At 67.9% G+C, this 115,343-nt stretch carries 92 protein-coding genes, 1 pseudogene and 1 other annotated feature (1 of these 94 running past the window's edge); of the genes and pseudogenes, 53 read left to right on the forward strand and 40 right to left on the reverse strand.

Annotated features, from left to right (window positions below):
• On the forward strand, positions 1-254 hold a 254-nt coding region (locus tag BJEO58_RS04800), incomplete at its 5' end, for an aldehyde dehydrogenase family protein (RefSeq protein ID WP_145997552.1).
• Positions 255-455: 201 nt separating this feature from the next.
• A complete protein-coding gene (locus BJEO58_RS04805) occupies positions 456-1,568 on the forward strand; it encodes an alcohol dehydrogenase catalytic domain-containing protein (protein WP_101588560.1) in 1,113 nt (370 codons plus the stop codon).
• Between the two features lie 101 nt (positions 1,569-1,669).
• Here BJEO58_RS04805 and BJEO58_RS04810 read toward each other — a convergent pair whose 3' ends face one another.
• Positions 1,670-2,947 carry a type 2 periplasmic-binding domain-containing protein gene (locus tag BJEO58_RS04810; protein ID WP_101588236.1) on the reverse strand — a complete coding sequence of 426 codons (1,278 nt, stop codon included), beginning with the start codon at positions 2,945-2,947 and terminating at the stop codon, positions 1,670-1,672.
• Positions 2,948-3,075: 128 nt separating this feature from the next.
• Positions 3,076-3,708, reverse strand: coding sequence for a Panacea domain-containing protein (locus BJEO58_RS04815; RefSeq protein WP_101588237.1), 633 nt, complete (start codon positions 3,706-3,708; stop codon positions 3,076-3,078).
• 183 nt (positions 3,709-3,891) lie between these two features.
• Between BJEO58_RS04815 and BJEO58_RS14920 the strand changes: the two genes are divergently transcribed.
• The 13 genes from BJEO58_RS14920 to BJEO58_RS04880 all read left to right on the forward strand — a co-directional run bounded on the left by BJEO58_RS14920 (position 3,892) and on the right by BJEO58_RS04880 (position 26,740).
• Positions 3,892-5,265, forward strand: a complete 1,374-nt coding sequence (locus tag BJEO58_RS14920; RefSeq protein WP_180951825.1) for a CobW family GTP-binding protein — start codon at positions 3,892-3,894, stop codon at positions 5,263-5,265.
• Between the two features lie 666 nt (positions 5,266-5,931).
• Entirely contained in the window at positions 5,932-8,733 is a 2,802-nt protein-coding gene (locus BJEO58_RS04825) for a helix-turn-helix transcriptional regulator (protein ID WP_101588239.1), read from the forward strand.
• Between the two features lie 351 nt (positions 8,734-9,084).
• The gene (locus BJEO58_RS04830) at positions 9,085-11,328 is read left to right on the forward strand and encodes a nucleoside-diphosphate sugar epimerase/dehydratase (protein ID WP_180951826.1); all 2,244 of its coding nucleotides are present in this window, start codon (positions 9,085-9,087) and stop codon (positions 11,326-11,328) included.
• 57 nt (positions 11,329-11,385) lie between these two features.
• Positions 11,386-12,579: a sugar transferase gene (locus BJEO58_RS04835; protein WP_101588242.1), complete on the forward strand. Its 1,194-nt coding sequence runs from the start codon at positions 11,386-11,388 to the stop codon at positions 12,577-12,579.
• The gene (locus tag BJEO58_RS04840; protein WP_246075902.1) at positions 12,576-13,799 is read left to right on the forward strand and encodes a DegT/DnrJ/EryC1/StrS family aminotransferase; all 1,224 of its coding nucleotides are present in this window, start codon (positions 12,576-12,578) and stop codon (positions 13,797-13,799) included. The genes BJEO58_RS04835 and BJEO58_RS04840 overlap by 4 nt, the downstream gene beginning before the upstream one ends.
• Positions 13,800-14,019: 220 nt before the next feature.
• On the forward strand, positions 14,020-16,791 hold the full coding sequence (locus BJEO58_RS04845) for a LuxR C-terminal-related transcriptional regulator (protein ID WP_101588244.1): 2,772 nt from the start codon (positions 14,020-14,022) through the stop codon (positions 16,789-16,791).
• A gap of 281 nt (positions 16,792-17,072) precedes the next feature.
• Positions 17,073-19,949 carry an O-antigen ligase family protein gene (locus BJEO58_RS04850; protein ID WP_144573783.1) on the forward strand — a complete coding sequence of 959 codons (2,877 nt, stop codon included), beginning with the start codon at positions 17,073-17,075 and terminating at the stop codon, positions 19,947-19,949.
• On the forward strand, positions 19,940-21,553 hold the full coding sequence (locus BJEO58_RS04855) for a tyrosine-protein kinase domain-containing protein (protein ID WP_180951827.1): 1,614 nt from the start codon (positions 19,940-19,942) through the stop codon (positions 21,551-21,553). The genes BJEO58_RS04850 and BJEO58_RS04855 overlap by 10 nt, the downstream gene beginning before the upstream one ends.
• The gene (locus BJEO58_RS04860) at positions 21,550-22,638 is read left to right on the forward strand and encodes a glycosyltransferase (RefSeq protein ID WP_101588247.1); all 1,089 of its coding nucleotides are present in this window, start codon (positions 21,550-21,552) and stop codon (positions 22,636-22,638) included. The genes BJEO58_RS04855 and BJEO58_RS04860 overlap by 4 nt, the downstream gene beginning before the upstream one ends.
• On the forward strand, positions 22,635-23,228 hold the full coding sequence (locus tag BJEO58_RS04865) for an arsenate reductase/protein-tyrosine-phosphatase family protein (protein WP_101588249.1): 594 nt from the start codon (positions 22,635-22,637) through the stop codon (positions 23,226-23,228). Before BJEO58_RS04860 ends, BJEO58_RS04865 begins: the two co-directional genes overlap by 4 nt.
• 49 nt (positions 23,229-23,277) lie before the next feature.
• Positions 23,278-24,366: an ATP-grasp domain-containing protein gene (locus BJEO58_RS04870; protein ID WP_180951828.1), complete on the forward strand. Its 1,089-nt coding sequence runs from the start codon at positions 23,278-23,280 to the stop codon at positions 24,364-24,366.
• Positions 24,336-25,712, forward strand: a complete 1,377-nt coding sequence (locus BJEO58_RS04875; RefSeq protein WP_246075903.1) for a type III PLP-dependent enzyme domain-containing protein — start codon at positions 24,336-24,338, stop codon at positions 25,710-25,712. The genes BJEO58_RS04870 and BJEO58_RS04875 overlap by 31 nt, the downstream gene beginning before the upstream one ends.
• Positions 25,709-26,740: a GNAT family N-acetyltransferase gene (locus BJEO58_RS04880; RefSeq protein ID WP_144573784.1), complete on the forward strand. Its 1,032-nt coding sequence runs from the start codon at positions 25,709-25,711 to the stop codon at positions 26,738-26,740. Before BJEO58_RS04875 ends, BJEO58_RS04880 begins: the two co-directional genes overlap by 4 nt.
• A gap of 408 nt (positions 26,741-27,148) precedes the next feature.
• Here BJEO58_RS04880 and BJEO58_RS04885 read toward each other — a convergent pair whose 3' ends face one another.
• The gene (locus BJEO58_RS04885; RefSeq protein WP_101588254.1) at positions 27,149-28,666 is read right to left on the reverse strand and encodes an MFS transporter; all 1,518 of its coding nucleotides are present in this window, start codon (positions 28,664-28,666) and stop codon (positions 27,149-27,151) included.
• A 141-nt stretch (positions 28,667-28,807) separates the two neighbouring features.
• On the opposite strand from BJEO58_RS04885, the gene BJEO58_RS04890 reads away from it, so the two are divergent.
• On the forward strand, positions 28,808-29,260 hold the full coding sequence (locus BJEO58_RS04890; protein ID WP_101588563.1) for a MarR family winged helix-turn-helix transcriptional regulator: 453 nt from the start codon (positions 28,808-28,810) through the stop codon (positions 29,258-29,260).
• A gap of 288 nt (positions 29,261-29,548) precedes the next feature.
• Here the strand turns inward: BJEO58_RS04890 and BJEO58_RS04895 are convergent, their stop codons facing one another.
• The 7 genes from BJEO58_RS04895 to BJEO58_RS04925 all read right to left on the reverse strand — a co-directional run bounded on the left by BJEO58_RS04895 (position 29,549) and on the right by BJEO58_RS04925 (position 37,062).
• Positions 29,549-30,235: a hypothetical protein gene (locus BJEO58_RS04895; protein ID WP_087003532.1), complete on the reverse strand. Its 687-nt coding sequence runs from the start codon at positions 30,233-30,235 to the stop codon at positions 29,549-29,551.
• Between the two features lie 167 nt (positions 30,236-30,402).
• Positions 30,403-30,978, reverse strand: coding sequence for a dihydrofolate reductase family protein (locus tag BJEO58_RS04900; RefSeq protein ID WP_101588256.1), 576 nt, complete (start codon positions 30,976-30,978; stop codon positions 30,403-30,405).
• 141 nt (positions 30,979-31,119) lie between these two features.
• The gene (locus BJEO58_RS04905; RefSeq protein ID WP_101588258.1) at positions 31,120-31,689 is read right to left on the reverse strand and encodes a hypothetical protein; all 570 of its coding nucleotides are present in this window, start codon (positions 31,687-31,689) and stop codon (positions 31,120-31,122) included.
• A gap of 28 nt (positions 31,690-31,717) precedes the next feature.
• The gene (locus BJEO58_RS04910) at positions 31,718-33,256 is read right to left on the reverse strand and encodes a sodium/proline symporter (protein ID WP_101588259.1); all 1,539 of its coding nucleotides are present in this window, start codon (positions 33,254-33,256) and stop codon (positions 31,718-31,720) included.
• Entirely contained in the window at positions 33,256-33,453 is a 198-nt protein-coding gene (locus BJEO58_RS04915; protein ID WP_101588261.1) for a hypothetical protein, read from the reverse strand. The genes BJEO58_RS04910 and BJEO58_RS04915 overlap by 1 nt, the downstream gene beginning before the upstream one ends.
• A gap of 325 nt (positions 33,454-33,778) precedes the next feature.
• Entirely contained in the window at positions 33,779-34,936 is a 1,158-nt protein-coding gene (locus BJEO58_RS04920; RefSeq protein ID WP_101588262.1) for a TAXI family TRAP transporter solute-binding subunit, read from the reverse strand.
• Positions 34,933-37,062 (reverse strand): TRAP transporter permease, encoded by a 2,130-nt coding sequence (locus BJEO58_RS04925; protein ID WP_101588264.1) that lies wholly within the window; start codon positions 37,060-37,062, stop codon positions 34,933-34,935. Before BJEO58_RS04925 ends, BJEO58_RS04920 begins: the two co-directional genes overlap by 4 nt.
• A gap of 316 nt (positions 37,063-37,378) precedes the next feature.
• Here BJEO58_RS04925 and BJEO58_RS04930 point away from each other — a divergent pair, with 316 nt between their 5' ends.
• Complete coding sequence (locus BJEO58_RS04930) at positions 37,379-38,209, forward strand: 2-keto-4-pentenoate hydratase (RefSeq protein ID WP_101588564.1); 831 nt, start codon at positions 37,379-37,381, stop codon at positions 38,207-38,209.
• On the opposite strand, the gene BJEO58_RS04935 is transcribed toward BJEO58_RS04930, so the two are convergent.
• Positions 38,202-39,086: a hypothetical protein gene (locus BJEO58_RS04935; RefSeq protein WP_144573785.1), complete on the reverse strand. Its 885-nt coding sequence runs from the start codon at positions 39,084-39,086 to the stop codon at positions 38,202-38,204. The two genes, BJEO58_RS04930 and BJEO58_RS04935, sit on opposite strands and share 8 nt — an antisense overlap.
• 233 nt (positions 39,087-39,319) lie before the next feature.
• Between BJEO58_RS04935 and BJEO58_RS04940 the strand changes: the two genes are divergently transcribed.
• Complete coding sequence (locus tag BJEO58_RS04940) at positions 39,320-40,561, forward strand: M20 metallopeptidase family protein (RefSeq protein ID WP_101588565.1); 1,242 nt, start codon at positions 39,320-39,322, stop codon at positions 40,559-40,561.
• A 186-nt stretch (positions 40,562-40,747) separates the two neighbouring features.
• Positions 40,748-42,118, forward strand: a complete 1,371-nt coding sequence (locus BJEO58_RS04945; RefSeq protein ID WP_246075904.1) for a metal-dependent hydrolase family protein — start codon at positions 40,748-40,750, stop codon at positions 42,116-42,118.
• Positions 42,119-42,129: 11 nt separating this feature from the next.
• Here BJEO58_RS04945 and BJEO58_RS04950 read toward each other — a convergent pair whose 3' ends face one another.
• From BJEO58_RS04950 to BJEO58_RS15135, 4 genes are all read right to left on the reverse strand, one after another.
• On the reverse strand, positions 42,130-43,419 hold the full coding sequence (locus BJEO58_RS04950; RefSeq protein ID WP_101588269.1) for a Fic family protein: 1,290 nt from the start codon (positions 43,417-43,419) through the stop codon (positions 42,130-42,132).
• Positions 43,420-43,608: 189 nt separating this feature from the next.
• On the reverse strand, positions 43,609-44,823 hold the full coding sequence (locus tag BJEO58_RS04955) for a hypothetical protein (protein ID WP_101588271.1): 1,215 nt from the start codon (positions 44,821-44,823) through the stop codon (positions 43,609-43,611).
• Positions 44,824-45,058: 235 nt separating this feature from the next.
• The gene (locus BJEO58_RS04960; RefSeq protein ID WP_219617073.1) at positions 45,059-46,756 is read right to left on the reverse strand and encodes an AMP-binding protein; all 1,698 of its coding nucleotides are present in this window, start codon (positions 46,754-46,756) and stop codon (positions 45,059-45,061) included.
• A gap of 94 nt (positions 46,757-46,850) precedes the next feature.
• Positions 46,851-47,003 (reverse strand): hypothetical protein, encoded by a 153-nt coding sequence (locus tag BJEO58_RS15135; protein WP_246076108.1) that lies wholly within the window; start codon positions 47,001-47,003, stop codon positions 46,851-46,853.
• Between BJEO58_RS15135 and BJEO58_RS04965 the strand changes: the two genes are divergently transcribed.
• From BJEO58_RS04965 to BJEO58_RS04975, 3 genes are read left to right on the forward strand one after another with little or no spacing between them, the layout of a single operon-like run.
• A complete protein-coding gene (locus BJEO58_RS04965; RefSeq protein WP_246076072.1) occupies positions 46,947-50,114 on the forward strand; it encodes an acetyl-CoA carboxylase family protein in 3,168 nt (1,055 codons plus the stop codon). The two genes, BJEO58_RS15135 and BJEO58_RS04965, sit on opposite strands and share 57 nt — an antisense overlap.
• Positions 50,111-51,883, forward strand: coding sequence for an AMP-binding protein (locus BJEO58_RS04970; protein WP_101588274.1), 1,773 nt, complete (start codon positions 50,111-50,113; stop codon positions 51,881-51,883). Before BJEO58_RS04965 ends, BJEO58_RS04970 begins: the two co-directional genes overlap by 4 nt.
• Positions 51,884-51,938: 55 nt before the next feature.
• Positions 51,939-52,682: a TetR/AcrR family transcriptional regulator gene (locus tag BJEO58_RS04975; RefSeq protein WP_101588275.1), complete on the forward strand. Its 744-nt coding sequence runs from the start codon at positions 51,939-51,941 to the stop codon at positions 52,680-52,682.
• Between the two features lie 6 nt (positions 52,683-52,688).
• On the opposite strand, the gene BJEO58_RS04980 is transcribed toward BJEO58_RS04975, so the two are convergent.
• The 7 genes from BJEO58_RS04980 to BJEO58_RS05010 all read right to left on the reverse strand — a co-directional run bounded on the left by BJEO58_RS04980 (position 52,689) and on the right by BJEO58_RS05010 (position 60,574).
• Positions 52,689-53,579: an ABC transporter permease gene (locus BJEO58_RS04980; protein WP_101588277.1), complete on the reverse strand. Its 891-nt coding sequence runs from the start codon at positions 53,577-53,579 to the stop codon at positions 52,689-52,691.
• Positions 53,579-54,523, reverse strand: coding sequence for an ABC transporter permease (locus tag BJEO58_RS04985; protein ID WP_101588278.1), 945 nt, complete (start codon positions 54,521-54,523; stop codon positions 53,579-53,581). Before BJEO58_RS04985 ends, BJEO58_RS04980 begins: the two co-directional genes overlap by 1 nt.
• On the reverse strand, positions 54,520-55,392 hold the full coding sequence (locus BJEO58_RS04990) for an ATP-binding cassette domain-containing protein (RefSeq protein WP_180951829.1): 873 nt from the start codon (positions 55,390-55,392) through the stop codon (positions 54,520-54,522). Before BJEO58_RS04990 ends, BJEO58_RS04985 begins: the two co-directional genes overlap by 4 nt.
• The gene (locus tag BJEO58_RS04995; protein WP_180951830.1) at positions 55,389-56,420 is read right to left on the reverse strand and encodes an ABC transporter ATP-binding protein; all 1,032 of its coding nucleotides are present in this window, start codon (positions 56,418-56,420) and stop codon (positions 55,389-55,391) included. Before BJEO58_RS04995 ends, BJEO58_RS04990 begins: the two co-directional genes overlap by 4 nt.
• A gap of 21 nt (positions 56,421-56,441) precedes the next feature.
• Positions 56,442-57,950: an ABC transporter substrate-binding protein gene (locus BJEO58_RS05000; protein ID WP_101588283.1), complete on the reverse strand. Its 1,509-nt coding sequence runs from the start codon at positions 57,948-57,950 to the stop codon at positions 56,442-56,444.
• A 294-nt stretch (positions 57,951-58,244) separates the two neighbouring features.
• Positions 58,245-59,333 (reverse strand): restriction endonuclease PLD domain-containing protein, encoded by a 1,089-nt coding sequence (locus BJEO58_RS05005; protein ID WP_101588285.1) that lies wholly within the window; start codon positions 59,331-59,333, stop codon positions 58,245-58,247.
• A 47-nt stretch (positions 59,334-59,380) separates the two neighbouring features.
• A complete protein-coding gene (locus tag BJEO58_RS05010) occupies positions 59,381-60,574 on the reverse strand; it encodes a DNA cytosine methyltransferase (RefSeq protein ID WP_246075905.1) in 1,194 nt (397 codons plus the stop codon).
• A 386-nt stretch (positions 60,575-60,960) separates the two neighbouring features.
• On the opposite strand from BJEO58_RS05010, the gene BJEO58_RS05015 reads away from it, so the two are divergent.
• From BJEO58_RS05015 to BJEO58_RS05045, 7 genes are all read left to right on the forward strand, one after another.
• On the forward strand, positions 60,961-63,600 hold the full coding sequence (locus tag BJEO58_RS05015; RefSeq protein WP_101588287.1) for a Z1 domain-containing protein: 2,640 nt from the start codon (positions 60,961-60,963) through the stop codon (positions 63,598-63,600).
• Positions 63,597-64,580: a PD-(D/E)XK motif protein gene (locus BJEO58_RS05020; protein WP_101588289.1), complete on the forward strand. Its 984-nt coding sequence runs from the start codon at positions 63,597-63,599 to the stop codon at positions 64,578-64,580. The genes BJEO58_RS05015 and BJEO58_RS05020 overlap by 4 nt, the downstream gene beginning before the upstream one ends.
• Positions 64,581-64,596: 16 nt before the next feature.
• A complete protein-coding gene (locus tag BJEO58_RS05025) occupies positions 64,597-66,528 on the forward strand; it encodes a hypothetical protein (RefSeq protein ID WP_101588290.1) in 1,932 nt (643 codons plus the stop codon).
• The gene (locus tag BJEO58_RS05030; RefSeq protein WP_101588292.1) at positions 66,525-67,424 is read left to right on the forward strand and encodes a hypothetical protein; all 900 of its coding nucleotides are present in this window, start codon (positions 66,525-66,527) and stop codon (positions 67,422-67,424) included. Before BJEO58_RS05025 ends, BJEO58_RS05030 begins: the two co-directional genes overlap by 4 nt.
• Positions 67,424-68,164: a DUF6339 family protein gene (locus BJEO58_RS05035; RefSeq protein WP_101588293.1), complete on the forward strand. Its 741-nt coding sequence runs from the start codon at positions 67,424-67,426 to the stop codon at positions 68,162-68,164. Before BJEO58_RS05030 ends, BJEO58_RS05035 begins: the two co-directional genes overlap by 1 nt.
• Entirely contained in the window at positions 68,157-68,576 is a 420-nt protein-coding gene (locus BJEO58_RS05040; RefSeq protein ID WP_101588568.1) for a very short patch repair endonuclease, read from the forward strand. The genes BJEO58_RS05035 and BJEO58_RS05040 overlap by 8 nt, the downstream gene beginning before the upstream one ends.
• A gap of 435 nt (positions 68,577-69,011) precedes the next feature.
• Positions 69,012-70,199, forward strand: coding sequence for an MFS transporter (locus tag BJEO58_RS05045; RefSeq protein WP_101588295.1), 1,188 nt, complete (start codon positions 69,012-69,014; stop codon positions 70,197-70,199).
• 293 nt (positions 70,200-70,492) lie between these two features.
• Here the strand turns inward: BJEO58_RS05045 and BJEO58_RS05050 are convergent, their stop codons facing one another.
• Positions 70,493-70,972, reverse strand: coding sequence for a thermonuclease family protein (locus tag BJEO58_RS05050; protein WP_180951832.1), 480 nt, complete (start codon positions 70,970-70,972; stop codon positions 70,493-70,495).
• Positions 70,973-71,310: 338 nt separating this feature from the next.
• Between BJEO58_RS05050 and BJEO58_RS05060 the strand changes: the two genes are divergently transcribed.
• The 5 genes and pseudogenes from BJEO58_RS05060 to BJEO58_RS05080 all read left to right on the forward strand — a co-directional run.
• Positions 71,311-72,162 carry a hypothetical protein gene (locus BJEO58_RS05060; RefSeq protein ID WP_101588300.1) on the forward strand — a complete coding sequence of 284 codons (852 nt, stop codon included), beginning with the start codon at positions 71,311-71,313 and terminating at the stop codon, positions 72,160-72,162.
• Between the two features lie 282 nt (positions 72,163-72,444).
• On the forward strand, positions 72,445-72,759 hold the full coding sequence (locus BJEO58_RS05065) for a transposase (RefSeq protein WP_101588301.1): 315 nt from the start codon (positions 72,445-72,447) through the stop codon (positions 72,757-72,759).
• Positions 72,717-72,841: a sequence feature (AL1L pseudoknot), on the forward strand. Its footprint overlaps the gene before it by 43 nt.
• Positions 72,756-73,514, forward strand: coding sequence for an IS3 family transposase (locus tag BJEO58_RS05070; RefSeq protein WP_101588303.1), 759 nt, complete (start codon positions 72,756-72,758; stop codon positions 73,512-73,514). It overlaps the preceding feature by 86 nt. Before BJEO58_RS05065 ends, BJEO58_RS05070 begins: the two co-directional genes overlap by 4 nt.
• A 201-nt stretch (positions 73,515-73,715) precedes the next feature.
• Positions 73,716-74,786 (forward strand): IS110 family RNA-guided transposase, encoded by a 1,071-nt coding sequence (locus BJEO58_RS05075; protein WP_101588304.1) that lies wholly within the window; start codon positions 73,716-73,718, stop codon positions 74,784-74,786.
• 16 nt (positions 74,787-74,802) lie between these two features.
• Positions 74,803-75,018, forward strand: a pseudogene (locus BJEO58_RS05080) (integrase core domain-containing protein); the annotation flags it as partial.
• 188 nt (positions 75,019-75,206) lie between these two features.
• Here BJEO58_RS05080 and BJEO58_RS05085 read toward each other — a convergent pair.
• Positions 75,207-76,550, reverse strand: a complete 1,344-nt coding sequence (locus BJEO58_RS05085) for a hypothetical protein (RefSeq protein ID WP_101588306.1) — start codon at positions 76,548-76,550, stop codon at positions 75,207-75,209.
• A 132-nt stretch (positions 76,551-76,682) separates the two neighbouring features.
• Between BJEO58_RS05085 and BJEO58_RS05090 the strand changes: the two genes are divergently transcribed.
• The 3 genes from BJEO58_RS05090 (at position 76,683) to BJEO58_RS05100 (ending at position 78,241) form a co-directional block, all read left to right on the forward strand.
• Positions 76,683-76,862, forward strand: coding sequence for a hypothetical protein (locus tag BJEO58_RS05090; RefSeq protein ID WP_101588308.1), 180 nt, complete (start codon positions 76,683-76,685; stop codon positions 76,860-76,862).
• Between the two features lie 189 nt (positions 76,863-77,051).
• Positions 77,052-77,645, forward strand: coding sequence for a hypothetical protein (locus tag BJEO58_RS05095; RefSeq protein WP_101588309.1), 594 nt, complete (start codon positions 77,052-77,054; stop codon positions 77,643-77,645).
• Entirely contained in the window at positions 77,645-78,241 is a 597-nt protein-coding gene (locus tag BJEO58_RS05100; RefSeq protein ID WP_144573787.1) for an OmpA family protein, read from the forward strand. Before BJEO58_RS05095 ends, BJEO58_RS05100 begins: the two co-directional genes overlap by 1 nt.
• 30 nt (positions 78,242-78,271) lie before the next feature.
• On the opposite strand, the gene BJEO58_RS05105 is transcribed toward BJEO58_RS05100, so the two are convergent.
• On the reverse strand, positions 78,272-79,117 hold the full coding sequence (locus tag BJEO58_RS05105; protein WP_219617074.1) for an alpha/beta fold hydrolase: 846 nt from the start codon (positions 79,115-79,117) through the stop codon (positions 78,272-78,274).
• Between the two features lie 58 nt (positions 79,118-79,175).
• Here BJEO58_RS05105 and BJEO58_RS05110 point away from each other — a divergent pair, with 58 nt between their 5' ends.
• The 3 genes from BJEO58_RS05110 to BJEO58_RS05120 all read left to right on the forward strand — a co-directional run bounded on the left by BJEO58_RS05110 (position 79,176) and on the right by BJEO58_RS05120 (position 83,600).
• Positions 79,176-79,649: a MarR family winged helix-turn-helix transcriptional regulator gene (locus BJEO58_RS05110; protein WP_101588313.1), complete on the forward strand. Its 474-nt coding sequence runs from the start codon at positions 79,176-79,178 to the stop codon at positions 79,647-79,649.
• Between the two features lie 150 nt (positions 79,650-79,799).
• Positions 79,800-82,571, forward strand: coding sequence for an AAA family ATPase (locus tag BJEO58_RS05115; protein ID WP_101588315.1), 2,772 nt, complete (start codon positions 79,800-79,802; stop codon positions 82,569-82,571).
• 105 nt (positions 82,572-82,676) lie between these two features.
• Entirely contained in the window at positions 82,677-83,600 is a 924-nt protein-coding gene (locus BJEO58_RS05120; RefSeq protein WP_101588317.1) for a ketopantoate reductase family protein, read from the forward strand.
• A 65-nt stretch (positions 83,601-83,665) separates the two neighbouring features.
• Here BJEO58_RS05120 and BJEO58_RS05125 read toward each other — a convergent pair whose 3' ends face one another.
• Complete coding sequence (locus BJEO58_RS05125) at positions 83,666-84,595, reverse strand: LysR family transcriptional regulator (protein WP_101588318.1); 930 nt, start codon at positions 84,593-84,595, stop codon at positions 83,666-83,668.
• A 107-nt stretch (positions 84,596-84,702) separates the two neighbouring features.
• Between BJEO58_RS05125 and BJEO58_RS05130 the strand changes: the two genes are divergently transcribed.
• Entirely contained in the window at positions 84,703-86,106 is a 1,404-nt protein-coding gene (locus BJEO58_RS05130; RefSeq protein ID WP_101588320.1) for an aromatic ring-hydroxylating oxygenase subunit alpha, read from the forward strand.
• Positions 86,103-87,314: a flavin reductase family protein gene (locus BJEO58_RS05135; protein ID WP_101588322.1), complete on the forward strand. Its 1,212-nt coding sequence runs from the start codon at positions 86,103-86,105 to the stop codon at positions 87,312-87,314. The genes BJEO58_RS05130 and BJEO58_RS05135 overlap by 4 nt, the downstream gene beginning before the upstream one ends.
• 79 nt (positions 87,315-87,393) lie before the next feature.
• Here BJEO58_RS05135 and BJEO58_RS05140 read toward each other — a convergent pair whose 3' ends face one another.
• The 6 genes from BJEO58_RS05140 to BJEO58_RS05165 all read right to left on the reverse strand — a co-directional run bounded on the left by BJEO58_RS05140 (position 87,394) and on the right by BJEO58_RS05165 (position 95,053).
• A complete protein-coding gene (locus BJEO58_RS05140; RefSeq protein WP_101588323.1) occupies positions 87,394-88,605 on the reverse strand; it encodes a cobalamin-independent methionine synthase II family protein in 1,212 nt (403 codons plus the stop codon).
• 149 nt (positions 88,606-88,754) lie between these two features.
• Entirely contained in the window at positions 88,755-89,876 is a 1,122-nt protein-coding gene (locus BJEO58_RS05145) for an LLM class flavin-dependent oxidoreductase (protein ID WP_101588325.1), read from the reverse strand.
• 65 nt (positions 89,877-89,941) lie between these two features.
• A complete protein-coding gene (locus tag BJEO58_RS05150; protein ID WP_101588326.1) occupies positions 89,942-90,748 on the reverse strand; it encodes an ABC transporter ATP-binding protein in 807 nt (268 codons plus the stop codon).
• Positions 90,745-92,499, reverse strand: a complete 1,755-nt coding sequence (locus BJEO58_RS05155) for a dipeptide/oligopeptide/nickel ABC transporter permease/ATP-binding protein (RefSeq protein ID WP_101588328.1) — start codon at positions 92,497-92,499, stop codon at positions 90,745-90,747. Before BJEO58_RS05155 ends, BJEO58_RS05150 begins: the two co-directional genes overlap by 4 nt.
• The gene (locus BJEO58_RS05160; RefSeq protein WP_101588329.1) at positions 92,496-93,536 is read right to left on the reverse strand and encodes an ABC transporter permease; all 1,041 of its coding nucleotides are present in this window, start codon (positions 93,534-93,536) and stop codon (positions 92,496-92,498) included. Before BJEO58_RS05160 ends, BJEO58_RS05155 begins: the two co-directional genes overlap by 4 nt.
• Positions 93,533-95,053 carry an ABC transporter substrate-binding protein gene (locus BJEO58_RS05165; RefSeq protein WP_246075906.1) on the reverse strand — a complete coding sequence of 507 codons (1,521 nt, stop codon included), beginning with the start codon at positions 95,051-95,053 and terminating at the stop codon, positions 93,533-93,535. The genes BJEO58_RS05160 and BJEO58_RS05165 overlap by 4 nt, the downstream gene beginning before the upstream one ends.
• Positions 95,054-95,362: 309 nt before the next feature.
• Here BJEO58_RS05165 and BJEO58_RS05170 point away from each other — a divergent pair, with 309 nt between their 5' ends.
• From BJEO58_RS05170 to BJEO58_RS05195, 6 genes are all read left to right on the forward strand, one after another.
• Complete coding sequence (locus tag BJEO58_RS05170) at positions 95,363-96,733, forward strand: O-acetylhomoserine aminocarboxypropyltransferase/cysteine synthase family protein (RefSeq protein ID WP_101588332.1); 1,371 nt, start codon at positions 95,363-95,365, stop codon at positions 96,731-96,733.
• Between the two features lie 70 nt (positions 96,734-96,803).
• Positions 96,804-97,853: an LLM class flavin-dependent oxidoreductase gene (locus BJEO58_RS05175; RefSeq protein WP_101588334.1), complete on the forward strand. Its 1,050-nt coding sequence runs from the start codon at positions 96,804-96,806 to the stop codon at positions 97,851-97,853.
• A 37-nt stretch (positions 97,854-97,890) separates the two neighbouring features.
• Complete coding sequence (locus BJEO58_RS05180; protein WP_101588336.1) at positions 97,891-98,673, forward strand: alpha/beta hydrolase; 783 nt, start codon at positions 97,891-97,893, stop codon at positions 98,671-98,673.
• A gap of 58 nt (positions 98,674-98,731) precedes the next feature.
• Positions 98,732-99,796, forward strand: coding sequence for a homocysteine S-methyltransferase family protein (locus BJEO58_RS05185; protein ID WP_101588571.1), 1,065 nt, complete (start codon positions 98,732-98,734; stop codon positions 99,794-99,796).
• 37 nt (positions 99,797-99,833) lie between these two features.
• The gene (locus BJEO58_RS05190) at positions 99,834-100,286 is read left to right on the forward strand and encodes a VOC family protein (RefSeq protein WP_101588338.1); all 453 of its coding nucleotides are present in this window, start codon (positions 99,834-99,836) and stop codon (positions 100,284-100,286) included.
• A 195-nt stretch (positions 100,287-100,481) separates the two neighbouring features.
• On the forward strand, positions 100,482-100,952 hold the full coding sequence (locus tag BJEO58_RS05195; RefSeq protein ID WP_101588339.1) for a DUF2087 domain-containing protein: 471 nt from the start codon (positions 100,482-100,484) through the stop codon (positions 100,950-100,952).
• Here the strand turns inward: BJEO58_RS05195 and BJEO58_RS05200 are convergent.
• The 3 genes from BJEO58_RS05200 to BJEO58_RS05210 are packed head-to-tail and all read right to left on the reverse strand — an operon-like array spanning position 100,949 to position 103,571.
• Positions 100,949-101,626 carry a methionine ABC transporter permease gene (locus tag BJEO58_RS05200; protein ID WP_101588341.1) on the reverse strand — a complete coding sequence of 226 codons (678 nt, stop codon included), beginning with the start codon at positions 101,624-101,626 and terminating at the stop codon, positions 100,949-100,951. The genes BJEO58_RS05195 and BJEO58_RS05200 overlap by 4 nt on opposite strands.
• A complete protein-coding gene (locus BJEO58_RS05205; RefSeq protein WP_101588343.1) occupies positions 101,623-102,648 on the reverse strand; it encodes a methionine ABC transporter ATP-binding protein in 1,026 nt (341 codons plus the stop codon). The genes BJEO58_RS05200 and BJEO58_RS05205 overlap by 4 nt, the downstream gene beginning before the upstream one ends.
• A complete protein-coding gene (locus tag BJEO58_RS05210) occupies positions 102,648-103,571 on the reverse strand; it encodes a MetQ/NlpA family ABC transporter substrate-binding protein (protein WP_101588345.1) in 924 nt (307 codons plus the stop codon). Before BJEO58_RS05210 ends, BJEO58_RS05205 begins: the two co-directional genes overlap by 1 nt.
• Positions 103,572-103,983: 412 nt before the next feature.
• Here BJEO58_RS05210 and BJEO58_RS05215 point away from each other — a divergent pair, with 412 nt between their 5' ends.
• Positions 103,984-105,222: a glutaminase gene (locus tag BJEO58_RS05215; protein ID WP_101588347.1), complete on the forward strand. Its 1,239-nt coding sequence runs from the start codon at positions 103,984-103,986 to the stop codon at positions 105,220-105,222.
• Between the two features lie 78 nt (positions 105,223-105,300).
• Here the strand turns inward: BJEO58_RS05215 and BJEO58_RS05220 are convergent, their stop codons facing one another.
• Entirely contained in the window at positions 105,301-106,146 is an 846-nt protein-coding gene (locus tag BJEO58_RS05220; protein WP_101588349.1) for an SDR family NAD(P)-dependent oxidoreductase, read from the reverse strand.
• Positions 106,147-106,314: 168 nt separating this feature from the next.
• On the opposite strand from BJEO58_RS05220, the gene BJEO58_RS05225 reads away from it, so the two are divergent.
• A complete protein-coding gene (locus tag BJEO58_RS05225; protein ID WP_101588350.1) occupies positions 106,315-106,737 on the forward strand; it encodes an organic hydroperoxide resistance protein in 423 nt (140 codons plus the stop codon).
• A gap of 111 nt (positions 106,738-106,848) precedes the next feature.
• Here the strand turns inward: BJEO58_RS05225 and BJEO58_RS05230 are convergent, their stop codons facing one another.
• Genes BJEO58_RS05230 through BJEO58_RS05245 form a run of 4 tightly spaced genes read right to left on the reverse strand, consistent with a single transcriptional unit; the run spans position 106,849 to position 112,809 of the window.
• Positions 106,849-108,975, reverse strand: a complete 2,127-nt coding sequence (locus BJEO58_RS05230; protein WP_101588352.1) for a dipeptide ABC transporter ATP-binding protein — start codon at positions 108,973-108,975, stop codon at positions 106,849-106,851.
• Positions 108,972-109,859 carry an ABC transporter permease gene (locus BJEO58_RS05235; RefSeq protein WP_101588353.1) on the reverse strand — a complete coding sequence of 296 codons (888 nt, stop codon included), beginning with the start codon at positions 109,857-109,859 and terminating at the stop codon, positions 108,972-108,974. The genes BJEO58_RS05230 and BJEO58_RS05235 overlap by 4 nt, the downstream gene beginning before the upstream one ends.
• Positions 109,856-110,959: an ABC transporter permease gene (locus BJEO58_RS05240; RefSeq protein ID WP_246075907.1), complete on the reverse strand. Its 1,104-nt coding sequence runs from the start codon at positions 110,957-110,959 to the stop codon at positions 109,856-109,858. The genes BJEO58_RS05235 and BJEO58_RS05240 overlap by 4 nt, the downstream gene beginning before the upstream one ends.
• 2 nt (positions 110,960-110,961) lie before the next feature.
• Entirely contained in the window at positions 110,962-112,809 is a 1,848-nt protein-coding gene (locus tag BJEO58_RS05245; protein WP_246075908.1) for a TIGR04028 family ABC transporter substrate-binding protein, read from the reverse strand.
• A gap of 323 nt (positions 112,810-113,132) precedes the next feature.
• On the opposite strand from BJEO58_RS05245, the gene BJEO58_RS05250 reads away from it, so the two are divergent.
• The 3 genes from BJEO58_RS05250 to BJEO58_RS05260 form a co-directional block, all read left to right on the forward strand.
• Positions 113,133-113,624 (forward strand): hypothetical protein, encoded by a 492-nt coding sequence (locus BJEO58_RS05250; RefSeq protein ID WP_101588355.1) that lies wholly within the window; start codon positions 113,133-113,135, stop codon positions 113,622-113,624.
• A gap of 65 nt (positions 113,625-113,689) precedes the next feature.
• Entirely contained in the window at positions 113,690-114,127 is a 438-nt protein-coding gene (locus tag BJEO58_RS05255; RefSeq protein WP_101588356.1) for a hypothetical protein, read from the forward strand.
• Between the two features lie 236 nt (positions 114,128-114,363).
• Positions 114,364-115,343: the 5' portion of an N-acetylmuramoyl-L-alanine amidase gene (locus BJEO58_RS05260; protein ID WP_101588358.1), read on the forward strand. The gene runs 631 nt beyond the window's last position; only the first 980 of its 1,611 coding nucleotides appear in the window; the start codon lies at positions 114,364-114,366; its stop codon lies off the right edge, out of view.

The raw sequence follows: 115,343 nt of genomic DNA on the forward strand, positions 1-115,343 counted from the left end.
CTGATGAGGAGGCTGTGACGTTGGCGAATGACACGCCGTTCGGTCTGGGTTCTGCGGTGTTCTCTGATGATCTGGAGCGTGCGGAGCGTGTGGGTTCGAAGATCGAGGCGGGGATGGTGTTCCTGAACTCGCCGGAGGGTTCGCGTGAGCATCTGCCGTTCGGTGGTGTGAAGCGTTCGGGTGTGGGTCGTGAGTTGGGGCCGTTGGCGATGGATGAGTTCGTCAATAAGCAGTTGGTCTACACGAAGCACTGACCACGAAGGCCGGCTGACACTGCCAGTCGCGGCGACAGAAGGCGGGTCTTCGGCAGTTCGGCTGAAGACCCGCCTTCTGATTGGCGCACAGGATCGGTTCGTGAGTCTGTGCCGCGGCCGCTTTGATTCCGCCGCTATCGTGGGGGAGTTCCCACAGTGCACGAGTCACAGACCGCGCCCGTCACCACGGAGGAGACCACGATGAAGATCACCGGCGCAGTACTCGATTCCGTCGGCACTGCAGAGCGGCCGTATGCGGACAGCATGCCCCTGCGGATCGTCGACCTCGAGCTCGACGGACCGGGGCCGGACGAGGTGCTCATCAAGGTGCGCGCAGCGGGACTCTGTCACTCGGACCTGTCCGTCGTCGACGGCAACCGGCCGCGGCCCACACCGATGCTCCTGGGCCATGAGGCCTCGGGCGTGGTGGAGAAGGTGGGGGAGAACGTCACGGACCTGACGGTCGGCCAGCAGGTGAGCACCGTCTTCCTGCCGCGCTGCGGCGAGTGCGAGAACTGCCGCACGAACGGCAAGCTGCCGTGCATCCCCGGCACCGCGGTCAACAACGCGGGCACGCTGGTGGGCGATCACATGCGCCTCCACGACGGCGACGACGAGGTCTTCCATCACGTAGGCGTCTCCGGATTCGCGACGCACGCGGTGCTGCACCGCAGCTCCGTCGTACCGGTGGGCGATGATGTGCCGCCGGAGATCGCCGCGGTCTTGGGCTGCGCCGTGCTGACGGGTGGCGGCGCCGTCCTCAACGCGGGCGACCCGCAGGACGGCGACGCCCTCATGATCGTGGGGCTGGGCGGTGTCGGAATGGCCGCACTCATCACAGCGGTGTCGCTGAAGAAGGGGAAGGTCATCGGCGTCGACGCCAATGAGTCCAAGCTGACCCGTGCGAAGGAGCTGGGGGCCGACGAGGTGTACACGCCCGCGCAGCTGGAGGAGAACGGTGTGAAGGCGCCCATCGTCATCGAGGCCGCGGGCCACCCGAAGGCCTTCGAGACGGCGTTCAAGGCGACCGGCGTGGGAGGGAGGACGGTGACGGTCGGTCTGCCCTCGCCCCAGGCGGAGTCGACGATCACGCCGCTCACGCTCACGGCGGAGGCGCGCACGGTCGTGGGCTCCTACCTGGGCTCGGCCGTTCCCGCGAAGGACATCCCCGTCTACGAGAAGCTGTGGCGCGACGAGGGCCTGCCCGTCGACGAGCTCATCTCCTCGACGATCACGCTCGACGAGATCAACACGGCGCTCGACAAGCTGGCCGACGGCGAGGCCGTGCGCCAGGTCATCCTCTTCGAGGACTGAGTCAGACGGCGGACTGATCCGGGGCTGACTGATCCGGGGCTGACTGATCCGGGGCTGACTGATCCGGGGCGGCTGCGCAGCCGCCCCGGATCACTGCGCGGTCACTCCGGACGGTGAGCCATCGCTCCGGATTCGTAGACCTTCTCGCCGAGAGGGCGGAAGTCGGTGCTGTCCGCGTCGTACCACTCGTCGAGGTCGGCGAGGTCGCCGTCATCGGTGTAGCCGAGGTCGCTCACGACCCCCGCCCACGTGTCTGCGCTCTCCTGGAGCTGCTCGCGCAGCTCTTCGTCGACGACGCCGTCCGCGATGAGCCCGTCGACGAGCTCTTCCTGCGTGCTGAGGATGTTGTCCTCGACGTCCTGATCGATCTCAGTGACCGACCCGCCGGCCTCCCGCACGTCGGCTACCGCGTCAGCGCTGGAGGCGACCATCGCGGAGATCTGACCGTGGAACCAGTCGAGGTTCGCGGCGTCGAAGATGATCTGCTGGTACGGCAGCGGCAGCTGCTCGAAGCTGGAACCCGCCACATGGCCGGCCGTCACGGCTCCGGTCATCCGCTCCTCCCCGAACGTCGAGACGTGCGGAGCGGCTTCGAGGATTCCGGTGGAGCCTGCGACCATCCCCTGGATGAAGGTGCAGTCGACTGTGCTCCGCTGCAGTGCTTCGAAGGTCTCGCCGTACTCCATGGAGACCGGTGAGGCGCCGAGGTTCTCAGAGATCGGCGTCTGCGCCGACCCGCCGATGCGGATCTGGCGCCCCTGCCAGTCTTCGGCCGACGTTCCTTCGGCGTTGCAGGCGGCCCAGTAGTTGCCGGACGACACCAGTGGGTTCAGAGGGACCAGGCCCTTCGACTCGTACTCGTCGATCACTTCGGGGTGATTCCACGCCGCTTCACTCATCTGCGCCTGCGTGATGGCCTCACCGGTGAGCGGTCCGGCGCTCGTGTAGTGGCTGAGCTTGTTGTAGGCGTCGACGAGGGGGTACTCGCTGGGGAAGTAGATGGGGACGCTGTAGGCGAGGTCCAGTCGGCCGTCGGCCAGTGCGTCGTCGACCTCAGGGTACTTGGCGATGGACTGCCCCCATGCCACGTCGAAGCTGATCTTGCCGTCTGAGCGCTCCTCCACGGCGTCCATGAAGGACTGCTCCGCCACTGCGGCCGCGGCATCGGGGGACGCGGCGTAGGGCTGGATGGTGAGCGTGACCGGGTCGAGGTCCGCGATCGCGGTGTCGACATCGGACTGAGCGGCCGCGTAGTCGAAACCGCCTGCGGTTCCTCCGCCCCCACCGCTCCCGACGGCTCCTCCGCACGCGCTGAGGAGAGCGAGGGCCGCGGTGGCTGCGCATGCCGACAGGATCGGCCGGTGGATCTGAGTATTCATGTTTCTCCTTCGAAACAGAGCGAACGTTCAGCAAGTGCGTCTGAGCACAGAGAATATACCAGCACAGGACTGTTGAAGGAGCAATCAGCGGGGGACTGCGTGAGACGACGACTGCCGCGCGGGAGTTGCTACACCTCGGTGAGTCCCGGCCCCGTGTCGAAGCGTTCGGCGAGCTGAGCGCGCAGCCGCTTGGCCTCGGCCTGGCGGTCGGCCTCAGCGCGCTCCTCCTCGCCGGGCTGGGAGGGTCCGTCTGCTGCTCCTGCGGCCACGGCCTCGGCGAGTGCGTGGAACGCATCCGTCATGCGATCGGCCGGAAGCTCCGGGCCCGAGGCGAATGCCGGCTTCTCGGTCCCCGCCGCCTCCTGGTAGGCGCGGGTCGCCTTCGCCGCGCTGATCAGTGCGCTCGAATGCACCGGCTTCCGCTGCCCCGGCTTGCCGCCCAGGCCCCACGTGACGACGGATTCGACCTGGAGCTCCAGCATCTGATCGTCCGGGAGCCGCAGACGCTTGGGCAGAGTCTCTGCGAAGCGGGCATGTGCGGCGGGGTCGGTGGGGCCGTGCTGCCAGGCTTCGAAGCCCGCATCGACGACGCGGCGGCCGTTCCACTCCTCCAGCCAGCCGGTCACGAAGAACAGCAGCATGAGGGCGCTCGACTTGTCGATGCCCGGCTCGCTGAAGCGGGCGTGGGCGACTACCTGGTCGGAGGTGAGCGTGGTGAGTGGTGCCGGCTGGTCGGAGGGGTCGGGTGGGGGAGACGTCATGCGCCCATTGTCTCGCGTGGCAGGGGAGATGCGAGGCAGTGGGCGCAGAACCATGGTCCGCACGCTCATGGTCTGCTCGCCCGTGGTCCGACTTCCGTGGTCCGCACGCCCGCGGTCCGCACGCCCGCGGTCGTCTGTGGTCCCACGTCCGCGGCCGCGGACGTGCCCGTATCCTGAGGAGCTGTGAGCCGCACGTCCTGGAACCCTGCCGTCCCCGTCATCCTGCTGACCGGATACCTGGGTGCGGGCAAGACGAGCATCCTCAACCACCTGCTGCGGCACCCCGGATCCCGTGTGGGAGTCGTCGTCAACGACTTCGGCGACCTCAACGTCGATGCGGGGCTGGTCGCCGGACAGGTCGACGAGCCGGTCTCGATCGCCGGCGGTTGCGTGTGCTGCCTCAGCGACACGAGCGCGCTCGAAGGAGCGCTGGCGTCTCTTGCCGATCCGCGCCTGGAGCTCGATGCGATCATCGTCGAGGCGAGCGGGATCGCGGAGCCCCTCACGCTCGCGCGGATGGTGAGCCAGTGGGGACGGCATCGATTCCACCTCGCGGGTGTGGTCGACATCGTCGATGCGCTCATGCACGAGGAGACCGTCGATACCGGATCCATGCCGCCCATGCGATATGCGGCGACGACGCTGGTGGTCGTCAACAAGCTCGACCTCCTGCCGGTGGACGAGCGCGAGGCCGCCGTCGAGGCGATCCGTCGGCGCGTGCACCAGCGCAATCCTCGCGTCCTCGTGACGGGAACCGTGTTCGGTCGGCTTGACCCGGCACTCATCGTGGATGCGGGCGCGGTGCACGGGCGCGCCGGGCCGGACAGGAGCGCTGTGTCGGACGGGGGCGCTGCGCCGGACGGGGGCAGTGTGCCGGGTGGGAGCGGTGTGCCTGACGGGGGCAGTGTGCTCGAGGGGAGTGCGGACGAGCCGATCGGGGTCACCGAGGTGCAGGGTGAACTGCCCGTCTGGGACCTGCTCCGCCAGGAGTACTCGGAGCGGGAGGCCGCAGCGTTGGCGGGAATCGACCAGCGAGGGGTCCCGCATCGCCACGCCCGCTCTGTGACAGTGCGTCTCGAAGGATGTGCAGATCCGGCCGGCGTCCTGGACTTCGTGGAGGACCCGCCACCGGGCGTCTACCGAGTGAAGGGGACCATCGCGGTCGCGGACGGGAAGGCGATCCGGAGGTTCATCGTGCAGGCGGTCGGCCCGAGCGTGTACGTGTCCGCGGCGCCGGAGCGAGCGGCGAGCGCGCGGGATCACAGCGCTCATCGCGCCCACGACGACCATGGCAGCCACGACACTCACGACCGGCAGGTCACGAGTTCGCTCGTGGCGATCGGCGAGGACTTCGACGAGGACGCGGTCCACGCGACCCTGCACGCCGTGATGACACCAGCCTCCGGCCCCGCCGGCGCACGCGGGAGTGCGGGCGAGGCCGCCGGTCCGGACGGAGACGTGGGATCGGCGCGATCCGGCGCGAGCGGCCTCGGCGGCGGGGTCCGGATCCCGACCGGCCTCGACCGGCTGGACCGATACGTGCGTCTCCACAGCTGAGGAAAGACCGGCCCCTGCCGCCGGCCCCGGCCGTTCCCTGCCGGCCCCGGCCGTTCCCGGCCGTTCCCTGCCGCGAGGGACACTCGAGCGGTTCGAAGGACGGGTGCCCACGGCCTGCCCTCGAACCGTCAGACCGTCCCTCGCGGAAGCGGGCGCGTGGCCTCCCGAATCCGTGCGCCGCACCTCGGTGCGGAAACCCGCATATCCTGCGAGTGGACCAACCGGTGGACCAAGGGCCGGGGACTCCAGGTCGCTCTCGCGGCGCCGCTCACGACAACAATCGTCCTTGTCTTGTCGACTCGTTCCCTCGGCGACGCGAAGACCTGGAAAGCGGGTCTGCCGTAATCGAAGTTCGTGGACGTTTCCTCCTGATACGGTGCATGAGAGCCCTTTTGCTGGCCGGTTCCGCGCCTGAATCGTACCCCGGCGCCCAATACACGCTGTGTCTCCACATGGCAAGCACGATCCGGCCACGGGCGGTGTTCCGGCTCGGGTGCAGCCCCCTTGCGGGTTCCCACGAGTAGTTGAAGACCTTTCGCGGTTCGGATAAGAATGCGTGCACCGGACACTGTTCGGTCGATGCCTGCGTGTCTGTGCTCATGCCCGCAGGTCGGGTGAGACCCCTTCATCCGTCGGCCTGTCTGGACTGAACATGGAGGTTCTGTCATGGGTTTCGAAGTGCGGCAGCGAGAGCTCGTCCGCCTGCGCGCGAAGATCGACCAGCGTCTCAACGTCGCGGTCGTCGGTGGGCAGGGGATGGGCAAGACCGCGCTCGTCGACGCCCTTCTGCACGACATCGATGCGACGATCGTCCGGGTGCCGTGCAGCCGTTCGGATTCCACCATCCGTCTGTCCGGTGTGCGGGTCGCCCTCGCCGCGCTTCGGATCCTCGGAGACAACGGGCTCGTATCCGACCTCATGGTCCTCGCGGAGAGCGACCTCACCGCGGCCGAACGCGCGGACGCCGCGGTGGATCGCATCCTCGAGGCGAGCCTGCCCGGCAGCGTGCTGGTGGTGATCGACGGGATCGACTATCTGGACCACGAATCCCAGGAGATCATCGGCCACATCCTGCGGCGCATGTCGAGCTCTCCGATGCGGGCGGTCGTCACGGCCCGCCGCCTCGCCGAGGACGGTCCGCTCTCCGGCATCCCGGTCATCGAGCTGGAGCCGCTCGACCGGATGACGACCATCGAACTCGCCCACGAGATGGTCCAGGAGACGATCAGCGACGACGCGGCCACCACCGCTGCAGTCGCCTCCGGCGGCAACCCCGTCGTGCTCCAGAACATCCTCACGTCCATGACCGCGCGGCAGCGTCGCGGGGAGGCACCGTTCCCGCGCCCTGTCCGCACGAGCGATGCGACCGCGCGCGCTTCGCTCGCGGCGATCGGCGACGTCTCCGAGGACGCACTCGAGATGCTGCGCATCATCGCGCTCGCGCCTCTCACACCCGCCGTCCCGCTCCAGCGCTGCTTCGCCCATGTCTGGGAGGAGATCGACGAGCTCATCTCCCGTGGGACGGTCGAGCAGGAGAGCTCGTACCTCCGCGTGGGGGATCCGCTTCTGCGATCGGCCCTGCACTGGGGGATGACCGCCGGCCAGCGCAGTGCGCTGCGGAAGGCGCTCGTCGCCGAGGTCCTGGTCGCCTCGGAGTCGGCAGTCGCCGAGGCTCCCGTGGGCGAGGCGACCGTGGGCGAGAGGATCCCCACCTCGGAGGCTGTGCCGGCGACCGCCTCAGCATCGGGGCTGGCCCGGACGCGGACTGCGGGTTCCCTTGACGACGCGATCACCCGCTGGCACCTGTCATTCACGGAATTCTCCGAGGAGGCCCCGGCCTCACTGCTCCGCGATGCGCGGAGCCTCGTCATCGCAGGCCTCGAGGACGCGGGGGTCTCGTTCGCAGAGCGTGCCCTCATGCTCGCACCGAATCCGGCTGTGATCGCGCGCCGACTGCTGAGCCTGGCAGAGGAGCTGGCGCTCAACGGCGACCTCGTCTTCGCAGAGAGGTATGCCCGCTTCGCGAAGACGAACGAGGACACGGAGCTGCAGATGCGCGCCCTCGCTCTCACGATCCAGGCTGACTTCTTCCGTCGCGAGGCGGTCCCCGCGGGTGTGCTCCATCTGTGGGGCGCGCGGGAGATCGACGAGGCCCCGGACGCCGTGGCACGGGTCCAGCTCATGCTGGCGCTCTGCCACGCGGAGCGCTTCGAACTCGCGGAGGCGGAGGAGCTGATCGCTGCGGCAGACGAGCTGAGCGCGTCCTTCAGCGCGATGACGCGCATGATGCACGGCTGCGCCCGCGTCATGCTGGACGGGTACCGCGGTCACGGTGAGCAGGCGCTCGCCGTGTATCGGACCCTGCTGGCTCCGCGTCGAGCGCTGATGCCGGCGTTCACCGCAATCACCGCCGCTCGCGCCCTCACGTATTCCGAGCACTTCACGGAGGCGCGCGAGATCTTCGAGCTGATCGAACGGCGGCTGAGCACGCGGTCCCTCTGGTATCCCATCGTGCCGATCCTGCGGGCGGAGCTGGAGATCCGCGTCGGCAACCTCCACCATCTGCCGGACCTCTTCAGCCAGGCGAACCGCCGACGGATCCCCGGCCAGTCGACCCGCGAGGACCAGCGACTGCTCCTCGAGTGCTGGAATCTCTACGCACGAGGCAGGGAGAGCGACGCGGAAGAGGTCGAGCAGGCTCTGGTCCGCCGCGCCTCGGCCACGGGGAACAGGGGCGCACTCGCCCTGCACAGTGCCCTGCAGGGGAGCCACCTCCTCGCCGTCGGCCTGCCGGCGGAGGCGGTGCGCCACCTGCAGCGCTGCGACGAACTGGCGCCCGGCGACATCGACCCGGCGGTCATCCGCCACGAGCCGGACCTCATCGAAGCGCTCATCCGCGTGGGGCGTCGCGAACACGCGGTGCTGGTGCTCCAGCGCTTCCGTTCGCGGCTCACCCGCTTCCCCTCGCGCTGGGGCGAACTCTCCGCGCAGCGATGCGAAGCACTGCTGGCGAGCGGAACGGAGTCGCTCGAGATCTTCCGCCGCGTGCTGCGAGGATGGAGGCCGGTGGATTCCGACCAGGAGAAGGCGCGGACCCTCGCAGCGTACGCGCAGCGGCTCCGCGATCTGGGGGCGAAGTCCGACGCGGCGGACCCTCTGCTCGCAGCGCTCACGCTCTACGAGCGCACGGGCGACCGCGTGCGGGCCAGGTCGCTCACGCCCGTCGAAGTGCGGGAGGTGGCCGTGCGCCCGGAGAACACCCTCCTCACCCAGTTGAGCGAGGAGGAGCGAAGGGTCGTCGATCTGGTGCGCGAGGGCTGCCGCAATCGTGAGATCGCGGAGAAGATCTTCGTCTCGCTGCGCACGGTCGAGATCCGTCTCACCGGCATCTACCGGCGGTTCGGCGTCCGTTCGCGCACCGAGCTCGTTGCGAAGCTCACCGGCGTCGAGGAGACGGTCCCCGGCTGAGACGGTCCCCCTACTGAGGCGGTCCCCGGCTGAGCCGGAACGCACCTCTCCGAGCACCCTCTCCGAGCACCCTCTCCGAGCACCCTCTCCGAGCACCCTCTCCGAGCCCCCTGGAGACTTCCCTCATGCGGAGCCTCCAGGGGGCTCCTTCGCGTCCAGTGCAGCGCTCACCCGGCCAGCCGCCACCGCGGATTGCCGCATCACCGGTGTGGGCCCCCGCAGAACGGTCCTGAAGCAGTCCTTCCACCCGTCGCCGTCTGCCTACCGTGGCGTGTCACCGCCTGACAGCGGAGCACTCGTCCGAGTCGCCCTTGCACAGGGGCACTGGATACGAAGATGTGGGGAGGGACCATGACGGTCATCGGAGATCCGATGCCCTCAGAGGCGTTCACGGGTTCATGGAATGGTGTGGGACATCGGCTGGCGCGAGGGACGTGGTCCCGCAGATACGCGCTGCAGTCGATCGTCGACTGCGCGGCCTGGACCGTGGCGCTGGTGGGTGCCTGGGCGATCGTCGAGAGTGCGGCGGTGTCGTCGGGGCACGTCGTCTCGCTCATCGCGATCGCGTGCGTGCTGCAGGTGCTCGTGGGGTGGACGCTCCGCCTCTACCGCCGCCGGTACGTGTACGGCAGCTTCTCCGAGCTGGGAGCGGCGGCGACGTCGACGTTCGTGATCGGCACAGTGCTCGTCGTGGCGACGACCGAAGCGCCGGCGGTGGTCCTGCTCGCCACCTTCGGCGCGCTCACGCTCATGGGCGGCAGCCGCTACGTGGTCCGCCTCGCACACGACAGCGCACAGCGTCCGTCCGCCGGGTCACCCGTCATCGTCATCGGTGCGGGCGATGCGGGAATCTCGCTCGTGAGGCAGATGCTCGCGGATCCGGAGAGCCCGTACAGGCCTGTGGGATTCGTCGACGACGACCCGGAGAAGCGCTTCCTCCGCGCGTCGGGAGTGCGCGTGCTCGGGACGACGAGCCGTCTGGCGGAGCTCGCCGCCCGTACGCACGCCAGCGGCGTCATCGTCGCGATCGCGCAGTCGGACGCCGCGTACCTCCGCGACTGCCGGGACATGCTCGCCGGCACGGGCGTCTGGCTGAGGACGATCCCCACGATCGGAGAGCTCGTCACCCGCACCGTCGACCTGGACGATGTCCGCAATCTGAAGGTCGAAGATCTGATCGGCCGCAGCCCGCTGCACACCGACCTCACGGAGATCGCGCACTCGATCAGGGGGAAGAGGGTGCTCGTCACAGGTGCGGGCGGCTCGATCGGCAGCGAGCTGTGCAGGCAGCTGCATGCGCTCGCCCCGGAGGCCCTCCTGATGCTCGACCGCGATGAGTCCGCGCTCCACGGCATCGAACTGTCGATCCGCGGGTCTGCTCTCCTCACGTCGCAGGACACGGTGCTCGCAGACATCCGGGATGCAGAGGCGCTCGACGCGCTCTTCGCCGACGCCCGGCCCGACATCGTGTTCCACGCCGCGGCACTCAAGCACCTGCCGATGCTTCAGAGGTTTCCCCTCGAGGGGTGGAAGACGAACGTCCACGGCACTCTCAATGTGCTGTCGGCCGCGCGCAAGGCGGGTGTGGCGACGTTCGTCAACGTCTCGACCGACAAGGCGGCGGCACCCACGAGCGAGCTGGGGCGCAGCAAGCGCATGGGTGAGCGCCTGGTGGCCGAGTACGCCCGCTGCTACCCGGGAACGTTCCTGTCCGTCCGGTTCGGGAACGTCCTGGGCTCGCGCGGATCCGTCCTGCATTCCTTCCGCGAGCAGCTGCGCGCAGGGGGACCACTCACCGTCACCGATCCGGCAGTCACCCGCTACTTCATGACCATCCCGGAGGCCTGCCAGCTGGTCCTCCAGGCTGCGGTGATCGGCGAGGACGGCTGCGTCATGGTGCTCGACATGGGGGAGCCGGTGAAGATCGTGGACCTCGCGAAGAATCTCATCGCCCTGGCGGATGCGGACGCGGAGATCGTCTTCACCGGGCTGCGGCCCGGGGAGAAGCTCGATGAGGAGCTGTTCGGCGACTATGAGAGCGAAGACGTGCAGGTCCACGACAAGATCAGCCGCGTCCGAGTCCCCGCGCTCGAGGTCGGTCTGCTGCCCCCGCCGGAGGCCCCCCTCATGACCGTGGCGGACTTCGTCGATGAGGCGTGCGACTTCCGCACGGCGGAGATACCGGTCCTCCCGGCCCCGGCCTCGGCCCCGGACCAGTCCTCGGCCCCGGACCAGTCCTCGGCCCCGGACCAGTCCTCGGCCCCGGCCCAGTCACCGGCCCAGTCACCGGCCCTGGCTCCGGCCTCAGCTTCGTCCCCGGCCTCGGCTCTCGAGACCACCGGGGTCGACGCTGCGACTGCCGCCATCGTTGCCGCCTCGACCACTGCCGCGGTGCCCTCCGCGGAGGTCGAGGCACCGTCGCCCGAACCGTCCGCCCATCCGACTCCCGACCCCCGCGGTGCCGCCCCCCGCGGTGCCGAACCCCGGGTGGCCGAACCTCGGACTTCCGAACCCCGGGAATCTGCGCCCACGGTGCCAGCGCTCCCTGTGCTGGCGGCGCTCAGGCGGAAAGGCGTGGCCGAACATGTGGTGTGACGGAGCCCCGTCGGGCGCTGCGGCCGCACCCGTCCCGCGTGCAGAGGAGTTCGTGCGATGACTGCGATCCAGCAGCTGCCTGCCGCGCGCGGGGCGGTGCAGACCGGACTGCCGACCGCGGTCACCCGGATCAAGCCGCCGACCGTGCTTCCGCTGGCAGCGCATCCGCCGGCCGCGCCGCTGCCGGGAGCGCCTCTGCCGGCCGCGCCACTGCCGGCAGTGCCTCCGTCGCCGGCGCGTCCGCCGGTGGCGCCTCCGACGGGTGGGCGAGGCTACGTGCGGGTGAAGCGGGTGCTCGACGTGCTGCTGGCCGGGGCGGCGCTCATCGTGCTGGCACCGGCGATCGTGTGCGTGTGGGCGGCCGTGCTCGTGCGACTGGGTCGACCCGCGCTCTTCCTCCAGGAGCGGGTGACGCTGCACGGTCGCCGCTTCCGACTGTGGAAGTTCCGCACGATGCGTCCCGTCGATCCCGCCCGCGGCCGGCTGACCGACGAACAGCGCCTCACCTCGTTCGGTGCGTGGCTCCGCGCCACCAGCCTCGACGAGCTGCCGAGTCTCTGGAACATCCTCACCGGAGACATGAGCATCGTCGGCCCGCGGCCCCTCCCCTCGCGCTACCTGGCCCTCTACAGCAGCGACCAGCATCGTCGACACGCCGTGAAGGCGGGACTCACCGGGCTGGCACAGGTGAGCGGGCGCAACAACGTTCCGTGGGATGCACGCCTCGAGCTCGATCAGCGGTACGTCCTCCTGATGGGACCGCTGCTCGACCTCATGATCGTCGCGCGCACCGTCATGACGGTCCTGAGCAGGGACGGTGTCGTCGAAGGCGAACTCTCGACCTCGACGGAGTTCCCCGGTCCCTCCTGGACCCCGCGCGTGCGGTTCGTGCCGCGCGGCGCAGCTGAGTGGGCGGCGCTCACCCCCGAAGACGAGCACATCGCCACGTGTGGATTCGTGATGCGGGAGGAGCCCATGACGGGGACGAGGTGCGCAGAGCTGGCCGTCTGCTGGGTCGGGGAGAGGACCGAGCAGAGTCGCGTCGCGGATGTCGTGACTCTGCTCGTGAGCCGTGCGCGCGGGGCGGACCGCACCCCCGCACGCATCACGCTTCCCGATGACGCAGCGGTGCTGATCCGCGCCTTCCGGGAAGCGGACTTCCACCCGATCGACGACGACGCAGGCGCCGGCCGCGTCGCCCTGACGACTCCGGTCGCCGACGATCCGACTCCCAGAGGAGCAGGACGATGACCTCCCCGACCATGCCCACGGCTCTGACTCCGACCGTGCCCACCGCCCTGACCCCGACCGGGACCTCGGCGCCGAGTGCGCGCGTCCCCGTCCTCCTGTCGTCGCCGGACGTGGGGGCGCTCGAGGAGGACTACGTCCTCGCAGCCATGCGGGGCGGGTGGATCGCGCCGGCGGGCCCGGACCTCGATGCGTTCGAGGCGGAGATCGCGCAGCGGGTGGGTGTCGAGTACGCAGTCGGTCTGTCGTCGGGGACGGCGGCGCTCCACCTGGGACTGCTCGGTCTGGGCGTGCGGCCCGGCGATGTCGTGGTCACCTCGACCTTCACGTTCGCCGCGACCGTCAACGCGATCGTCTACTGCGGAGCGCGGCCGGTGTTCATCGACTGCGACCCGGCGACCGGGAACATGGACCCGTGCCTCCTCGCTCGGACCCTCCACTCGCTCGAGGGGGAGTGGGAGCGGGTCGGGGCGGTGGTGCCCGTCGACCTGTTCGGGAAGGCCGCCGACTACAGCCGGATCGTCCCGATCGCCCGCGCACACCACGTGCCCGTCCTCGCCGACGCCGCGGAATCGCTGGGATCCGCCCATGCGGGTCGTGCCGCCGGATCCTGGGGTGATGCGGCCGCGATCTCCTTCAACGGCAACAAGATCATGACGACGTCCGGCGGCGGGATGCTGCTGACCGACGACGGCGACGTGGCGGCCCGTGCGCGGCATCTGTCGACCCAGGCGCGCGAGCCCGTCGCCCACTACGAGCATCGCGACGTGGGGTACAACTACCGACTCAGCAATCTGCTGGCAGCGCTCGGGCGGGCCCAACTGGTGCGGCTCGATGCGATGATCGCCCGCCGGCATGAGATCCGCCGCCGCTACGAGGAGCTGTTCGCCGAGGTGCCTGGCGCCCGGATCCTCGGCGGCGCGGGCACCGATGGGTCGGACAACGCATGGCTCACTCCGCTCGTCGTCGACCCGGACGAGGCGGGCTGGGACGCGCCCGCACTGGGTGAGTGGTTGGCGCGCACCGCGATCGAGACCCGCCCCCTCTGGAAGCCCATGCACCTGCAGCCGGTGTTTGCCCATGCCCGCGCGGAGCTCACCGGGGCGGCGGAGCACCTCTTCCGCCATGGTCTCGCCCTGCCCAGTGGGTCGGCCCTCAGCGATGCGGAGGTGGAACGGGTGCTGGAGGAGATCCGCGGATTCCTGGGGCGCCGAGTGCGCTGAGGCGCAGCCGCGCGGGCCCGCCGGCGGATCCCGCCATCGCGCTGCCGGAGGTCACTACGGAGGCCACCACGGAGGCCACCGGCGGCTCTTCGACAGCACCGGGGGCATTGACAGGCGGCGATATGATGTGAGCCATAAGCGGACCTGTCCGGGGCAGGAGCGGGGCGGCAGTGGGGTCGCCATGGACATCCCGGTCGGGTGGTCGCGGGATCGGGTCTGAATGCGTCACGAAATCGGAGAAGCAGCAGGGACGCAGCATCGTGCGCTCGCACCACTGAGGCTGCAGGACGGGCGGGTCCCCCGGCGCAGGCTCCTGCGCAGGCTGGATCGCCTCACGCCGCTCACCCAGGTGAGCGCCCCACCCGGCACTGGTCGGACCACGCTGCTGGCGGACTGGGCGCTGCATCGGATGGAGCGCGGTGACCTCGTCCTGTGGGTGAGCGCCCATCCCGGACTGAACGGGCGCGACGTGTTCGCGCAGCACATCGCAGACCTGGTCAGGGCTGCGGACCCCGTGGAGCAGATCCACGGTCCGGACGCGCTCGCGCAGCTGTGCGCCGCACGTCCGGACACGCGCGTGATCGTGGTGGTCGATGACTCCCAGCACCTCACGGACCCCTCGCTGCGCGCATGGATGGGCGACCTCTGCAGGAGCACCCCCACCCTGCACCTCGTCGGGGCGTCGGACGAGATCCGGGCGGTGCAGCCGGACCACCTCAGCACACAGATGGAGATCTCCGTGCTCACGGGCCGGGATCTCATGGTCACGGCGGACGAGGCCCCCGCCTTCACCAGTGCCTGGGGCCATGAGGTCACGGACGACGCGACGGAGGACCTCGTGGTCGCGACGGGCGGCTGGCTCGGCGTCATGCGGGCCGTGCTCGATGACGACCGCTCGGGCGGCGTGCCCTCACCCGGTGACGCGGCCCGCGTGGTGCGCAGGTTCCGTGCGTCGCTTCCGACATCCGCCGCCACCACCGCACTGTTCACCGCGGCGGGCGCTGTCTCACTGCTGGGCCGCGTGACCTCGGACGTCCTCGAGCACCTCGAGCGCACGCTGCCGGCACTCTGGCGGGAGATCGGTGCGGACACTGTCTCTCCCGTCGCCGAGGCCCTGGCTGATTCCGGACTCCTCCGCACCGAGGACGGGGAGACGGTGGATGTCTGCGATCGCGTGGCAGGCCCGGGTGCGGCCCCCGGCGCAGGCACTCCCGTCGCGGTTCCGGCGATTCTGCGCCTCGCGCTCGCCCATGACTTCATGACTGCACACCCGGACGAGGCACGGCTGCTCCACGCGGAGACGGCGGCGTACCTCGAGGGAACGGGCTGCCCCGCGGACCTGATCCGCAGCGCGTTCCACGCACGCAGTGCGGAGGACTGGGGGCGGCTCGCACGTCTCGCCGCCCGGTATGGCTGGTGGTTCGGCGCCCGGTACGGAGCGGAGACGGTGGACGCGTTCGGAAGCGTCCCGGACGACGCGGTCCGGACACGACCGGTGCTCGCCATCACCCGAGCGCTCGCCCACGCGCTGCCCGCTGCGACGATCGAACCGGAGCCGCGCTCGCCGATGGTGCAGCGCGTCTTCGCCCGAACAGGGGAGTCGCCGGTGCAGCAGGCGCTCGCGACGACCGATCCCGACGAGCGCGCATTCCTCGTGATCGCCGCGGTGAATGGCCTGCGCCAGCGGGGCGACGTCGCGACTGCTCTGCGGGTGAGCGAGGAGCTGCGTCGCACCATGACCAGGCGCTGGAACGAGGTGAGTGCGCTCAACCGGTCGTTCTACTACCTGCAGGCCGGGCTCGCCGCTGTGGAATCGGGGGATCTCCCGCGCGCCGTGCGCCGTTTCACCCGGGCCTATGAGGAGAGCAGCGGAGCCCCGTCGCAGTTCGTCGCGTGCTCCGCCGCCGCGCACAACGCTCTCATCCTCGCGTTCGAGGGACGCCGCGACGTCGCCCTCCGCTGGGCGCGACGGGCGGAGGAGGGATCGGCGGACGAGCCGTGGATCCGGCAGGTGGTGCACGCCCCCGCGCAGTTGGCGCACGCCTATGCCGCACTCGATGTCTCCGACACTGCGGCGGCGGCTGATCTGCTCCAGGAGGCCGGAGCGCTCGAAGACTTCCTGGAAGCCTGGCCCCTGAAGCTCGACGTGCATGCCCGATTCGGGCTCGCCGTCGGCACACCCGTCGCGACCCTCGACGACATCGAGCGCGCGGCGGCCACCCATCGTGCGGACCGCCCCGCGAGCGCTCTCGCCGCCGCACTCGTCACCGCCGCCCGCTGCACGCTCCTCATCGCGGACGGGGAGCTCACCCGGGCGAAGCGCCTCATCGACCGGACCCTGGAGCCGGCGGCGGAGCCGGAGCCGGTGCCTGCCGGCGAGGAGGGGCCTGCGGCTGCGGGTGCCGAGGTGCCGGCCGTGGTCCGCAGTGCGCTCGCGGAAGCGCAGGCCCGACTGTGGTTGACGGCGGGCAGGTGCACCCAGGCGCGTCACGTCGTCTCGTCGGCGCTGTCGCAGGCGCCGACCCGACGGCAGGTGGTCAGGCTGCTCGTCATCGACGCCGCTGCCGCGCACCTGCTGGGGGAGACGGCCGACGCCCGCCGCAGCATCGGACGCGTGGTGTCGATGACCGTGCCGGCGGAGCTCGCGACGGCGATGCGGGTGCTCCCTGTGGACGCGCGCTGGGAGATCCTCGACCTGCTCGAAGGCGCTCGGAGGGCCTTCCTGCCGGAGCGGCACGACCCGCTCCACTCCCTCCCGGGCATGTTCCCCGCCCACGCGCACCTCATCGAGCTGACGGAGCGTGAGGCGTCCGTCCTGCGGGACCTCGCCGACGGGGCGTCACTCGCAGAGATCGCGCGCGCGGACGTCCTCTCCGTCAACACCGTGAAGAAGCAGGCGGTGAGTCTGTACCGGAAGCTCGGGGCGGACACGCGAACCGCAGCCCTCCGCATCGCCTACGAGCAGGGTCTCCTCGGACACATCGAGCCGTAGGAAGGGCTCCCGGGCGGCGTCGGCTCGGCGGCGACGGCTCGGGATGCGGGAGCCGCGTGAGGCGGCCCGTCTGCGATGACGGTGTCTGCGGGTCGCCGCACAGTGCCTGCGGGACTCCGCGCGGGCCTCGCGCACGCGGACCATTCCGCCCGCTGCCTGCCTAGCATCAGTCCCATGCTCCGTGCCCGCCCTCACTCCGAGGGCCTCTCCCGAGGCGCTTCGCCCGAAGCTCCTCCCACGAGGCGAACGGGTCCTGATCGGAGCCGATGCGGAGGACGGACATGCCGAGGAGCCCCGGGACACGCCCCATGTATCGGGTCGCCGCACTGCTGCTGAGCGCCAGTGCGATCCGGTATGCGGGTCAGCTCGTCCTGCTGGTCCTCATCGCCCGCTCCACGAGTGTGGCCGGGGTGGGCACATACACGGTCGCCCTCGCAGTCTGCGCACCCGTCTACATCCTCGCGGGGTTCGGCATCCGGACCGTCCGCCTCACACTGCGTCGCGAGGTCCCGACCCGGACGTACGAGCGCTTCCTCCTCAGCTCGGTCGCGTCCGCGGGTGCTCTGATCGTCGTCATCGGCCTGTTCCTCCCGACGCAGATCAGCGTCGTCATCCTCCTCATCGCCCTCGTCCGCACGGGCGAGACGTTCATGGAGCTCTACGGGGCGATGCTGCAGCGGGCCGGGCGCCCGGGCGCGATCGTCGCGGTCATCGGCACCGGAACCTTACTGCAGGTGGCGTCCGTGGCCGTGATCTTCGCGATGGGCGGAGGGCTCGTCACGGCCCTCGCCTGCTCCGCCGCTGGGTACCTGGTGGTGCTGCTGGCCGCGTCGCGTCCGCTCGCCCTGTCCGCGACGCGGACGTCCGCCGAGGTCGCCACCCGCGTCGTCGCGGGACCCACCGCCGAGGCCGCGTCCCGGGCCGCCGACGGCTCCTCGACCGCCCCCGGCCCTCGCGGCGGCGCCCTGCTGACGACTGACCCCGGCACGGACTGGCGGGTCCTCTTCGCGGCAGGTCTGCCGACGGGGATCGCGATCGGCATGATCACGCTCCTGTCGACCGTGCCGCAGTACCTGCTGGGCTGGGTCAGCGGCGTCGAGGATGCAGGCCGCTTCGCGGTCCTCCTCTACGTCGTCGTCGCCGTCGAAGTGCTCCTCCACGCCCTTGCCCAGTCGTGGATCCCCCAGGCTCGTCGACTGCTCGACCACGCACAGCTCACTCCGACGACCGTCGCGCGGACGGCGCTGCGGTGGACACTCCTCGCGGGAGTGCCGGGGCTCGCGGGCCTCGGCGCCGCCGCGCTCCTGCTGCCGCGCGTGCTGGGACCGGAGTTCGCGATCACACCGGTCCTCGCCCTGCCGCTCGCCTGCACCGTGCTGCTGGTGCCGGCGTCGTTCGCGGCGGACACCGCGGTCGTCGTCCGCAACAGGTACGCGCTGTCGCTGACCGTGAGCGTGCTCGCGCTGATCGTCGGGGTGGTGGCGGGCACGGCGCTCGTGGCACTCGGCGTCTTCGACCTGTCCACCGCGCTGTGGACGTTCGCGGCGACGATGGCTGTCCGCGCCGCGGCCGGATTCGCCGCCGTCGCGGTGTCGGATCCGCGGCGGCGCGTGCGCGTCCCCCGGACGCCGCCCCTCCCTCCTGCGTCACCCGTCCGCCGGCGCCGGATCTTCGGGGTCGCACGCCGCACCGGGGGCACACGCCGCACCTGGACCCTTCCCGCACAGCAGCTGCTCACCCTCAGGCGCGTCTGGCCCGCGCTGCCGATCGCCGTCGCAGTGATGGCCGTCGTCGCCGCGGGCCCCCGCTGGGCGCTGGGTGCGGCAGGCGCCGTGCTGCTGGTCGTCGTGCTCACCGTGCTCCGGATCGGCGTCCCCACCCTCCTGGTCACGACGGTGCCGCTCGCCTTCTACGTCGCCGTGGGCGGAACGCTCGTGAACCTCGCAGTGAGCGACGTGTTCCTCCTGCTCCTGTTCGTCCGCATCCTCGTCGACCCGGAGACGGCCCGCGCCTTCGCCGATGTGAGCGGTTGGGTCCGCACGGCCCTCAGTCTCCTCGCGCTGCTGCTCGCCCTCACGGCGGGAACGATCTTCGTCCGATCTGCGGCGGGCGCCCCCGAGGACTGGACCGCCTTCCTCGCGGACGCGGTGAAGCTCGTCGTCGTCATCGGCTACTTCGTCGTCTGCGTCGTCGTGTTCCGCGACCTGGTGCTGCGCGGCGACCTGCGCATCCTCACGGTGTGGGCACGGACCGCCGCAGCCGTGGGTGCGCTGGGTGCGGCGGGCGCTCTGCTCTTCGCCGCCGGTGTCGAGACGGGACTGACGATGGACTTCCGTGCGACCGGGACGTTCGAGGATCCCAACGCGTTCGCCACGTACCTCATCATGTCCATCCCACTCGCTCTGCTCGCCCGCCACGTCGCGGGACGGCGACTGCTGAGCTGGCATCAGGCGCCGATCCTCGCGGGCATCATCGCCTCGTTCTCACGCGGGGCGCTCGTCGGCCTCGCAGCGGTCCTGGTCGTCCTGTGCTTCTTCGCATTCCGCGACCCCGCGCTGCGTGCGCTGCGGGTCGTCGCGCTGCTGGCGCTCGGCGTGGCCGCAGTGTTCGTGCTCGACGGCGCGGCGAGCACCGTCTTCGAAGGCAGCCGGGGAGTCGGCTTCGGCGAGGACGTGCGCTTCCGCCTCTGGGCCGCCGCCGTCGACGTCTGGCTCCACGCCCCGCTGATGGGGGTCGGCCTGGGCCAGTTCATCGTGAGCTCCGAGGACGTCCTGGGCTCATCTGGCGGGGTGCTCGCCCACAACACCTACCTGTCGATCCTCGCCGAGGGCGGTGCCGTCGGCGCCATGGTCTACCTCGCGATCCCGATCGCGGCCGTCGCGGCACTGCTGCGGCGGGGCGACACCGTCGCTCGGCTCCTGCTGGCCTCCGGAGTGGGAGGCGCGGTCATGGCAGTGAGCCTGAATCTCCAGAACTTCCGCCCGATCTGGCTCTTCCTCGCACTCGCGGTCGCCTGGACGGCCGTCCCGCGCGAGCGGGACCCGTCTGCGGGCGGCGACGACCGCCTCGGGCGCGGGCTCCTCCACCCCGATCGCCTCCGCAGCCGGACCACCACGCACACCCGCACCTACGCACGAACGGAAGAATCATGGATCTGAAGACCTACCTTCGAGTCCTCCGACAGCACGTCGCGCTCATCATCGCGGCTGCGGTCGTCGGGGCGCTGGGCGGGCTGGGCGTGGGGCTCCTCACCCCGACGACGTACACCGCGCAGACGCAGCTCTTCGTGTCGATCGTGAACTCAGGATCCGCGACGGACCTCCAGCAGGGCTCCACGTTCACGCAGGAGCGCATGCAGACGTACGTCGACATGGCCGACAGCCGCGCGGTGCTGGGTCCGGTCGTCGACGACCTCGGCCTGGACGAGACGTCCGTCGACCTGGCCGAACGGGTGCAGGCGACCTCCGACCCGAACACCGTGCTCATCGGCATCGCCGTGACCGACGAGTCGCCACGAGCGGCGGCCCGCATCGCGGAGGCGGTCGCCACGAGCCTCGTCGACGTCGTCACGACGCTCGAGAACCCCGACGGCGAGGGCGCCTCCCCCGTGCTCCTCTCCGTCGCCGAGGCCGCAGAGCCGCCCGTGGAGCCCAGCAGCCTGACGCTGTGGACCGACACCCTCCTGGGCCTGCTCGTCGGCGTCGTGTTCGGAGTGGGAGCGGCACTGCTGCGCTCCGCGCTCGACACCCGGCTGAGGGGCAAGGAGACACTGCGGCGCGTCACCCGGGCACCCGTCCTCACGGCGGTGCCGGCGGACGCGTCGACCGCGCGCACACCACTCGTCACGGACCTGCCGGTCCACAGCCCGCGGGGAGAGGCATTCCGGCGGCTTCGGACCAACCTGCGGTACGCGCAGGTCGGCGATGCGAGCACCTCGGTTCTCGTGACCTCGTCCGTCGCCGGTGAGGGGAAGACGACGACGAGCATCAACCTCGCGATCGTCATGGCCCAGGCGGGCAAACGGGTCGCACTGGTCGACGCTGACCTGCGCCGGCCGCGGATCGCGCATCGTCTGGGCCTGGAGAACGCCGCCGGGCTCACGACGGTGCTCGTGGGGTCCGCAGAGGCCTCTGAGGTGCTGCAGGCGTGGGGCGACGACGAGCTCTACGTCCTCACCGCGGGCGAGATCCCTCCCAACCCCACGGAGCTGCTGGAATCGCGGCAGATGAGCCGGCTCATCGCGGAGCTCACCGCGGAGTTCGACCTGGTGCTCATCGACGGTCCGCCGTTGCTGCCGGTCGCCGACGGCCTGGTGCTGTCGCAGCAGGTGGGGCGCGTCATCCTCGTCGCCGGTGTCGGTCAGGTGCGGGTGGGAGAAGTGCAGGAAGCGCTGGGCACCCTGTCCCTGGTCGATGCGAACCGGGTGGGGGTCGTGCTCAACAAGGTGCCCGCCTCGACCCTGGACGGCGGGTCGTACTCCCGGGCCTACGGCTCGTACCTCCTGCCGGACGAGGGGAGCAGCGGTGTGCTGGCCGGCGACCCCGGTGGTGACAGCTGGAGTGAGGACGGGCGTGCGTACGGGCGTGAGCGCGGCGGCAGACGCGGGTCGTACAGGGGGACGGACGGCGGGTCGGACGGCGGATCGGATCGCGGGCCCGAGCGGGGCCCGGACCGCGGGCCCGAGCGCGGTCCTGACGACCGGCTCGACGGTCGTCTGAGCGAACATCTCGACACGGTGGAGATGAGAAGGGTCGGATCATGAGAATCGGTCTGCTCACGAGTGTCGGGCCGATGCTCGATGCCTTCTTCCCGGAGATCGTGCAGGAGTGGGAGGCAGCGGGGCACACGGTGCTGACTGCGGCGGGGGACGGGGCGAAGGTCCTGTCCGGGACCGTCATCGAGGGGCTGACCCGGCGCCCCGCCATCAGTGCCAGACGCGCACAGAGAGCGTTGAGGGCCTGGAGCGAGGAGGGACGGCTGGACGTCGTCGTGACGAATTCGGCGACTGCCTCAGCACTGGTGAGGACTGCGGGTCTGCGGATGCCGGTGGTCTACTTCTGCCACGGTCTCCACTGGAACAGACTGCGCACGCCGCAGGACCACCTGTGGCAGACCGTCGAACATCAGCTGCTGGCGCGGACCGCAGGCGTCCTCACCCTCAACTCCGACGACGAGGCGTGGTTCCGGCGCAGGATGCCGACGCATGCGGTGCATCGGCTGCGTCCCGGTGTGGGGCTGGACCTGGAGCAGTACCCGCGGACAGCGCTCCCGGCGGGACCGCTGAGCCTCGCGTGGATCGGCGAGCACTCGCGGCGGAAGCGTCCGTGGCTCGCCGTGGACGTGGCCGCCGGGCTGAGAGCCGCGGGCACCGACGCGACGCTCACTCTGGTGGGCGTGGGCAGTCTGCTGGAGCGCACGCGGTCAGAGGTCCGCCGCCGTGGTCTCGAGGACATCGTGCATGTGGTCGGATGGGCGGATGCCGCACAGACTCTGGCCGGCGCCCACGCCCTCATCCACACGGCGGCATGGGAGGGTCTGCCCCGCGTGATGCTCGAAGCGTTCGCCATGGGCCGCCGCACGTACGCGTTCGACGTCAAGGGCGTGCGGGACTCGCCCGACGCGATCCTGCTGGAGGACGAGGACGTCGCGGGCATGGCGGACGCGGTCGCCGGGGACTGGGCGTCCGGACTGCTGCATCGTCCGGTGGAGGCGGATGCGGGTCATCTGTGCTCGAAGGAGGTGGCACAGGAGATCCTCGTGTTCCTGCGCGGAGCGATCGTGCCGGTGTCTGCGGGAGCGACGGAGGCCGCAGCCGGGTCTGATGAGGGTCGAGCGGAGGCGGCATGAGCGCCACCTGGGCTGTGCACGATGACCTGTTGGACGTCCTGGTCGTGTGCACGGGCAACGTGTGCCGCTCACCACTGGTCGAGCGGATGCTGCAGACGGGGTTCGACGCCGTCGTCCCGGGCGTCATCCGGGTGCACAGTGCGGGCACGCAGGCGCTCGTCGGATCGCCGACGACCCCGGAGATCGTCGGTCTGGCGGAGCGGATGAGGATCGACATGGGGGACTTCCGCGCGCAGCAGCTGCAGATGGCCCAGGTGCAGGATGCCGATCTCGTGCTCGCGCTGGACCGCGGGCATCGGGCGACCGTCGTCGAACTGGTGCCGCAGGCGCTGCGGAAGACCTTCACGCTTCGGGAGCTGGCGCGGATCCTGCCGCAGGTGCCGGTGGAGCGCGGCGCCTGGCCGCAGGAGCGCTGGAGGTCGGCGGTCGTGTGGGCGGCGCGGCGACGGCGTGCGGTGGCGGGAGAGCCGGACGCCGACGACGTCGTCGATCCGTATCGCCGGCCGGACTCCGTCCTCTGGGAGATGGCGGGGCAGCTGGTGCCCGCGGCGGACACGCTCGTGCAGTGGGAGCGCCGCGCGGCGGGATGAGGACGGGCCGGAATATGCAGTGCGAGAAGAGAAGGAAGTGTTCGGTGTCATGATGCGCATCATCATCAGTTCGGCAGGTCGTCGCGTGTACCTGGTCACATGGTTCCGACAGGCGTTGGTCGAGGCCGGTATCGAGGGCGACGTCTACGTGCTGGACCATGACCGTCGCGCTCCTGCGGCTGCGGCGGCCGACGGGTTCCGGCAGCTGCCGCCCTACACCAGCGGAGAGTACGCGGACCAGCTGCTGCGGACGGTCGATGAGCTGAGGCCCACTCTGTTCATCTCGCTGAACGACTGCGAGCTCACGGCCCTATCGCAGGGGCTGAGCACACGCCTGCGCGAGCGCGGGGTGGTCGTGCCGTGCCTGGAGGGCGCCTCCCACCGCGCCGTGGCGGACAAGCTGCGCATGTCCCGCGCCCTGACCCGGATCGGAGTCCCGACACCGCGCACCGCGCTGCTGTCGGACACGGAAGCGGTGCATGCGCTGCTGGAGACGACGCCGGCCGTGATCCTCAAGGACCGCTGGGGCAGCGGCTCGTCCGGTCTGCTCAGGCGCACCTCCGAGCAGCTCCGCCGCTGGCTGGCGACGGATTCCGCGACCCGCTCGGACCTCGGCGGGTCCCCGGATGACGAGCTGGTCGTCCAGCCCGACGTGGTGGGCACCGAGTACGGCATCGACATCGTCACGCCCGTGCGTGGCGGACCGGTGGCCGGCGTGCTGGCCCGCCGCAAGCTCAGCATGCGCAACGGCGAGACCGCCGCGGCGGTGTCCGTCGACAGCAGCCCGTTCGCCGGCCTGGCCGCGATGCTGGCCGACGGGCTGGGGATCCAGGGCACGGCCGATGTCGACCTGATGCTTGCGGACCACGGGGCGGCCTCCGTCGTCGACATCAACCCCCGGTTCGGAGGCGGATACCCCTTCAGCCACGTGGCCGGGGCGGACGTGCCGCACTTCCTCGTGGCGTCGACGCTGGGGCTCGACCCCCATCCGCGCTGGAACACCTATCGGCTCGGCCACCTCGGAGCGAAGCACGAGGGAATCATCGGCTTCGAGTCGAGCCCGGACGGCTCCGCGATGGGGGCCTCGCACCAGGAAGGAGCAGCCTCATGGACCGCGCGCGCCGTGCAGACCACCTGAGACCGCCCACACCGGCATTCGTGATCGACCGGCCCGTCCTCACCGGGTTCGTCAGTCGGTTCCAACAGGCCCTGGACACGCAGTGGCCGGCGTCGATCCTGTCCTATTCCTTCAAGACGAACTCGCTGCCCTGGCTGGTGTCCTTCATGCGGGACCACGGTGTCTGGGCCGAGGTCGTCTCGGACACCGAGTACCGCCTCGCCCTCGCGCTGGGGTACAGGCCGGACCGCATCGTGTACAACGGTCCGATCAAGAGCCGTGGGCTCCTGCGGTCCGCGCTTCAGAACGGATCGATCATCAACCTCGATGCGAAGCGCGAGGTCACGTGGGCCGCTGAACTGGCCAGCGAGATGCCCCACGCCGAGTTCGCCGTCGGACTGCGCGTCAACTGGGATCTCGAGGCCCGCTGCCCCGGTGAGAGCACGACGGGGCCGGACGGGAGCCGGTTCGGCTTCGACGCGGACAACGGCGAGCTCGACCGGATGATCGCAGAACTGACGGCTGCGGGGGTGCGAGTCGCGGGACTCCACATGCACCGCAATTCGCAGTCGCAGAGTGTGGACGTCTTCCGGGCGGCCGCATCGGTCGCCGCAGAGCTGATCGCGTCCCGCGGTCTCGACCTCGAGTGGATCGACATCGGCGGCGGCTTCTTCGGCAGCGAAGACGAGGGCCCGACCTTCCATGAGTACATCGCTGCGATCCGTGAGGTGCTCGGAGCCGTGGTGGATCCGCGGAGGACCCGCCTGATCGTCGAACCGGGCGGGTCGCTCATCGCCGTACCCGTCGAGTTCCACAGCAGCGTCATCGACGTCAAGGAGGTCGGTCCCCGCACGATCGTCGTCACGGACGCCAGCCGCACCAACATCGATCCGCTGTTCCGCCGGCGGCGACCCTTCGAGGTCACCCTCGACACGGATGCGACGGCGTCGCGCCCGGACCAGATCATCAGCGGCTTCACGTGCATGGAGGATGACCGACTGCTCCAGCTCCGTGATGCACCTGCGGTCGACGTGGACGATCGCATCGTCTTCCACACGGTCGGGGCATACACGATGTCCTACCAATCGACGTTCATCGAGTACCCGCCGGCCGTGTACGTGCGCGACGGGGACTCGCTGAACCTGGTCCGGCGTGCGTGGGGCGTCGAGGACTACCTCCGGGGCAATCTGTGGATCCAGAGCGGTGACCCGGAGGGGGCCTCCGGCGATGCGGCTGTGGCGGAGGGTGTGACGGAAGCCGTGACGGAAGCGGACGGGCTGCAAGAGAGTGGGCTGCAGGGGAGTGGGCTGCACGACGGTGGGCCGCATGCGGATGGTCGGCAGCTGAGTGGAGCGGGACAGCCATGAGAGTGCACGTCCTCGAGACCTCGGACCCGGAGTGGGCCGCCTACCTGCCCGGCACCCGCCACGACATCTTCCATATCCCCGCGTTCGTCCGCGCGGAGGACCGGTTCCACGGCACGGAGAGTCGCCTCGTGGTCGTGGAGGACGGGGAGTCCGCGCTGCTCGTTCCGCTCGTCTTCTCCGCCCTGCCCGGTGGATTCGAGGACGCGTCGACGCCTCATGGACCTGCGGGACCCGTCTTCTCCGAGGGGGCGACGGAGGAGTGGCGTCGCGCGGCGGTGTCCGCACTGGTGGACCACCTGCGGGAGCGCGGGGTGGTGTCCCTCTTCCTGCGAGGGCATCCGCTGGCCGGCCTCGGCGACTTCGCAGGTGCCGGAGCCGTCGTGGAGCACGGGCCGTCGTTCGTCATCCCCCTCGACCGGCCCGTGGAGGAGATCAAGGGAGGCATGCGGCAGAACCACCGGCGGAACATGCGCAGGGCCGAGCGGGACGGGCACATCGCGGTGCAGGATACGGAGTGGGAGCACCTCGAGGAGTTCCACCGGATCTACACGAGGACGATGGAGCGCGTGGAGGCGGGATCCGCCTACAGATACAGCCGCGAGTACTTCGAACGGCTGCGCGACGAGGCGGGGATGTACACGTCACTGTGGGTGCTCATGATGGACGGCGAGCTGGCAGGTGCCCACCTGGTGACCTCCTGCAGCGGAACGGTCCAGTACTTCCTGGGCGCCACGCATCCCGACTTCCACCGCAGGGTGCCGCAGGTGGCGATCTTCGATGCCGTGCTGAGCTGGGCTCACAGCCGGGGCGATCGGGACTACGTCCTGGGCGGAGGGCTCCAGGAATCCCTGCGGCACTTCAAGTCCGGGTTCACGCAGGTCGAGCGGTCGGAAGCCACCGCTCGCATCGTCATCCAGCACGACGAGTACGAGCGGCTCTGCACCGGGTGGGAAGCGGAGAACGGCCCGCTGACCCGCCGCCGCGATGCGTTCTTCCCGGGCTACCGCACGCCGGCGCCGGCAGCCTGACGGGCCGTATCGGCCGTTCGCCGCCTCCGTGTTCGCCGCGCCGCCCGGCCCATGCGGGAAGACGCGACCCACCACCTTTCATCAGACCGCATAGGAAACAAGTTGTGCGACCTGATGAAAGGTGGTGGTTCGCGGGCCTCAACGCGGGGTGAAGGGCGGTGTTTCGTGCGGGAGCGCGGCTGCCTGCCCCACGACGGACGGATTGCTGGTTCGTGGGCCACCCGCGTGCGCCGGTCCGTCGAACCGTAAGGGCATCCCTCGCCAAGTGGGGTGTGCTTGCCCGTTCGCCGCGTCCGTGTTCGCTTCGCCGCTGCGTGCCGCGGTCAGAGGAGCATGGAGGCGGCGAACGGACGGTGAGCCGACGGGACGCGTCTCCCGCGGCGACCGCTCAGCCCCGCTCAGTTCCGCTTAGGCTCGCTTCGCCGCGCCCTTCGCGCCGAAGCGGAACGGGATGAAGCACGCGATCGCTACGGCGACGATCGCCACGCCGAACCCGATCAGGTAGACGATCCGGAATCCGGCCTCCGACATGACGGCCTCTCCTCCGATCGACATCGTCACCGCTGCGAGCACCGCACCCACGATGGCGGAGCCCGTCGAGCTGCCGATCGACCGCATGAGTGTGTTGAAGCTGTTCGCCGAACCCGTGGCAGACGGGGACACGGAGCGCATGATGAGCGCCGGCATCGCACCGTATGCGATCCCGACCCCACCCTTGATGATCATGTGGGCGAACATCAGGCCGATCGCGCTCGCGAGGAAGGCCTGCATGCTCCCGTAGCCGATGGCGATGACGCCCAGGCCCGCGATGAGTGCGACCTTGGGCCCCTTCGCGTTGATGAGGCGCCCGCCCACCGGGGCCAGCAGCATCTGGATGAACCCGCCGGGGAGCATGAGCAGGCCCGCCGCCAGGAGCGAGACGCCCAGCCCCGGACCGGACCCCGATGGCAGCTGGAGGATCTGCGGCGTCGCGACGAGCGTGATGTACATGGACATGCCCGCGAAGATCGAGGCGGTGTTCGTCAGCAGGACGACCGGCGTCACAGCGGTGCGCAGGTCGACGAGCGGTTGCGCGGCGCGCAGCTCCCACACGGCCCACGACGCGAGTGCGACGACCGCCAGCGCGAATGCGCCGATCGTCTCCCACGAGGCCCACCCCCACGATGTCCCCTGCGAGACGCCGATGAGGAGCGACACGAGCCCGACCGCCAGGAGGACCGCGCCCAGCCCGTCGAACCGCTGACCGGGACCGGGGCGCGCCCCCGATGGCACCAGGGTCGCGACCAGCACGAGCATCACCGCACCCAGCAGCGCGAACATCCAGAAGAGCAGGCGCCAGTCGAAGAACTGCGCGAAGCCGGCGGACAGGGGGAGCGCCAGCCCGCCGCCGATCCCCATCGACGCGCTTGCCAGCGCGATCGCCGTGGCACGCCGCTGCGGCGGGACGACGTCCTGCAGCAGTGCCACGGCGACTGGGATCGCTCCGATCCCCATGCCCTGGAGCGACCGGCCGATCACCATGGTGGTGAGGTCCGTCGACATCGCGGACACGGCGCAGCCGATGAGCATCGGGACCATGAGGCCCACGATCACGCGCTTCTTGCCGAGCATGTCGCCCAGTCGCCCGGCGATGGGGGTGGCCACCGCTCCCGCCAGCAGCGTGGAGGTGACGGCCCAGGTGAAGGCGCCCGGCGTGGTGCCCAGCTTGGGCGGGAGGATCGTCAGCAGCGGTGCGATGAGCGACTGCATCATCGCCACGAGCGTGCACGCGGTCGCGAGGACCAGCGTCACGCGGGTGGGCGCGGGGGAGTCCGGAGGTGCAGCGGCGGAGGCGGGACCGTTCGAGGAAGGGTCCGTCCCGGTGAGGGGGCGGGTGAGCGAGGTGTGGGGATCGGTGGTGGACGAGGTGGCCGCGGCCGCGCGCATGGGACTCCAGGTGAAACACGCAATTGTAGAATGCAATACGATTGCAGTATACAAATGTGCGGGTGAGAAAGGAATGCCGCCATGCTGAGTGTGAGCGACACGATGTCTCTTGGGGAAGATCTCACCTGCGACAATGGTGCGATGCAGGACGATGTGTTCGAGGATCTTGTGCGTGAGCAGATGCTGCTGACGCGCTTCGCCCTGCAGGGGGTCGCGCCCAAGGACCGGGACGTCCCGCTGGACCGCAGCGCGGTGATCCTCTTGTCGCGGCTGCACGCACAGGGCCCGATGGCGGTCGCGGAGCTGGCCGAGGCGTTCGACATGGACGTCTCCACGATCCACCGGCAGACGACGGCGGCGATGAAGGCGGAGCTGCTCGAGCGCATCCCGGACCCAGACGGGGGGATCGCCCGCAAGCTGCGCCCCACCGAGGAGGGGGTGCGTCGCCTCACCGCAGAGCTCGAGGCGCGCAAGCAGGGATTCGCGCGGATCCTCGAGGACTGGTCGGAGGGAGAAGTCCTGCAGTTCGTGGACTACCTGCGCCGCTACAACGAGGCGATCGAGAGCCGTCGCGGCAAGAACTGGCCGCGATGATCGTGTCGGGTGGTCGCTGATGCCGTCAGCCGACTGTCTCCACAGGTGGGTGGTAGCGGGGGACGGATGAATCGGGGCGGCGCTGCAGAGGTCACAGGTGGAAAGTGACTCGGCCTCGGCCGCGTCAAGCAGGTCGTTGACCTCCCTGGATCGCGTGGACCCCCTCCTGGTCGTGGTTCGGGACCGGCCGGTTGCCCGTGATCATCCCCGGGCGCTCGCCCGCTGGCAGGTCAGGCTGGCTCGGCGGGACTGCTGGTCTGCGGGACTCCCGGGCGGTGGGGGCCACCGTCAGTCCTGGCGGCCCCGCGCGGCCTGCCCGTCGGCCTTCTGCTGTTCCTTCCGGCGCTTCCGGTCGGCCTTGATGAGCAGGGCCCGCTCGATGGAATCCATGTCGTCGGTGATCCCGAGCCGTTCGTTGTAGTCCTCGATCCGCTCCGACTCCCGTTCGAGCAGGGTCCTCTCCCGCAGTCCCTCGACCTCCGCCTCACCGACCAGGCGGGCGATGTCCTTCAGCGCTCGCCGACGGCGCTTGGAGTCGGGTGCCGATTTGACCCGGTCGATGTCCGCATCGGTCCAGGGGTTGGTCTCCGGATCGATCTTCGAGCGGAGTGCCCAGTTCTTGAACCAAGTCGGCGTCCACGCCAGCGGCCACCAGAAGAAGGACAGTGCCACCAGCGCCGCCGGGACCAGGAACACGTTCCAGACGGCCTGCCGGGCCCCTTCCATAGCCCAGGCCTCGAAGAACACGGTGGGCAGCAGGGTCACCAACCCGATGCCGATCATCGCCAGCATGAACGGCCAGGTGTTGTGGTGGGAGACCTGGAGCGGGAAGTGCGGCAGGACCGCCCAGGTGCGGGTATCGCCGTTGAGGCTCCGCCAGACGACGTAGAACACCAGTGCCGCGGCTCCGCCCACCAGCAGAAGCATGCCCCAGTAGGCCGGGATGTAGGCGATGGGAGCGAGCCAATCGGGCATGAGGGAGTCCTTTTCGGGCCCGGCGGTGGTTCACCACCGACGATACCACCCGTCCGGGTGCCGCAGCCGGGCCGCGCCCGTGCCGGTGGTGAGGCACCTGACCGCCTGAACCACGCCGCCCACCTCGATTCCGACTCCTGACCTCCGAACAGAGGAAGGAGCGCAGCCTACGCGCTGCGCTTCACGAGCTCACTCACGATCACACCCGAGCCGTAGGCGGTCGTCTCGAGGTGCTCGAACTGGGTGGGTTCGTACTCCGTCGCGGCGAAGAGCGGGATGCCGTCGCCGAACACGACGGGATTGCGCTTGAGGACGACTCGGTCGATCTCGCTGAGCAGCTGGGAGGCGAGACGGCCTCCGCCGCACAGCCAGATGTCACCGCCGGGCTGTCCGCGCAGTTCCTGGACGGTGCGGACCGGGTCCTCCGCCGTGACGCGCAGGTTCTCCGCCTCCGTCTGCTGAGTGCGTGAGAACACGATCTGCTCGAGGTGGCGGTAGGGGCTGTCCATCCCCACGGGGAGGCCGACCGCGTACGTGTTCCAGCCCATGAGGACCGTCGAGAAGCCCCCTGCGGACTGGTCGAGTCCCAGCTGCTCCGCGTAGACGGTCGGGACCGCGTCGGCGAAGCGTTCGGTGAGGGCACTCATATGGTCGCCCTCGAACGTGAACGCGTCGAACTGCCCGTCCGGTCCTGCGATGTACCCGTCGAGGCTCACCGCCACGTAGTACACGAGTTCGCGCATGTCTCCTCCTCGTGACCACCCTCGGTCACCCTGTCAGGCTACAGACCGTGTCCAGGACCACGACCCCGAACCACGACCCCGAAAGCACGAGGGGCCGGTGCCGCACTCGGTGTCCGCAGGCCCACCGGAGAGGGTGTTCGTCTACGCCGTGAGCGCGTAGTGGCGGCCGGTGAGTCCATCCAGGATGATCTCGACGGGTCGCCCGTCCTTCGTGGCGGTGAGCCACCAGTTGGGCTTGCCGAACAGCAATGGTTCCCGCAGCGGATGCAGCTGCCCCGGCGGGCCCAGTCGCCTGCCGCGCAGCAGCACGCTGCGCACCAGGTCCCGTGCAGCTCGTTCCCCCCGCTCATCGTCGAGGACGCGGACCGGATCGGAGATCGCCGCCGCGCACGCCGCCTCAGCTTCGGCGAGGGGGACGAAGGCGACGTGCTCCCACGGCTCCGTCGCGTACGCGCGGCCGCCGACCAGGTCGACCAGTGCGTGTGCGGAGGCGGAGCCGTCGCGCTTCCGCACCTCGTACGAGGTCGCGAGCATCGGGTGGTGGTAGAGCTGGGCCCGCACGGCGGCGGCACCCGGCACCCGCCGCCGCAGCCACGCGATCGCGCGGTCGTGCGTGACGCGGACGGGCCAGGCCACGGAGGGCGCCGGCGCGCCCGCCGCGGCCGAGGCTGCGGAGCCGGCTGCGGCCTCGGGCCCCGTCGATTCCGTCACGGCGCTGTCGTCGATGCGCGTGCCCCGGTCACTCCGCTGCCCCGGGGCGCTGGGTGGACAGCGTCGCGTCCTCGCCGATCACCAGGTGCTTGGGGATCGGTGCGACGCGCATGGTCTCCTCCACGGCTGCGAGGACCTGGGGCGGCACGGGGTGCGACTTCTGGGTCGCGAGCGAGCCGATGATGATGCCCAGGACGGAGGCGATGATGCCGACCATCATCGGATCCATTCCCCACATGCTGCCCGTGTCGAAGATCTGTGCCCCGACCGCGCCCACGGCGCCGGCGATCATCGAGGTGATGGCGCCCGGCGTGTTCGCCTTCTTCCACCAGACCGCGCACACGTAGGCCGGGACGAAGGCGGAGCCCATCGTCGCGGTGGCGAAGACGACGAGGTCGAAGACGCCCGGCGGCCGCCACATCGCGAGGATGAGCCCCACGATCGCGATCACGAGGATGACGAGGCGGGAGATGTTGACCGCTGCCTTCTCGCTGAGGTTCTTGATGAGGGCGCCGCCCAGGTCCTGTGAGGCGATCGTGCCGGCCTGGAGGAGGATCGAGTCCGCCGTCGACATGATCGCGGCCATGATCGCCGCCATGACCAGGCCCACCGCGAAGGGCGGCAGGACGACCTGAGCGACTTCGAAGATCGCGAGCTCCGGATTGTCGAGGTTCGGCACGATGAGCAGGGCGAACATGCCGATGAGATAGGCGCCGGGGATGAACAGCAGGTTGAAGCCGGTCGACCACAGGCCCGCCCTGCGGGCGATCGACGGACGCTTCATCGACATGTGCCCGACGTTCACGTGCGGATAGCCCATGTAGCCGATCGAGAAGATCAGCAGCGCACCGAGGATGATCCCCCACTCGCCGAAGTACTGGCCGTCGGCGCCCCACATCGTCAGCAGGTTCGCGTTCATGTCACCGAGCGATTCGTGACCGGCGGTGAGGCCGCCCACGTGCTGGACGGTGGCGATGAGGATCCACAGCATGCCGATGACCATGATGATGGACTGCAGGAATCCCGTGTAGGCGACGGCGAGGTAGCCGCCCAGGAAGGTGTAGATGAGGATGATCGACACCGCGATGACGAGTGAGATGTTGAGGCCCAGCCCGGTGACGGACGCGAAGCCCTGGCCCCCCGCCAGCAGCTGCGCGAGCACGTAGAGGAACAGGCACGCGAGTGCGATCGGTCCCGCGACGAGCTTGGTCCACACCGAGGGGTAGCGACGCTCCAGGTACCCGATCGACGTGATCGAGCCCAGCAGGTAGGAGAGCTTGCGCATCCGCCGGCCGATGATCGACAGGTTCAGGACACCGCCGCCCAGGTCGCCCAGCGCGAACCACATGCCGTAGTAGCCCTGGCTGTAGCCCAGGCCGCCGGCGCCCAGGAACATGTACCCGGACATCGAGGTGGCCTGCATGCGCAGTGCGGTGACAGGAGCGCCCAGGCTGCGGCCGCCCAGCAGGTAGCCCTCGCGGCTCCTGGAGCTGCGGCGGCTCACCGCCAGGCCGATGCCGATCACTGCCGCGAAGTAGAGGAGGATGAAGACGATCTCGATGGACATCAGCGCGTCCCCTCTCCGGGTGCCGACGGGTCGAGCGGGCTGTGGCCCGCCGGTCCGAGGCCGTCGCTCTTCGCGTCGTAGTCCACGTCCTCGAGGGTCCAGTCCTTCGTCCTCGCGTAGAAGACGATCGTGTAGACGACCCAGAACAGCATGACGCCGCTCATGATCAGTGTGGTGCTCATCGGGAGCCCGAACATGTCGTGTGCCCCTCCTTCGACGTCGTTGTCCTGCGGAGTATCCGCCTCATCACCTCACAGCTGGTGTTGAGGCGTCAAGGCGAGTCTCACAGACCGAAGCGGGCGGCGGGTCCGGTTGCAGGCGGCGGGTCCGGGACCGCAGTGATACCCGTCCCGCTGCTCGTGGCACGGGCGACCTCGGTGGAGTGGGCCGGCGGCACGAAGGAGGCTGCACGAAGGAGAGCACCACGCCCACCGCCCGACGTCTCGACGATCGCAGGCGGTGGGCGCGGTGGGAGCGGTGCGCAGGGCTATCGATCCCTGCGCCGCTGACGCTGTCAGGCGGTCACTCGATGGCGTTCGGGTCGTCGTTCGCCTTGCCGAGGCCGTTCTGGGCGCGCCACTCGATCCAGAGTGCCAGCTCTTCGTCCGCTGCGGGCTCCGTGGCCTGGAATTCGGCCCACTCCGCGTCGAGGCGCTCGCCGCGCTCCAGGAGCTCGTCCTGCTTCTCCCGAGCCTCCGGAGTCCAGCGGTCCTGTTCCTCGAGCCACCGGATGAGGCCGTCGTGGAAGGGCGCTTCGCGCGGCATGTCCTCGACGTCCTCGGGATTCCAGCGCGGTGTGTTGACGGTGGTGTTCTCGTACACCTCGAAGTTCTCCGCCATCGCAGAGATGAGCGCGTAGACCTCGTCGTCGCTGGTCTCCTCCATCGCCGTGATGGGCAGCGTGTAGACGAAGCCGTGGGTCTCCTCGCCCTCCTCCTGCGCGGGGGCGCCGTCGAAGGGAAGGACGTTGACCGACTCCGTGAGTTCTTCGATGCGGTCCACGGCCTCGTCGTCGTCCGGGTCGAGATCGATCCACGACACGTCGACCTGCGACTCGAGCTCGTAGAGGGTCGCGCCGTAGACCTGCTGGTACAGCATGTCGATCTGGCCCTGCCTCAGCGCTTCCGGCTGCTCGCCGTAGGCCATCTCGACCTCCTCCACGTCGTCGCGCGTGAGGCCGCCGTAGGCCAGGTAGGCGTCGATCTTACCGTTCACCGACGGATTCGCGGTGATCTTGGGGATCTTCTGGCCCTTGAGGTCTGCGGGCGTCTCGATGTCGTCCGCGGTGCGCGACAGGAGCGAGTGCGGTGACAGCGGCGCCCACACGACGCGGGTGTCCTGGGGGCCCCAGTCCTCGTTCGCGAACTCGTTCAGTCCTTCGTACGCGAAGATGTACTCATCGCCCAGGCGGCCCATCACCGCAGCACCGGACTTCATCGCCGCCATGCGGCCGATGGCCGTATCGGACGTGATGATGCGGACGCGGGACCCGGTGGCCTGGGACACGGCATCGGAGACCGCGGCGGTGTCCGCGTACGTCGACGTCCCGGTGCCGTACGTGGAGATGACGAACGGGTCGCGGATCCCGCCCACCATCGTCGTCTCGTCCGGTCCGGCGCAGCCGGAGAGCAGCAGTGCGGATGCGGCCGCTGCCGCAGTGAGCATGGGCAGGCGCCTCATACGCGGGCCTCCTTCTTCGAGCTGGTGGCGGCATGCGACCCGGTGGCCGCGGGAACGGCGGTGGCGGTGAAGTCCGGCCCCCGCGTGCCGAACAGGAATGCGAGGACGACCGTGAGGGCGGCCAGACCGAGTCCGATGAGGGTCGAGACGGTGGCCGGCCACAGCAGGAGCAGACCTGCGGCGAGGGAGACGGAGCGGATGACGATCCCGATCCTGCGGTGGTTGAGCGTGAGATAGCCTTCGAAGCCGGTCGCCAGGAGGTAGATGCCGATCATCGCCGATCCCAGTGCCACGAGGATCTGCGTCAGCGTCGACTCCTGTGCCACGAGCGCAGGGTTCACGGCGAACGCGAACGGGATGATGTACTTCACCGACCCCAGCCGCATCGCGGTGATCGACGTCGCCATGGGTGGGGTGCGGGCGATGTTCGCCGCGGCGAACGACGCCAGTGCCACCGGCGGGGTGATGTAGGAGACCGTCGCCCAGTAGATGACGAACAGGTGCGCCGCGATCGGGTTGACTCCCATCTCGGTCAGAGCGGGGGCCATGACGATCGCCAGCAGGACGTAGACGGCGGACACCGTCATGCCCATGCCCAGCACGAAGCTGGTCAGTGCGCCTGCGATGAGGATGAGGGCGAGGTTGTCGCCGACCAGGTTGACCAGCTCGCGTGCCAGGGACAGCGAGACGCCGGTCATGGACAGACCGCCGACGATGAGGCCGACGCCCGCGATGATGCCGATGATCTCTGCGACCGTCTTGCCGGAGGCGTAGATGAAGTTCAGGAACGACGTGGGCGTGAGCTTGAAGCGCTTCATGAAGAGCATGCAGAGGAGCAGGAAGCCGATGGCCCAGAAGGGGGCCTGCGACTCGCTGTTCATGACGACCAGGAGCAGGACCAGGCCGACCAGCGCGACGATGTACGGAACGCCCCTGAGGACGGTGCGGCCGAACGTGGGCAGTTCCTCCTTGGGCATGCCGCGCAGCCCGGACTTCGCGGAGTATGCGTCGACCTGGAGGAAGATGCCCCAGAAGTAGAGGAAGGCGGGGATCGCGGCGGCCAGGGCGATCTGTCCGTACGGGACGCCGACGAAGGACACCATGAGGAACGCTGCGGTGCCCATGATCGGCGGCGTGATCGTGCCGCCGGTCGCAGAGGTGGCCTCGATGCCTGCGGCGTACTTCGCGGGGAACCCGGAGCGCTTCATGGCGGGGATCGTCATGGGGCCGGTGGTGAGCACGTTGGACACGGCGGAGCCGGACATCATGCCCATGGCGGCGGACGACACGACGGAGACCTTGGCGGAACCGCCGCGGTAGCGGCCGAACGCGCTCATGGCGAGGTCGTAGAAGAAGACTGCGCCGCCGGAGAACTGCAGGGCGACACCGAAGATGAGGAAGCCGACGAGGAGGCTGGCCGCTGTCTGCAGCGGGAGCCCCATGATCGAGTCGACGCCCATCGCGTGGATCTGCGCGGTGAGGTCCAGGCGGAACGGAATGCCCTGGAGGAAGCTCACGGGGATGCCCGCGGCGAAGACGGGGTAGAGGGAGAACACCAGTGCGATGCCCGTGACGATGAGGCCCGCCGTTCGGCGCAGGGTCTCCAGCACCAGGATCCACAGGAGGAACGCGAAGACCATCGCGGTGGGCGGTGCGACGTAGTCCCAGCCGCGTTCGAAGATCCGCTGGCCGTTCATGCCGAAGTAGACGGCCGTGACCAAGATGAGGGCGGCCAGAACGATGTCGTACCAGGGCACGGAGGTGCGTGACGTGGCGCCGCCGGGCTGCTTCCTGATCGGGCAGATGATGAACACGATCGGCAGGAACGCGGCCAGCAGGTAGTACAGGAAGCTGTTCGTCAGCAGGTTCGTGCCGCCCAGGTTCCAGAAGAACACCTGGTTGAGCACCAGCACCACACCGGCGATGGTGAGCGCCATGACGACCACGCGCCAGAACAGAGGGAGGTGCGTTCCGGTGTTCGCGGGGTCGCGGTCGAAGTCCAGCTGCTCCTCGACCTCGATCGTCTCAGCGGGAGGGTCGCCCTCCGGGGCGGTGGCGGTCGCCACGGCTCCGGGGTCAGCAACGGCCGATGCGGCGCCGTCGTGGCTAGTGCGTGATGTGCTCATGGGCACCTCTCCGTTGAGCGAACAGGTCCGATTGGGGAGTGATGGATCGGCTGAAGCCGGTGCTCTCGTGAAGAGCGACGGTAATGCTACCGAACCTGTGACCTGGCTCAATGTCGTGGAGACGGACCACGCGACCGGCCGGAAACGGTTATATCGGAAGCGGGTCGCATTGATGTGCGCGGCACGTGAAATCCTGCCTCCTACGACGGGATTCCCTGCAATATGCTGGCATTAGGTGGGCGCGAGGGCGTGATGCCTGTGCGCCGTCTCACAAGGGGCGTGTGTGGAGACTCACAGGGCCGTGAAGGGTGGATCGATGACGGATGACGCGTCCCACAGGGGACTGACCGACGTGCAGGCTGCGGGGCTCGCGGATGAGCTCGCCGAGGCTGCGCGGACCGGGACGCGGATCTCTCCCGCAAGTCGGCGGCACCCCGCTATGACAGTGGCGGATGCCTATGAGGTCCAGCGCCTGTGGCGCGCCCGTCGTGAAGCAGCGGGCGGACGGGTCGCGGGCTTCAAGATCGGCCTCACGTCCGTCGCGATGCAGCGGGCGTTCGGGCTCGATGAGCCCGACTACGGTGTGATCTTCGAAGACCAGATCCTCGATGCGGGGTCGACGGTGCAGGCCGCTGCGTGGAACAACGCGCGGGTGGAGGTGGAGCTCTCCTTCATCCTCGCCTCACCGCTGGTCCCGGGTCAGGGCTCCGACGCAGAAGGCGCGTTCACGGCTGCAGACATCCTCGCTGCGACGAAGTGCGTGGTGCCCTCCCTGGAGATCCTCGACTGCCACTTCGTCGAGGACGGTATGACGGTCATGGACACCATCAGCGACAACGCCGCTCTGGGTGCTGTGGTCCGGGGCGCGGAGGAGTTCGACCCCGCCGCTTTCGATCTGACGTGGATCGGCGCGAAGCTCTTCATCAACGGCTCGATCGTGGAGACCGGAGTGTCCGGAGCCGTGCTGGGTCATCCCGCGGCCAGTGCCGCCTGGATGGCGAACCGCTTCGCCGAACGGGGGGAGGAGATCCCCGCCGGGGCGCTCCTGCTGTCCGGGTCCTTCACCCGGCCCCTGCCGGTGAGCGCCGGCGACACCGTCATCGCGGAGTACCAGGGGATGGGCGAGGTGCGGGTGCAGTTCAGCTGACGTGAAGAGCCCCTCTGTCCGGCGTCGCGGATTCGGACTGTGCCTCTCCTGACCCGTTCCACGTCCCCGGGATCACGAAGCGACGGAACAGACTGAGGCTCATGGAGGGCGAGCGCTCGAGGTGGTCGAAGCGCGACACCGCTTTCCGGGTGACGGGGATCAGTGAGGTGAATGGCGGGATCCTCTTCGCGGGGGAGTCCGCCTCCCAGATCCCACCGGCACGGAACTCCATGCCCTTCTCCACGATCCGCAGCAGCGCCAGCACCGGTTCGCCCTCCAACGGGTTGATGACGAGTCCCATGTCGCCGGACCGGTCCAGCCCGAAGCGGTGCTTCGTGTGCCGCCCGGCGGCCGTGGCGGCAGTGAGGCGGCGGACGACGTGGGCCGCCTCTTCGAGGTCCGCGAACTCCACGCGGGGGAGTCGCGACTGCAGGTCCTCCAGCGATGCCGGCATGAGCACCGTCACGGCGGGATTGTCCAGGCGGTCCCCGAGGATCCACACGAACATCCCGTCCGGCGACATCTCCACGGTGAAGCGGTCCGCGGCGAAGCCGTGGTGGCCGGACGGGGTGGTGAGCGCCAGACCATCCGGCGTGATGCGGAGGTCGATGCCGACGGTCCAGTCCGTCGCGTCCGGCGAGTAGACCTTGAACGGGCCGGTGGCCGCGGTCCAGTCCGGGGCCACCCTTGCGGGCGGCGGCGGGCCGCCGTCCGCGGGACCTTCGGTGACGGCGGCGGTTCCGGGCGGCTCCGCAGTGGACGGTGCGGCGGCCGGGCTGAGGTCGGGATGGACGGCGCGGGGGAGGCCGAACGAAGTCTGCGGCGAATCCATGACTGCTCCTCGGGTGATGCGCTGGACCGGCGGGTGCGGGACCATGCGATGACAGTACGAAGAGGTACGGACACAGAGGCGGACACCGGCACGGACGCGGATGCGGGCGCAGAACCCCCGGCGCTCGGTGCAGACGACGCCGATCCGTCGCAGCCCTGTGCCCGTCGGGCGTGCGGTCGTACACTCGAGAACGGAGTGCAGACTGCTCATGGGTGTCGGCACACGGGATGCTCGCTGGTGGGGTCCGGTGGTCGTCCGACGACGGAAAGGACGACACGATGATTGACCTCGTCGCTGAAGGCCAGGCCCTTCTGCCGGCTCTCCAGGAGCTGAGGCGCGACCTGCACGCACACCCGGAGGTGGGGCTCGACCTGCCGCGCACGCAGTCGGCGGTGCTCACCGCACTGGAGGGGCTCCCGCTGGAGATCACGACGGGAGTGGAGACGACCTCGGTCGTGGCAGTGCTGCGGGGCACCGGCCCAGGGCGCCTCGAGGAGGGTGCCCAGGCCGTGCTGCTGCGCGGCGACATGGACGCGCTCGCCGTCGAGGAGCGCACGGACGAGCCCTTCCGGTCGGAGAACGGCAGCATGCATGCGTGCGGCCACGATCTGCACACCGCGGGCCTCGTGGGCGCGGCGCGGCTGCTGTGCGGGTACCGCGATCAGCTCGACGGCGATGTCGTGTTCATGTTCCAGCCCGGCGAGGAGGGCTTCAACGGCGCCTCCGTCATGATCCGCGAGGGGGTGCTCGACGCAGCGGGAGTGCGCGTGAGCGCGGCATACGGCGTGCACGTGCTCGTCCGGGAGAACGGGATGGTCGCGACGAAGCCGGGAACACTGCAGGCGGGCTCGAACGTGCTGACCGTCACCGTCGACGGTGAGGGCGGCCATGGGTCGCAGCCGCACAACGCGACGGACCCCGTCCCGGCGATCGGAGAGATGATCGGCGCACTGCAGACGATGGTGACCCGGACGTTCGACGTGTTCGACCCGGTCGTCATGTCGATCACGCAGCTGCAGGCCGGGGACATGGTGAACGTCATTCCCGCCAGTGCGTCGCTGGGTGCCACCGTGCGGACGCTGTCGGAGGATTCGGTCGCGCGGTTCCGCGAGCATGCGACCCGCGTGGCTGAAGGCATCGCCGCCGCGCACGGCTGCACCGCCGAGGTCGTCTTCGACGAGCAGTACCCCGTCACCGTGAACGATGCGGACGAGACGGCATGGGTCGCCGAGGAGGTCGCCGGACTGCTGGGTGAGGACCGGATGCATCTCGTGGACGACCCGGTCATGCCCAGCGAGGACTTCTCCTACGTGCTACGCGAGGTGCCGGGGACCTACATGATGCTGGGAGCCAGGCGGGACGACGTGCCGGAGGATCAGCAGGCGGACAACCACTCCCCGTTCGTCGTCTTCGACGACTCCGTCCTGGGCGACCAGGCGGCGCTGCTGGCGCACCTGGCGATGCGCAGGCTGGCGCGAGGCGAGTCGGGCGAGAAGACCCACCACCGGCCGCGGCACTGAAGAACCCAGTTTCCACCAACTTTCATCAGACCGCACAGGAAAGAAGCTGTGCGGTCTGATGAAAGCTGGTGCTTCCGGCGGGAGGGTGCGCGGATGCGACCCGCCGGAGGGGTCACCGACCGGTGGCACCCGGTGCTGGGCCGAGGAAACGGCCCGGCCGATCAACGACGATCAAGGAGGAACCGCGTGACGGACACGCTCGTCATCACAGGAACAGAGGTCTTCGACGGAGACCGCTTCATCGGCACGCACGACGTCCTGGTGCGGGGTGGCGTGATCGAAGCCGTCCGCAGTGCGGAGGCGGGAGGAGCGCCTGTGGCGGCCGAGGCCTCGGCGGCGGGGTCCGTCGTCGACGTCGTCGATGGGAGCGGGCAGACCCTCACACCGGGTCTCATCGACTGCCACGTGCATGTGGCGACGGAGGGCGCCGGCAGTCTCGACGCCTTCGTCGAACCGTTCTCGCTGCAGTTCTTCCGAGCGGCGCGGAACCTGGAGAAGACGCTGCAGGCGGGTGTGACGACGGCGCGGGACGCAGGTGGCGCGGACGCGGGCGTGAAGGCGGCGCTCGCAGAGGGTCTGGTCGACGGACCGGATCTGCGCGCGGCCGTGTCGATCATGAGCCAGACCGGTGGGCACGGCGACGGGCGGATGGCGTCCCGCGCGCACATGCCGCTGCTCGCGGGGCATCCGGGCCGGCCGGACGGCGTGGCCGACGGGCTCGAAGGGGTGCGTGCGAAGACGCGGGAGATCCTGCGGGCGGGCGCCGACCACATCAAGATCTGCTCGACGGGCGGCGTGCTGTCACCCGCTGACGATCCGCGGCACAGCCAGTTCACGCAGGCGGAGATCGAGGTGGTCGTCGCCGAGGCCGCGGCGCAGGGCACGTACGTCATGTCGCACGCACAGGGCGCGGAGGGCATCCGCAGCGCGCTGCGCGCAGGGGTGCGGTCGATCGAGCACGGCATCTACCTGGACGCGCAGACGATCGAGCTGTTCCTCGAGAAGGACGCGTTCCTCGTCCCGACTCTGCAGGCTCCGCAGGCGGTCATCGATGCGGCGGACGCGGGTGCAGCGCTGCCGCCGGCGGTCGTGGAGAAGGCACGGATGGTCGCGGACATCCATCGTGAGGCGATCGCGGCCGCGCATCAGGCGGGCGTGAAGATCGCGATGGGCACGGACGCCGGTGTGGGACCCCACGGGGAGAACCTCGAGGAGTTGGAGCTGATGGTCGGCATCGGTCTGTCGACGGAGGAGGCGCTGCGGGCCGGGACGACGGCGGCGGCAGCGCTCTTGGGGCTGGACTCCGTTGAAGCAGTGGCCGGTGCGGGCGCCGGTGGCGTGCCGAGCGGTGTCGCCGGTGGTGGCGGTGCTGCGGCCGGCGGTGAAACGGGCGGTGGTGCGTCGGCTGCTGCAGGCGGGCTGGCACTTGTGGGCCGCGTGGCCCCCGGCTACGCGGCGGACTTGGTGCTGTTCGAGGGCGATCTGTCCCGCGTCGGGCTGTCTGAAGCGCGCAGGCGAGTGTCCCAGGTGTACCGCGGCGGCGTGCGGAAGCGGTGAGCGCGTCCTGCTCAGAGCGGGCGAGCGGGAACCGGCCGGTTCGGAGGGGAGAGCCGTGTATCGAACTGCGTGCTCGCCAGCCTTCGTTCGGCGACGGAGATGAGATTCAGCAGATCCGGCGAGAGGAATGCTCGCTTGCCGCGACCGATGGATGCGGTCTCCAGCACGTGAGCCTCACGCAGAGTTTCGAGGGCCGTATGAGCGGCCTGAGGAGATACGCCGTGGATGCGGGCCACTGTCACGGGGGTGAGGACGGGCGTCCCCGGCAGATCGTTGAGGATGAGTGTGACCGCTGAGTCGCTCCGAAGGGCTCGACTCCTGCCCTCGGCCTTTCGACGATCGGTGATGAGGGCGGTCCATTCTTCTCGAAGCGCGTCGATGTCGTCGGCCAGTTCACTCGCGCGCTCGGCTGCGTGGAGGACGGCCTCGACGAAGACAGAGATCCATGTTTCCTTCCCCTCCACAACCTGCCGTGAGTCCGACGACCCGTCCCGTCGATACGCAGTGAGCCCGTGGATGTACTCGTCGCGGAACGTGGCGAGCACGAGGCTCACCGGCAGGATGGAATCGGCGGAGAGACCGCGGCGCGTGAGGACGGTGTGGATGATCGCGCGCCCTACTCGACCGTTGCCGTCTGCAAAGGGGTGGATGGTCTCGAACTGAGCGTGCGCGAGTGCCGCTTGGACGATGGGGGAGTGCGCCGCGCCGTTCATGTATTCGACGAGGTCATCCATGAGTCCTTCGACATGTTCGGGTCCGGGGGGCACGAACTCTGCTTCGAACGGGTGATACGCGGACCCGCCCAGCCAGTTCTGAGTGGTCCGTACTCCGTGAAGGCGCGGGGCATCGGTCAGCAGGGAGCTCTGGAGCTCCAGGAGATGGTCGGTAGTGATCGTTCCTGTGTCGGCGATCGTCTGCGAGGCATCGCGCACTGCGGTCATATTGTTGGCAACGAGGACCGCGGTGTCACTGAGTCCTTCGACGTCTTCAGATTGCCCCAGCTCTGCGAGTGCGATCTTCTTGGCGCTCGGGGCGAGCCCCTCGATCCGAGAGGATGCGATCGCCTCGGAACGGAGCAGGAACCTGCTGAGTGACGCGAGGCCGTGAGCGCTGCGCCGGTCGAGCCGACGCACCGCAGTCTCGGCTTCTGCCAGCAGCCGGGCGGTCGCGGGGCTCAGCATGAGCGGCGCGTCTGTGAGCAGGTCGGGGATGTACGCGCAGAACTCCCCTGAGCGCCTCTCCCGTCGGGGCACGCCGGAGTCCACCTCTGACTCCCAGTGCCGCGGTTGCCAGATCCCCACGGTGCCTCCTCGATCGTCTTGCGCGGTGCGCGAGCAGGGCCCGTTCCCGGTCAGCCGGTTCTCCGTGCATGTAGCGCTTGTCGTGGACTCGAGCGGGCCCCTGATCAACTTTAACCCTTAAAGTTGATCAGGGGGCCGGTCCATCTGATCTAGCCGTTATCCTGCATCCGGTCTGCGGCTGTCACCCCTTCACACGAAGCTCACCAGCACGCTCGCGATGACCACGGAGCCGGCGCTCACCGAGGTGAAGCCTCCCACCAGCATGGCGGGCAGCATCGCGTCCGTGAGCTGCTCGCGCTCCTCGTCGTCGCGCCCCACGGAACGGGCGACCTCGGCGGTGAGCAGATAGTCCGCGGGGAAGCCATACATCGCGGTGAGCGCGACGGACATGCCGAGGGACGACTTCCACCGCAGCAGCTTCGTCGCGACGAACCCGCCCAGCATGATGCCGGCGCCGCCGACGATGAGGATGACCACCATCGGCAGCAGCGCGGCGAGGACGTCGGACAGCGACGCAGTCACCAGCGGTGCCATGATGATCGCGATGACACCGGCCATCGCGATGCCGAACGAGTTGGACTTCTCGAGTGCCCGCTCCGGGGTGAGGCCGATGGCCGTCGACGCGATGCCCAGGAGCAGTGCGAGGATCGACGCCGGGATGTGGGTGGGGACGGCCAGCAGCGTTGCGACCGATCCTCCCAGCAGCACGGCGAACAGGTTGAAGAGCTGGTTGTCGGCGAGGAACGGGGGCAGGTCCACCGGCTTCTTCTTCGTCGCGACGGCCGTGCCGCCCTGACCGCCGCCCGCAGGACTGCCCTCGCCGCTGCTCGCCCGCGACTTCGCCTCCGTCGACAGCCTCTCCAGCTCCCCGCTGTCGCGCAGGCTGATCGCGAAGCGGCGCAGCAGGAAGTTCGTCATGGGCATCGCGGGCAGCGACTGCATCATGAGGACCAGGGACGGAAGGACGATGATCGCCGATGACACTCCGGCGGCTGTCAGTCCCTCCGTCGTGAGGCTCGTCGCGACGATCCCGCCGGACAGCGGCCCCGCTCCAGCCACGAAGTGCTCGAATCCGAACAGCGGCGCGACGACCGCGGCAAGCAGCAGCACTGCGACGAGCATGCCGGAGAGCGCGATGATGACGGACCGCCACTGCTTGAGCAGGGTGGGCAGCGGGATGAGCGAGCCCATGTGGAAGAGGATCGGCGCCACCAGGATCGTGTAGATCGCCGGCATCATCGAATCGTCGACGACGGTCTTCGGGACGAGGCCCAGCTGCGCGAAGATGAAGATGCCCAGCATCGCGACGAGCAGGCTGGGGACCCGGGCCCTCGACCAGATCGAGACGAGTTCGCCCACCGCGATGAACGCGAGGACGATGGCGGCACTGTAGATCGGCTCCATGAGGAGGCTCCTCTGCTGACGCTGGGAGAGCCGCCGAGGTCCGACTCACTGCCGAATCCGCCGTCGCCCTCGTGTGTGATCCCCCTCACGCGAACCCGATAGGGCGCCTGCGTCACGCACCACGACACTCATCAAGACACGCATTAAGACACGCACGACGTCACGCACCGCGACGCGCACCGTCACGCGAGTCCGTCGACCGTCCGCGGCGTGTGCCCGGTCCTGCGGGGGCGGGTCACACGTGGGTGAGCGCCTTGATGAGCTCCACCTTGCGGATCTTCCCGGTCGCCGTCATCGGCATCGAATCGACCAGGACGACTTCGGGGACCTTGTAGCCGGCCATCTGTCGCCCGGCCCATGCGCGGATGTCGTCGACGGATGCGCTGGAGTCCTCGCGGAGTTCGATGAAGGCGACCGGCTTCTGTCCCGTGTCTGCGTCGTCGCGCGGCGCGACGGCCACCCGCTCGACCGCTTCGTGTGCGCGCATGAAGGATTCGACCTCGGAGGGGAAGACGCTCATCCCGTTGACCTTGATCATCTCCTTCGTCCGCGCGAGGTAGGTCAGTGCGCCGTGCTCGTCGAATCGCCCGGTGTCGCCCGTGAGCAGCCAGCCGTCGACCAGCGTGTCGCGCGTGTCCTCCGGCTTCTCGAAGTACGCGGTGAGGAGAGAGGGGGAGCGGACGAGGATCTGGCCCGGAGTGCCGACGGGGACCGGGCGAAGGTCCGGATCGACGACGACGATCAAGGTGCCCGGCACCGGGTAGCCGCAGTACACGGGTTCGGAGAGCAGGTCCTGGTCGTCGACCCCGAGCCCCAGGACGAAGGTGTCCGAGGTGTGGGTCTCGGTCATCCCGTAGGACGCCTCCCGCAGGGAGACACCGGTCGCGTCGCGCCACTGGGCGCGCAGTTCCGGGTCGAGCTTGCGGACGAAGGACACGGCGTTGCAGGTCGTCAACGACGCGGCGCGTGCGGCGCTGAAGTCCGGCAGCTCCATGATCTCCACGTAGTTGTCTGCGGGCCCGACCATGAACGTGACCCGCTGGGACTCGATGAGCTCGAGCGCCGCCTTGGCATTCCACCGCGTCATCATGACGACTGTGGAGCCGTCGACGATCGGTACCAGCAGAGAGAGGTTCTCGCCTGCGATCCAGAACATCGGCAGGAAGCCCAGGGCGGATTCGCGTCCGGTGCCGGGCGTGCGTCCCTGACCTGCCAGCGCGGCGAGGCCCGTGTAGACCATGTGCGCCTGCGTGTGTTCGCACCCCTTCGGCATCCCGGTCGTGCCACCGGTGTAGTTGAGCGCGGCGAGTGCATCAGGATCGACGTCGATCGGCTCGGCCGGGGAGTGCCCGAGGATCTCCGCCCAATCGCTGGGCAGCTGCGAGTCGACGGGACCGAACGGCGCCGGCGGGACGGCCTCGGACTCGAGCATGTCGCCCAGCTGCGTGTAGGCGACGGTCAGATCGGTCCCGAGATCGGCGCGCACCTCATCGATCTGCGGCGCGAAGTCGGGAAGGGCCAGGAGTGCGGACACCCCGGCGTCGCGCACTTCGTAGGCGAGCTCCTGGTTCTTGAACATCGGGTTGATCGGAACATGCACGGCGTTGATCCGCAGGATTCCGAGGAATGCGATGGTGAACTGCGGGCAGTTGGGGAGGTAGACGCCCACGCGGTCGCCGGGCTCGACGCCCTGGGAGGCGAGCCATCCGGCGAACGCCGCAGAGCTGCGATCGAGCTCTGCATAGGTGATGTCGCGGCCGTAGAAGTGGATCGCGGTGGTGTCCGGACGCTCGTCGGCCCACTTCCGGAGGTAGTCGATCAGGCTTCCGCCCGGGATCGGCTCGCTCAGGGTGCGGGGGACTTCGGGCGGCCAGAGGTCGCGGAGTCCGTCCAGTTCGGCTGCTGCGACTTCCCAGTCTCTCGCCATCGACATCGTTGTCTCCGATCTGCTGCTGTGGTGCCGGCGTGACATCCTTGTCCTCAGAAATCATCGCGCCGATTGACACGAGAGTCAACCGGTGGTTGAATCAGTCATTGACATAGGCGTCAATCGCTGGAGGGTCCTGATGTCGACAGTTCTCGTCGCCAATCGCGGTGAAATCGCAGTACGGATAGTCGATGCCGTGCACGCGGTCGGGATGACGGCGGCGGTGATCCACACATCCGATGATGATGCTCATATCCGCCACGCTGACGAAGCAGTGCTGCTGAACGGCGTCGGGGCGTCCCCGTATCTGGAGATCGACCAGGTGATCGGCGCAGCACTGTCGTCCGGCGCCGCATACCTCCACCCGGGCTACGGGTTCCTCTCCGAGAATGCGGACCTCGCCCGTGCGTGCACTGAGGCCGGCATCGTGTTCATCGGACCGGATGCGGACGCGCTCGACGTGTTCGGGGACAAGGCGAAGGCCCGCCGGCTGGCAGAGTCGGTCGCTGTTCCCGTGGTCCCCGGCACCGGACTGTCACCGACTCCCGCCGAGGCTGCGGAGTTCCTCCGCGAGCACGGCAGTGTGATGGTCAAAGCCACGGCAGGCGGCGGCGGCCGCGGGCTGCGTCGGGTGGACGATGCCTCAGACCTGCCGCGGGTGATGGACGAATGCTCCCGCGAAGCGGAGCATCACTTCGGATCCGGGGACTTCTTCCTCGAGAAGTTCGTCAGCGAACCTCGTCATATCGAGATCCAGGTGATCGGCGACGGGACCGCGTACCAGCACCTCGGCGAACGGGACTGCTCGGTGCAGCGCCGCAATCAGAAGATCGTCGAGATCGCTCCCAGCCCCAGCCTGACCGCAGAACTCCGTTCCGGTATGACAGACGCTGCGCTGACTATCGCATCCGCCGTCGGCCTCACCTCTCTCGCAACGGTCGAGTTCCTCGTATCCGGGGACGAGTTCTACTTCATGGAGGTCAACCCGCGACTGCAGGTGGAGCACACGGTCACTGAGCAGGTCACCGGCATCGACCTCGTCGCCGCACAGCTGAGGGTCGCGCAGGGTGCCGTGCTGGAGGACGTCGGCCTGGCAGAACCGCCGGCCGTCCACGGGTCGGCAGTCCAGGTCCGGGTGAATGCCGAGGCCCTCCAGGCTGACGGAACCCTCACCCCCAGCGCGGGGCCGGTCGACGACCTCGTGCTGCCGGCGGGTCGCTACGTCCGCGTCGACACCGCTCTGCGCGGAGGCGGGCGGATCAGTCCACGCTTCGATTCACTGGTCGCCAAGGTCATCGGCCACTCCGATTCCTTCCTCGGGGCCGTCGACGTCACGGCTCGCGCGCTCGCGGACCTGCGGATCGCGCCGCTGCAGACCAACCGCACGCTCCTGCACGCGATCCTGATCGACGAGACATTCCGTCGCTGCGATGTTGACACCGGCTATCTCGAGGCGGCCCTGCCGTCACTCGTCGAGCACACCCTGCCGGACGACCACATCGAGGCGCGACAGACGGAGTCGACGACGGCCGCGGTGCCGGAGGGCGCGGTGGCGATCACCGCGAAGCTCACCGGCGTGGTGATCTCGATCAACGCCGAGGTGGGTGACAGCGTCCGATCAGGGACCGTCCTCGCCGTCGTCGAATCGATGAAGATGGAGCACCCGGTGACCGTGGATGTCGGGATGACACTCGCTGGAATCCTCGTGTCTCCGGGAGACACGGTGGACGCCGGCCAGACCCTCGCATACGGCCAGGCCGGCGCGGACGATTCGGGAGCGGACCTCGGCGGCGGTGACCGTGCGACCGGTGCAGGTGACTGGGAGCAGGAGATCGAGGAGATCCGGCGCAGGCATGAGGAGGCCTACAAGCACGGCGGGGCTGCGAAGGTCGCCAGGCAGCATGAATCCGGTCGGCTGACTGCCCGCGAGCGGATCGCAGCACTGGCGGACGAGGGGTCCTTCGATGAGATCGGCCCGCTCGCCGGGTACGGGGAGTACGACGAGGACGGGAACCTGCTGGGCGTCCGGCCGTCGAACTTCCTGTCCGGGACCGGGCGGATCAGGGGCAGGCGCGCCCTGCTCGGGGTCGACGACTTCAGCATCCGCGGCGGATCGGGCGATGCCGCCGTGCACCAGAAGCAGGTCTTCACCGAGCAGCTGGCCGGTGAGATGCGTGTGCCGATGGTGCGCGTGCTCGACGGCGCCAGCGGCGGCGGCAGCGTGAAGAAGGTGCTCACCGCGCAGGCCATGTACCTGCCGGTCAACCCGGGGTGGGACCACGTGGTCGACAACATGTCGCGCATCCCCGTGGTCTCCGTCTGTGCGGGTCCGACGGTGGGGCTCGGTGCGGCGCGCTTCGTCATGTCGCACTTCGGGGTCATGGTCCAGGGCATCGGGCAGCTCTTCACCGCGGGCCCTCCGGTGGTCAAGGCGGCCACGGGGGAGGACCTGGACAAGGACGGGCTCGGGGGAGAGGCCGTGCACCGGACGAATGGGACGGTCGAGCGGTTCGTGCCCGATGAGGAGACCGCCTTCGAGGTCGTGCGCGACTTCCTCTCCTACCTTCCCTCGTCAGTCGATGAGCTGCCTCCTGTCGCTGAGAACTCCGATCCCGTGGACAGGTCGGAGGAGTCCCTGGCCGCGGCGGTGCCTCGCAACCCGCGCCAGATCTACGCCATCGAACCGATTCTCCATGCGGTGTTCGACCACGGCTCCGTCTTCCGCTTCGCCGAGTACGGCGACGGGACCTACACCGCGCTCGCCCGCCTGGATGGTCGCCCTGTCGGTGTCGTGACGGCCGACCCTTCGCAGGGCGCCACACTCTCGCGTGAAGGGGCGCAGGCGGTCGAGCGGCTCGTCGACATCTGCGAGGCGTTCCACCTCCCGCTGGTCAGCCTCACCGATCAGGCCGGGATGACGATCGGTCTGCAGGCGGAGAAGGACGCGACGATCCGCGCGGGAGCACGGGCGATCGCCGCGATCTACCAGGCGCGCATTCCTCAGGCGGAGATCATCCTGCGGCGTGTCTACGGTGTCGGCGGTGCGGGCATCGTCAACCGCCATCGCGCAGTGCGCAGCTGGGCGTGGCCGTCCGGCGACTGGGGCTCGCTGCCACCACAGGGCGGCATCGAGGCCGCGTTCCGTGCGGAGCTCGCCGCGCACGACGACCCGGAGAAGCGGCTCGCAGAGATCACCCATGAGATGGAGCTCGTGTCCTCGCGCTTCCGGACCGCGGAGACCTTCAGCGTGCAGGACATCATCGATCCGCGGACGACCCGTCGTCGACTGTGCGAATGGGTCGTCGACGCCTACGCCGTCCTGCCGCGACTGGTCGGAGAGCCGTCCTTCGGTGTCCGACCATGACGGATCGCGCAAGGACCACTCGTTCTCACGCACACAGGAGTGCCGCAAGGGAGACCGCGTCAGCCGCTGAACTCACCTCGCTCATCACCGCCGATGGCACGACGCTGCTCGAGCGGCTCGACCACTGGACGGTCGAGCGTTCCGACGCCGTCTGCCTGTACGACGGTGAGACCGATACTGAGTTCACGTATCAGGAGTTCGGCGCGATCACCGACAGGATCGCGGGCAACCTCGCGGGACTCGGGATCAGCAAGGGCGATCGGATCTCCGTCTTCACGACCAACAGCCTCTTCGCCGCCACGCTGATGTTCGCCTGCTGGAAGGCCGGCGCGGTGTACAGCCCGATCAACTTCTCCTACCAGGGCCGACTGCTCTCCTATCAGCTGCGAGACACATCTCCGCAGCTCCTCTTCACCGACGCGGCCCTGTACGAACGGGTGCCGGAGGTCTGGGACGACATCCGTACAGAGACGGACATCCGGGTCGTGGTGCTGGACGACGATTCCGACGGTCCGGTCGCAGGCGTGCCGCGCGTGCCGTGGTCGACGGTGACGGCTGATGCGCAGCGACCGGACGTCGCCATCTCACCGGAGGACCCGGCGAACATCGTCTACACGTCTGGCACGACCGGCCCGGCCAAGGGCGTGCTGCAGCCGCACCTGTGGATCAACCAGTACACCTTCGGTCTGCGGTCCTATCTCGGTGCCGACGACGTCGTGTACAACGACCTGCCGATGTACCACGTGGGCGGGGCGTTCGCGAACGTCGGACGGGCGATCTGGATGGGCTGCGAAGCCGCCGTCTGGAACAAGTTCTCACCATCTGAGTTCTGGGAGCGGATCGACCGACGGGGCGCGACCGCAGCTATTCTGCTGGACGTCATGATCCCGTGGCTGATGAAGGCTCCGGAGACGCCTGAAGACCGGGAGAACACTCTGAGCAAGGTCCACATGCAGCCGCTCCCGCTGCACCACACCGCTGTGGCGCGGAGGTTCGGATTCGACTGCGTGAGCGCTGGCTTCGGACAGACGGAGTCGGGCGCACCCCTGAAACTCTTCATGCGTGAGACGCAGGACGGTTCGGGCACTCCGGAACACCTGCGCAAGGGCCTGACCGGTGACCGCCTCGTCGCGGCTGTCGAGCAGAAGGGCCTCACCGTGGTGGACGGGGAGACCGTCACGGTCAAGGGTGCGATGGGCGTCCCCGGCCGGTTCGTCGACGCGACCATCCTGGACGTGGATGATCAGGAATGCCCCCGCGGTGTGCCCGGTGAGCTCGCGTTCCGCCCGACCATGGACCACATCATGATGACGGAGTACATCGGCAAGCCGGAGGCGACGGAGAAGGCCTGGCGCGGCGGTTGGTTCCACACCGGCGATTCGGCGATGCAGGAGGAGGACGGATCCTTCCGCTTCGTCGACCGGCTGGGCGACCGGATCCGCGTCAAGGGTGAGAACCTCTCCTCCTTCCAGGTCGAAGACCTTCTCAACGGCCACTCCGAGGTGCAGATGACCGCGGTGTTCGCTGTCCCGAGCACAGAGGGCGACGAGGACGATATCGTCGCCTACGTCGTACCGGGGGAAGGCTCCAGCGTCACGGTCGAGGAGCTGCGCGCGTACGCGGTGGAGTCGATGCCGAAGTTCATGCGACCATCGCACTACCGCGTCGTCGACGACATTCCGCGGACACCGACGAATAAGATCGAGAAGTACAAGCTGCGCCAGCACTTCACTGCGGCGGCCGCGACACCGGGAGCCCCGCAGGCATGAGCGGGCGGTGACTCCGCAGCCTGAAACGGCTGCCGGCAGGATTGAGGGAGGTCCGATGAAGCCACAGCCGATCCGCGATGTCGATTGGACCGCAGCCCGGGACATCCGCCGGGATCTGGAGTCGGAGACGAAGAGCGCCCTCGTCGCAGCCGCTCGCAGAGTCTTCTCCGCCAAGGGCTTCGACGCCGCGACGATCGGGGAGATCGCAGCAGCGGCCGATGTCTCCCGACCGACCTTCTACGTGTACTGCGCGACGAAGTCGGAGATGTTCCGCATCGTGGCGTCGCGTCTGCGCGACGAACTTCTCGAAGCGCATCACCATCCCCGGGAGGTCGCCGACGATCCGGTGCTGCTGTCCCGCGCCTCCGTCGAGGCGTTCATCGACCTCTTCGTCGAGAACATCGAACTGATGGACGAGGTCGCCAAACAGGCGCTGTCGGATCCTGTCATCGCAGAGCTGAACGACGACATCGTCGGCAAGCCCTACAGGCGGACCTACCGCCACATCATGCGGCTGCACGAGGCCGGCGTCGCGAATCCACTCGTCGAGGAGCACTACGTCGCGCGCCTCATGCGCACGGTGAACCTCGCTGCGGCTGCGGAGATCCGCACACGTCCCGAACTCCGCGGCTTCTACATCGATCAGGCGACCCTCGCGTACCTCGCGATGATCGGCTATTCGGGTGACACCTCCATGCTGAGCATCGACCCGGACGCAGAGCGTTCGGGTGAGGAGGGCGGGGACGGGACCGCGGCCGAGGCCCGGGCCGACTCTGCGCCCCCGGCCCCGGCCGAATAGCCGCCGTCACGTCCGGCGCTTGGGGTCCAGCCACTCCTGCGCCTCGTCGGCCATGATGTTCGCAGCGAAGACCATGAGTGCGATGGCGATGCCCGGGATGAGGATCGCCAGCGGCGCCTGGCTCATGAACGAGTAGGCGCGGGACAGCACTGCGCCCCAGGAGGACCCCGGTGCCTGCACGCCCAGCTGCAGGAAGCTCAGGCTCGCCTCTGCGAGCATCGCGTGGCCGAAGATCACCGAGGTCTGGACGATGACCGGCTGGATCATGTTCGGGACGATGTGCGGCAGGATCAGTCCCCGGAACCCCTTGGCGCCGAACGATCGCGCGGCCTCGACGTACGTCAGCTCTTTGACGCTGAGGGTCTGGGCCCGCGCGAGCCGTGCGATCGCGGGTGCGAGCACGATCCCGACGGCGAGCATCGCGTTCACGAGCCCGATCCCCATCGACGCGGTCACGCCGATCGCCAGCACGATCGCGGGGAAGGCGAGGAGGGTGTCGACGATCCGCATGAGGACGGTGTCGACCCAGCCTCCGAAGTAGCCTGCCGCGATCCCGACGGGCAGCCCGAGGACCAGTGCGACGAACACGGCGAAGAGTGAGGCGGCGATGGTCGCCTGACCGCCGGCGATCATGCGGGAGAGGATGTCCCGTCCCAGGTCGTCGGTGCCCAGCCAGTGCTGCCAGGACGGCCCTGCGAACACGGACGTGAGGTCCTGGACGGTGGGATCGTAGGGGGTGAGCCAGCGGCCTGCGATGAGCAGGACGAGGGCGATGAGCAGGATGGCGATGCTCACCCAGCGGACGATCGGCAGCTTCCGCGCCTTGGGACGTGTGGTCGACAGGGCGGCGCCGGCAGCGGAGCTCGGCGGCGGGGTCTTCATTGCAGTCGCACTCATCACTTGATCCTGGGGTCGATGACGCGGTAGAGGACGTCCACCACGAGGTTGGTGAAGATGACGAGGAGGGCCATGATGAGGACCACTCCCTGCACGACGAGGTATTCGCGCTGATTGGTCGCGGTGACGATGAGGGTGCCGAGCCCGGAGAGTCCGAACACCGTCTCGACGACGACCGCCCCGGACAGCAGTCGAGAGATCTGCAGTCCGACGATCGTGAGGAACGGCAGACTGGAGTTCTTCAGCGAATGCACCCAGAGGATGCGGTTCCACGGGATCCCCTTGGCCTTGTGCGTGCGCACGTGGTCGCTGGACAGGTCCTCGACCATGGCGCTGCGCACCTGACGACAGATCTCCGCTCCGCCGATCATGCCCAGCGCGATCGCAGGAAGGATCGTCGCGCGGATGGCGCCGATCGGGTCGGCGAGGAACAGTGGTCCGCCCGGTCCCGGCAGCCAGCCCAGCGAGATGCTGAACACGAGGATGAGCACCATGCCCAGCCAGAAGTTCGGGACCGCGAGACCGAGCGTCGCCGCAGTGGTGAGGAACCGGTCCAGACGTCCCCCGGAGCGCGAGGCGGAGATGATCCCGGTGGGCAGGCCGATGCCGATCGCGACGAGGAGCCCCATCGTCGTGAGGGTGAGTGTCACCGGCAGGCGTTCGAGGATCAGGCTCAGCACACCCTGTCCGGTCATGAACGATGCGCCGAGGTCGCCGGTGAAGATGCCGCCCAGCCAGCTCAGGTACTGGAGGATGAGCGGCTTGTCGAGACCCAGCTGAGCGCGGATCTCCGCCAGTCTTTCGGGGGTCGCGTACTCGCCGGCGATGGCGTTCGCGGGGTCGCCCGGGATGAGCCGGATGAGCAGGAAGACGATGAGTGTGGCGAGGATGATCGTGGGGATCATCGACAGGAGACGGCCTGTGACGACGGTGCCGACCTTCATGAGCGGGCCTCCTGCGCGGTCTGTGCAGCCTTGTCCGCTCGTTCTCTCTGCTGGCCGTCGACGGTGAGCTGGGATGCGAGCAGCGTCGTGGTGTACTCGTGCTGCGGGGAGGCCGTGATCTGCTCGGTCGTGCCCTCCTCGACCGTCTCGCCCAGGTACATCACGTGCATGCGATCACTGATGTGCGCGACGACGGACAGGTCGTGGCTGATGAAGACCAGTGCGAGGTCGAGCTTGTCGCGCAGGTCGCTGAGCAGGTTGAGGATCTCCGCCTGCAGCGCGACGTCGAGCGCGGCGACGGATTCGTCGCACACGAGGATCTTCGGTTCGACGATGAGTGCACGGGCGATGCATGCGCGCTGCTTCTGCCCGCCGCTCAGCTGATGGGGGAACCGCATGGCCTGGTCCATGCGCAGGCCGACGAGTGAGAGCATCTGCTCCGCACGCTCCTGCCGCTCGGACTTCGACCCGATGCCCAGCACCGTGAGGGGCTCGATGATGCTGGTGAGGATGCGGCGGCGCGGGTCGAGCGAGCTGTGCGGATCCTGGAAGACCATCTGCGCCGTCGTGCGGAACCTGCGCATCTGCGCGGCGGTGAGCCGGCTGATGTCCTGGCCCTCCCACTCGACGGTCCCGGATGACACGGGCACCAGGCCCAGCAGCGCGCGGGCGAGCGTCGACTTCCCAGAGCCCGATTCGCCGATCAGGCCGACCGATGAGCGCGGAGTGACGTCGATGCTCACTCCGGAGACCGCCTGGACGGTGCTCTTCCGGTTGAGCTTGAACTCGACGGATACATTGCGGGCGCGGATGATCGGCTCCGCGCTGTTCGCTGCCTCCCCGGTCGGGGCGGTGTGGACGGCGGTCATGGGCGGCCTCCTGAGTGTGCGGCGGCCGGCACGCCGATGCCCGCAGCCGATGCGAGGTCCGGTGCGATCGCGTCGATGCGCGCGCACCGGGTCAGCGAGCCGTTCGGGCCCGTCGCCAGTGGCGGGTGGGAATCTCGGCATTCGTCCATCGCGAAGGCGCAGCGGTCTGCGAACCAGCAGCCTTCCGGTTCCGTCCCGGGGACGGGCACCCGTCCGGGGATGGTCGTGAGCGTGGTCCCGCGCGTCTCGGGCCGGGGGAGGGCACCCAGCAGCGCGGCGGTGTAGGGGTGCTGGGGCGCGGACAGGACGGCGGACACGTCTCCCGTCTCCACGATCTCGCCGGCGTACATGGTCGCCATGCGATCGCAGATGTGGCTGACGACGCCGAGGTCGTGGGTGATGAAGAGGACCGAGGTGCCGGTCGCCTCGCAGGCTTCACGGATGAGGTCCAGCAGCTGGAGCTGCACCGTCGCATCGACGGCGGTGGTCGGCTCGTCTGCGATGAGCAGTTCCGGCCCGCACAGCAGGGCGATGGCGATGACGACGCGCTGTCGCATGCCTCCGGACAACTCGTGGGGATAGGAGTGGAAGCGAGCCGCTGGGTCGACGATGCCGACGGAGTCCAACATGTCGATGGACCGCTTCTTCGCCTCCTTCGCGGATATCCGGGTGTGTGCCCGGAGAGTCTCCGTGAGCTGGCTGCCGATCGTGAAGACCGGGTCGAGCGCCGTCATCGGCTCCTGGAACACCATGGACACCCGTGAACCGCGCAGCGAACGGTTGGCGCCTCTGCCGGTGCTGCCGCCCAGCAGCTCGTCGCCCTGCAGGCGGATCGAGCCGTCGATGTGCGCGGTCCGCGGGTCGAGCAGGCCCATGGTCGCCAGGGCGGTGACGGACTTGCCGCTCCCGCTCTCACCGACCAGGCCGAAGACCTCTCCGGGTTCGATGGTGAGGTCGATGCCCTTGACGATCGGGATCGTCGCGTCAGGATTCTTCGGGTCGGAGAAGGACACACTCATGTCGGACATGCTGAGCACGCTCATGGCATTTCACCCGGCTTCGATGACGTTGGTGAACTTCGGCTTGCCCAGCAGGTTCGGCTGGTAGCCCTGGATGTTCTTGTCGTATGCGACGATCGCGTCCTCGAAGACGAGCGGCATGAACGTCGAGAACTCGCGATCGAGTCGCCCGGCCTCCTTGAGGCTGTCTGCGCGGGCGTCGTTGTCGGTGTGCGTATTCGACTCCTCGACGGCTTCCTCGAGCCCTGGCGGGGCGACGCTGCCGGCGTTGTAGTAGCCGCTCGCCGCGAGCAGCTGTGCGTAGGTCTGTGCGGGGTCGGGCCTGCCCGTCCAGGCGGAGAGCAGCGCGGGATCGCGGTGCTCGTCGAAGTACTCCGTCGTCGACTGCACCAGTTCGCGCGGCTTCATCTGCACGGTGACGCCGACCTCTTTGAAGGAGTAGCGGAGGATCTCAGCGATGCGCACGGTGTTCGCGTCGTTGGGCAGGAGCATCGAGAATGACGCGTCCTCCGCCCCGGCTTCACTGAGAAGCTCACGGGCGCGCTCGGGGTCGTAGGGGTAGGCCGATTCCTCGTTGACGGATGCCCAGTGCGTCGCGGGCAGAAAGGTCGAAGCCGGTTGGGCATGGCCGAAGAATCCGACGTTCGCCAGCTGGTCGCGGTCGATCGCCAGGTTGAGTGCCTCGCGGACCCTCGGGTCGGACATCAGGTCATCGGAGAGGTCGAGGTAGACCATCCTCACGCGCATGCTGGGGTCTGCCTGGACGGTGATCTGCTCATTCAGAGCGAGTCCCTCGGCGTCGCCCGCGCCCACCTGGTAGGAGAAGTCCACCTGATTGGTGATGAGCGAATCGACACGCGTCTTGGGGTCGGTGAGAACGCGGAAGGTGAGGTTCGGTGAGACCTCGACCGATTCGTCCCAGTAGTCGTCATTGGCGGTGAGCTTCACCGCGCTGCCGCGGTTCCAGTCGAGGAACTCCCACGGGCCGGTGCCCACCGGTCGGGTCGCGAGGGTGTCGGGGTCCTCGAGCGAGGCCGGCGAGACCATCATGCCGGAGCGGTCGGAGAGGATCAGCGGCAGCGCCGAATCCGGTTCCGACAGCCTGATCTCCACGGTGTGGTCGTCCGTCGCGACGACGTCACTGATGGACGCGAGCTCGGATTGGAGGTTCGATCCCTCTGACCGAGAGCGTTCGAGATTCTTGACGACGGCGTCCGCGGTGAACTCCTCGCCGTCGTGGAAGGTCACGCCTTCCCGCAGCTCGAGTTCGAGCGTGTGCGGGTCGGTGTACTCCCAGCTCGTCGCCAGACCGGGGATCGGCTCCGTCGTCTCCGGCTCGAAGTCGATGAGGGTGTCGTAGACGGGGTACAGGAAGACGTGGTCGGTTCCTGCGTTGCCCATGGCGGGATCGAACGACGACAGATCCGACGACATGGCGACGGTCAGTTCATTGAGACGCGTCTGTGCTGACGCGGATCCGCACGCGGTGAGCAGCAGACAGCAGAACAGGACTGTGCTCCGTGAGAGCCATGCTGGCATGTGTGTACTCCTTGGCTTCGTTGCCGTGGTACGGCTCACAGTAACGACGGTTGACGCGGGCGTCAACCGCAAATTGACGTCGATGTCAATCGAGTTTGGGGAGGACCGGGGAGGGCAGATGCTCTAGGCGTGGGTGGCGCGAATTCCGGTGTCGCCGGCGTCGCATACTCAATTCGGGCCGAAGCGGTCGACTGATCGAGGAGCGGCAACGGCCGGCGGATCTATGCCGGTGGCAACTCGGACCGACGCGAGATCGCGACGCATGTGTCGCAACGGTGTGATCGGAGGGTCTCGTCAGGACGATTCGTCCCGCGTCTCCAGGATCCTCTGCGCTTCCTCGTCGACGGAGGATGAGAGGGGATGGAAGTCGAAGAAGTACTCACCATTCGGGTTCTTCTTGGCGGTTATGTGGGTTCGTCCATATCTGATAAGTGCTTCTATGTCGATTCGAGCCCCCGGTGACACTCGCAGCCTCTTGCGCAGGTAGCGTCCGAACTCCGAGTTCGACGGAAGGGTTGTGAGATCCTTGCCGGAGGGCTCCGACCCGCTGGCGCCGCGCATCACCATAGATGTTCCGTCATCCCACATGACGGTGAATGGAGTGTTCTTCGGCGGGAAGAAGTCGCTTCGTCCGATGTCGGCAGGAATTGCTACGTACGCTTCATCCTGCGAGGCGCGCGACTTTCGCCGTCCCCAGTTCACGCCCGCACCGTCGGCGTACGACTGCTTCCGCATGCGGCTGTACAGGTAAAATTCATGCGATTCGGTGAACGATGCTGGGTCGGCCTTCTCGTATTCCGCTGCCCAATTGGAGTCTGCAGTTTCAGGGAACGAGATGTATTCGTCGACCTCTGGGTCGTTGCAGTCGATGGACGTGGCTGTCCTGATATCTACATATTCGCCCGCTGTTGTGGGATCGACCGAGTGCAGGACGTTCTCTTGCGTGTTGCCGCCGATCCCCAAGCCGGGATTCGTGAAATTTGCGGAGCCCGAGAACGCGGATATCGGTTGTCCTGCCAGATCCCGCCAGACGTAGACCTTTGAGTGGATGGGCCGCTGCGCTGAACGTGAGGGGTATCTGATGTCCAACTGGCCACCGAGACGAGCGCTCCAGGCCAAGAAGCTTTCGTGCTGACCTCGAGACACACCGCCCGCCGTTGCCATCCCTGCAATCGCTCGGACGCTGATTCCCGGTGTACTGCGCTTTGAGCCCTGAGGCAGGGAGCTCGGTACGTGTCCCTGATGCAAGCACCATAGTGCAGCGCTGACCGAGAGGTATCCCGTGACGACGTCAAGATGGGATGCGCCCTGAGGTGGGGTGAGAATCGCCGAGGCCAAGTCTTCTATGAGCACTGAGATGCCCCTTCCCATTGCATGAGGCATTAGACCGCATCACTGCTGGCGTCTTCTGACAGGTTACCTGAGAAAAGTCATACAACCGCGAATGACGGATTGACCCATTCGTACTCCTCGCCCGCGAAGGATCGGAGCACCGCTTCGAGGATGATCTGTGCACCGCGGACCGGTACCGCCATCCCGATCTGCTTCCTCACCGACTCCTTTGAGCCGCAGAACTCGAACGAGTCGGGGAACGTCTGCAGGCGTGCCCGTTCGCGATTGGTCAGGGCTCGTGGTTCCCCCCAGTGATACACATGTGTGCCGCCTCCGCCGGAGCCCGTCACCGTGTAGCTGGGCTTATCGGGATGAAGGCGTTTGTAGATCTGGGAGATTCGGGTCCGGGTGTTGATCTGAAGACGTTCAGGGAGATCCGCAGTGAAAGCATTCTCTCCGGGCTGAATGAGGTTGAGTCGCTCTATCACGTTGGCCGACTGGCGTGTGAGCTCCTGATTGGGGGCTGACGCCGGGATTTCCGAGAGCGCAGTGCGGGTGGACACGTCGACGTCGGCGTACGGGGCAGGCGACGGAACTCTGAAGTTCTTGTCCAGATCATCGCGGATTCCAACAATTATGATCCGGTGGCGCGCCTGAGGCACCCCGTACTGCTCGAACTTGTAGAGATGGGGCGTCAGACGATACCCCGCAGCCCTCATGTCCTTGAGGATCTGTTTGAAAGCCTCGCCCTCCTTGTTCGAAGAGAGCCCTCCTACGTTCTCTGCGATGAAGACGGCCGGCTGGAAGCGATCCAGCGCCTTAATCCCGTATGTGTACAGCGGACCGAACTCTCCGTCGAAGCCCTTCTTCTCGCCCACCTGTGAGAAGTCGTTGCAGGGGAATCCGAACGCGAGGGCATCTATGCTTCCGCGGGCGGCGAGGTCGTCATAGTTGAGCGTCCGAATGTCACCGTGGAGTACGCTCGGCGAGTTCTCCCTGCCAACGACATTCTGAGAGTACGTTCGGCACGTATCCCGGTCGAAGTCGTTGGACCACTGGTGCACGAAGCGGTATTCCTCATCATCGATCCGCGCCTGCAGTGCTCCCATCCCGAGGCCCCCCGGTCCACTGAAGAGCTCTCCGAGCCTGAAATCTCTGCGTCGGGAATCCTCCGTGGTTCGTTCGGCTGGCACGCGGTGCGGCACTACTGCCTGTTCGGCGGCTGCGAGGCTTGCTTCCAATGCCAGCTGCTTCTCTCGAAGCTCACGGGACTGCGAGTCGTGTGTGATCACCTGTCGTGTGCTCCTTGCCTGTGTGGTCGGCGTGCGCCCCGTTTCCTCACAGTGGCGGTGCGTCGCGATCGTGACCATACACGAGGCCACAGACATAAGCAGCTCGCGAGAAGGGACCTGCATCTAGTCCACGGATCCCATGCTCGAGCCGATGGTCGTGAGGTTGCAGCGGTGACATGAGGCAGATCCCCGGTCTGTGCGCATCACTGCGAAAAAGTCCGCTCCTGGCCCCGGATGAGGCGTGAGGGGCATCCGAGCAGATTCGTAGAGAGATTCGCGCAACTTCAACTTACGTACGATCTCTGAGAGTGATTCGTGGTTAGCATGACAGTGCACGGTCGAACGAAAGAGGAAAATTGGGCGCTTACTCGGAATCAGTCCGGTCGATGATCGACAATGCTCGCCGGGCGAATCGCCTCTCGTTCGACGAGGCGGTCCTGCAGACCAGGGAGCAGCTGAGACTCCTCCAGCCGGCCGCGCTCGAGGATCTGGATGCGCTCGTGGCCGAGCATGAGGCTGAAGTCGCCCATGCGACGAAGCTCTCGGAGAAGTCGACCTCTTTCGTCAAGGACGACATTGCACGCGGGTGGTACACCCCGCATACGCGGCCGGATGGTGTTTGGGAGAAGCTCCGTAACCGGATGTCCCATGGTGGTCTGGCCGACGCCGTTGGCTCTATCGATGAGTCGAGCGATGCCATCGTGGCGCATCTCGCCGAGCCGAACGTCTCTGACGATCTGCGGAAGGGTCTGGTAATCGGGAACGTCCAGTCAGGTAAGACCGCAAACTATGCCGCGGTGATCGCTAAAGCGCTGGATGAGGGATACAAACTGGTCATCGTCATGTCCGGAGTCCATTCGAACCTCCGAAGGCAGACTCAGCGTCGGCTCGAAAGAGATCTCGGGACTGACGAGGACAATGCGGATTGGTTCCGCCTCACGTCGGTCGACGGCGATATCGGTCGGGCGGACATCAAGAACGCCGCGAACATCGTCGATACCAACAGCCGCACGATCGCGGTCGTCAAGAAGAACTCGCGCAGGCTGAGCAATCTGCGCGACTTCCTCCGCGCCGTCGATCCGGGAACCATGCAGCGGACGCCCATCCTGATCATCGATGACGAGTCGGATCAGGCGACTCCCGATGCGTCGACAGACAGTGCCGAGTCACCGACGGCGATCAATCTTCGGATGCGAGAGATCTGGGACGAAGTCAGCAACGGTACGTACGCCGGTTACACCGCGACACCCTTCGCGAACGTCTTCATGGACCCCGCTGAGGCTGGGGATCTCTATCCGTCCAATTTCCTATCGGTGATGCCGACGCCGGACACGTACTTCGGCGCTGAGCGGCTGTTCGGACTTTCAGACGCATCGATAGAGGCTCCGGACGTGATTCGGTATATAGCTGACGCGGAGCTCGAGCACCTCCTCCCACGGACAGCCAAGGACGCAGCTGACTTCGAACCGCAGGTGACTGAGTCGCTTGCAGAGGCGATCCGATGGTTCATCGTCGCAGCGGCGGTCCGTCGGATTCGAGGACAGGCGACTAAGCACTCGACGATGCTCATTCATACGACGCATCGCGTCGACCCCCACTTCCTCATGCGCGATGAAGTGAATCGTTTCCTGAAGCCGCTCCAAGACGAGGCGCTGGATGGGGAGACGGACTCGTTCTACGACGTCTTCCACGCAGAGATGAACCGAGCCGCTGAGCTGGACACAGGCGATGGCCCTGCGCCTACCTGGCCGAGTGTGAAGGCTGAGATCCCGAATGTGCTCCGCACGCTGAAGGTCGCTGTCGACAACGGCTCAGCGGACGAATCAGAGAGACTCGACTACGAGACCGACCCCGCTCAGACGGTGATCGTGATCGGCGGAGGGACTCTGTCTCGTGGACTGACACTCGAAGGCCTGTTCGTCTCCTTCTTCACTCGCACGTCGAACACGTACGACACTCTCCTCCAGATGGGTCGCTGGTTCGGCTACCGGGCGGGATACGAGGACCTGCAGCGCATCTGGGTCAGCCCCGGGCTGGATAGCGACTATCGCTTTCTCGCGGCGGTTGAGTCGGATCTCCGCGTGGAGGTTGAGCGGATGGCTGCCGGGGGCCTCACACCCAGCCAGATCGGGCTCAGGATCCGACAGCATCCCGGCCGGCTTCAGGTCACATCGAAGAACAAGATGAGGCACGTCGAGGAGGTCGAAGTGGACTTCGAGGGGCAGCAGTTCCAGACGACCAAGTTCGACGTCTCCGATCCGGACGCGCTTCTCGAATCAGCATCGTCCGTGCGTCAGTTCCTCTCCGGGCTGGCCTCATACGGTGCGGATCGCGCCGAGGATTCCGGGGCTGTGCTCTTCGACGGCGTGGAGGCTTCGAAGGTTCTCGGTTTTCTCGAGTCGTTCTCAGCACACGACGACCTTGAGGATCTTCTTGCCGGCGCGGTTCAGTGGACCAGGGAGAAGTTGCCGGAGCGGCCGTGGAATGTCGTTCTGGCGAACGGGTCGACAAGGGAAGAGTACCGGGTGGGTGATGTGACGGTGCATGCGGTGAATCGTGCTCCCCTCGCTGCGAATGAAGGAGGTTTCGGCGATCCGACGGTCAATATCCGAGCGCTGATGAGCGCGGGAGACCTGGTTTCCGATCTCGCGATTATGGGCCGGCTGAGTGGCAGTGACAGGCACCAGTTGACGAACAAGCGGCAGAAAGCGCTCCGAGCTCAGAAGGGTGTCGGAGATGGTCGCGGCCTACTCGTGCTGTATCCGATCAGCCGGTCATCCACTTCGTCGAGCAGGACGCGCCAGAAGATGGCGGACGTACTCGGCGCGGTCGATCCACGGCTGGTATCTCCGAATGAGCCTCCGATATTCGGCATCGGTCTCGTGACCCCGTTCGACGTGGACGGAGTCATCAGGAACAAGGGAAGCTATGTCGCAGTCCGTCCCCCCTATACGGATGATCCGGAGGACAGCGAGACGGAGACGATCATTGACGACGAACGAGATTTCGACGGTGGTTCAGCATGAGTGTTCGGGCGACGATTCAGCAGGCCCGCACCTTCGGCTCCATCCTGGGGGAGCGCGAGGCGCGCATTGCCCCATCTCCCGGACATGCAGACGGAAGCCGTGCGTGGTTCGGGACTGACTCCCAAGAGCGTCCTGTCGCCTACTTCGAGATCGGGGACCAGGCGCTGTCTCCGTTCGCAGTGAGCCAAGTCATTGACGTCGCTCCTGTTGAGACCGTGATCGAGGGCCAGCCGGAGGACGTCCGCGCGGCAAAGGTCACCTGCAGGGATTCGCGGCTGGACGATGTATTCATAGCTTTCATGGACGACGTGACGTCACAGCTGGGAGAGCGGAGCGCCGTCGACGTGCTGTTGAACTCTGCAGCAGAGTGGAGGAACCTGCTCCGTGTCGTGAAACATGGGCTCAGTGACTCGGCGGCTGCGGGGCTCTACGGAGAACTGCGCTTCTTGGAGGAGCTGGTTCACCATTGCGGTGCCCAGGTGATCGAGACGTGGCAGCGTGACGGTCAGGACGTGCACGATTTCATCGCCGACCGCATACGGGTCGAGGTGAAGACGTCCTCCTTTCAGAATCGTCAGGCTGTCTCGATCCACGGTCTGAAGCAGCTCGAAGTTCCGGTGACGGCTCCCCTCATCCTTGCCGTCGCCGAGATCGAGAAGCACGGCGACGGTGAGACGATCGACAGTGTCGTAGACCGCATCCTCGACGCAGGAGTGCCAATCGACTCCTTCTCCCAGAAATTGGAGGCTGCGGGATTCGTTCGAGGAATGAGCTCACTCGACGACGGGCTGACATTCTCGCTGGTCTCGTGGCGCTACTGGGAGATCGCGCGCCAGTCGCCTGTCCTCTCGACGCACACAGTCGGATCAGAAGTGGCGACAGCGATCAGCGATGTTCAGTACACGCTCAATCTGGCCGCGCTCGCAGGTGGCACTCCGGAGTTCGACTGGACGGCGTTTCGCTCCGGTTCGAATCTGTGACCATGAGGAGGTCTCCTTGACACGACTCAAGATCTATTCGAAGCCCCGCGGTGCGGGGGATCAGACCAGTGGTGGTCGCGGCAAGCTCCTGCGGTCAGCGTCCGACCTCACTCGAGTCCAGGTCCTCGTCCGTGAGACACTCCAGAATTCCTGGGACGCGAAGCTCGATGAGTGGGTTCCGGCATACGGCGTCTATGTCCGAAAGCCCTCCGCTGAGGCCAAGCGGACTCTTGCCGAAGATGTATTCACGGAAGTGCCGCCCTCTCTGGAGGTGCTCCGCACGAGCCTTGCGCATCCAGAGACGCGCGTCATGGAGATCTACGACCGCGGAACGACAGGTTTGGACGGACCGGTCCATGCTGGCGAAGCAACGGATCCGGGGGCTCCGAACAACTTCAACTCCTTCGTCTTCGACATCGGAACGACGAAATCCGACGGCAGTGCCGGTGGAACTTTCGGGTTCGGCAAGACGGCCACCTTCGAAGTCTCCCATGCCCACAGTGTCGTCTACTGTTCGGTCTGCAAGAACGATGAGGGTCAGGTGGAGCACCGACTAATCGCGTCTGCATTGCATGACCCGTATGACGAGGACGGCGCTCGCTTCACTGGTGCTCACTGGTGGGGCGACCCGAACCACGATGAGATCGTGCCGCTGCGAGGCGACGAAGCGCGCGCGATCGGAGAACGCCTCTTCCAGACGTCGTTCAGCGACGAGGATGAAGAGACCGGTACATCGATCCTGGTCATCGACCCCGAAGTGCGGGTAAGTCTTAGGGACGAGTCCGCGACTGAGCGCGTTCAAGTGCATGATGAAGTACTCGAGGATCTGCTCGTCGACGAAGTGGTGAAGTCGCTGGCGGAGAACGCCTGGCCGAAGGCGATCAGCACCGGCGGCGAGTTTCCGCCGATGATCTTCCACGTCTACAAGCGCGATGAGGAGATCGAAGTTGCCGAGATCATTCGTGAGGGGTTCGACCGGTACGCCGCATCTCTTACTGAAGTGCGTGAACAGCTGAGTCAGCTGGAAGGGGATGCTCCGCCTCGGTCCCTCCAGATCCTGAAGGAGAAGCTGGAGCCCATCACGCTTCGTCCGGCCCGATCCTTCACAGAATCGCGTGAGACCTTCTTCGGAGACCGACGGGACAATGTCGCTGGTTACCTCCATCTGATGATCACTCTGGATGAGTCCACCGGATGCAAGCCAGGCGACCGCCGCGCACTCTCAGCACCGAAGAACAGGCTCTGTCTCATGCGCTCGGGTCCTGAATTGGTCGTGTACTACTACCCGGTCGTTGACGTTGAGTTACCTGGGCTGCAATGGACTGGAGTATTCAAACCGACGCCGGAATGCGATCACCACTTCGCGTCGTCGGAGCCCCCCACACATGACACCTGGACACCGAACACCGCGGACACAGAGGTGTCTGCGTATATGGTCCGCAGGACATTGGACGCGATCAAGAAGAAGACGAGGACATTCCTCGAGGTGCAGAAGGTCGAACAGAGCGCGGAGAGCCGCTCGGTGCGAGATGTCGCGAATGCGCTCAGAGGATTCGTGCCGCTCGGGCGTCAGGAGCCCGGGCCCGAACGGGAAACGTCAGGGCGCAAACCGTCGAGGCGCCGGACAGCGGCTGCGTCGGCGAGGCCACGAGTCGAGGTAATCGACTATCATGCGGCTCCGGATGGGCACGGTTTCACCGTGCAGTTCCACTTGGAGGCGTCGACCGATGCGCAGTACGTTGTGCGCGCGAAGCCCGCGGCGCAGACGGCTGACGGATCGATGCTCCTTGAAGACAGAGAATACTCAGTGACGTGGAGCGGCGCCGATCCATCGCGACCGCGTCATCGTGAAGCCGTCTATCGCGGTGGAGCGCAGGGGGAACTGAAGATCAATACTCTGTCAGCGATTGCGCTGGACCTCGCGATCGACCTGGAGGAGGCTTCATGACCGGAATCAAGCTGTATCCCTATCCTCGGATCGACGAGGCTGTGGAATGGTCTGAGGTATCCATCGCAGTCGATGGTCACTCTGTCGAGCACGATGAGCTGGCCGATCGGTGGGACGCGCACTCGACCATCACCCTTTCGGTGACGGCAACAGTGCCATTGGCTCAATTCAGGAAGAACTCGTCAACTGCGCCTGTCCTCACGCTCACAGCCGGGTGCTACAGCACTGCTGAGTCAGTCGCCGCTCGTTCTCAGTTCGTCCTCGGGGCAACAAGGGCGAGCGCATCGGCACAGGTCTCGATGGGCGGCGCGAAGATCGCCCAGCAACTAGAAGTCAAGGCGACGTTGACGGTCCCGTTCGGCGACGAGAAGTGGCTTGAGCGTCGAGTCATCGCCCAGCGGCGACCGGAGAAGATCAACCTGGATTCCGAACTCTCGGGCTTCCCGACGTCGGCGGTCTCCTTCAAAGATAATAATTGGAGAGAAGCCCCGTGGATGATCGACATCAGTGCAGTCGATCTTACGGACCCGTTCATGCATTCAATCCGCCTTACTCTGAACCTTGACTACCCGCGCGTGGTCGAACTTGTCGAAGGCAGAGCGGAGCAGTACGTCGAGATGGCGCTTGAAGCGGCGATTATCCGGGCACTGCTTCAGACTGCTCGACGACTGGCCGATGAGTCGACGAGAGGTGAGGTGGACGAGTACGGGCGAGATGATGCCGTCACGCGAGCGATCGAAGAGTTCCCCGATTCGATCGCCGCGGCCGCCGAGAAGACCAGCCGTCAGTATCTGAATCTGCCACTCGGATCGGTGATCTCGCGACTGCGCTCCCGCCCAGAGGGAGTGGAGACACTCATACTCAACGCTACTCAAGCGCTCAAGGAGAAGCGGTGATGTCCTACTGCCTCTATCCTCGGCTGTCCGCCGAGCGCGCTTCGGCGCAGCGCGGGAGACTCCTTTCAGGTGACGCTGCATTCGACGCGTCATTGCTGGAGGAGTCGCTCACCGACGTTTCAGCATTCCCACCGACGGGCGGGCGACGAATCACGGACGAGGATCTCCATCGTCTCCGAGAGAAGTGCACCGCGGAGCTTGGGCTCCCCTGGCCAAGCGGAGTGCGAACTGACGATGAGCTTGACTTGCGAATCGGTCGCGTGCTGTACGAGGAGTCAGTGGGCTCTGCCGGCGAGTTCGGTAACGCACAGGTATGGGACTTCCTTACGCTCATCCTATTGCCTGATCTTGCGCTCGAACGATTCCCGAGAGAGGGAAAAGGGGCGATCGCCCGTCTGACCGGAGGAAACCGACGGCATGTGTTCCAACGGCTCTGGCGCCGGTGGAGAGTATTCGGAGCGGACATAGTCCAGGCTCGGGAGCTTACTGAGGATGACTACGTCGCACTGCTGGAGCGGCGGCTCACCGGCCAGAACCGAACATTGGCAGTCAAGACCGTCAGAGAGATCCAGAACAGCGGTCGGTCGGGCCAGTCGCGCCGTGAGTTCACCCGTGTTTTCATGCGCCAACTCGTTCAGGTCTCCGGACTTGTGGAGATGGGAGACGGTGAACCGGATCACCTCGACGCGCTGTTCATGCACGTCGGAGAGGTGACTGAGCGTGCACTCGCTGGTGGGTGATTCCTGGGCCTCGTCCGAAGGGGCGCGGCTGACGATGAAGGCGAATAGGCGCCGTGATACCCAGCCTGAGCTGCGGATCAGGCGAATCCTCCATTCGCGGGGTCTGCGCTACCGGGCTGACTTTGCTCCGGGTGAGGACCGGAGGAGACGAGCGGACATCGTCTTCACTCGCGCCCGCATCGCGGTGTTCGTGGATGGATGTTTCTGGCATGGTTGCCCCGAACACTTCATTCCGCCCAAGTCGAACCCCGACTACTGGGGATCGAAGATCGAGAAGAACCGTCGCCGTGATGCAGAGACGACTGCCCACCTTCGGGATGCCGGTTGGACTGTAATGCGCTTCTGGGAGCACGAAGATCCTGCGGCCGCGGCAGAGGCGATCATTGACGCGTGGACTGTGCGAAGACGGTGATTTGGCAATGATGCGCCAGACGGGCACACGGTCCGAGCCGGGTGCTCGAAGTGTGCAGCAGTATTCCCCGCGTTCGTGTCCCTCGTGGTCATGCCCCATATCGCTGTGCTCATGACCGTCGCCCGATTGACCTGCCCTCTCGCTGAGCGCTCGACTCGTCACCGTAATCTCATGGGGCACTTGCTTCAGCTCCACAGAGTCGACCATGGCCTCGGCGCCGACATCTGCCATTCGTCAGGTCCACGCTGTGCGTAGTCTTCGTCTCCGGTTCCGTCACGTAGGAGAGCTCCTCGCTCACGCCATTTTCGGCATCGGTGCCTGCCCTTCGTCTGCCTCCTCCCACAGCTCGGTGACGGGTACCTCGGCAGCCGCCCCCCGGTCGCGGGCAGTAGGGTTCCAGACGGTGGCGTCTGAACACAGGATCGTGGGGTGAGTATGGGTCGCTGGAGCGCTCGTGACAGCACTTTCGGCGCGGTGCTCATCCTCCTGCTCGGTGCTGGATGGGCGGCGAATCACTTCGCCTCCATGCTCGGGGTGCTCCGGGAGCAGGAGCACCTGAGTGATGTCCTGCTCAACGGCGCCTACGGGATCTACGCCCTGGGACTGCTCCCCTCCCTGCTGGGCGGTGGGGCACTGGCGGACAAGCTCGGTGCCCGTGCAGTGGTTCTGACCGGTGGCGCTGTTGCGGCGATCGGCAACGCGTCACTGCTCGTTTGGCACGGCGAGGCCGGGGTGTTGCTGGGGCGGCTCGTCGTCGGACTCGGCGTCGGCCTGGCGATGAGCGCCGGCACGGCTTGGGCCGGTCGACTCCGTGGCGCAGGTGGAGCGATCCTTGCCGGGATCTTCCTGACGCTGGGCTTCGCTGTGGGCCCCATCGTCTCCGGACTGCTGGCCTTCGCGATGCCGAACACTGCGGCCCTGCCCGCCCCCTTCGCGGTGACCGCGCTGTTCTCGCTCGCCACCGTGGCACTGGCGCTGGTGGTGGCCCGAGGACGCCCAGCAGCCCCTGCTGCGAGTGCCGTCGGGGTGAAGCTCACCCCCGACGCCGGACGCAGCGTCGGTCGAGCACTGTCAGCCGCCCTGCCGATGGCAGTGTGGGTGTTCAGCTGCGCAACCATGACCTTCGTGGTGCTGGCCGGGCGAGTGGCCGACCGGGTCGAATCCGGTCTGCTCCTGCCCGGGATCGCCGCGCTGCTGACACTCCTACCCGGTCTGGGCGCCCAGATGCTGGGCCGCAGATTCGGCTGGGGGCCTCGTGCAGGGATCACCGGAGCTGTTCTGGCCGCCGTGGGCATGGCGGCGGCAGGCCTGGGCGGGGCCGTACCCCCGGTCTGGCTCTTCATCGTGGCGAGCCTCGTCCTGGGCACCGCCTACGGACTGTGCCTGCAGCAGGGCCTGGTGGACGTCGAGCGCCTCAGTCCTCCTGAATCCCGCGGCACGGTGGTCGGGATCTTCTACGTCTTCACCTACCTGGGATTCGGCCTGCCGGTCCTGCTGGAGGCCCTGCTGCCCACACTGGGTGCGGCCGTCCCTCTGCTGGCACTGGCCGGGCTCGCCGTGCTGTCGGCTCTGCTGCGCGGACTGCAGCTGGTCAGGACGGGTCTGTTCCGCCAGCTTCGCTGACCGCCCCACTCGCGACTGCAGTCTCATTCGGCACCTGCGACAGCTCTCCAGAGTCGACTACGGCATCTGCGCCATTGTCCGTCTTCGTCAATTGCTGAATGGATTGCCAGCGTAGAGATCTTTCCGGCCCCCTCGGGACACTAGACCGGAAGAGCTTCTCAACGGTCCGGGCTACTTTCGGTGTGGGCGGTCTGGGAGCGCTCCCTCAGCTTTCGGGGCGACTCATCGGGATGCGGCTGTGCACTGTTGGCTGAACATGGTGCGCCTCTTTCCCCGTCGGTAGAAACCTGTCGCTACCGCATGCAGGGAGGCGGTTCCGCTTGCTGGCCCAGCCTTTCGTAGTCAGCATACCGGGCTATGTCGGTCGCGGATTCGTACACTTTCGCCAGTCCTGAGGTGAGCAACTCGGCGCCCACGTCTTGCCCGTCAGCCTCGACATAGGCCAGTGTGCGTCCGTAGCGGTCGGTCTCCGATTGCGACGGATCGGTAGTGGTCACAACATCACGACCAGCCGTCAGCTCTTCTGTGAGTGCGGTAGCTTCAGCTGCGCATTCCTCCCCGGGAGCACCGTCTCGAGCAACCTCTGGGGCATCAATGCCGAGGATTCGCACTCGCTCTTCGTTATTGTCTCGGTTCACAATGATCGTGTCCCCATCGATCACACGTACTACGGCGACCGTTTCTGTCGCTTGCGCTGACGGGAACAAGGGCAACACAAAGAGTCCGACAGTGACGGCCACAGCCAGCGGCACGACGACTACCAGCCCAGCCATGACTGTCCAGGTCCTATCCATAGTTCAGTGCTCCCGGCTGGTTCCTTCGGCTGATGAGATGACGGCAGGCAAGGCTGACTCCGGGAAATAGTTATGAAGGCGCCGGAAGTCCGCAAAATCACCATACAGGTAGACAACACCCTGGCTGTCGACGGTGGCGACGCGGCTTTCATCTCAGCCTTCGACCGCCCAATTGTCCGGTACGGCATTGTGGTTCACTTGGATAGTATTGCAGATTCGGAACGTGGAAGTCTGGAGACAGTTGCTTTGCACGAGGTCATCGAGAGTCAGTCCCTACACAAGATGCTTCGCGAATTCGATGATCGCGGGGGTTCATCGTGAACGGGCTGTTTGTACTGCTCATAGTTGCCGCAGTGCTTCTAACAACGTTGGTGGCCGCCAACAACTCGAAATCGACGCGTGCTGCCCGTGAGGGTCTCGCTGTTCAGCGTGAAAGAGAGGAGCTCGCTGCCTCCATCGAGGGTCTCGAGCGTGAGCTGGAAGTGGGTGATCACTCACCAGAAATGAAGGCGGAAGCCGCCAGCCGCGCCAAGCGGAACCGGGAAGTAGCGCGAAGGGCCGAGGCGGAGCGGGAAGCGTCCCGGCAAGCCGCGGCGGATCGAGCGGCTGTTAGGCAAGCCGAGGCTGAAGCTGCGCGGATTGCTGGCCTAAGCGCCGAGGAGCGAGAGATTGAGGCTAGAGCGCAGAGGATCATGCGCCGCGCTGCACGTCCTGAGGCTGCATGCCTCGAGGCTGCTCGAAGATCTGCCAAAGAGGAAATCAAACACCGCGCATCGTCGGAGTACCTTGAGAAGGGCCTTGCAGCCACGGACCGCCTGAAGGGCCGCGAGTTGCACCCTGTGGAGACTCGGATGTTTGATGTCGAACAAGAAATAGTCGAGTCAATTTTAGCGGGATCTGAGGCAGATAGTAGGCAAAGAGCACTCGCGTACATCAATGCCAGGACTGTCGAACTGCAACGGGACCTTGTACGCCATCAGGAAAACTTGGCACGCTATAGGAGAGCGCACGAGGCCACAGAGTACGACTCCAGCTCGGGTCAGGCTCAGTACTTTCGTCAGCGCCGTGACACTGTCGGCGAGCAGATCGATGCCCTTGAGGCCAAACTGCGAGGCGTCGCGCGTGTCCAAGGGAAAATGCGGCAGATGATGGCTGATGAGGGCGGCTAGCGGTAGACAAACCGAATGTGTCTGCCAGTCAAGCGGTCAATGCTGGTGGCTCTGCGGGCATCCGTCTCGTCGTGACGATGTTCGTCGCTCGATTCTTCGCCCGTTACATTCATTGGTAGGTCCTCAACGGAGGATCTGGTCGCTGGCCCTGGTATGGCTTTCTTGCCCTGTCACTCGATGATCCGGGGGGGGTGTTGCCGCCAGGAGTCCAGGACGCGCGTTGACTGCTGATTGAAGCGCCCTGGGTTCCGTTCCGAGTCTCTCCCGAAGGAGAATCGGAACATGCCCAAGAAGTTCAGCCCAGAGCTCCGTGATCGTGCGGTCCGCATGGTCTACGACCGGCACGCCCTCGAAGGTGGCCCCAGAGCGCAGTCGATCCGTGCCGTCGCGCCTCAGCTCGGCGTCGGCGAGGAGACCCTGCGGATCTGGTGCAATCGCTACGGCCCCGCCGAAGGAACGTCCCGCCCGCAGGATTCGCTCGAGGAGGAGAACCTCCGGCTGCGGCACGAGCTTGCCGAGGCGCGCCGTGCGAACGAGATCCTGAAGAAGGCATCAGCGTTTTTCGCAGCGGAGCTCGACCGCCCCACGACGAAATGATCCGGTTCATCGACGTGCACCGTGATCAGTTCGGGGTCGAGGCCATCTGCTGCGTGCTCAGCGCGACAGATTGTGGGTTCCTCACCTCCCGCGGCTATCGAGCCGCGAAGCAGCGCCCGAGCTCTGCCCGGGCCCTCCGCGACGAGGTGCTGATTGGTGAGATCCGAAGGATCCACGCCGAGAACTACGGCGTCTACCGGTATCGCAAGATGCACCAGGCGATGCGCCGGGCCGGTTGGGACATCGGCCGGGACCAGACTGCTCGGTTGATGAAAGTAGTTTGTCTGGAAGGGGTTCGCCGTGGCCGCGAAGCGCTCACGACTACCCCCTCGGGAGTACCCGATCGTCGTCCTGACCTGGTTGAACGGGACTTCACTGCACTTGGGCCGAACCATCTCTGGGTCGCGGACATTACCTACGTTCGCATGCCAACCGGGTTCTGCTATACCGCGTTCATCACGGAGGTGTGCACCCGTCGGCTTGTCGGCTGGGCCGTCGCGGCCAGCCTCCACACCGAGGCACTGCCGCTGCAGGCTCTCGAGCACGCGCTGCTGAGCACCCGCGCCGAGGCCTCCAGCAGCGGCCTGGTCCATCACAGCGACCGCGGCAGTCAGTACGTCTCGTTGGCCTACTCGGACGCGCTGATCACCGCCGGCGTCAAAGCATCCGTCGGCACCGTCGGCGACAGTTACGACTGTCAGTCTCTTTCTACCCGGTTCCGCAAGGATTGGGGAGTCCCGGCCGACGCGGTCTGACCCTTGCTTACGATTGGCCCGCAGGGTGCCTTTGCGTTGATCTGTCGACCGTCCGGCCGGGCACGCAGCAAGCGCTGCCGCCGGATCGGGCGTGACCTAATAGGAGCCTGGAGCAGCATGTCGAGAGCGTCCCCGTGACAGTCCTGTCCACCCGCCGGCGACAGCGTGAGACCACGCTAACCGTCAAAGGAGACAGGCACCATGAGCACACTCGAAACCGTCCACTCCGGGCACGTCGTCATCGGCGTCGATACCCATAAGCACATCCACGTCGCCGCCGTGCTCGACACCATCGGCGGCATCCTCGCTACCCTCACCGTCCCCACCGATTCCGGCGGTTTCAAGCAGCTTCTCAGCTGGGCGGACTCGTTCGGAAAGATCCTCGCGTTCGGCATCGAGGGCACCGGCTCCTACGGCGCCACCCTCACCTCCTTCCTGCGCCGACACGGACACAAGGTCGTCGAAGCCGGACGCCCTGACCGCCGCCAGCGGCGCATGGACGGGAAATCCGACACCCTCGACGCGGAAAACGCCGCCCGCTCCGTGCTCGCGGGGTTCGCGACGGTCATCCCGAAGACCGCGGACAGCGGCGTCGAGATGATCAGGCAGCTCAAGATCGCGCACGATTCGGCGGTGACCGACCGCTCCGCGGCGATGATCTCGATGAAAGCGATGCTCGTCCACGCCGACGACACACTGCGCCGAGAGACGAACCGGATGACGCCGATTAAGCTTGCTCGCCACCTCGCAGCGCTGCGTCCTCGGAACCTCGAGACGCCCTCAGACTCTCTCCGCCATTCGCTGCGGTCCCTGGCCCGCAGATGGCAACATCTGGACAGCGAGGCCAAGGAACTCAGGGAGTCGATCGAGGCGCTCGTCCTTCGCACCGCACCGCAATTGCTGGAGCAGTTCGGCATCGGCGTCGATACCGCAGCCGAGATCCTGATCGTCGCCGGCGACAACCCCGAGCGGATCCACTCCGAAGCCGCATTCGCGAAGCTTGCCGGCATCAGCCCCGTCCCAACCGGGTCCGGGATGACCAGCGGTCGACACCGCATCAACCATGGTGGGCACCGGCATCTGAACGCCGCGATCTACCGCACCGTGATCGTCCGGATGAGATTCCACGAGCCGACCATCGCCTACGTCGCCCGTCGGACCGCTGAAGGCAAGACCAAGCGCGACATCATCCGTTGCCTGAAGCGGTACGTCATCCGCGAGGTCTACCACCTCATCAAGGTCAACCCCCGCACCGGCGAGATCGCAAGTTGACAACTATAGGAGCGTCAACGCCCTCGCCGAGACCGTCAACGGCCTCTACAAGGCCGAACTCATCCATCGCCACCGCACCTGGCCGACCGTCACCGCGGTCGAAATCGCGACTCTGGACTGGGTCAACTGGTGGAACACGAAGCGGCTCCACGAGGTACGCGACTACCGCACCCCGGCCGAAATCGAAGCGACCTACACTCAACCAAAGACGACCGCGTCCGCGACCGTCTAACCACGGAACGAAACCCAGGGCGCTTCAGCGACAGTCGACCACGGCCTCGGCGCCGTTCTCCGCCTTCGTCAGGTCCACGAGGTGCATCGTCTGCCTCTGGCGCTCCGTTAGGTCGGCGAGCTCGTCGCTCACCGTGAATCGTTGGCGGCCACCAAAGCTATTCGCTTAGTTTGCAGGGACGTCTAACCTCAGTGATTGTGCCCGTCGTGGCCGGCGTGCTCACCGTCGACCACCTCGCGTACCTCCGTCACCGCCCCACTCGCCACTGCTGTCTCATTCGGCACCTGCGACAGCTCCACGGAGTCGACCACGGCCTCGGCGCCGTCCTCCGCCTTCGTGAGGTCCACGAGGTGCATCGTCTGCGTCTTTGGATCGGTGACGTAGGCGAGCTCGTCGCTCACGGTGATGTTCGGCATCGGCGTCTGCCATTCGGAAGGCTCCTCCCACTCCTCGGTGACCGGGACCTCGGCGGCGATCTCGCCCGACTCCTCGTCGATCACGCGCAGCGTGCCGTCGGTCCCGAGCACCAGGGCCTCGCCCTCCGGGCCGCGAGCCAGTGACCGGAACGAGTAGCTCGCCGGCAGATCGACGACTTCGATCGCACCTGACTCCGTGTCTGTGAGGCTGATGCGCGTGGGCCGCTCGAGCTCCGCGTCCGGATCCGTCTTGTAATCGCCCAGGACCACCGGCGACTCCGGCGATCCCGCCTGGTTGCCGAGGCGGGCGTAGTCCTCGTCGGCATCCACGTGGGTGATCTCGTCACCGTCGACGATGACGATCCCGTTCTCGCAGCCCACCGTGATGACGCCGTCTGCAGCGACGGTTTCACCGTGCACGCCGGGGCAGTCGTCCGTCCGCACGATCTCCTCGCCGTCTTCGTCCTGGACGAGGACGGTGCTGCGGGACTCCTCGGTCCCCTCGGTGAGGACGACGCTTCCGTCCTCGCGGGGGACTGCGACGCCGTGGTGCGGGTCGGGCAGCGTCTGATCGTCGGACTCGATCGCGGTCGTCGCATCCAGCCCGCTCGGATCGAAGGTCTTCACCACACCGTCGCCGTCGAAGAACGCGGCGGCGATCCCGTCGTGGACGACCAGGTGGCCGGGGTGGCTCCCCTCGACCCGCTGATCGCTGAGCACCGGATCGGTCGTGTAGGAGTGGCTGTGGTCGCCGTGCGGCTCGGACGACGTGCCGGTGTCCAGCAACCGGAACGAGTCGCCCTCCGTCAGGAAGAGGTGGCGGTCGTCGCCGGCCTGGTTGAGGCGGGTGAATCCCTGAGCGGGCAGGTCTGCCAGCTGTTCGCCGGTGATCCCGTCGAGGACCAGGATGCCGCCGTCGTAGGTGGCGGCGATGCGCGGGTTGGCGCCGGCGGCCTCGTGGGTCTCACGGTCGGACGGGTCGATGGCGGGGGCGGAACCAGCCTCCGATTCCGGTGCGGAGCCCTGGCCGCAGCCGGCGAGCAGAGCGAGGGCGGAGACGGCGGCGAACGAGGCGAACGACCGAGCCGCCCGCGTGGATTTCTTCGATGTAGTCATGCAGGCATATAACTCGCTGACCAGGAACATTGTCATAGGCGGATATGTAGATACGCGCATGTGGCCGCGCCGTCGGCTGATAGCGTCGGTCACCCGCCGTCGGCCGTTCGTCCTACACACCAGAAGGCTCCTATGCTCCGATTCTTCCTCGCCGCGCTGGTCGCCCTGGCGATCAACCTGATCATGGACCTCGGCTTCGACGCGCCCCTGCTGCTCCGGTGGGCGGTCGCGATCCTCGGGGCCGTGATCACTGTCCAGGTGTTTATGCGCTTCACACGCACGAGGGAGGGCGACCCGACGACGGGTTCCTGACGTCACCGGCAGTCGTCGCTCGCTCCCACTCGGGACAGCGCGAACCGGCCGGCATCGCCGACACTCTCCCGTCACCGACTGTTCGCCGCGCGGGAAGATGCGACGAGCCTCACGTGCTAGCGTCGAATGCATCGTCGCACCAGAGCTCCCTCTGGTGCACTGCCGGATCATTCACCGAGGTGCCGCCGCATGTCCCGACTGCAGAGAATCACCGTATCCGCGCTCTCCCTCGGACTGGTCAGTCTGCTGGGCGCCTGCTCGCTGGGCGGATCGGACACCGACGCCGAGGCGCAGGAGACCGCCGCTGCCCAGCAGTCCGGCGGTGGGGAGGGTGAGCAGGGCGAGGGATCGCCTGGATCTGCGGGTCTCGATCCGAACAACCTCCCAGACCCGATTTCCAGCCAAGAGGTCCCCGCGACGGTCGAAGGCGACCCGGACGCCACGATGACCATCGACTTCTACGGACTCGAGCGCAACGGTGAGACGCTCGTCGGCCAGTTCGGGTTCACGGTGAACGCCGATTCCGACAGGCCGCGGTGGCTCTATCACTACCTGAGCGACAGCGGCTGGCATCCGTACCTGCTCGATACGCAGAACCTGCGGAAGCACTCGGTGATCGGCGACACGCACTCAAGGGCTCAGACGGCTTATCAAGGGGCGAAGTTCGCGCCCGGCCAGACGTTCTACGCGTTCGCCGTCTTCGCTGCTCCTGAGGATGCGGACTCGGTCTCCGTGTTGGCCGTCGAAGGCGCGTCCCTCGTCACGGACGTCCCGGTTCCGTGATGCTCGCGCACTCTGCAGGACGGTCTCCCCGCTCCCTGCCCCTGCGCGCACTAGCGGTGTCAGCCGCCGTCGCTGCGGGCCTGGTGGCATCCGCCCCGGCGGAGGCGACCGACGTGCCGACGCCGGACGATTTCACGAACCCAGACCCGTCACTGCTGCGGGACAGCGTCGTCGATCTGGACCCCAACATCGTCGACCTCGACGAGAACGTCGAAGAGGCTGAGACGACGGAGTCTTCCGGCAGCGGCGCGGTCATCACCCTGGCTACGGACATCCTGTTCGAGTTCGACTCCGCGGAGCTGAGCAGTCAGGCTGCAGTCCGCATCGCAGAAATCGCCGACGACATCCCGACCGGCTCGGACGTCACCGTTGCGGGCCACACGGATTCGAAGGGCGAGGACTCCTACAACCAGTCATTGTCGGAGGAGCGTGCGGACGCCGTCGCCGAGGTCCTGGCCGAGGCCGCGGATGATCTCGAGATCGAGGCCGAGGGCTTCGGTGAGTCGGAGCCTGTCGCCTCGAACGGCACAGAAGCTGAGGACGATCCCGAAGGCCGGGCGGAGAACCGTCGTGTGGAGATCCACTACGAGGACTGAGGTACGAGGACTGAAGCGGCGGGCTGATCGTCACAGACTGTGATGGCTGAGCATGTTCGCCATCGCAGCGTTGAAAGCGGCCGGGTTCTCCAGGTTCGGGTAGTGCGCGCTGTCCGCGACCTCCGTGTACTGACCCACAGGCACGGCGTCGGCCAGGCAGCGGCCCGGGCGACGGTGATCGATGCTGTCGAGTGCCCCCGCGAGTGCGAGCACCGGCACCGTGATCCCGCTGAGTCGTTCCCAGGTTCCGGTGACCGGCGTCGGGGGAGTGGGGAGCGCTGGAAGGCCGTCATCATCGCGGGGAAGACTGCGGGACATCGTGTCGCTCACCATGGCTTCGACTGCGTCCCACACCGACCTGTCGACGTCGTCGGGGGTGCGCTCCGGTCCGTGGGAGAAGCGCATGAACGCTCTGATCCACGCGTCGATGTCTCCCTGCGCCTCCGCCTCCTTCCAGGCCTCGAGCGTCTCGAGCACCCACGGGTCGGTGAAGCTGGGCTCGCTCGTCCCCGTGCCGCTGACCACCAGTGCCGCAACGCGGGACGGGTGTTCGAGCGCGACGTCCACGGCGGTGCCGCCGCCCATGGACACTCCAGCGAGGATCGCGCGGTCGATCCCGAGGGCGTCGAGCAGCCAGGCGACGTCATCGGCGAGTCGATGCGGCGTCTCGGCCGGTGAGGACGCCCCATGTCCTCGAGCGTCCGGCGCGATGGTGCGACGACCGAGGTCCGCGCGGAGCTGGGGGCTCCACATTCTGTGGTCGAGTCCTCCCCCGTGCAGGAGGACGAGCGGCGTCTTCTCCCGCGCGCCCGGGATATCGACATAGCCCACACGGTGATCCGCCAGGTCGAGAAGCTGGACTCCTTCATCCATCATGACAACCAAGGTGTCATACGTTCCGCGAACTGACAACCCGAGTGTCATAATCGTCGGCATGAGTGGTCCACTTGGCTCCGATGCCCTCGCCGCGCGCCTGGCGGAGGTCTACGTCGAACTGGGACCGCTCTATCGCAAGGCGGCGCGCATCGTGGAGCGCGGGCAGCCGGCCATGGGGATGTCGGTCGGCGTCCGCGCCGTGCTCGACCAGCTCCGCCGAGGGGGCGAGCTCACCGTGCCCCAGATGGCGCGAGCGCAGGACCTCAGCCGTCAGTTCGTGCAGCGGATGGTCCATGACGCTCGCGATGCGGGCTTCGTCGACCTCATCGCGAACCCCGCGCACCGGCGATCGTCTCTGGTCCGCCTGACGACCGAAGGCCGTGGTGCGATCGACGCCGTGGCGGCCCGGGAGCATCGACTCATGGGGCGAGTCGGCGGCAATCTCACGCAGGCCCAGCTGGATGCGACTCTGCACGTCCTGACGTCCATGTCCGCGGCCCTCGACGAGATCGATCGGGATGCACGTCCCTGATCGGCGCGTGCGGGCTGCAGTGTGCCGTCAGCGGTGTGACCGGACGATGGGACCTCTCACCTGCGACTAGTGTGCTGGGTGGACGCACCCGTTCGGCCTTCGAGATCGTCTCGCACTGTCTCCGCAACCTCTCAGACCAGGGATCACGCCATGTCAACACACTCGACGACTGCTTCACGACTGTCCGGCGACGACATCGCCGTCATCGCCTCCGGTCGGCCGTATCTGGGCGGATGGGGCGTGGGCGCTCCGTGGATGCTCACGGACGAGTCGATCGCAACGCTCCGCGGGCAGATTCTGAGCATGGCGACCCACGAGCATGCTGATTGCGTCGACGGTGGGGACGCCGGCTTCGGCATCCTGGGCAGCGTCCCACCGCTCGTCCAAGTGACCGCGTACATGTTCGAGGCGCTGCAGGGCCCCTGCGTCATCTTCGATTCGGCCGCGCACGCAGCCATCCTCGCCGATTTCAAGGAGTCGGGAATCGCGACGCGGCGAAGTCTCAGCATCGTCATGTGGGCTCCGAACTTCAACTGGCTGACGGTCGCATGGCAGATCCTTCGCGTGCGCAACGACATCTCCACGACCGCGCACATCCTCAAGGACGTCCTCGAGATGCTTGCGGGCGTCCCACCCGTGGAGGACGCGGCTCGAGAGGGCATCAGGCTCATCGATGCGGTGCTCGAATCGGTCCCCGTCGCGCGTCTGGATTCTGCGACGGACGACGAACTCGGAGAGATCTTCGCCGGTGCGCTGGACGAGCAGGGTGCGACGGCCCTGCCGAGCCTTCGCGGGCTGCCGTTCGAACTGGAGCTGCTGCGCGGACGCAGGGAGCAGGCGGCTGCCGCGCTGGAGGAGTCGGGCATCGTCCTGCCGTCGCTCGAGGATCTGCTGGTCACTGAGCTCATCGACGCCGGTGCTGAACTTCTTCCTGAGCTTCGGCCCGCACTCGGAGGACAGACGTACATGCGGCTGCGTGAGCGGGTGGCGGCCGGGGAGCGTGCGGACGTCGACCGTTCCGCGATCTCGAACAGCCTGGCCCGCGCGATCCGTGAAGGCGAGGCCGGGGCGGCGCTCCAGTGGACGACGTGCACGTTCCGCCTGCTCTGGGCGGCGCTGTCGTCAGCCGGCGATGCGTCCATGCCGCGGACGATCGCACTGGAGGACTTCGCGGATGACCTGGTCGATGTCCGCCGGTCGCTCCAGGAGCCGAAGGAGTCGGCCGATGTCCCGACAGAGGACGTCGACGGCGGTCGGGCAGCGACAGCCGATGCGTCGGCCTCGACCGACCCGTGGGCGAGGCTCGATCGGATGATCGGCCTGACCGGGGTCAAGGAGACCGTGAGGCGCGTGCTGCGGGGGACGGAGCTCGCGCAGCGACGGCGTGAAGCAGGTGTCCAGCTCGAGTCGCCTGCGCGACATCTGCTCTTCCTCGGCAACCCGGGCACCGGGAAGACCGAGGTCGCTCGCGTGATCGGGGAGATCTACCGGGACCGCGGTGTGCTCCGCACGGGGAAGCTGGTCGAGACGTCGCGCGCGGACCTCGTCGGGGAAGGGATCGGGGAGACGGCCCCCAAGGTGCGCAAGCGCGTGGCCGCAGCGCTCGGCGGGGTGCTCTTCATCGACGAGGCCTACACCCTCAATGCCGACGACGGCCGCAGCGACTACGGCCAGGAGGCCGTGAACGAGCTGATGACCCTCATGGAGACTCACCGGGACGACCTGGTCGTCATCGCCGCGGGCTATCGCGAGCAGATGCAGACGCTGCTGCGGGCGAATCCCGGCCTCGAATCGCGCTTCGGCAACCGTGTGATCTTCGATGACTTCACCGACGATGAGCTGGTCGAGATCTACGGGAAGCTGGCTGCGGATGCCCATCTGACGCTGGAGGAGGGTGTGCTCAAAGAGGTCCGGTCGGCTCTGCCGAGGAAGCGCACCCCGCGGTACGGCAATGCCCGCGAGATGCGGCGACTCTTCGAGGCGACGATCGAGCGTCAGGGTATGCGGCTCAGCGGACGCCTGAGCGAACTCACCGACGAAGAGGTCCGGGCAGTGGCCGTTGCGGACGTCCGCGAGGACCGGAAGGACGATGAGCAGCGCCACCGGATCTTCACCTCCGCGAAGCGCGATCTCGACGGCCTGGTCGGACTCGGTCGGATCAAGCAGGAGGTGGAGGGCCTCGTCGACGAAGTGCGTCTGGAGGAGACCCTGCGCGGATCGGGTGTGGAGATGAGCGACGATGCGCGTCACATGCTCTTCCTCGGAAACCCCGGCACGGGGAAGACCGAGGTGGCACGGATCCTCGCCCGGATCTTCCATGGGCTCGGGATGCTGTCACAGGGCCACCTCGTCGAAGTCCACCGTTCGGACCTCGTCGCCGGTTACATCGGTCAGACGGCGCTGAAGACGGAGGCGAAGGTGGAGTCCGCGATCGGCGGGGTGCTCTTCATCGACGAGGCCTACAGCCTCGCCTCAGAGAGTGATCACGATTTCGGCGGTGAAGCGGTCGACAAGCTGCTGACGTACATGGAGGACTACCGCGAGGATCTGATCGTCATCGCGGCCGGCTACGGTCCGGAGATGGACGACTTCCTCCAGTCGAACACGGGAATCGCATCGCGCTTCCCCATCCACCTGACCTTCCCCGACTACTCGGACGACGAGCTGATGAATGTGCTCGTACGGTTCGCGCAGGCGGAGAACCGCGTGGTGGAGGCGGAAGCGATCAGCGTGGCCCGGACGCTCCTCGCGGAGAAGCGGGAGCAGCCGGGGTTCGGCAATGCACGCGACGTCCGCACGCTGTTCGCATCGGCGAAGCGTCATCAGATCAGCCGGTTGGCCGACGAGGTCCAGGTCGGGACCGTCACGTCGGAGCAGCTGAGGACGCTGCTGCCGGTCGACTTCAGCCGCGCTCAGCTCTGATCCCGCCGGTGCCTCACAGGGCGGACCAGCCCCGCAGCAGGCGCGGCGTGCGGTTATCCTCGTGACGTTCGGTGGCCGAGGGAGTGGGGCGAAGGAGTGGGGACGATGAAGATCCTGATCGTGGGTGCGGGAGCGACCGGTGGGGCGTTCGGCGCCAGGCTCCTCCAGGCGGGACGAGACGTGACCTTCCTGGTGCGGAAGCGCCGCGCGGAGGTGCTCCGGTCCGAGGGACTGCGCTTCCGCGATCCGGAGGGGGAGCACCAGCATCACGTCAACGCGATCACCGCGGTCGACGGCACGTACGACCTCGTCGTCGTCGCGGTGAAGGCGCCGGCACTGCCGGCGATCATCGAGCAGATCCGACCGGCCGTGCACGAGAAGACGCTGATCCTCCCGCTCCTCAACGGAATGCGGCACATCGATCAGCTGGCCGCGGCGTATCCGGGCCAGGCGATCGGCGGGATCGTGAAGATCGTCGGAACGATCGACGGATCGGGGGCCGTCGTGCAGAAGACGTCCATGAGCGCGATGACCATCGGGGCGCTGGACGGCCGTGAGCTGCCCGCCGACGTGCAGGGCGTCTTCGACGTTCCCGGTGTCTCCTTGGCCGTGGTCGACGACGTGCTCGCCCGTCTGTGGGAGAAGTGGGCGTTCATCGCATCCGCAGGGGTGGTGACGTGCCTGTTCCGCGGAGAAGTGGGTGACATCATCGCGGCGGGCGGGGAGGCGCTCGTCCTCCAGGCGATCGCGGAAGCCGAAAGCGTCGCTGCGGCCGCGGGTCACCCGGTGGCGGAGGAGAGCCACGCACAGGGCGTGGAGTTGCTCACGGCGCCCGGTTCTCCCTTCACCTCATCGCTGTACCGCGACCTCCAGCACGGAGACCCCCAGGAGGCCGAACACATCCTCGGCGACCTGGCGGCGCGTGCCGCGGCGTATGGTGTGCCCACTCCGCTGCTGGATGCCACGGTCGTCCAGCTGCGCACACACGAGCGGGCACGGGTGCGACAGCTGCAGCCGTCAGGACTGTGACGCGACTGCCTGCAGCGCCTGCTGGAGCGTGCTGAACCCGGTCAGGTCCGCATCCGATGCGGGGGTCATCCCCGCGGCCGTCGCGTCTCCTCGATCTCCCGCGCCGACTCGTCCAGTGCGGCCAGCGCGGCCGCGACCATCGGCCTCCTGTCGCTGCCGCGCCTGATCCCCGTGAGGATGCGCCGGGAGGGCACCGGATCGCCGGTCAGCGGCACCCGCACCACGTCGTGGCCGGCCGGCAGCCTCGCCAGCCGCGGCACCAGGGAGACCCCCATGCCCGCAGCCACCAGCGCGGCACCGGTCTCCCACTCACGGATCAGGTGCGCGGCCACCGGCTGGAAGCCCGCGGCGGCGCACGACACGGCGACCAGCCGGTGATACGTCGACCCGGGCTTGTCCATGATCCAGTCCTCGTTCGCCGCGGCGACGAGCGGCACCGCAGATTCCCGCGCCAGCCGGTGGTCTGCCGGGACCAGCAGATCCAGGGGATCGGACAGCAGATCACGCTGCTGGAACCTCGGATCGTTCCGGGCGGGCAGGGGCTCCGTCGCTACGACCACGGCGACGTCCGCCCGCTCCGCCAGCAGCAGTTCGAAGCACTCCTCCGGGTCCGCCTCGATGATCCCGATCATGCTCTCCGGGAATGCGCGACGCACGGCTCCGGCCGCCGCAGGCAGGAGGGAGCCCGCCGCGGTGGAGAACCCGCACAGCCGCAGCGCGTCGTCCTGGTGCTCCTCACCCGCCTCGAGGATCTCTCCGCGCATCTGCTCCCAGCGAGCGGAGAGCTCGTGCGCGTGCCTCAGCAGCACGGTGCCCGCGTGGGTGAGCCGCATCCCGCGGCCGTGCTGCTCGACGACCACGACCCCGAGGTCCTCCGACAGCGTCTTGAGCTGGTGCGACACCGCTGACGGCGTGTACGACAGCGCCCTCGCCGTCGCGGTCACCGTCCCCGTCTCCGCCACCATGCGCAGCACCGTGAGCCTTCGATCGATCATGCAACCATTTTGCACCTTCTCATCGAATTGCGTTCGCTTCTCTTTCCGATGGCGCGGGCGGACACTGGAAGCACAGCCACTGCATCGAGGCAAGGAGGGCATCGACGATGACGACGATCCCCAGGGCCGGCGCCCACACGAATCCACCCACCACGGAAGCGGCCACCACTGCCGAGGCGGCCGGCACCTCCGCGGAATCCTCGGCCGCCGTCGCCGGCAGGTGGGCGCACGCTGTCGCGGACCGCCGGGCCGGTCACTCACTGGAGGGGCCGTTCTACACGGACCCGGACTTCTACCAGCGGGACCTCGAAGCGGTCTTCCACCGGTCGTGGATCTTCGCCGCCTCCGTCGCCGAACTCCCCGAACCCGGTGACTATGTCACCCTCGACATCGGCAGGGCCTCCGTCATCCTCATCCGCGACGATGACGAGCGGATCCGCGCCCACCACAACGTGTGCCGCCACCGCGGGGCCCGCCTCCTCACGGACGCGTCCGGCTCCGTCGGCAACATCGTGTGCGGATACCACCAGTGGACGTACTCGCCGGAGGGGGACCTGCTGCACGCCGGCGCTCAGGCGCCGGACTTCAACCCCGCCTGCTTCTCCCTCCTGTCCGTGCAGGTGAAGGTCGCAGCGGGCCTGATCTTCCTCTGCCTCGCGAAGCACGCGCCAGACGACATCGAGGATGTCGCCGCACGCATCACCCCCTACATCGCGCCGCATGCGCTGGAGCGGACCAAGGTCGCGTTCCAAGAGGACATCGTCGAGCAGGCCAACTGGAAGCTCGTCATGGAGAACAACCGCGAGTGCTACCACTGCGAGGCCGGCCATCCTGAGCTCACCTGCACCTTCTTCCCCACGTACGGGTACAGGGACGACGAGATCCCCACGCGGCTGCTCCCGGCGCACGATCGCTGCCTGGCCGCCGAACAGCTGCTGTCGGTCAACGCCGCCCGCAACGGTCTGCTCACCGAGCCGATCGAGGAGCTGAGCGGGCGGGCCACCGGCTTCCGCATCCAGCGCGAGGCCCTCGACGGCGCCGGGGAGTCGTACACGAAGGACGGTCGTGCGGGCTCGCGGAAGCTGCTGGGGGAGTTCGACACCCCCGTGCTGGGGCGCCTGTCCCTCCACGTCCAGCCGAACTCCTGGTTCCACTTCCTGGGCGACCACGTCGTGACGTTCTCGCTGGTCCCCCTGAGTGTCGACCGCACGCTTCTGCGGACCACCTGGCTGGTCCACGAGGACGCGGAGGAGGGCGTCGACTACGACCTCCCCCACCTCACCGAGGTGTGGCACAGGACGAATGAGCAGGACGCCCAGCTGTGCGTCCGCGCGCAGTGGGGCGTGAGCAGCCCGGCCTACGTCCCGGGCCCGTACGCCCCGCACGAATACCAGGTCGAGGAGTTCATCGCCTGGTACATCGAGAGGCTGCGTGCGTACGGCGGGATCGACGCGGACGCGGCGGGCGCGGCGGGCACGGCGGGCGCGGCGACGGAGGAGGCGGCACGATGACGACGATGTACGACGGCGGAGTGCCGACGACCGAGGTGCCCACGGGTGGAATGCCCGCGACCGTGCCGCTCCGGACTCCGACCCCGGGGTCCGGGTCGTGGTCGCCCGGCGATCCCGCGGCGCTGCCGCGCGATGCATTCACCGGGGACCTCGTCTGCACCGCGCTGACCCCGATCACCCACGACGTCCTGGACGTGACCTTCCGCCCCTGCGAGGGCGGCACCCTGCCGTTCTCACCGGGCCAGTACTTCACGTTCACGTTTCCGCAGGTGGGCGTGGACCGCTGCTACTCGGTGAGTTCGACGCCGTCACTGGGCGTCGAGGGCGTCGAGGAGTTCTCGATCACGGTCAAGAAGGTCCCCGGCGGGCCGGTGTCGACGTTCCTGCACGAGCAGTTCCGCGTCGGTGACACGGTCCGGGCCGATGGCCCGTACGGGGTGTTCGGCTCCGACGTCCGCCCGGGTGCGGGTGCGCTCTACCTGTCCGCGGGCAGCGGGGTGACGCCGTTCCTGTCGATGATGCGCGCCAGGCGGGCTTTGCTGGAGTCGGGCGAGCGGTCGCTGCCGCTGTGGTCGAGCGTCGTGCACGTGCATGCCGCGCACTCGCCTGCGGACCTCGTGCACCGGCAGGAGGTCACGTCTTTGTCCGGTCGTGACGAGACGACGTTCGTCCCGGTCTGCTCGCAGGATTCCGCCGCCGAGGCCTGGTCCGGCGTGCGCGGCCGCCTCACCGCGTCGACGCTGCGGGTCCTGGTGCCCGACGTCGCGGACCGTGAGGTGTTCGTCTGCGGGCCGACCGCCTATAGGGAGGCGGTGCTCGCGATGCTCGTGGACCTGGGCGTGCCCGGCGCACGGATCCACACCGAGTCCTATGTGTTCGGCGAGACGGTGCGGGTGCCGACCACCGGCGACGGTGCCGGGGGCGGGGAGGCGACGACCGCCTCGGCGGCGGTCTTCTCCGTGGAGTTCCGCGGCGCCGGCTGCACGGTGCAGTGCCCGCAGGGGATGACGATCCTGGAGGCGGCACGGGAGGCGGGGATCGCCCACCCCTCCTCGTGTGCGGAGGGCGTGTGCGGCACGTGCAAGGCGACGAAGGTCAGCGGTGAGGTCGAGATGGACCACCAGGGCGGGATCCGGCTCCGCGAGGTGCGGGAGGGCAGGATCCTGCCGTGCTGCTCGGTGCCGGTGAGCGACGTCGTCATGGAGTGAGGGTGCTGCTGCCCCCACGCAGGGGAGGAGCCCCCGGCCACGCGTGGCCGGGGGCTCCTCCGACAGCTGGATCTCCGGGTCAGGCCGCCACGGTTCGTGCGAGCCGGGCGGAGGCGAGCTCCGTGCCTGCGACCAGAGCCTCGAGCTTGGCCAGGGCGATCTCCGGGTGCACGCGGCCGCCCAGTCCGCAGTCGGTCGATGCGACGATGCGCTCCGGTCCCACCAGCCGGGCGAAGCGCTCGACCCGCTCCGCCACCAGCTCCGGGTGCTCGACGACGTTCGTCGAGTGGGACACGATGCCGGGGATGATGTACTTGTCCTCCGGGAGGGCGACGTCCTCCCAGATCCTCCACTCATGCGCGTGCCGCGCGTTGGCCGCTTCGAAGGTGATGCCGGCGGCGTTGATCGACAGCACCTGGTCCACGATGACGGAGAACGGCAGGTCCGTCACGTGGGGACCGTGCCACGATCCCCAACACGTGTGGACGCGGACCTGCTGAGGGTCGATCCCGCGCAGCGCATAGTTGAGCGCGTCGATGCTGAGCTGCGTGAACGCCCGGTACTCCGCCGGAGTCGGCTCCGGGTTGATCTGGTCGAAATTCTCCGCCAGCGAAGGATCGTCGATCTGCACGATGAGTCCCGCATCAGTGATCGCCAGGTACTCCTCGCGCAGCACATCGGCCCACGCCCACACGAACTCCTCGTACGACGAGTAGTGCAGGTTCTCGACGCGTGCGGCCGATGCCGGTGAGAGGGAGTTGAGGAAGCCGCGGGACTCCTCGTACCCGGCGCGCTGCAGCCCCTTCTTGAGGTTAGTGATGTCGCGTGCGACGGCGTCATGGCCCGCGTAGGAGATCGGACCGATCGCCTGCGGGAACCCCGGCTGGCTGCCGGTGTCCGTGCCTGCGTCCGGGTCGCTGTACGCCCTGGGGAACAGATTGCGGTCGCGCCGGTCCGCGAAGCTGGTGAGGCGGATGTTCCCGGGCTCGCTGCGCTGGACCGGGAGGTTCCACAGCCCTTCGCCGGAGATCTCCAGTCCGTTCGTGCGGTTGAAGGAGTAGTGCCACCATGCGCCGTAGTCGAACTCCGAAGCCATCGCATGGCCGTACTCGCCGTCGTTCGGCTCAGTGATCCCGAGGTCCTTCTGCTTCTGCAGCAGGTCCACGACGCTTCGCGTGAGCAGCGCGTCGAACTCCTCGCGCCCCTGCGCGGTGCCCGCGGCATTCGCGGTGAGGAGCTCCGTGGTGCGTGGCAATGATCCGGCGTGTGAGGTGCGGATGGCATCGGACATGATTCTCTCCTTGTGTACCCGGTTACCCGGCTAGGTGTCTTGGGTGCTGACTTGAAAACATCACAGGCGGACGGTGGGGAGCGCGATGATCGTCATGAACGGTCCTCGTGGGTCATATGCGGTCACGTGACCTCGGCCCGTGGCCCTGTTCAGTGATGTGCGAGGACTCGCTCGGTCGGCTGGCGCTCCTCGATCCCAGCGCGGAGGCGGGGGAGGAGGAGCTCGCCCCAGTCGTTGACGTCCCCCAGCTGGTCGAAGCCGCGGATGAGGAAGTTCTCCACCCCCAGGTCCCAGTACTCCAGCAGAGCATCGGCCACCTGCTGGCCGGTCCCCACGTGACCGCTCGAATTGCCCTGGGGCCCCATGAGCTTCGTGATGCCGAACCACAGCCGCTCGTCGTGCACGTCGCGTACGTGGGCGAGGTGCTGCAGCCGGTCGGCGGACACCGCCGTGGTCTCCTTCGCCGCCTTGTGCTTGAGCCGCAATGAGTTGTTCTCGAGGCCAGCCTCCTTGTTCGCGCGCGCCTTCTCAAGGTAGGTGTCCGCCTTCGCCCACGCCGCCTCCTCTGTTGCGGCCACCACAGGGCGCGTGGACAGTGAGAAGGTCAGCCGGTCGTTGCCCGTGGCGGAGGCGACCTTCCGGATCGCCGCCGTCCGATCCGCCACCTGTGCCTTCGACTCACCGAAGAGCGCATACACGTCAGCGTGCTCCCCGCCCACGCGCACCGCATCGTCAGACAGCCCGCCGAACCAGAGGGGGATGCCGTTCGGCTGCACCGGTCCGACCGAGCTGTGGGCGCCCTCCACCCGATAGTGCTGACCGGAGTAGTCGAAGGGCTCGTCGGCGCCCAGCGCCCGGCGCAGCACGTCCATGAACTCCGCGGTCCGTCCGTAGCGTTCGGGCTTGGTGGAGAAGTCGCCGTCGCGCGCCTGATCCGCGTCCGATCCGCCGGAGATGTGGTGGACCGCGACTCGTCCTCCGCCGCTGAGCTGGTCGAGCGTCGCAAGCTTGCGTGCGAGCACCGTCGGAGAGACGAACCCCGGACGATGGGCGATGAGGACTCCGAGGCGCTCGGTCGCCTGCAGGACGGCGGACGCGACCGCGAAGCCGTCCGGCGCCGCGGACGAGTATCCGATGAGGACGCGATCGAAACCGGCGGTCTCATGGGCGCGCGCGAATTCGCGGATCCAGCCCGGGTCGACTGCGGGGCCGGTCACGGGATCGGTCTCCGATCCTCGCTGGGAGGAGATCATTCCGAGTATCTCTGCCATGTCGTGCTCCTTCGGTGGGGCGTTGCAGGGGGATGGTGGTTCCAGTGCGGTCGAATCGGGTGACGTCAGATCGTGGGGATCGCGTCGATGAGCCGACGCGTGTACGGGTGGCGAGGTGAGCCCAGCACCTCTGCGGCAGGTCCGCTCTCGACGATCTGGGCCTCATTGAGCACACTCACGCGGTCCGCGATCGCGCCCAGCGAGGACAGGTCGTGGGAGATGATCAGGACCCCTGTGCCCGCCCGGGCGATGGTCTCGAGTGTGCGGACGACCTCGATGCGGCTCGACGCGTCGAGGGCGCTGACTGGCTCATCGCAGATCAGCAGCTTCGGACTGACGGCGGTCGCCCGCGCGATCGCCACGCGCTGCCGCTGTCCTCCGGACAGCTGCCCCGGTCGCCGGTCCCACAGCGTCTCCGCGAGTCCGACGGTCCGCAGTGCACGGGCCGCACGGTCCTCCGCCTCGGTTCGGGGGAGGGTCTCGCGGAGCCCTTCGAGCACCGACGCTCGTACGGTGAAGCGGCTGTCGAGGCTGCTGAGGGGATCCTGGAAGACGTACTGGGCGGATCCCGACCGGCGGAAGCTCTGCCACCGGCCCCGGGTGAAGGTGCTGACGTCCTGGCCGTCGACCTCGACGGACCCCGCAGCGACGGGCACGAGGCCGAGCACCGCGCGTGCGAGTGAGGTCTTGCCCGAACCGGATTCTCCGATCAGCCCCACGATCTCTCCGGGTGCCACGCGGAGGTCGATCCCGCTGAGCACCTCCCTGCTCCCGTAGCGGACGCGGAGGCCGCGGACGGAGAGTGCCGGACGTCGCTCGTGAGCCTCCGTCGTCACGCGCGCGGACTCCGGCGCGATCACTGTCGTCGTCATAGACGGGTCGTCTCCTTCGGTGGTGCGGGGGTGTGCGTCGAACGGGATGCGTGCCGGAGAGCCTCGATCCCGAAGACCGCGTGGTCTGCGATCAGGCTCTGCGTGTAGGGGTGATGCGGGGCGTGGAGGACCTGCTCTGTGGGACCCTCCTCCACGAGGTCACCGTCGCGGAACACGTACAGGTACTCGCAGCTGTGGGCGAGCACCGCCAGATCGTGGGAGATCATGAGGACGGTGAGCGCATGCTCGCGGCGCAGCCTGCGGATGAGGTCGAGCACCTCCGCCTGCACCGTGACATCCAGTGCGGTCGTCGCCTCGTCCGCGATGAGGAGGTCCGGTTCGCCCGTCACCGCGATCGCGAGCAGGATCCGCTGCAGCATGCCGCCGGACAGCTCGTGCGGATACTGGTGGGCGACTCGCTGGACGTCGCGGAAGCCGACGTGGCGGAAGAGGTCGTCGCGGGTCGCCGCCGCGGACTTCTTGGACAGCCCGTGCGTGTGCCGCAGCACCTCGTCGACCTGCGCGCCGACGGTGAGGTGGGGCGTGATCCAGGTCGAAGGGTCCTGGAAGACCGTCCCGATCCGCCGGCCGTGGAGATCCCGCCTGCCCACAGCGTCGGGCGCGAGCTCTGCGCCGTCGAACGCGATCCTCCCGCCTGTGACGGAGACCCCGTCGGGGAGGACTCCGAGCAGCGCTCTGACCGTCATCGTCTTCCCCGAACCGGATTCGCCGAGGATGCCCACGCTCGCACCTCGGGGGACGCGCAGGCTCGCACGGCGCACCAGGTCCGTGCCCGCCTCGGTGCTGATGCAGAGGTCGTCGATCGCGACGAGTGCGTCCGCTGGGGCGGGCTGCGCAGGGACCGCTGCCGCTGCGTCGTCCGAGAGGGTCACCTCGCCGGCCCTCCCGTCGTCGGGGGCGGCCTCGGGCGCACGCGTGCCGTCGCCGAGGTCGCGGATCCGGTCGGCCAGGATGCTCACCGCCGCCACCGTGATCATGATCGCGGCGGCGGGCGCCACCGGGTTCCACGGGCGCAGAGCGAGGTACGAGAGATCCGCGGAGAGCATTCCGCCCCACGTGGGCGTCGGGGGCTGGACGCCGACGCCCAGGAACGTCAGGCTCGCGACGACCAGGAGGCTGGCGGCCAGGACACTGGCGGACGTGACGAGCAGGACTGGCACGATCCGCGGGATCACATGGGTCCGGATGATCCTGGGCAGGCGGACGCCGAGCAGCCTGGCGGCCTCGACGTACTGGGTGTGCGAGATCTCCAGCACGGATGCCCGCACGACCCGGAAGAACGTGGGTGCGGCGAGGACGCCCACTGCGACCATCGCTGCGTGGATGCTGTTTCCCAGCAGTGCGCCGATCGCGACGGCGAAGGTGATGAACGGCAGGGCCATGAACGAGTCGAAGACGCGCTCGAGCACCCAGCGGACCGGCTGCGGGGAGAAGACGGCGACGACTGCGGATCCGGCTCCCAGCAGCAGTGCGATGACCACCGCCTCGGCGGCGGCCAGGACGGACAGCTGGGTGCCGGCGACCAGCCGGGACATGATGTCGCGACCCAGGTAGTCGGTGCCCAGCCAGTGCGCGGCGGACGGCCCGGCGAGCACGTGCGAGGTGTCCTGGGCGAGCGGGTCGTGCGGGGTGATCGCGGGAGCGGCCACGGCGACCACCGACACGATGGCCAGGACCACGATCGCGACGACGGCGGTCGGGCGGGACGTCAGGGTGCGGAGCGTTCTCATGCGGTCGTCCTCTTCGTGCGGGACCCGGCGGAGGCGGTAGTGCCGACCGCGGCGCGGGCTGCGGTGGGGGGCGTCGTGCGCACCGCGGCGCGGGCTGCGGTGCGCTCGTGGGGATTGAGCACGGTGAGCAGAAGGTCGATGACGAACGTGCTGATCAGCACGACCACGACGATCACCATGACGGAGCCGAGGACGACGGGCATGTCACCCTGGGTCGCCCCGTTGTAGGCCATGAGTCCGAGCCCTGGCAGAGAGAAGATCTGCTCTGCGATGATCGCCCCGCCCACCAGCCGGGGGACCTGGATGCCGATCACGGACAGCGCGGGACCTGCGGCGTGCGGCAGCGCGTGGCGGAACAGCACGCGGGCGGGGGAGAGTCCCCGCAGCAGGGCGCCGCGGATGAAGTTCGCGTCGTACGTGTGCACGAGTGCGGTCCGCAGCTGGCGCGCGATGTCCGCAGCGGCCTCGAGCGACAGTGCGATCGCCGGCAGGATGATGCACGCCAGCCAGCCCGCGGGGTCCTGTGTGAAGGGCGTGTAGCCGCCGGTCGGCAGGATCGGGATCGCGACGCCGAACAGCAGGATGAGGAGGATCGACACGACGAACGGCGGCAGGGTAGCCAGGGTGGAGGCGACGACCGTGACCGTCGTATCGATCCAGCTGCCGCGTCGGATCGCCGCGAGAAGACCCGCTCCGCCGCCGATGATGACCGCGATCGCCAGTGCCGCACCGGCGATCGACAGACTGACCGGCAGACGGTCGGCGATCGTCGTGGTGATCGGGATGCCGGTGAACCAGCTCTCGCCGAGGTCGCCGTGCAGCGCATCCCAGATCCACGTCCCGAACTGGACGACGAGAGGACGGTCCCGTCCGAGTTCATGGTTGAGTTCCGCGACGGCCTCGGGCGTGGCGGCCTCGCCGAGCAGCAGATCGGCCGGCTCCTGCTTCGCGAAGGCGCCCAGCAGGAACGTCACCGCCGCGGTGACGAACAGGACCGGTGCCGCTCGCAGGAGGGCCCGCAGCGCGATGCGCGTCATACCCGCACCCCCACACCCTCGAAGCGCTGAGTGTGCCGGCACGGCCTGAAGCCCGTGACCCGGTCATTCATCGCGTGCGAACGGTTCCAGTTCGCGATCCAGACATGCGGCGAGGCGCCGTCGACCGCCAGCTGCGTCGCAGCCTGGAGGCGGGGCGTGTAGTCAGGGGATTCGAGAGGCGTGCGCCGCACGGCCTCGAGAGCGGCCGTGAAGCCGTCCGGCTGCTGCTGGGAGATGTTCATCCACCCGCCTTCGTCGTAGAGCACCTCGAGTGCCTGGACCGGCGATTCTCTGCCGGAGAACGAGTACATGAACAGGGTGTAGGCGTGCGCTGCCTTCTGACCGGCGCCGGGGGGCGCCATCTCGAGGGTCAGGTCGAAGCCGGCAGCGGCCGCCTGCGCCTGCACGGCCTCCGCGATCTTCACAGTCACGCCGCTGCCCGCGGAATCCGCATTCACGTGGAAGGTCACAGGGATCGGCGTGGTGTGGCCGGCCTCCGCCAGCAGAGCGCGCGACCGCGCTGGGTCGTGGTCCCAGTGCCGGTCCAGCGCGGACGACCAGCCCTGCACGCCACGGGTGAACGGCTGCCAGTCGGGCTCGCCGTGGCCGAAGAGGACGCTGTCGACGATCGCGTCACGGTCCACGCCGCGATTGAACGCCTCGACCACGCGCGGATCGTCGAAGGGTGCGTGACGGTTGTTCAGCTCGATCGTGTGGACGTTGAAGCACGTGCCGGATGCGACGGTGAAGCCTTCCTGCTCGAGCGGGAGGATCTGCGAGTCCTCGATGTGTGCGATGTCGTACTGGCCGGACGACAGTCCCGCGTAGGTGACCGCCTCTGCCGGGCGGGGGACCACGCGCAGCTCATCGAGGAGGATGTCATCGGCGTTCCAGTGGGAGGGGCTGCGCGAGAGCGAGACGTGCGAGCCGGGCACGTACTGATCGACGACGAACGGTCCGGCTCCGACCGGGCGCACGTTGAGTTCGACGCCGTCGGCGATCGCCTTCGGTGAGGCGAGGTGGCCGATGAGCCCGGCGAGCAGGAGGGGCACCTGGTAGTTCACGTCGGTGAGGTGCAGAGTGACGTCGGTGTCGGAGTCCGCGGTGATGTCGTCGATGATGACCAGCGACTGCGCGCTCGTCGCGCCGGGCAGGTCTCGGTTGCGCTCCAGCCCGGCCTTGACGGCGTCGGCATCGACCGCTGCGCCGTCGCTGTAGGTGAGGCCGGGGCGCAGGTGGAACGTCACCGAGTCGCCGGCGTCGCTGTACGTCCACGAGTGCGCGAGGTCCGGTTCGAGCTCGCCATCGGAGTTCAGACGGGTCAGGCCCGCGTAGACGAGGGACAGCACATGCACGTCGTAGCCGATGCCCTTGGCGGAGTCCCAGGTCGTCGGCAGCTGCCACCCCCAGGTGAGTGAACCGGACGGGGCGGCAGGCGTGGCTGCGGCGGCATCCGACTCGCCGGGTCGTGCCCACGCCGCTGTGAGCGCGGCACCGGCGAAAAGCGCCCCCGCCATCAGGCTGCGGCGCGGAATCCCTGGCTGCGGCGAGGGGGGTGCATCGACTGGGCGCGTCCGTCGTGGGTTCATGTGTGCCTCTGACTGGTCGATCTGTGGGGTGCCCGACCGCCGGTTCACCGGGCGACGGCAGGAGTGGTTCTGAGCACACACAGTCCCACTGCCGCCGGGCTGACCCCCGCCAGCGCTTCACGAGGCGACCTGTGGCGTCACAGAAATGCCCGAATCCGTCACATCCGTTCATGAATTAGGTCACTCATCCGGCTGTCGCAGAGGATTGCCCGGAACGAATGAGAGAGGGCTTCAGTGATGACGCACAGCACCATTCCGCCCGACTCCGCGGAGGGATTCGCCACGCGGCAGATCCACGCAGGATTCACCTCGGGCGTCTCCCAGAACACCCTGACGGTGCCGATCTACCAGTCGGTCGCCTACGAGTTCCCGGACTTCGCGGCAGCGCGCGACACGTTCGCGCTGACGAAGCCCGGCAACATCTACAGCCGCAACGGAAACCCGACGAATGCCGTCCTGGAACGTCGCGTCAGCGACCTCGAGGGAGGCGCGGGAGCCGTCGCGGTGGGCTCAGGCCAGGCCGCGGTAGCGATCGCTCTGCTCACCCTCGTCGCCGCCGCGGGCCAGGGCCCCCACCACATCGTGGCCTCGAACAAGCTCTACGGAGGCACCTCCGACCTGCTCGCCGATACATTCGCCGATCTGGGCATCGAGGTGACGTTCCTCGACCCGCTCGACTCCCACGCGTGGTCCGCTGCGCTCCGCGACACCACCCGTGCGGTGTTCCTCGAGGCGATCGGCAACCCAGTGCTCACCGTGCCGGACATCAGCGCGATCGCGGAGGCGGCGCACGCGGCCGGTGTCCCCGTCGTCGTCGACAGCACCATGGCGACCCCAGTCCTCCTGCGGCCGATCGAGCACGGCGCGGACATCGTCGTGCATTCTGCGACGAAGTACCTGGGCGGGCACGGAGCCACGGTCGCCGGTGTGATCGTCGACGGAGGCACCTTCGACTTCACCGCACGGCCCGAACGCTGGCGGCGACTGACCCAGCCGTTCCACCGATTCGGTGGCCTCGTCTTCACCGACGAGTTCGACGGCAGTGACGGCCGCACGCCGTTCCTCGTCCTCGCCCGGGCCAAGGGAGTCCATGACTTCGGCCCGACGCTGTCGCCCAGCAGCGCCTCGCAGATCCTGCTGGGCATAGAGACGCTCGATCTGCGCGTCCGCAGGCAGACGGCGTCGGCGCTCGAGCTCGCACGGTTCCTCAGTGCACAGCCGCAGGTCGCCCGTGTCCACCATCCGGGGCTGACAGATCACCCGGAGCATGAGCTCGCCACCCGACTCAGCCCCGAGGGGCTCGGCAGCGTGTTCTCCTTCGATCTCGCCGCCCGCCCGGACGAGGTGGGACCGTTCATCGACTCCCTCGAACTCTTCACGCTCGCCGCCAACATCGGCGATGTGAGGTCCCTCGTCGTCCACCCGGCGACGATGACGCACTCGCGCCTCGACGACGCGGGGCGAGCGGATGCCGGCATCAGCTCCCTGACCGTGCGGCTGTCGATCGGACTCGAGGAGCCGGCCGATCTCAGGGACGACCTCGCGCGGGCGCTGTCCACAGTGACCGTCCTGGATGCTCCTCGCGCTGCCGAAGACCGTTTCCGCTGACCGGCCGGCCGGTCTCTCCGGTCGGCGGTCCCACCCATCCATGCACAGCACGAGCACTTTCAGGAGAGACATGCGATTCGGTTACTGGACACCCGTCTACGGCGGCTTCCTCCGCAATGTGGAGGACGAGGGGATGCCTGCGACCTGGGACTACATCCGCAGGGTCAGCACCCTCGCCGATCGGCTCGGGTTCGAGCTCACGCTGGTCCCGGAGCTCTACCTCAACGACCGCAAGGGCCCGGAGGCTCCCAGCCTCGAGGCGTGGTCGCTCGCGACGGCGATCGCTGCCGTCACAGACGACCTCGAGGTCCTCACCGCGATCCGGCCGGGATATCACAACCCGCAGATCACCGCGAAGACTCTGTCCACCCTCGCGGACATCTCCGGGGACCGCCTCTCACTCAACGTCGTCGCCGCGTGGTGGGAGGAGGAGGCCAGGCAGTTCGGAGGAGTCTTCCCCGCACACGACGAGCGCTACGTCCACTGCAGGGAGTTCGTCGATGCGCTGCGCGGGCTGCTGTCGACGACTCCCTACAGCCAGCACGGCACGTACTTCACCTTCGATTCGACGGTCGTGGAGCCGAAGCCCGCCCAGCTGCCGAAGATCTACGCCGGCGGCGAGTCGGAGGGTGGCCGCGAATCGATCGGCGGGTTCGCGGATTCCTACGTCACGCACGGGGGGACTGTCGAGGAGCTGCGGGAGAAGGCGGCTGACGTGAACGCCCGACGAACGCGTCTCCAGGGCGCTCCGTTCGAATCGATCGGCATGAGCGCGTACGTCATCGTCCGCGACAGCGAGGCCGAGGCCCGCGCCGAGCTCGAGCGGATCACGACGATCGATCCGGCCTCGCCCGGCTACGCCTCGTTCGAGGAGTTCACACGGCATTCGAACCTCGACGTGGAGGTCTCCGCGCGCGAGTATTCGGTGGGGACCCGTGCGCTGAGACCGGAGCTCGTCGGCACTCCGGAGCAGGTGGCTGAGAAGATCCGCGCCTACCAGGACGCAGGAGTGAACCTCCTCCTCATCCAGGCGTCCCCCCTGCACGAAGAGCTCGAACGCATCGCCTCGGACCTCATCCCCCTGGTGAACGAGGACCGGGCGCACGCCCTGTCCGTCTGACCCCTGCACGACCCCCATGCTGTTCGAAAGGACCCTCATGACCACGACTGCCACGACTGCCACGACTGCCGCGACATCGACCAGCGTCGCGACGACCCCGATCTCGATTCCCGCCGGCGCGAATCCGCGCGGCACCGTCATCGTGCTGGCGGGCCGCGGAGAAGCGGCTCCCGTGTACACGCGCTTCGGCACCCGCATAGCGTCCGACGCGTACACGGTGCGCATCGTCACCGGAGCGGCGACCGCACCCGCAGAGGCGAGCGACGCCGTGCGCGGTCTGCTCGCGGACGACGAGCTGCCGTCGCCGAAGTTCCTCGTGGGCTCCGATGCCGGCGGCGCGCTCGCTCTGCAGATCGCCGCCGCACGGCACGAGGACCGCGGTCCGGCCGGGGTCGTCGTCGCTGGGCTGCCGGAGCCGGGGGCCGCGGGCGCCCGTGCGGGATCCGGCCGCGGGGACGGGACGACCGACGTCGCGGCCGATGCCGAGGTGCGTTCGGCCTGCCCCGTGCACCAGAGCGTGCTCGCTGCACCCGGCAGCATCGCACCCGGCGCGCTCACGGATCCGCTCCCGGCCGACCTCGAGCTTCCGGCGCCGCAGTCGATCGGCGTTCCCGTCCTGGCCTTCTTCGGGGAGGCGGACTCCGTCATCGACAGGGACGCGTCTGAGCGCTGGCTCTCGGAGGTTCCGCACGCAGAGATCCGGCGCACTGCCGCCGGTCTCCACGACGCGCTGAACGACCGCACGCACCGCAGCGTGGCAGCCCGCATCGTGCTGTTCCTGGAGGACGCGAAGAACGGTGGCGAACCGCTTCTGCGGTGACGTCCCGACACCCACCGACCATGCCGAGAACATCCGTCCGACACCCGAGGAAGCAGACATGACTGCAACACCCGCGTCCACCACTCCCACACTCACCGAACGTCTCGACACGGGCCCCGTCATCATCGCGGAGGGGTTCCTCTTCGAGCTGGAGCGCCGCGGGTACCTCACCGCGGGTGAGTTCGTCCCCGAGGTCGCCCTCGAGTTCCCCGAGGCCCTCCGGTCCCTGCACGTGGACTTCCAGCGTGCGGGCTCGGACATCGTGGAGGCCTTCACCTACAACGGGCACCGGGAGAAGATGCGGGTCGTCGGCAAGGAGGACCTGCTGGAGCCCCTCAACCGCGCAGCCCTCCGGATCGCGCGCGAGGTCGCGGACAACCGTCCGGGTGACCTCATGGCCGGCAACATCTCCAACTCGAACATCTGGGATCCTGCGGATCTGCAGAGCCAGAAGGACGTCCGGTCGATGTTCGAGGAGATGGTGGGCTGGGCCGTCGACGAGGGCGCGGACATCATCATCGGCGAGACGTTCTACTACGCGGGCGAAGCGCTCGCTGCGCTGGAGATCGCGAAGGCGAGCGGTCTGCAGGTCGTTCTCACGCTCGCACCGATGGCGTTCGAGGAGATGGCGGACGGCGTGAGCGTCGTGGAAGCCGCCCAGCGCCTCGAGCAGGGCGGTGCCGATGTCGTCGGAATGAACTGCTTCCGCGGTCCTGACACTCTGCTGCCGTACATCTTCCAGATCCGGGAGGCGGTGTCCTGTCACGTCGGTGCGCTGCCCATCCCGTACCGGACGACGCAGGAGGAGCCGACGTTCTTCAATCTGAGTGATGTGAAGGCATCGGTTCCGGCTCCGCACGGGAGGACTTTCCCCACGGCGCTCGACCCGCTGTACGCCAACCGCTATGAGATCCGACGCTTCGCTGAGGAGGCGCACGAGGGCGGCGTGAATTACCTGGGCATATGCTGCGGCGCATCGCCCGTGCACATCCGCGAGGTCGCCGAGGCCGTGGGTCGGGTGACCGACGCCAGCCGGTTCTCCGAGCGCATGGAGAACCACTTCATGTACGGCAGCAACGAGCGTCTGCCGGAGCACATCGTCGCGTTGGGAGACCGTGCCTGAGCCTTGACCGGCCCCCGGAGGGTGGCATACTCCACACATGAATGTTCCCCCGAACTTCTCGATCGTCACCCTGGGGGTCGCGGACGTCGCCGCTTCCGCCGTGTTCTACCGCGGGCTCGGGTGGGAGCAGCGCGGCGACCAGTCCGTGGGGATCACGTGGTTCCGGACCGCGGGCACCTGGATCGGGCTGTTCGGGTACGAGGACTTGGCCGAGGACGTGGGGCTCGCAGCCGGCCCCGTGCCTCTGGCAGGGAGTGCTCCGGCGTACCGAGGCGTGACGCTCGCGCTGAACTTCGCGTCGGAGGCCGAAGTCGATGAGGCGATGTCGGAGGCGATCGCAGCCGGCGCCGTGCAGGTCAAGGAGCCGACTCGTGCCGAATGGGGCGGGTACTCCGGCTACTGGGCCGACCCCGACGGTCACCTGTGGGAGGTCGCCTACGCCCCGGGCATGCCCGCGCGGGACGACGGGACGATCGACGTCCCGCATTGACACGCCGCGGCTCGTGCGCCATCGTGAGGGCTGGCGCTGATCCAGCGCCCAGCTCGCGCACCGGCCCCAGCCCGGGCGCAGAGGCGAAGGGGAGCAGATCCTCGGATCACGGCACGGATCCGTGCAGCACGGAATGCATGTGGACAGTCACGCGCCGTGCAGGCTGGGGATGCTTTCGGCGCGGGAAGACCGCACATGACCACGCACAGCGATTTCAAGAAGCTCGTCCGCGCCCGCATGGAGCGCACGGGTGAGAACTACACGAGCGCGCTCGCCGCGCTGAACCTCGATCGTGATGCCGCACGGGCCCAGCACGAGCGACTCATCCGCTCCCATTTCGAAGACGGCCGCCTCGAAGACGGCCGTCTTCTGCGCATCCCTGCGCGCAGGCGACCGCGCTTCGCCGTCGTCCTCGAGCTGCTGGCCCGGTTCGAGCCCGGTGCGACCTACTCGGAGTCGCAGGTGAACGCGATCCTGCGTGAGGTCCACGAGGACGTCGCCCACCTGCGACGGGAGCTCGTCGACTATCGACTGCTGGAACGCGACAGCCGGGGGACGTACTGGGTGACTGCGACCGCACCCGTGCGCGACGCGAACGAGGCGCAGGAGACGGGGGACTGGGAGAGGATCTGGCTGCCGGAGTTCCTCGGCGGGGCGCAGCGCTAGCGCCGGAGCACCTTCTTCGCGCTCCAGTTGCCCAGCATCTGCAGCGACTGGACGAAGACGATGACGACTGCGACGGCGAGCCAGGTGACCTCGGGCCGGAAGCGGTTGTAGCCCTCGACGATCGCGAAGTTGCCGATGCCGCCGCCGCCGATGATCCCGGCCAGCGCGGACATGTCCGTGAGCGCGATGATCACGAATGTGTAGCCCAGGATCAGCGGTCCCAGAGCCTCGGGCAGCATCACCGTGAGGACGATCCTCAGCCGTGTGGCACCCATGGCCCGCGCCGCCTCGATGACGCCGGGGTCGATCGAGACCAGGTTCTGCTCGACGATGCGTGCGATCGCGAACGTCGAGGCCCAGATCATCACGAAGACCACCGCATCATTGCCGATTCCGCTCCCGATGACCGAAATGGTCAGCGGCTGCAGTGCGGCGATGAGGATGACGAACGGGATCGGCCGGATGAGGTTGACCACGAAGTTCGCGAGCAGCCAGACGGGCCGGCTCGCCAGGAGGCCGCCTTCACGCGTGGTGTAGAGGGTCAGGCCGATCACCAGTCCGATGATGCCGCCGAAGACGAAGGCCCAGGCGACCATGTAGATGGTGTCGCCGATCGCCTCCAGGAGGGCCGGGCCGATGTAGCCCCAGTCGAGGTTCCGGTACGTGTCGATCATCCGTGCACCTCCTGCACCTGTCCGGCATCCGCGAGTGCGGCGAGGAACCCGTCCACGGATGGCTGCGGACCGTTCACTGCGACCGTCAGCAGGCCGTAGGAAGCGTTCTTGGTCGTGTTCATGCCGCCGTGCACGATCTCGAAGGACACCCCGTGGGACGCGGCACGGCCCAGCACACTGCTCATGGCGGTGGAGTCCTGGAGGGAGATGGTCACCAGACGTCCCTCGGTGGACTGGCGGATCCGCTGCACGTCCTCGGAGGTCGGGCGATCCTTGAGGGCCGCGCCCACGAATCCCGCCTTCCGATCCTCACGCGGATTGGAGAAGATGTCGTAGACCCGGCCCGATTCGACGATCCGGCCGCGGTCCATCACCGCCACCCGGTCGGCGATCGATCGGATGACCTCCATCTCGTGAGTGATCGCGAGGATGGTGATCCCCAGGTCCTCGTTCGCCCGTCGGAGGAGGCTGAGCACCTCGGCCGTCGTGCTGGGGTCCAGGGCGGAGGTGGACTCGTCGGCCAGCAGGATGTCGGGCTCCGCAGCGAGCGCTCGCGCGATGCCGACGCGCTGCTTCTGCCCGCCGGACAGCTCCTCCGGGTACTGCTCGGCCTTGTCGGACAGGCCCACGAACTCGAGGAGCTCCTCGACGCGCTCTCGCCTCCTGGCTCTGCTCCACCCGGCGACCTTCAGCGGATAGGCCACATTCCCGGAGACGTTGCGGGAGCGGAAGAGATTGAACTGCTGGAAGACCATGCCGATGCGCGAGCGCACTGCGGGCAGCTTGGACTCGGCCATCGACGAGATCTCGTGGCCCAGGACGCGGACCGATCCTGAGGTGGGCCGCTCGAGTCCGTTGACCATCCGGATCAGCGTGGACTTCCCCGCGCCGGAGAAGCCGATGATCCCGTAGATCTCACCGCGGTCGACGTGCAGTGACACATCGTCGACCGCGGTGACGGCCTTCTCACCCTTGCCGAAGGTCCGGGTGACGTCCCGGAACTCGATGAGGGATTCCGGCATCACTCGCCCTCGGCCTCGGAGGAGTCCTGCAGAGACGCCTCGTACTCCTCCAGCGCCGAATCGACCCGATCGAGCTCTGCATCCACCGGGACCGAGGTGTCCTCGGAGAGGTCAGCGGCGGATTCGAGAACGCGTTCGTCGTGGTACAGCGCCGCGATCTCCCGCAGTGCCTCGTCGTCGCGGTCCTCGGCGCGGACGACGAAGCCGTTGACGTACGGGAACGCCTCGTCGTCGTCCGGGTCGTCCGAGAAGAGCGCAGTATTGGGATCGAGGCCCGCGTCGGAGCTGAAGCTGTTGTTGATGACCGAACCCTCGACGGACTGCAGAGCGTTGACGGTCTGGGCCGCGTCGACGGGCTGGACGGAGACCGTCGAAGCCTCTTCGTCGATATCGGCCGGACGCGGCTCAGAGACCTCGTTCTGCAGGGTGACGAGACCCGCGGCCACGAGCACATTGATGCCGCGTGCCTGGTTGATCTCGTCATTCGCGATCGCGACCTCGTCGCCGTCCTGGAACTCGTCCACGGAGTCGTAGGTCTCCGAGTAGATCGGCAGGGGCACGATCTCCGTGGTGCCGATCATCGTGAGGTCGTCGTCGTTGGCGACGTTGTAATTGGCCAGGTATGCGATGTGCTGGAACCAGTTGGCGTCGAGGTCGCCGTTGCGCAGCGCAGGGTTGGGCTGGTTGTAGTCATCGAAGTTGATGATCTCCACGTCGTATCCGAGCTCGTCTTCGGCGAGCTGGGCCAGCAGACGGTTGGTCTCCTGCTCGGCGGTGACGCCGATGCGGATCACGTCGTCATCCGCCTCGGCGCCTCCTCCGAAGACGGAGCAGCCGGCAGTCAGCGAGAGTGCGGCGGCGGCCGAGACCGCAAGGGCGACGCGGCGCCGAAGGTGCGAGTTCTTCCGGGGCGATGTGTGCATGACGAAGTCTCCTTGTGCTGGCCGTGCCAGAGCAGGTGTGTACGGCTGCTGAGTGGCAGCCCGGGCTGTTCGACAGAAGAGCGCTGCGGACGGACGTGCGCAGCGCTCGGTTCATTCCGACGTGGGAAGACGATAGCCACCGAGTGGCGGCTGTGCGAGGTGGCTGCCGCGATTCGTCACATTCCGGATCGTCCGCACCGTGCGCCGCCCCCTGCCCCGCCCGCCTGCGTCCAGAGCGCGTCCGAAGCGACGCAGCGACGGAAGGTGCAACGATGGAGACGATGTCCGTCGCGCAGGTCGAGGACCTCACGCTCGATCGGCCTTCGCATGCACCCGTGTCGTGAACCGACCAGCAGCACTCCGACCAGAAGCACCCCGACCAGCGTCCGCCCGATCTCCGAGGAGAGGCACGATGCGCACACCGATCCCCGACTATCTGACAGACCTCCTCGACGACCTGCGCGACGATCACAGCGGGGCCGTCGCGGACTACATCCCCGCACTCGGAGCAGCAGATCCGGAGCTCTTCGCGATCGCACTCACCACCGTCGACGGCCGCACGTACGCCGTGGGCGACTGCGACGCAGAGTTCTCCATCCAGTCGATGTCGAAGCCGTTCGCCTATGCGGCGGCGATCGCTGATCGCGGTGAACGGACCGTGCTGGACCACGTCGGGGTCGAGCCCTCGGGCGAAGCCTTCAACGAACTCTCACTCGAAGCGGACACCCATCGCCCGAAGAATCCGATGATCAATGCGGGCGCGATCACCGCCCATCATCTCCTGGTGGGTCCGGACGCGACGAAGGACGACAGGTCTGCGCGCGCAGTCGAGTTCTTCTCATCGCTCGCCGGACGTCCCCTCACGATCGACCAGCAGGTCCTCGAGTCCGAGCTGGGCGCGGCGGACCGCAACCTCGCACTCGCTCACATGCTGAGGAGCTACGGGGTGCTGCGCGGCGACCCGCACGACATCGTCGCAGGCTATACCGCGCAGTGCTCGATCTCCGTCACGGTCCGTGACATCGCGATGATGACGGCGACGCTTGCGGCAGGAGGAGTCCATCCTGCGACCGGCGAGCGGATCGTTCCGCGCGCGATCGCGCGACAGACCCTGGCAGTGATGGCAGCGGCGGGGATGTACGACGCCGCAGGGTCCTGGTTCGCGGAGGTCGGCATCCCCGCGAAGAACGGTGTCTCCGGCGGACTGCTGGGGGCGCTTCCGGGGCAGGTGGGGATCGGTTCGCTGTCCCCGCGCCTCGACTCCCACGGCAGCAGCGTGCGGGGCATCCGCGCGTTCCGTCGACTGTCTGCGGACATGGGACTCCACCTCATGGAAGCGGAGGCGGCCGGGCGGAGCGCTCTCAGAGATGTGTACGAGGCAGAGGGAGCGACTGTCCTGGAGCTGCAGGGCACCATCCGATTCCCCGGCGCCGAATCGGTGCTGCACCACCTGCAGGAGCACGGTCCGACGACAGCGGAGGTCGTGATCGACGTGCAGCGCGTGGACGCGTTCACGGACGTGGGTCGTCGGATGGTCCTGGAGGGTGTCCGTCGTCTTCGCCTGGACGGGCGCCGCGTGCGCATCTGCGATCCGGACGGCGTCCTGCCGCTCGCCGAGGGAGGCGCGGGGGCAGGTCACGCAGGAGCCTGACGGCACCGGGACGACTCAGCACCGGGCCGACTCAGTACCGAACGACAGCGGGTCCCGATCCGCCGCGACATGCTCCTCTCAGTACCGCGGGCGCACCCACACCTCGCTCACGAGCGCGTCGTCCGGCGCCTCGACCACGTGGCGGACGGTCCTCGCGACAGTGCTCGGATCCAGCCGGACCTCCGCGGGCTGGACGGGGTAGTCGGTCGTCTCCTGCGCCATCGGCGTGTGCGTGGGGCCCGGCGCCACCGTCGAGACGCGCACACCGTCCGCGGTCACCTGCTGGCGCAGACCATCGGCGACAGCCTGCAGCGCATGCTTCGAGGCGGAGTACACCGTGTGGAACGGCACCGACGTCCGCGAAGCCCCGGATCCGATGAAGATCACCGTCCCCTTCACCGCCCGGACCCACGGCAGCAGCGTCTTGGAGATCTCCGCAGGTGCGATGACGTTCGTCGCGAACGACTCCCGCCAATCGTCCGGCGCCGCGTCCTCGACGGTCAGTCGCGGCGCGGTGGCGGCGCAGTGCACCAGCACGTCGACACGGCCCAGGGGCGCGATCTCCTCCGCGAGGATCTCCCCGGCCGTCTCCGCATCGCTCAGGTCGGCGAACACCGCGATGACGGAGCCGCGGTCGCTGGAAGTCGCCGAGGCGTGGGAACTGGCGGCGGCCTCGGGCGCGGGGCCGGAGGCCTGCTCCACGATGCTCTGCAGCCTCTCCAGGTTCCGGCCCACCGCCAGCACGATGTGGTCGCGGGCGAGGTCGAGCACGATCTCCGCCCCGATCCCACTGGAACCACCGGTGACGACGGCGACGGGAGCAGACGACTTCGCCCTCCGGCTCGTGAGGTCGAGGACGTCGGCATTCAGATCGGACGGCACGGGGGCGAGTCCGCCGGAGCGGGTGAACGGAGAGTGCGGCATGGGTCCCATTGTTCCGCAGGAACAGCTCGAACGACATGTGATGTGCTCGGTGGAACCGCTCCGCACCGGTAGACAGGGGCTGTGATGTGAGGAAGGGTCGAGAACAGGTCGCCGCATCACGGGGCACCTCGATCGACACCCGATTCTCACGATTGAAGAGGAGACGACATGAATACCCCGGAGAACATCGCATACACGGCCACGGCAGAGGTCACGGGAGGCCGCGACGGCCACGGTGCGACGGACGACAAGAACCTCGACGTCGACCTGCGCGCGCCCCAGGAGATGGGCGGCCCCGGCGGCGCCACGAACCCCGAGCAGCTCTTCGCCGTGGGCTACGGCGCGTGCTTCCAGGGTGCGCTGGGTCTGGCCGGCAAGGAGCTGGGCGTCGACACGTCCGCATCCGTCGTCAACGCGGAAGTGGGCATCGGCAAGGAGGGCGAGAGCTTCGGCCTGAGCGTCAAGCTGTCCGTCAGCGTGCCGGGCGTCGACAAGGACCAGGCGCAGAAGCTCGTCGACCGCACCCACGAGCTGTGCCCGTACTCGAAGGCGACCCGGGGGAACATCCCGGTCGAGGTCGTCGCAGTCTGAGGCGCGTCTTCGCCCAGAGACGGGTGGAGGGTTCGACGGACGGGCGCGCACACCCGTCCCTCGAACCCTCCACCCATCTCTCGTGAGGCGATTGTGGGGACCGCCCTCGCGTCAGATCGACAGTGCCTGCAGGTCGAGCACCTGGGTGTCGAGGGGCCGGGGGATCGCGGCGAGCAGCCGCTGCGTGTACGGGTCCTCCGGGTGGGCGAAGACCTGCTCGACCGGTCCCGTCTCCACCTGGCGGCCGCGCGACAGGACGGTGACGGTGTGCGCGACCTGCCGCACCACCGCGAGGTCGTGCGAGATGAACACGTACGTGAGTCCCAGCTCCTCCTGCAGCCGCTGGATGAGGTCGAGGATCTGCGACTGCACCGTCACGTCCAGCGCAGACACGGCCTCATCGAACACCACCAGCCGCGGCTCGATGACCAGCGCGCGTGCGATCGCGATGCGCTGGAGCTGCCCACCGGACAGCTCGCGCGGACGCCGTGATGCGAGGCCCGGATCGAGTGCGACCCGCTCCATCACCTGCGCGACACGATCAGCGCGGTCCGCCTTCGAACCCATGCGGAAGTTCCGCAGCGGCTCCGCGATCGAGGCGCCGACCGAATGGGCGGGGTCCAGCGCGCTCGCCGGGTTCTGATGCACCAGCTGCACCGTGCGGCGGAAGTCCCTGAGCTCCCGCTTGGACAGGCTCTCCGCCTCGTAGTGGCCCACGCGGATCGACCCGGACTGCGGTGTGCTGAAGCCCGCCAGGGCGCGACCGATCGTCGACTTGCCCGAACCGGATTCGCCGACCAGGCCCAGCGTCGTGCCCTCGGGAACAGTGAAGTCCACGTCCTCGATGCCGATGATCGCGGTGGCGTCGGGGCTGGACGGGGCAGTCGCGGTGCGGGGGTCCGCGGCGTCGTGCACCGCGGCGTCGTGCACCGCGGTGTCGTGCACCGCTGTGTTGTGCACCGCGGTGCCGGCCAGTGCGCCGGTGGTGGCGGCGTCTGCGGCGTCAGCGGTGTCCTCCTCCCGCGGCACTCGGGCGAACACCTGGGTGAGACCGCGGACCTCGACGAGGGGCGGGGCCGACCCGGACGGTCCCGGGGACGGCGAGCTCTCCTGAGCGAGTGAGAGCGCATCGGTCCGATCCGCCTCGGACCGGCCCGGGTCGTGCTCATTCGGCGACGCGGGGGCGGGGGAGGCCTCCGCAGCCCGCACCGGCCCCACGGCGCCCACGAGCGTCTGCATCGAGGGTGCGTCGGCCAGCAGCCTGCGGGTGTAGGCGCTCTCCGGCCGGCCCAGCAGCCTGCGGGCGGGCCCCTGCTCCTCGACGACACCGTCGCGCACGACGACCAGCTCATCTGCCCGCTCCGCCGCGACCGCCAGATCGTGGGTGATGAAGAGGATTCCGGTGCCGGCCTCGCGACGGAGTTCGTCGAGCAGGTCGAGGATCCGCTTCTGCACGGTGACGTCCAGCGCGGAGGTGGGCTCGTCGGCGATGAGCAGCTGCGGATCCAGCGATATCGCCGCGGCGATGAGCGCGCGCTGGCGCATCCCGCCGGACAGCTCGTGCGGGTACTGCTCCAGTCGCATCTGCGGCCGGTCGATCCCCACGCGATCCAGCAGCTCGAGGACACGCGCTCGCCGCTGCGCCGATCCGAGCCCGGTGTGCAGCCGCAGTGATTCCGCGACGTTCGCCCCCACCGTCTTCAGCGGGTTGAGCGAGGTGCCCGGATCCTGCGGGATGTATCCGATCCGCGCCCCGCGCACCTTCTGCCACTCGCGCGGCGACAGGGCGCGCAGGTCCAGCTGCGGGGCGTCACCGTGAGCGCTCAGTCGGATCTCGCCGCTCGTGACCTGTGCGTTCGCGGCCAGCAGACCGATGACCGCACCGGCCGTCGTCGACTTCCCGGACCCGGATTCGCCCACGACGGCCGTCATCGACCCTGCATGGACGTCCAGGTCGACGTCCCGGATCGCCGCTGACGGCTCACCCGATCGCGTCGTATAGGCCACGCCCAGTTCGCGGATGCTCAGGAGCGGCACGGCGCCTGCGTCGGCGGCCGCCTGCGCGAACGATTCCGGGTACTCGATGGAGTAGTCGATGCCGATGCGGCTCTGGTACTTCTCCGGCGTCCCGGTGCCGACCCCGCGGGACGCCGACTTCTGAGAGGCCGCCGCGCGGGCTGCCGCGCGGGATGCCGCCCCGCGTCCGCTGTTCTCGCTGTTCGTGTTCTCGCTGCTCATTCCGCTGCCTTTCGCAGTGCGGTGCCCAGGCGGTGCGTGGACACGACGACGGCCATGACGATGAGGCCGGGCAGGACGGTCAGCCACCACGCGGTGGCGACGAAGTTGCGGCCCTCCGCGATGATGAGGCCCCATTCCGGCGTGGGTGCGGGCGCGCCGTAGCCCAGGAACCCCAGGGTGGAGATCTGCAGGATCGCGCTGCCCACCTGCAGGACCGCGAGCGCGAGCACGGCGGACACCGCGTTGGGCACCACGTGCCGCAGGAGGACGGACCAGTACGTGCCTCCGGACCCGTAGGCCGCCTGCACGTAGTCCGCCTGCATGATCGTGACCGCCTGCGACCGGGACAGCCGGGCGAACTGGGCGATCGCCGTGATCCCGACCGCGATCGCGACGTTCACGATGCCGAAGCCCAGCACGATGACGATGGTGAGGCTCAGGAGCAGGGCGGGGATCGACAGCAGGACGTCGACGATGCGCATGAGCACCTCGCCGACCCAGCCTCCGCGCGAGCCTGCGATCAGGCCGATCGCGGATCCCACGATCAGTCCGACGCCCACGGCGATGAGGGCCGCCAGCAGAGAGCGGGACGCTCCGTGGACCACGCGCGAGTACACGTCGCGGCCGATCTGGTCGGTGCCGAACCAGTGCTCGGCGGATGGCGCCAGCAGCGCGGCGGTGTCCCCGCCGTCGACGGGATCGTGGCCGGTGAAGAGGCCGGGGAACAGTGCCCAGATGATCGTGACCCCCAGGAGGACTGAGGCGATGATCGTGCCCGGGGTGAAGAACGTCCGCGTGGCGGAGCGGCGGGAGCCCTTCCGGCCGCGGGCCGGCGGCTGCGCAGTGGAGCGGGAATCGGCGCCCGCGAATTCGACGGTGCTCATGACGAGGACTCCTCTGCGCTCTGTGTGCCGGGCCCCTGAGTGGTGGACGTCCTCGGGGCGACGGATCCGTGTGCGGACGAGCTGGCGCCCACCGCGCCCGAGGTGCCGGCTGGGGCGGCCGTGCTGGTCGCCAGGTGCTTGCGGGCGGACTTCCCGACCCGCCCTCGGTGGCGCAGGCGCGGATCGATGAGCGGGTAGAGCAGGTCGACGATCAGGTTGACCAGCACGAAGCCGATCGTCGCGATGACGACGATCGCCAGCAGCACCGGATTGTCGCGGTTCGCGACCGCCTGGGCCGTGAGGCTGCCCAGACCGTTGCGGCCGAACACCGTCTCCGTGACGACCGCACCGGCGACCAGCTCACCGAACAGCAGGCCCGCGATCGTGAGGGCCGGCAGTGTCGCATTGCGGATGACGGCGTTCACCAGCAGCCATCCCTCGGATGCGCCCTTCGCGCGGGAGACATGGACGAAGGACTCCGTGCGCACATCCGCGACTGCACGGATGAGCACCTGCGCCAGAGGCGCGGACAGCGGGATCGCCAGGGTGAGGGTCGGCAGGATGAGGGCCTCGACGGCCCCCGGATCCACGACGTTCACCCATCCCAGCTGGAAGCTCAGCACCTGGATGATGACGATGCCCAGCCAGAACACCGGCACGGACACGAAGAGCGCGGGTGCGGAGTCGATGACGTTCGCCAGCCACGGCGGCTTGCCGTAGGAGGCGAGGACCGTGACGATCACTGCCAGCACGATCGCGGCGACGAAGCCGCACAGCGCGAGCACCGCGGTCGACGGCAGCGCCGCCGCGATGAGGGTGGACACCGCAGCTCCCGAATTCACGGAGTAGCCGAAGTCGCCCTGCAGGAACCCCACGAGGGACTGCCAGTACTGGATGAACCAGGGCGCGTCCGCGCCGTAGGAGTCGCGGATGTCCGCCACCTGATCGGCGGACAGGCCCAGCGCGGGGTTCGCGAATCGGGCCAGCACGCCGTCGCCCGGCAGGATCATGAGCAGCAGTGCGGCGAGAGTGAAGGCGAGGAACAGGACGAGGACCGCCTGACCCAGGCGGGACAGGATGTAGCGGAATGTGGGTGACATGATCAGGCCTCCGTCCCCTCGAGCGGGTGCGATCCGGTCGCGGATCGACGATTCCGGACTGCTTCGCCCTCAGCCGACGCCTCGGCGTCTGCGGTCCGGTCGGGATCGGCCAGCCAGACGGAGTAGAAGCGCGGGCGGCCCACCGGTTCCGTGCCGAAGCCCTGGACGGTGCGGCGGAAGCCGAACACCTGCGGCTCCTCGAACAGCGGCACGACGAGGGCTTGGTCGATGAAGTGCTCCTGGAGTTCCGCGACGGCGGCCTCCCGGTCCTCGGAGCGGGCGGAGCCGGTGACCTTCGCGAGGATCCGCTCGACCTCTTCATCGCCCCATTCGTCCGTCTCCGGATCGCGGTTGAGGAACGCATCGCGGTTGTTCACCGACCACTGGCTGGCGACGACGTCGTAGTCCGCGCGCGCCACCATCGAATGGTAGATCTGCACGCGGTCCAGGTTGGCGGAGTCGATGGTCTGCTGCGCCTGATCACCCTCATTGATGAGCAGCCGGGCGCCCACGCGGCGGAAGTCCTCCTGCACGAGGCTCTGGACCTCACGCGACCGAGGCTGCGGCAGCGCGATGTTGACCCGCACGCTCAGCTGCGTGCCGTCCTTCACCCGGTAGCCGCCGTCCGCGGGCCGTTCCCAGCCGGCCTCGTCGAGGATGCGGTCCGCCTTCTCCGGGTCGAACGCCCACGCGCCGGGCGCTTCGACGTAGCCGGCGGCGTTCGTGGCGAGGATGCCGGTGGCGACGGGGTAGTTGTCCGTGAACAGCTTGCTCACGATGCGGTCGCGGTCGATGGCTGCGGTGAGTGCCCGGCGCACCTCGACGTCCGCGAGGATCGGGTCGCGCTCCCGGAAGCTCATGCCGTTGTTGATGCCGTTCGTGGGCTGGGCGTAGAGCTGGATGTCCCTCTCCACGATGCGGGCCTCGTCCGGTGCCTGGACGTCGCGCACCCCGTCTGCCTGGCCGGACACCAGCGCGCCGATCCGCACCGAGTACTCCGCGTTCACCAGATAGTCGAGTCCGTCCAGGTATGCCCGGCCCTGATGCTCGATGTGGGGCGGCGCCCAGTCGTAGTCCTCACGGACGCGGACGGACAGGCGGGTGCCCACGACCTCCTCGGCGATGTAGAACGGGCCGGAGGTCGCGATCCCCGTCGCACGGCCGGGGCCGAAGCCCTCGGAGTCCAGGTCCAGGCTCGCATTCGACAGCAGGCCCGCGTTCATCGTCGACGTCGCCTGCGGGAAGCCCGGCGCGGGAGCGTCGAAGCGGAAGACGACCGTGCGGTCGTCGACGACCTCGCTGCCGGCGTAGTTCGTGATCTGCTCGGAGATCGGCAGGCCGCGCGCATTGTCGCCCAGGCCGAACAGGTCGAAGTTCTTCGCGACGTTCGCCGCGTCGAGTGCCGTGCCGTCGGAGTAGGTGACGCCTTCGCGGATGCGGAAGACGAACTCCGTCGCGTTCTCGTTGACCTCCGGCAGCTCCTCCGCGATCCACGGGTGGAGGTCGAGGGTCTCCTCGTCCTGGTAGAGCAGTCGGTCGGTGATGTTGTTGACGATGCCGCCGTTGGGGTAGAAGCCCGCCTGCGGCGGGAACAGCGTCGTCCAGGTCTGCGGCTCGAAGTACCGCAGCACTCCGCCCGGCGTGGGATCGCCGGTGAGGTCGACGGCGGAGGTGTCCGCGGGCGTGCACGCGGCAAGGGTGAGCAGGGCGCCGAGGCCCAGGCCGCCGCCCAGAAGCGCGCGCCGGGGGATGGTGCGCCGGGTGGATGCGGCCTCGGCGGCGGTGTGCGCGCCGGCGAGTGTGCGCCGGGCGCGGCTGAGTGAGGTCGATCGAGGGGTGTGTGAGGACACGGTGTTCTTTTCGTCCGAAGAGCGAGCGGGTGGGCGTGAGAGCCGTCGGCGCGGCTCAGCTCAACAGGACGATGTGGTGATGACCATGTTGTCGATGTGCCGGCGGCGCCAGCACAGCAGAGACTCGGGTCGTGTCATCACGTAGGAGATCTAACCGTTGATCGCTTGAAGTGTCAACTGATGAGTCGACGGGTGGGTCGATTGGTGAGTCGGCCGGTGTGCGGTCCGTGCGGGCGCCCGGCACGTCCGGTGGACCCATGGCCGTGTGCGCGGGGGACCGGTAAACTCAAGACACCTTGCATACGCCGCCCAGGGAGGCAGTGATGACGAAGACGCATGGAGAGCACGACCCGAACACCCGCGAGCAGCTCCACCGGAAGTCGGTGGAGAGCCGGGACCCCGACCGCAACCGCGCAAGCGCGATGCGCCAGGACGCGGAGAGCGGTCTGCGCCGGGACGAGGAGTATCGGAATCCGGTTCCCGATCACAACCGCGAGCGGATCGCGGAGGCGGAGGGGAAGGTGCCGGCCGCAGCGGCGGAGAGCAGCGGGTTCGCACCGTTCGACAGGCTGAACGAGGGGGCCCGCCAGGTGCTGGGCGACGCGGAGGTCGATTATGCCGCCGCAGAGCTCTACATTGAGCCCGACGACGGGGCGATCGACGCGGCGGGCAGGGCCCACGGCGACCGGATCACCCGCCAGGCGGACGGCTCGCACGTCGTGGAGTCCGTCGAGCCCAGCCCTGCCGATGACCAGGCGGATACAGAGGCCGGCGAGGCCCTGCGGAACCGTCCTGACAGACCCGTCTGGATGTGAGGGGATGCATCTGGGACTGACGACGACCAGCGGAGACGATGACACGCCCACCAGAGGAGGTCGACGTGGCTGACGAAGCACACGAACGCAGAGTTCAGGACCGCCGGGGTGCGGACGCCGGAGAGGCGTCCGATCACAACAGGCAGCGGATCGAGGAGGCGAACCGGAAGGTGGCATCCGGACGCGCGGAGTCGAGCGGCTCCGAGCCGATCGACAAGCTGAATGAGGGTGCTCGGCACGTGCTGGGCGACGCAGAGGTCGACTATTCGGCAGCCGAGATCTATATGGAGCCGGACGACGCCGTGCTCGATGCGGAGGGCAGGGCCCACGGCGACCGGATCGCCCGCAACCCGGACGGCACGCACGTCGTCGAGTCGGTCGCACCGGGCCCTGCGGATGATCCGATGGGTGGCTGGGCCGACAAGCCGGTCGGTCGGAAGGGCGACAGCGTGGGCGACCGCCGGAACGCTCCGGGTGCGATCACTCCGGAGAGCGGTCGCTGACCAGCCGCACCACCGGTGGCATGACCATCGACGACACGACGGGCCCCGCCGCACGGCGGGGCCCGTCGTCTGCTTCTCGTACCACGGCGTACACCGCGCGTGGCGCCGCCGAGTCGCTCCTGCGATGTGCCAGTATGTCGGGTGGACAGACACACCCCTGTGAGTGCAGGTGCGCCGTGCACGGACGGTCCGTACGGGTCGCACCTCTTCTTCCCCGACGAACAGAGGTTCTTGACATGCATGCGCGACCCCTCGTCGCCGCAGTCGGTGGTACGGCTGCGCTCCTGACGCTCTTCGCCGCCGGTGCGGCTCCCTCGATCGCCGCGGTCGAGGAGAAGCCGGCACTCACGGAATCCGAACTCACGGACGTCGACCAGGCCGGCCTGGAGCTCCCGGGCGCCCGATCGTCATCGGCCACGACCTTCGCGGCGAGCGGTGCGAGTCTCACCGATCGGATCACCAATCTGCCATCGCTGCTGCGTGCCCCCGGCGCCCACGTGCAGCACTCCGCTGCCGCAGCGACGAACATGTCCGGCACGCACGGTGCGACGACGAACATGTCCGGCACGCACGGCTCCGTGTCACATACGACGGAGGACGGCATCACGATCGCCGGTCTGACGGACGAGATCGACATGCCGGACGACGGGCTGGGAATCGTCGGCCTCGTGTACGACGAGCAGTCCGACGTCGACTTCGAGATCCGCACGAAGCAGGACGGCGAATGGTCGAGCTGGACCCGGCTCGACAGCGACGACACAGGACAGGGCGACCCCGGCACCGACCCGTATCACGTGGCCGGCGCACAGGGCGCACAGGTGCGGATCCTGGGCGATGGATGGGAGCCGCAGGGCACCCGGGTGCTCCTCGTCGACCCGGTCCGCCGCGATTCCGACGCCGAGGCGGTGCAGGACAACGTTCCCGTCGCCCCGCAGCAGGCGACTGAGGAGCCGGAGTCGGGTGCCGATCCTGACGCCGGTGCCGGTGCCGGCGTCAGGATCGGCAGCCCAGGAGCCCTGGACGTCGATGCCGACTCGGACAGCGGCCCAGGGGTCCTGGACGTCGGTGCTGCGGGGACCGACGCACGGCAGATGTCGTACATGCCGGGCGATGCCACCGTCGCGCAGCCCCTGGCCGGATCGGTGAAGAAGGCGGACAGGCCGACGATCCGCAGCCGTGACGACTGGGGTGCTGATGAATCCATCGGCAGCACCGA

The organism is Brevibacterium jeotgali, from assembly GCF_900169175.1.
GTDB classification, from domain to species: domain Bacteria; phylum Actinomycetota; class Actinomycetes; order Actinomycetales; family Brevibacteriaceae; genus Brevibacterium; species Brevibacterium jeotgali.

What these genes read in the sequence shown, in the direction of transcription:
- BJEO58_RS04805 (WP_101588560.1), top strand. Translation starts at nt 456, where the DNA reads ATGAAGATCACCGGCGCAGTACTCGATTCCGTCGGCACTGCAGAGCGG.
- BJEO58_RS04810 (WP_101588236.1), bottom strand. Translation starts at nt 2,947, where the DNA reads ATGAATACTCAGATCCACCGGCCGATCCTGTCGGCATGCGCAGCCACC.
- BJEO58_RS04815 (WP_101588237.1), bottom strand. Translation starts at nt 3,708, where the DNA reads ATGACGTCTCCCCCACCCGACCCCTCCGACCAGCCGGCACCACTCACC.
- BJEO58_RS04825 (WP_101588239.1), top strand. Translation starts at nt 5,932, where the DNA reads ATGGGTTTCGAAGTGCGGCAGCGAGAGCTCGTCCGCCTGCGCGCGAAG.
- BJEO58_RS04830 (WP_180951826.1), top strand. Translation starts at nt 9,085, where the DNA reads ATGACGGTCATCGGAGATCCGATGCCCTCAGAGGCGTTCACGGGTTCA.
- BJEO58_RS04835 (WP_101588242.1), top strand. Translation starts at nt 11,386, where the DNA reads ATGACTGCGATCCAGCAGCTGCCTGCCGCGCGCGGGGCGGTGCAGACC.
- BJEO58_RS04840 (WP_246075902.1), top strand. Translation starts at nt 12,576, where the DNA reads ATGACCTCCCCGACCATGCCCACGGCTCTGACTCCGACCGTGCCCACC.
- BJEO58_RS04845 (WP_101588244.1), top strand. Translation starts at nt 14,020, where the DNA reads ATGCGTCACGAAATCGGAGAAGCAGCAGGGACGCAGCATCGTGCGCTC.
- BJEO58_RS04850 (WP_144573783.1), top strand. Translation starts at nt 17,073, where the DNA reads ATGCCGAGGAGCCCCGGGACACGCCCCATGTATCGGGTCGCCGCACTG.
- BJEO58_RS04855 (WP_180951827.1), top strand. Translation starts at nt 19,940, where the DNA reads ATGGATCTGAAGACCTACCTTCGAGTCCTCCGACAGCACGTCGCGCTC.
- BJEO58_RS04860 (WP_101588247.1), top strand. Translation starts at nt 21,550, where the DNA reads ATGAGAATCGGTCTGCTCACGAGTGTCGGGCCGATGCTCGATGCCTTC.
- BJEO58_RS04865 (WP_101588249.1), top strand. Translation starts at nt 22,635, where the DNA reads ATGAGCGCCACCTGGGCTGTGCACGATGACCTGTTGGACGTCCTGGTC.
- BJEO58_RS04870 (WP_180951828.1), top strand. Translation starts at nt 23,278, where the DNA reads ATGATGCGCATCATCATCAGTTCGGCAGGTCGTCGCGTGTACCTGGTC.
- BJEO58_RS04875 (WP_246075903.1), top strand. Translation starts at nt 24,336, where the DNA reads ATGGACCGCGCGCGCCGTGCAGACCACCTGAGACCGCCCACACCGGCA.
- BJEO58_RS04880 (WP_144573784.1), top strand. Translation starts at nt 25,709, where the DNA reads ATGAGAGTGCACGTCCTCGAGACCTCGGACCCGGAGTGGGCCGCCTAC.
- BJEO58_RS04885 (WP_101588254.1), bottom strand. Translation starts at nt 28,666, where the DNA reads ATGCGCGCGGCCGCGGCCACCTCGTCCACCACCGATCCCCACACCTCG.
- BJEO58_RS04890 (WP_101588563.1), top strand. Translation starts at nt 28,808, where the DNA reads ATGCAGGACGATGTGTTCGAGGATCTTGTGCGTGAGCAGATGCTGCTG.
- BJEO58_RS04895 (WP_087003532.1), bottom strand. Translation starts at nt 30,235, where the DNA reads ATGCCCGATTGGCTCGCTCCCATCGCCTACATCCCGGCCTACTGGGGC.
- BJEO58_RS04900 (WP_101588256.1), bottom strand. Translation starts at nt 30,978, where the DNA reads ATGCGCGAACTCGTGTACTACGTGGCGGTGAGCCTCGACGGGTACATC.
- BJEO58_RS04910 (WP_101588259.1), bottom strand. Translation starts at nt 33,256, where the DNA reads ATGTCCATCGAGATCGTCTTCATCCTCCTCTACTTCGCGGCAGTGATC.
- BJEO58_RS04915 (WP_101588261.1), bottom strand. Translation starts at nt 33,453, where the DNA reads ATGTTCGGGCTCCCGATGAGCACCACACTGATCATGAGCGGCGTCATG.
- BJEO58_RS04920 (WP_101588262.1), bottom strand. Translation starts at nt 34,936, where the DNA reads ATGAGGCGCCTGCCCATGCTCACTGCGGCAGCGGCCGCATCCGCACTG.
- BJEO58_RS04925 (WP_101588264.1), bottom strand. Translation starts at nt 37,062, where the DNA reads ATGAGCACATCACGCACTAGCCACGACGGCGCCGCATCGGCCGTTGCT.
- BJEO58_RS04930 (WP_101588564.1), top strand. Translation starts at nt 37,379, where the DNA reads ATGACGGATGACGCGTCCCACAGGGGACTGACCGACGTGCAGGCTGCG.
- BJEO58_RS04935 (WP_144573785.1), bottom strand. Translation starts at nt 39,086, where the DNA reads ATGGTCCCGCACCCGCCGGTCCAGCGCATCACCCGAGGAGCAGTCATG.
- BJEO58_RS04940 (WP_101588565.1), top strand. Translation starts at nt 39,320, where the DNA reads ATGATTGACCTCGTCGCTGAAGGCCAGGCCCTTCTGCCGGCTCTCCAG.
- BJEO58_RS04955 (WP_101588271.1), bottom strand. Translation starts at nt 44,823, where the DNA reads ATGGAGCCGATCTACAGTGCCGCCATCGTCCTCGCGTTCATCGCGGTG.
- BJEO58_RS04960 (WP_219617073.1), bottom strand. Translation starts at nt 46,756, where the DNA reads ATGTCGATGGCGAGAGACTGGGAAGTCGCAGCAGCCGAACTGGACGGA.
- BJEO58_RS15135 (WP_246076108.1), bottom strand. Translation starts at nt 47,003, where the DNA reads ATGAGCATCATCATCGGATGTGTGGATCACCGCCGCCGTCATCCCGAC.
- BJEO58_RS04970 (WP_101588274.1), top strand. Translation starts at nt 50,111, where the DNA reads ATGACGGATCGCGCAAGGACCACTCGTTCTCACGCACACAGGAGTGCC.
- BJEO58_RS04975 (WP_101588275.1), top strand. Translation starts at nt 51,939, where the DNA reads ATGAAGCCACAGCCGATCCGCGATGTCGATTGGACCGCAGCCCGGGAC.
- BJEO58_RS04980 (WP_101588277.1), bottom strand. Translation starts at nt 53,579, where the DNA reads ATGAGTGCGACTGCAATGAAGACCCCGCCGCCGAGCTCCGCTGCCGGC.
- BJEO58_RS04985 (WP_101588278.1), bottom strand. Translation starts at nt 54,523, where the DNA reads ATGAAGGTCGGCACCGTCGTCACAGGCCGTCTCCTGTCGATGATCCCC.
- BJEO58_RS04990 (WP_180951829.1), bottom strand. Translation starts at nt 55,392, where the DNA reads ATGACCGCCGTCCACACCGCCCCGACCGGGGAGGCAGCGAACAGCGCG.
- BJEO58_RS04995 (WP_180951830.1), bottom strand. Translation starts at nt 56,420, where the DNA reads ATGTCCGACATGAGTGTGTCCTTCTCCGACCCGAAGAATCCTGACGCG.
- BJEO58_RS05000 (WP_101588283.1), bottom strand. Translation starts at nt 57,950, where the DNA reads ATGCCAGCATGGCTCTCACGGAGCACAGTCCTGTTCTGCTGTCTGCTG.
- BJEO58_RS05005 (WP_101588285.1), bottom strand. Translation starts at nt 59,333, where the DNA reads ATGCCTCATGCAATGGGAAGGGGCATCTCAGTGCTCATAGAAGACTTG.
- BJEO58_RS05015 (WP_101588287.1), top strand. Translation starts at nt 60,961, where the DNA reads ATGATCGACAATGCTCGCCGGGCGAATCGCCTCTCGTTCGACGAGGCG.
- BJEO58_RS05020 (WP_101588289.1), top strand. Translation starts at nt 63,597, where the DNA reads ATGAGTGTTCGGGCGACGATTCAGCAGGCCCGCACCTTCGGCTCCATC.
- BJEO58_RS05030 (WP_101588292.1), top strand. Translation starts at nt 66,525, where the DNA reads ATGACCGGAATCAAGCTGTATCCCTATCCTCGGATCGACGAGGCTGTG.
- BJEO58_RS05035 (WP_101588293.1), top strand. Translation starts at nt 67,424, where the DNA reads ATGTCCTACTGCCTCTATCCTCGGCTGTCCGCCGAGCGCGCTTCGGCG.
- BJEO58_RS05045 (WP_101588295.1), top strand. Translation starts at nt 69,012, where the DNA reads ATGGGTCGCTGGAGCGCTCGTGACAGCACTTTCGGCGCGGTGCTCATC.
- BJEO58_RS05050 (WP_180951832.1), bottom strand. Translation starts at nt 70,972, where the DNA reads ATGGCTGGGCTGGTAGTCGTCGTGCCGCTGGCTGTGGCCGTCACTGTC.
- BJEO58_RS05065 (WP_101588301.1), top strand. Translation starts at nt 72,445, where the DNA reads ATGCCCAAGAAGTTCAGCCCAGAGCTCCGTGATCGTGCGGTCCGCATG.
- BJEO58_RS05070 (WP_101588303.1), top strand. Translation starts at nt 72,756, where the DNA reads ATGATCCGGTTCATCGACGTGCACCGTGATCAGTTCGGGGTCGAGGCC.
- BJEO58_RS05075 (WP_101588304.1), top strand. Translation starts at nt 73,716, where the DNA reads ATGAGCACACTCGAAACCGTCCACTCCGGGCACGTCGTCATCGGCGTC.
- BJEO58_RS05085 (WP_101588306.1), bottom strand. Translation starts at nt 76,550, where the DNA reads ATGACTACATCGAAGAAATCCACGCGGGCGGCTCGGTCGTTCGCCTCG.
- BJEO58_RS05090 (WP_101588308.1), top strand. Translation starts at nt 76,683, where the DNA reads ATGCTCCGATTCTTCCTCGCCGCGCTGGTCGCCCTGGCGATCAACCTG.
- BJEO58_RS05095 (WP_101588309.1), top strand. Translation starts at nt 77,052, where the DNA reads ATGTCCCGACTGCAGAGAATCACCGTATCCGCGCTCTCCCTCGGACTG.
- BJEO58_RS05100 (WP_144573787.1), top strand. Translation starts at nt 77,645, where the DNA reads ATGCTCGCGCACTCTGCAGGACGGTCTCCCCGCTCCCTGCCCCTGCGC.
- BJEO58_RS05105 (WP_219617074.1), bottom strand. Translation starts at nt 79,117, where the DNA reads ATGATGGATGAAGGAGTCCAGCTTCTCGACCTGGCGGATCACCGTGTG.
- BJEO58_RS05110 (WP_101588313.1), top strand. Translation starts at nt 79,176, where the DNA reads ATGAGTGGTCCACTTGGCTCCGATGCCCTCGCCGCGCGCCTGGCGGAG.
- BJEO58_RS05115 (WP_101588315.1), top strand. Translation starts at nt 79,800, where the DNA reads ATGTCAACACACTCGACGACTGCTTCACGACTGTCCGGCGACGACATC.
- BJEO58_RS05120 (WP_101588317.1), top strand. Translation starts at nt 82,677, where the DNA reads ATGAAGATCCTGATCGTGGGTGCGGGAGCGACCGGTGGGGCGTTCGGC.
- BJEO58_RS05125 (WP_101588318.1), bottom strand. Translation starts at nt 84,595, where the DNA reads ATGATCGATCGAAGGCTCACGGTGCTGCGCATGGTGGCGGAGACGGGG.
- BJEO58_RS05130 (WP_101588320.1), top strand. Translation starts at nt 84,703, where the DNA reads ATGACGACGATCCCCAGGGCCGGCGCCCACACGAATCCACCCACCACG.
- BJEO58_RS05135 (WP_101588322.1), top strand. Translation starts at nt 86,103, where the DNA reads ATGACGACGATGTACGACGGCGGAGTGCCGACGACCGAGGTGCCCACG.
- BJEO58_RS05140 (WP_101588323.1), bottom strand. Translation starts at nt 88,605, where the DNA reads ATGTCCGATGCCATCCGCACCTCACACGCCGGATCATTGCCACGCACC.
- BJEO58_RS05145 (WP_101588325.1), bottom strand. Translation starts at nt 89,876, where the DNA reads ATGGCAGAGATACTCGGAATGATCTCCTCCCAGCGAGGATCGGAGACC.
- BJEO58_RS05150 (WP_101588326.1), bottom strand. Translation starts at nt 90,748, where the DNA reads ATGACGACGACAGTGATCGCGCCGGAGTCCGCGCGCGTGACGACGGAG.
- BJEO58_RS05155 (WP_101588328.1), bottom strand. Translation starts at nt 92,499, where the DNA reads ATGAGAACGCTCCGCACCCTGACGTCCCGCCCGACCGCCGTCGTCGCG.
- BJEO58_RS05160 (WP_101588329.1), bottom strand. Translation starts at nt 93,536, where the DNA reads ATGACGCGCATCGCGCTGCGGGCCCTCCTGCGAGCGGCACCGGTCCTG.
- BJEO58_RS05165 (WP_246075906.1), bottom strand. Translation starts at nt 95,053, where the DNA reads ATGGCGGGGGCGCTTTTCGCCGGTGCCGCGCTCACAGCGGCGTGGGCA.
- BJEO58_RS05170 (WP_101588332.1), top strand. Translation starts at nt 95,363, where the DNA reads ATGACGCACAGCACCATTCCGCCCGACTCCGCGGAGGGATTCGCCACG.
- BJEO58_RS05175 (WP_101588334.1), top strand. Translation starts at nt 96,804, where the DNA reads ATGCGATTCGGTTACTGGACACCCGTCTACGGCGGCTTCCTCCGCAAT.
- BJEO58_RS05180 (WP_101588336.1), top strand. Translation starts at nt 97,891, where the DNA reads ATGACCACGACTGCCACGACTGCCACGACTGCCGCGACATCGACCAGC.
- BJEO58_RS05185 (WP_101588571.1), top strand. Translation starts at nt 98,732, where the DNA reads ATGACTGCAACACCCGCGTCCACCACTCCCACACTCACCGAACGTCTC.
- BJEO58_RS05190 (WP_101588338.1), top strand. Translation starts at nt 99,834, where the DNA reads ATGAATGTTCCCCCGAACTTCTCGATCGTCACCCTGGGGGTCGCGGAC.
- BJEO58_RS05195 (WP_101588339.1), top strand. Translation starts at nt 100,482, where the DNA reads ATGACCACGCACAGCGATTTCAAGAAGCTCGTCCGCGCCCGCATGGAG.
- BJEO58_RS05200 (WP_101588341.1), bottom strand. Translation starts at nt 101,626, where the DNA reads ATGATCGACACGTACCGGAACCTCGACTGGGGCTACATCGGCCCGGCC.
- BJEO58_RS05205 (WP_101588343.1), bottom strand. Translation starts at nt 102,648, where the DNA reads ATGCCGGAATCCCTCATCGAGTTCCGGGACGTCACCCGGACCTTCGGC.
- BJEO58_RS05210 (WP_101588345.1), bottom strand. Translation starts at nt 103,571, where the DNA reads ATGCACACATCGCCCCGGAAGAACTCGCACCTTCGGCGCCGCGTCGCC.
- BJEO58_RS05215 (WP_101588347.1), top strand. Translation starts at nt 103,984, where the DNA reads ATGCGCACACCGATCCCCGACTATCTGACAGACCTCCTCGACGACCTG.
- BJEO58_RS05220 (WP_101588349.1), bottom strand. Translation starts at nt 106,146, where the DNA reads ATGCCGCACTCTCCGTTCACCCGCTCCGGCGGACTCGCCCCCGTGCCG.
- BJEO58_RS05225 (WP_101588350.1), top strand. Translation starts at nt 106,315, where the DNA reads ATGAATACCCCGGAGAACATCGCATACACGGCCACGGCAGAGGTCACG.
- BJEO58_RS05230 (WP_101588352.1), bottom strand. Translation starts at nt 108,975, where the DNA reads ATGAGCAGCGAGAACACGAACAGCGAGAACAGCGGACGCGGGGCGGCA.
- BJEO58_RS05235 (WP_101588353.1), bottom strand. Translation starts at nt 109,859, where the DNA reads ATGAGCACCGTCGAATTCGCGGGCGCCGATTCCCGCTCCACTGCGCAG.
- BJEO58_RS05240 (WP_246075907.1), bottom strand. Translation starts at nt 110,959, where the DNA reads ATGTCACCCACATTCCGCTACATCCTGTCCCGCCTGGGTCAGGCGGTC.
- BJEO58_RS05250 (WP_101588355.1), top strand. Translation starts at nt 113,133, where the DNA reads ATGACGAAGACGCATGGAGAGCACGACCCGAACACCCGCGAGCAGCTC.